Source organism: Spirillospora sp. NPDC048824, assembly GCF_043198455.1.
Taxonomy (GTDB): domain Bacteria; phylum Actinomycetota; class Actinomycetes; order Streptosporangiales; family Streptosporangiaceae; genus Spirillospora.
Genome location: NZ_JBICUS010000008.1, coordinates 112,240 through 227,582, shown reverse-complemented (window position 1 = coordinate 227,582; position 115,343 = coordinate 112,240). Strand labels below are relative to the sequence as shown.

The 115,343-nt window shown below is 72.3% G+C and carries 95 protein-coding genes, 2 tRNA genes, 1 other RNA gene and 2 pseudogenes (2 of these 100 only partly in view); 58 read left to right on the top strand and 42 right to left on the bottom strand.

Features of this window, described 5'->3' with window-relative positions; translation table 11 throughout:
- The 5 genes from ACGFIS_RS18330 to ACGFIS_RS18310 all read left to right on the top strand — a co-directional run.
- Positions 1-3,497, top strand: partial view of an SDR family NAD(P)-dependent oxidoreductase gene (locus ACGFIS_RS18330; protein WP_392971852.1) — the 3' portion only. Its footprint begins 1,075 nt before the window's first position; 3,497 of the gene's 4,572 nt are visible here — the last part of the coding sequence; its start codon lies beyond the left edge, outside the window; the stop codon is at positions 3,495-3,497.
- The gene (locus ACGFIS_RS18325; protein ID WP_392971849.1) at positions 3,494-7,741 is read left to right on the top strand and encodes a beta-ketoacyl synthase N-terminal-like domain-containing protein; all 4,248 of its coding nucleotides are present in this window, start codon (positions 3,494-3,496) and stop codon (positions 7,739-7,741) included. The genes ACGFIS_RS18330 and ACGFIS_RS18325 overlap by 4 nt, the downstream gene beginning before the upstream one ends.
- Positions 7,738-8,022: a hypothetical protein gene (locus tag ACGFIS_RS18320; RefSeq protein ID WP_392899138.1), complete on the top strand. Its 285-nt coding sequence runs from the start codon at positions 7,738-7,740 to the stop codon at positions 8,020-8,022. Before ACGFIS_RS18325 ends, ACGFIS_RS18320 begins: the two co-directional genes overlap by 4 nt.
- Positions 8,022-9,329, top strand: coding sequence for a nucleotide disphospho-sugar-binding domain-containing protein (locus ACGFIS_RS18315; protein WP_392971846.1), 1,308 nt, complete (start codon positions 8,022-8,024; stop codon positions 9,327-9,329). Before ACGFIS_RS18320 ends, ACGFIS_RS18315 begins: the two co-directional genes overlap by 1 nt.
- A 101-nt stretch (positions 9,330-9,430) precedes the next feature.
- The gene (locus ACGFIS_RS18310) at positions 9,431-9,787 is read left to right on the top strand and encodes a hypothetical protein (RefSeq protein ID WP_392971843.1); all 357 of its coding nucleotides are present in this window, start codon (positions 9,431-9,433) and stop codon (positions 9,785-9,787) included.
- 84 nt (positions 9,788-9,871) lie between these two features.
- Here the strand turns inward: ACGFIS_RS18310 and ACGFIS_RS18305 are convergent, their stop codons facing one another.
- Genes ACGFIS_RS18305 through ACGFIS_RS18295 form a run of 3 tightly spaced genes read right to left on the bottom strand, consistent with a single transcriptional unit; the run spans position 9,872 to position 13,872 of the window.
- Entirely contained in the window at positions 9,872-10,525 is a 654-nt protein-coding gene (locus ACGFIS_RS18305; protein ID WP_392899131.1) for a DUF1361 domain-containing protein, read from the bottom strand.
- 15 nt (positions 10,526-10,540) lie between these two features.
- The gene (locus ACGFIS_RS18300) at positions 10,541-13,285 is read right to left on the bottom strand and encodes an ATP-binding protein (protein WP_392971840.1); all 2,745 of its coding nucleotides are present in this window, start codon (positions 13,283-13,285) and stop codon (positions 10,541-10,543) included.
- Between the two features lie 11 nt (positions 13,286-13,296).
- The gene (locus tag ACGFIS_RS18295) at positions 13,297-13,872 is read right to left on the bottom strand and encodes an exonuclease (RefSeq protein WP_392899127.1); all 576 of its coding nucleotides are present in this window, start codon (positions 13,870-13,872) and stop codon (positions 13,297-13,299) included.
- A 263-nt stretch (positions 13,873-14,135) separates the two neighbouring features.
- Between ACGFIS_RS18295 and ACGFIS_RS18290 the strand changes: the two genes are divergently transcribed.
- Positions 14,136-16,280 carry a hypothetical protein gene (locus ACGFIS_RS18290; RefSeq protein WP_392899125.1) on the top strand — a complete coding sequence of 715 codons (2,145 nt, stop codon included), beginning with the start codon at positions 14,136-14,138 and terminating at the stop codon, positions 16,278-16,280.
- A gap of 5 nt (positions 16,281-16,285) precedes the next feature.
- Here ACGFIS_RS18290 and ACGFIS_RS18285 read toward each other — a convergent pair whose 3' ends face one another.
- The 5 genes and pseudogenes from ACGFIS_RS18285 to ACGFIS_RS18265 form a co-directional block, all read right to left on the bottom strand.
- Positions 16,286-17,182: a M48 family metalloprotease gene (locus ACGFIS_RS18285; RefSeq protein ID WP_392899596.1), complete on the bottom strand. Its 897-nt coding sequence runs from the start codon at positions 17,180-17,182 to the stop codon at positions 16,286-16,288.
- A 477-nt stretch (positions 17,183-17,659) separates the two neighbouring features.
- A pseudogene (locus tag ACGFIS_RS18280) lies at positions 17,660-17,749 on the bottom strand (DUF2510 domain-containing protein); the annotation flags it as partial.
- Positions 17,750-17,814: 65 nt separating this feature from the next.
- The gene (locus tag ACGFIS_RS18275; RefSeq protein WP_392899122.1) at positions 17,815-18,213 is read right to left on the bottom strand and encodes a hypothetical protein; all 399 of its coding nucleotides are present in this window, start codon (positions 18,211-18,213) and stop codon (positions 17,815-17,817) included.
- A 52-nt stretch (positions 18,214-18,265) separates the two neighbouring features.
- Positions 18,266-18,610 (bottom strand): DUF6191 domain-containing protein, encoded by a 345-nt coding sequence (locus ACGFIS_RS18270; RefSeq protein ID WP_392899119.1) that lies wholly within the window; start codon positions 18,608-18,610, stop codon positions 18,266-18,268.
- A 45-nt stretch (positions 18,611-18,655) separates the two neighbouring features.
- Positions 18,656-19,207: a pyridoxamine 5'-phosphate oxidase family protein gene (locus ACGFIS_RS18265; RefSeq protein WP_392899116.1), complete on the bottom strand. Its 552-nt coding sequence runs from the start codon at positions 19,205-19,207 to the stop codon at positions 18,656-18,658.
- 125 nt (positions 19,208-19,332) lie between these two features.
- On the opposite strand from ACGFIS_RS18265, the gene ACGFIS_RS18260 reads away from it, so the two are divergent.
- The 5 genes from ACGFIS_RS18260 (at position 19,333) to ACGFIS_RS18240 (ending at position 22,911) form a co-directional block, all read left to right on the top strand.
- Entirely contained in the window at positions 19,333-20,154 is an 822-nt protein-coding gene (locus ACGFIS_RS18260) for a Nif3-like dinuclear metal center hexameric protein (protein ID WP_392899113.1), read from the top strand.
- Positions 20,151-20,894: a zinc ribbon domain-containing protein gene (locus ACGFIS_RS18255; RefSeq protein WP_392899110.1), complete on the top strand. Its 744-nt coding sequence runs from the start codon at positions 20,151-20,153 to the stop codon at positions 20,892-20,894. The genes ACGFIS_RS18260 and ACGFIS_RS18255 overlap by 4 nt, the downstream gene beginning before the upstream one ends.
- Positions 20,891-22,045, top strand: coding sequence for a bifunctional RNase H/acid phosphatase (locus tag ACGFIS_RS18250; RefSeq protein ID WP_392971836.1), 1,155 nt, complete (start codon positions 20,891-20,893; stop codon positions 22,043-22,045). Before ACGFIS_RS18255 ends, ACGFIS_RS18250 begins: the two co-directional genes overlap by 4 nt.
- Positions 22,046-22,117: 72 nt before the next feature.
- Positions 22,118-22,514, top strand: an RNA gene (gene rnpB / locus ACGFIS_RS18245) — RNase P RNA component class A.
- A gap of 196 nt (positions 22,515-22,710) precedes the next feature.
- Positions 22,711-22,911, top strand: coding sequence for a hypothetical protein (locus ACGFIS_RS18240; protein WP_392899105.1), 201 nt, complete (start codon positions 22,711-22,713; stop codon positions 22,909-22,911).
- A 47-nt stretch (positions 22,912-22,958) separates the two neighbouring features.
- On the opposite strand, the gene ACGFIS_RS18235 is transcribed toward ACGFIS_RS18240, so the two are convergent.
- From ACGFIS_RS18235 to ACGFIS_RS18225, 3 genes are all read right to left on the bottom strand, one after another.
- Positions 22,959-25,193: a SulP family inorganic anion transporter gene (locus tag ACGFIS_RS18235; RefSeq protein WP_392971833.1), complete on the bottom strand. Its 2,235-nt coding sequence runs from the start codon at positions 25,191-25,193 to the stop codon at positions 22,959-22,961.
- Positions 25,194-25,348: 155 nt separating this feature from the next.
- Entirely contained in the window at positions 25,349-27,157 is a 1,809-nt protein-coding gene (locus ACGFIS_RS18230) for a hypothetical protein (RefSeq protein WP_392971830.1), read from the bottom strand.
- A gap of 263 nt (positions 27,158-27,420) precedes the next feature.
- Complete coding sequence (locus tag ACGFIS_RS18225) at positions 27,421-27,999, bottom strand: YbhB/YbcL family Raf kinase inhibitor-like protein (protein ID WP_392899097.1); 579 nt, start codon at positions 27,997-27,999, stop codon at positions 27,421-27,423.
- A gap of 374 nt (positions 28,000-28,373) precedes the next feature.
- Between ACGFIS_RS18225 and ACGFIS_RS18220 the strand changes: the two genes are divergently transcribed.
- The gene (locus ACGFIS_RS18220; protein WP_392899095.1) at positions 28,374-29,759 is read left to right on the top strand and encodes an NAD(P)/FAD-dependent oxidoreductase; all 1,386 of its coding nucleotides are present in this window, start codon (positions 28,374-28,376) and stop codon (positions 29,757-29,759) included.
- A gap of 84 nt (positions 29,760-29,843) precedes the next feature.
- Here ACGFIS_RS18220 and ACGFIS_RS18215 read toward each other — a convergent pair whose 3' ends face one another.
- Both ACGFIS_RS18215 and ACGFIS_RS18210 read right to left on the bottom strand, forming a co-directional pair.
- On the bottom strand, positions 29,844-30,653 hold the full coding sequence (locus ACGFIS_RS18215) for an ABC transporter permease (RefSeq protein WP_392899092.1): 810 nt from the start codon (positions 30,651-30,653) through the stop codon (positions 29,844-29,846).
- On the bottom strand, positions 30,650-31,657 hold the full coding sequence (locus tag ACGFIS_RS18210) for an ATP-binding cassette domain-containing protein (RefSeq protein ID WP_392899090.1): 1,008 nt from the start codon (positions 31,655-31,657) through the stop codon (positions 30,650-30,652). Before ACGFIS_RS18210 ends, ACGFIS_RS18215 begins: the two co-directional genes overlap by 4 nt.
- 256 nt (positions 31,658-31,913) lie before the next feature.
- Between ACGFIS_RS18210 and ACGFIS_RS18205 the strand changes: the two genes are divergently transcribed.
- Both ACGFIS_RS18205 and ACGFIS_RS18200 read left to right on the top strand, forming a co-directional pair.
- On the top strand, positions 31,914-32,474 hold the full coding sequence (locus ACGFIS_RS18205) for a PH domain-containing protein (protein WP_392899087.1): 561 nt from the start codon (positions 31,914-31,916) through the stop codon (positions 32,472-32,474).
- Positions 32,471-34,072: a PH domain-containing protein gene (locus ACGFIS_RS18200; protein WP_392971827.1), complete on the top strand. Its 1,602-nt coding sequence runs from the start codon at positions 32,471-32,473 to the stop codon at positions 34,070-34,072. The genes ACGFIS_RS18205 and ACGFIS_RS18200 overlap by 4 nt, the downstream gene beginning before the upstream one ends.
- A gap of 4 nt (positions 34,073-34,076) precedes the next feature.
- Here ACGFIS_RS18200 and sepH read toward each other — a convergent pair whose 3' ends face one another.
- Positions 34,077-36,020, bottom strand: coding sequence for a septation protein SepH (gene sepH / locus ACGFIS_RS18195; RefSeq protein WP_392971824.1), 1,944 nt, complete (start codon positions 36,018-36,020; stop codon positions 34,077-34,079).
- Between the two features lie 420 nt (positions 36,021-36,440).
- Between sepH and ACGFIS_RS18190 the strand changes: the two genes are divergently transcribed.
- On the top strand, positions 36,441-37,382 hold the full coding sequence (locus ACGFIS_RS18190) for a hypothetical protein (RefSeq protein ID WP_392899080.1): 942 nt from the start codon (positions 36,441-36,443) through the stop codon (positions 37,380-37,382).
- Position 37,383: 1 nt separating this feature from the next.
- Here ACGFIS_RS18190 and ACGFIS_RS18185 read toward each other — a convergent pair whose 3' ends face one another.
- Entirely contained in the window at positions 37,384-38,694 is a 1,311-nt protein-coding gene (locus ACGFIS_RS18185; protein WP_392899078.1) for a D-arabinono-1,4-lactone oxidase, read from the bottom strand.
- A gap of 271 nt (positions 38,695-38,965) precedes the next feature.
- Between ACGFIS_RS18185 and ACGFIS_RS18180 the strand changes: the two genes are divergently transcribed.
- The 3 genes from ACGFIS_RS18180 to ACGFIS_RS18170 are packed head-to-tail and all read left to right on the top strand — an operon-like array spanning position 38,966 to position 42,063.
- The gene (locus ACGFIS_RS18180) at positions 38,966-40,330 is read left to right on the top strand and encodes a lytic transglycosylase domain-containing protein (protein ID WP_392899076.1); all 1,365 of its coding nucleotides are present in this window, start codon (positions 38,966-38,968) and stop codon (positions 40,328-40,330) included.
- Positions 40,331-40,342: 12 nt separating this feature from the next.
- Entirely contained in the window at positions 40,343-41,257 is a 915-nt protein-coding gene (locus ACGFIS_RS18175) for a ferrochelatase (protein WP_392899073.1), read from the top strand.
- Positions 41,254-42,063 (top strand): inositol monophosphatase family protein, encoded by an 810-nt coding sequence (locus ACGFIS_RS18170; protein WP_392899071.1) that lies wholly within the window; start codon positions 41,254-41,256, stop codon positions 42,061-42,063. Before ACGFIS_RS18175 ends, ACGFIS_RS18170 begins: the two co-directional genes overlap by 4 nt.
- A gap of 91 nt (positions 42,064-42,154) precedes the next feature.
- On the opposite strand, the gene ACGFIS_RS18165 is transcribed toward ACGFIS_RS18170, so the two are convergent.
- Positions 42,155-42,331 (bottom strand): hypothetical protein, encoded by a 177-nt coding sequence (locus ACGFIS_RS18165; RefSeq protein WP_392899068.1) that lies wholly within the window; start codon positions 42,329-42,331, stop codon positions 42,155-42,157.
- A 207-nt stretch (positions 42,332-42,538) separates the two neighbouring features.
- Here ACGFIS_RS18165 and ACGFIS_RS18160 point away from each other — a divergent pair, with 207 nt between their 5' ends.
- Both ACGFIS_RS18160 and ACGFIS_RS18155 read left to right on the top strand, forming a co-directional pair.
- Entirely contained in the window at positions 42,539-43,192 is a 654-nt protein-coding gene (locus ACGFIS_RS18160) for a response regulator transcription factor (RefSeq protein WP_392899065.1), read from the top strand.
- The gene (locus ACGFIS_RS18155; RefSeq protein WP_392899062.1) at positions 43,189-44,595 is read left to right on the top strand and encodes a sensor histidine kinase; all 1,407 of its coding nucleotides are present in this window, start codon (positions 43,189-43,191) and stop codon (positions 44,593-44,595) included. Before ACGFIS_RS18160 ends, ACGFIS_RS18155 begins: the two co-directional genes overlap by 4 nt.
- A gap of 21 nt (positions 44,596-44,616) precedes the next feature.
- On the opposite strand, the gene ACGFIS_RS18150 is transcribed toward ACGFIS_RS18155, so the two are convergent.
- Both ACGFIS_RS18150 and ACGFIS_RS18145 read right to left on the bottom strand, forming a co-directional pair.
- Positions 44,617-47,445 (bottom strand): ABC transporter substrate-binding protein, encoded by a 2,829-nt coding sequence (locus ACGFIS_RS18150; RefSeq protein WP_392899059.1) that lies wholly within the window; start codon positions 47,443-47,445, stop codon positions 44,617-44,619.
- On the bottom strand, positions 47,442-49,103 hold the full coding sequence (locus ACGFIS_RS18145) for a serine/threonine-protein kinase (protein WP_392899056.1): 1,662 nt from the start codon (positions 49,101-49,103) through the stop codon (positions 47,442-47,444). The genes ACGFIS_RS18150 and ACGFIS_RS18145 overlap by 4 nt, the downstream gene beginning before the upstream one ends.
- A gap of 507 nt (positions 49,104-49,610) precedes the next feature.
- Between ACGFIS_RS18145 and ACGFIS_RS18140 the strand changes: the two genes are divergently transcribed.
- A complete protein-coding gene (locus ACGFIS_RS18140; protein WP_358458374.1) occupies positions 49,611-49,907 on the top strand; it encodes a DUF4193 domain-containing protein in 297 nt (98 codons plus the stop codon).
- 16 nt (positions 49,908-49,923) lie between these two features.
- Positions 49,924-50,748 carry a hypothetical protein gene (locus tag ACGFIS_RS18135; RefSeq protein WP_392899052.1) on the top strand — a complete coding sequence of 275 codons (825 nt, stop codon included), beginning with the start codon at positions 49,924-49,926 and terminating at the stop codon, positions 50,746-50,748.
- A gap of 55 nt (positions 50,749-50,803) precedes the next feature.
- Here ACGFIS_RS18135 and ACGFIS_RS18130 read toward each other — a convergent pair whose 3' ends face one another.
- Complete coding sequence (locus ACGFIS_RS18130) at positions 50,804-51,091, bottom strand: DUF4235 domain-containing protein (protein WP_392899049.1); 288 nt, start codon at positions 51,089-51,091, stop codon at positions 50,804-50,806.
- A gap of 168 nt (positions 51,092-51,259) precedes the next feature.
- Here ACGFIS_RS18130 and valS point away from each other — a divergent pair, with 168 nt between their 5' ends.
- Positions 51,260-53,809 (top strand): valine--tRNA ligase, encoded by a 2,550-nt coding sequence (gene valS / locus ACGFIS_RS18125; RefSeq protein WP_392899047.1) that lies wholly within the window; start codon positions 51,260-51,262, stop codon positions 53,807-53,809.
- A gap of 86 nt (positions 53,810-53,895) precedes the next feature.
- Here valS and ACGFIS_RS18120 read toward each other — a convergent pair whose 3' ends face one another.
- Positions 53,896-55,182 carry a cytochrome P450 gene (locus tag ACGFIS_RS18120; RefSeq protein WP_392899044.1) on the bottom strand — a complete coding sequence of 429 codons (1,287 nt, stop codon included), beginning with the start codon at positions 55,180-55,182 and terminating at the stop codon, positions 53,896-53,898.
- Between the two features lie 299 nt (positions 55,183-55,481).
- Here ACGFIS_RS18120 and dut point away from each other — a divergent pair, with 299 nt between their 5' ends.
- On the top strand, positions 55,482-55,973 hold the full coding sequence (dut, locus tag ACGFIS_RS18115) for a dUTP diphosphatase (RefSeq protein WP_392899041.1): 492 nt from the start codon (positions 55,482-55,484) through the stop codon (positions 55,971-55,973).
- Positions 55,974-55,976: 3 nt separating this feature from the next.
- Positions 55,977-56,810 (top strand): DUF3710 domain-containing protein, encoded by an 834-nt coding sequence (locus tag ACGFIS_RS18110; protein WP_392899038.1) that lies wholly within the window; start codon positions 55,977-55,979, stop codon positions 56,808-56,810.
- Between the two features lie 209 nt (positions 56,811-57,019).
- Here ACGFIS_RS18110 and ACGFIS_RS18105 read toward each other — a convergent pair whose 3' ends face one another.
- Positions 57,020-57,721 (bottom strand): PIG-L deacetylase family protein, encoded by a 702-nt coding sequence (locus tag ACGFIS_RS18105; RefSeq protein ID WP_392899036.1) that lies wholly within the window; start codon positions 57,719-57,721, stop codon positions 57,020-57,022.
- Positions 57,722-57,769: 48 nt separating this feature from the next.
- On the opposite strand from ACGFIS_RS18105, the gene ACGFIS_RS18100 reads away from it, so the two are divergent.
- The 4 genes from ACGFIS_RS18100 to murJ all read left to right on the top strand — a co-directional run bounded on the left by ACGFIS_RS18100 (position 57,770) and on the right by murJ (position 65,986).
- The gene (locus tag ACGFIS_RS18100; RefSeq protein ID WP_392971820.1) at positions 57,770-61,750 is read left to right on the top strand and encodes a HEAT repeat domain-containing protein; all 3,981 of its coding nucleotides are present in this window, start codon (positions 57,770-57,772) and stop codon (positions 61,748-61,750) included.
- 136 nt (positions 61,751-61,886) lie between these two features.
- Positions 61,887-62,684: an ABC transporter ATP-binding protein gene (locus ACGFIS_RS18095; protein WP_392971817.1), complete on the top strand. Its 798-nt coding sequence runs from the start codon at positions 61,887-61,889 to the stop codon at positions 62,682-62,684.
- Positions 62,681-64,048, top strand: coding sequence for an FtsX-like permease family protein (locus ACGFIS_RS18090; RefSeq protein WP_392899027.1), 1,368 nt, complete (start codon positions 62,681-62,683; stop codon positions 64,046-64,048). Before ACGFIS_RS18095 ends, ACGFIS_RS18090 begins: the two co-directional genes overlap by 4 nt.
- Before the next feature lie 108 nt (positions 64,049-64,156).
- On the top strand, positions 64,157-65,986 hold the full coding sequence (murJ, locus tag ACGFIS_RS18085; protein WP_392971813.1) for a murein biosynthesis integral membrane protein MurJ: 1,830 nt from the start codon (positions 64,157-64,159) through the stop codon (positions 65,984-65,986).
- Positions 65,987-66,037: 51 nt separating this feature from the next.
- Here murJ and ACGFIS_RS18080 read toward each other — a convergent pair whose 3' ends face one another.
- Complete coding sequence (locus ACGFIS_RS18080; protein ID WP_392971810.1) at positions 66,038-67,612, bottom strand: MFS transporter; 1,575 nt, start codon at positions 67,610-67,612, stop codon at positions 66,038-66,040.
- A gap of 201 nt (positions 67,613-67,813) precedes the next feature.
- Here ACGFIS_RS18080 and ACGFIS_RS18075 point away from each other — a divergent pair, with 201 nt between their 5' ends.
- Positions 67,814-68,167, top strand: coding sequence for an OB-fold nucleic acid binding domain-containing protein (locus ACGFIS_RS18075; RefSeq protein WP_392899593.1), 354 nt, complete (start codon positions 67,814-67,816; stop codon positions 68,165-68,167).
- A 28-nt stretch (positions 68,168-68,195) separates the two neighbouring features.
- Positions 68,196-68,975 (top strand): DUF3159 domain-containing protein, encoded by a 780-nt coding sequence (locus tag ACGFIS_RS18070; RefSeq protein ID WP_392971807.1) that lies wholly within the window; start codon positions 68,196-68,198, stop codon positions 68,973-68,975.
- A gap of 37 nt (positions 68,976-69,012) precedes the next feature.
- On the opposite strand, the gene ACGFIS_RS18065 is transcribed toward ACGFIS_RS18070, so the two are convergent.
- Together ACGFIS_RS18065 and ACGFIS_RS18060 are read right to left on the bottom strand one after the other, a co-directional pair.
- Positions 69,013-69,672 (bottom strand): potassium channel family protein, encoded by a 660-nt coding sequence (locus ACGFIS_RS18065; protein WP_392899017.1) that lies wholly within the window; start codon positions 69,670-69,672, stop codon positions 69,013-69,015.
- Positions 69,672-70,337 carry a potassium channel family protein gene (locus tag ACGFIS_RS18060; protein ID WP_392899014.1) on the bottom strand — a complete coding sequence of 222 codons (666 nt, stop codon included), beginning with the start codon at positions 70,335-70,337 and terminating at the stop codon, positions 69,672-69,674. The genes ACGFIS_RS18065 and ACGFIS_RS18060 overlap by 1 nt, the downstream gene beginning before the upstream one ends.
- Before the next feature lie 231 nt (positions 70,338-70,568).
- On the opposite strand from ACGFIS_RS18060, the gene ACGFIS_RS18055 reads away from it, so the two are divergent.
- The 4 genes from ACGFIS_RS18055 (at position 70,569) to ACGFIS_RS18040 (ending at position 75,739) form a co-directional block, all read left to right on the top strand.
- On the top strand, positions 70,569-72,602 hold the full coding sequence (locus ACGFIS_RS18055) for an APC family permease (RefSeq protein ID WP_392899012.1): 2,034 nt from the start codon (positions 70,569-70,571) through the stop codon (positions 72,600-72,602).
- Complete coding sequence (locus ACGFIS_RS18050) at positions 72,595-73,935, top strand: class I SAM-dependent RNA methyltransferase (RefSeq protein WP_392899009.1); 1,341 nt, start codon at positions 72,595-72,597, stop codon at positions 73,933-73,935. The genes ACGFIS_RS18055 and ACGFIS_RS18050 overlap by 8 nt, the downstream gene beginning before the upstream one ends.
- Positions 73,936-74,014: 79 nt before the next feature.
- The gene (locus ACGFIS_RS18045) at positions 74,015-75,190 is read left to right on the top strand and encodes a GNAT family N-acetyltransferase (RefSeq protein WP_392971804.1); all 1,176 of its coding nucleotides are present in this window, start codon (positions 74,015-74,017) and stop codon (positions 75,188-75,190) included.
- A gap of 48 nt (positions 75,191-75,238) precedes the next feature.
- Complete coding sequence (locus tag ACGFIS_RS18040; protein WP_392971801.1) at positions 75,239-75,739, top strand: DUF6221 family protein; 501 nt, start codon at positions 75,239-75,241, stop codon at positions 75,737-75,739.
- A 7-nt stretch (positions 75,740-75,746) separates the two neighbouring features.
- On the opposite strand, the gene ACGFIS_RS18035 is transcribed toward ACGFIS_RS18040, so the two are convergent.
- Positions 75,747-76,775, bottom strand: coding sequence for a glycoside hydrolase domain-containing protein (locus ACGFIS_RS18035; RefSeq protein WP_392899001.1), 1,029 nt, complete (start codon positions 76,773-76,775; stop codon positions 75,747-75,749).
- Between the two features lie 211 nt (positions 76,776-76,986).
- On the opposite strand from ACGFIS_RS18035, the gene ACGFIS_RS18030 reads away from it, so the two are divergent.
- Entirely contained in the window at positions 76,987-77,802 is an 816-nt protein-coding gene (locus ACGFIS_RS18030) for a hypothetical protein (RefSeq protein WP_392898998.1), read from the top strand.
- A 42-nt stretch (positions 77,803-77,844) separates the two neighbouring features.
- A complete protein-coding gene (locus tag ACGFIS_RS18025) occupies positions 77,845-78,771 on the top strand; it encodes an LLM class F420-dependent oxidoreductase (protein WP_392898995.1) in 927 nt (308 codons plus the stop codon).
- Positions 78,772-78,890: 119 nt separating this feature from the next.
- Here ACGFIS_RS18025 and ACGFIS_RS18020 read toward each other — a convergent pair whose 3' ends face one another.
- Positions 78,891-80,597 carry an MFS transporter gene (locus tag ACGFIS_RS18020; RefSeq protein WP_392971798.1) on the bottom strand — a complete coding sequence of 569 codons (1,707 nt, stop codon included), beginning with the start codon at positions 80,595-80,597 and terminating at the stop codon, positions 78,891-78,893.
- A gap of 131 nt (positions 80,598-80,728) precedes the next feature.
- Between ACGFIS_RS18020 and ACGFIS_RS18015 the strand changes: the two genes are divergently transcribed.
- Positions 80,729-81,466 carry a TetR/AcrR family transcriptional regulator gene (locus tag ACGFIS_RS18015; RefSeq protein WP_392898990.1) on the top strand — a complete coding sequence of 246 codons (738 nt, stop codon included), beginning with the start codon at positions 80,729-80,731 and terminating at the stop codon, positions 81,464-81,466.
- 13 nt (positions 81,467-81,479) lie between these two features.
- On the opposite strand, the gene ACGFIS_RS18010 is transcribed toward ACGFIS_RS18015, so the two are convergent.
- Positions 81,480-82,310 (bottom strand): TIGR02452 family protein, encoded by an 831-nt coding sequence (locus ACGFIS_RS18010; RefSeq protein ID WP_392971795.1) that lies wholly within the window; start codon positions 82,308-82,310, stop codon positions 81,480-81,482.
- 109 nt (positions 82,311-82,419) lie between these two features.
- On the opposite strand from ACGFIS_RS18010, the gene ACGFIS_RS18005 reads away from it, so the two are divergent.
- Entirely contained in the window at positions 82,420-83,853 is a 1,434-nt protein-coding gene (locus tag ACGFIS_RS18005; protein ID WP_392971792.1) for a 3' terminal RNA ribose 2'-O-methyltransferase Hen1, read from the top strand.
- Positions 83,850-86,405 (top strand): polynucleotide kinase-phosphatase, encoded by a 2,556-nt coding sequence (locus ACGFIS_RS18000; RefSeq protein ID WP_392971789.1) that lies wholly within the window; start codon positions 83,850-83,852, stop codon positions 86,403-86,405. The genes ACGFIS_RS18005 and ACGFIS_RS18000 overlap by 4 nt, the downstream gene beginning before the upstream one ends.
- Positions 86,406-86,553: 148 nt before the next feature.
- Here the strand turns inward: ACGFIS_RS18000 and ACGFIS_RS17995 are convergent, their stop codons facing one another.
- From ACGFIS_RS17995 to ACGFIS_RS17985, 3 genes are all read right to left on the bottom strand, one after another.
- Positions 86,554-86,817: a zf-TFIIB domain-containing protein gene (locus ACGFIS_RS17995; protein WP_392898981.1), complete on the bottom strand. Its 264-nt coding sequence runs from the start codon at positions 86,815-86,817 to the stop codon at positions 86,554-86,556.
- A 67-nt stretch (positions 86,818-86,884) separates the two neighbouring features.
- Positions 86,885-87,802 carry a phosphotransferase family protein gene (locus ACGFIS_RS17990; protein ID WP_392898979.1) on the bottom strand — a complete coding sequence of 306 codons (918 nt, stop codon included), beginning with the start codon at positions 87,800-87,802 and terminating at the stop codon, positions 86,885-86,887.
- Positions 87,803-87,830: 28 nt separating this feature from the next.
- Complete coding sequence (locus ACGFIS_RS17985; RefSeq protein ID WP_392898976.1) at positions 87,831-89,537, bottom strand: AMP-binding protein; 1,707 nt, start codon at positions 89,535-89,537, stop codon at positions 87,831-87,833.
- A gap of 156 nt (positions 89,538-89,693) precedes the next feature.
- Between ACGFIS_RS17985 and ACGFIS_RS17980 the strand changes: the two are divergent.
- The 7 genes and pseudogenes from ACGFIS_RS17980 to ACGFIS_RS17950 form a co-directional block, all read left to right on the top strand.
- A pseudogene (locus ACGFIS_RS17980) lies at positions 89,694-90,203 on the top strand (RNA-guided endonuclease InsQ/TnpB family protein); the annotation flags it as partial.
- Between the two features lie 420 nt (positions 90,204-90,623).
- Positions 90,624-91,754: a mannose-6-phosphate isomerase, class I gene (manA, locus tag ACGFIS_RS17975; protein ID WP_392898974.1), complete on the top strand. Its 1,131-nt coding sequence runs from the start codon at positions 90,624-90,626 to the stop codon at positions 91,752-91,754.
- Positions 91,755-91,953: 199 nt separating this feature from the next.
- A complete protein-coding gene (locus ACGFIS_RS17970) occupies positions 91,954-92,205 on the top strand; it encodes a sigma factor-like helix-turn-helix DNA-binding protein (protein WP_392898971.1) in 252 nt (83 codons plus the stop codon).
- Positions 92,206-92,477: 272 nt separating this feature from the next.
- Positions 92,478-92,562: transfer RNA gene (locus ACGFIS_RS17965), tRNA-Ser, on the top strand.
- A gap of 49 nt (positions 92,563-92,611) precedes the next feature.
- Positions 92,612-92,683 (top strand) — tRNA-His (locus ACGFIS_RS17960).
- Between the two features lie 94 nt (positions 92,684-92,777).
- Positions 92,778-94,622, top strand: a complete 1,845-nt coding sequence (locus tag ACGFIS_RS17955) for a glycoside hydrolase family 3 protein (RefSeq protein WP_392971786.1) — start codon at positions 92,778-92,780, stop codon at positions 94,620-94,622.
- Positions 94,623-94,757: 135 nt separating this feature from the next.
- Positions 94,758-96,014: an ROK family protein gene (locus ACGFIS_RS17950; RefSeq protein ID WP_392971783.1), complete on the top strand. Its 1,257-nt coding sequence runs from the start codon at positions 94,758-94,760 to the stop codon at positions 96,012-96,014.
- Between the two features lie 12 nt (positions 96,015-96,026).
- Here the strand turns inward: ACGFIS_RS17950 and ACGFIS_RS17945 are convergent, their stop codons facing one another.
- The 5 genes from ACGFIS_RS17945 to ACGFIS_RS17925 all read right to left on the bottom strand — a co-directional run bounded on the left by ACGFIS_RS17945 (position 96,027) and on the right by ACGFIS_RS17925 (position 99,084).
- Positions 96,027-97,136 (bottom strand): AAA family ATPase, encoded by a 1,110-nt coding sequence (locus ACGFIS_RS17945; protein WP_392971780.1) that lies wholly within the window; start codon positions 97,134-97,136, stop codon positions 96,027-96,029.
- A complete protein-coding gene (gene pnuC / locus ACGFIS_RS17940) occupies positions 97,133-97,786 on the bottom strand; it encodes a nicotinamide riboside transporter PnuC (protein ID WP_392898961.1) in 654 nt (217 codons plus the stop codon). Before pnuC ends, ACGFIS_RS17945 begins: the two co-directional genes overlap by 4 nt.
- Before the next feature lie 181 nt (positions 97,787-97,967).
- Positions 97,968-98,183: a hypothetical protein gene (locus ACGFIS_RS17935; RefSeq protein WP_392971777.1), complete on the bottom strand. Its 216-nt coding sequence runs from the start codon at positions 98,181-98,183 to the stop codon at positions 97,968-97,970.
- 161 nt (positions 98,184-98,344) lie between these two features.
- Entirely contained in the window at positions 98,345-98,767 is a 423-nt protein-coding gene (locus ACGFIS_RS17930; protein WP_392898956.1) for an ATP-binding protein, read from the bottom strand.
- Positions 98,764-99,084, bottom strand: coding sequence for a hypothetical protein (locus tag ACGFIS_RS17925; RefSeq protein WP_392898953.1), 321 nt, complete (start codon positions 99,082-99,084; stop codon positions 98,764-98,766). Before ACGFIS_RS17925 ends, ACGFIS_RS17930 begins: the two co-directional genes overlap by 4 nt.
- Positions 99,085-99,483: 399 nt before the next feature.
- Here ACGFIS_RS17925 and ACGFIS_RS17920 point away from each other — a divergent pair, with 399 nt between their 5' ends.
- Complete coding sequence (locus ACGFIS_RS17920) at positions 99,484-100,350, top strand: helix-turn-helix domain-containing protein (protein ID WP_392898950.1); 867 nt, start codon at positions 99,484-99,486, stop codon at positions 100,348-100,350.
- A 24-nt stretch (positions 100,351-100,374) separates the two neighbouring features.
- Positions 100,375-100,596, top strand: coding sequence for a DUF397 domain-containing protein (locus tag ACGFIS_RS17915; protein WP_392898947.1), 222 nt, complete (start codon positions 100,375-100,377; stop codon positions 100,594-100,596).
- Positions 100,597-100,626: 30 nt separating this feature from the next.
- Here the strand turns inward: ACGFIS_RS17915 and ACGFIS_RS17910 are convergent, their stop codons facing one another.
- Positions 100,627-100,773 (bottom strand): Scr1 family TA system antitoxin-like transcriptional regulator, encoded by a 147-nt coding sequence (locus ACGFIS_RS17910; RefSeq protein WP_392971774.1) that lies wholly within the window; start codon positions 100,771-100,773, stop codon positions 100,627-100,629.
- Here ACGFIS_RS17910 and ACGFIS_RS17905 point away from each other — a divergent pair.
- Positions 100,736-101,053, top strand: coding sequence for a DUF397 domain-containing protein (locus ACGFIS_RS17905; RefSeq protein ID WP_392898942.1), 318 nt, complete (start codon positions 100,736-100,738; stop codon positions 101,051-101,053). The two genes, ACGFIS_RS17910 and ACGFIS_RS17905, sit on opposite strands and share 38 nt — an antisense overlap.
- Positions 101,054-101,301: 248 nt before the next feature.
- Here the strand turns inward: ACGFIS_RS17905 and ACGFIS_RS17900 are convergent, their stop codons facing one another.
- Positions 101,302-101,544: a hypothetical protein gene (locus tag ACGFIS_RS17900; protein ID WP_392971771.1), complete on the bottom strand. Its 243-nt coding sequence runs from the start codon at positions 101,542-101,544 to the stop codon at positions 101,302-101,304.
- A 20-nt stretch (positions 101,545-101,564) separates the two neighbouring features.
- Positions 101,565-103,259, bottom strand: a complete 1,695-nt coding sequence (locus ACGFIS_RS17895) for a hypothetical protein (RefSeq protein WP_392898937.1) — start codon at positions 103,257-103,259, stop codon at positions 101,565-101,567.
- A gap of 784 nt (positions 103,260-104,043) precedes the next feature.
- On the opposite strand from ACGFIS_RS17895, the gene ACGFIS_RS17890 reads away from it, so the two are divergent.
- Positions 104,044-104,172, top strand: coding sequence for a hypothetical protein (locus ACGFIS_RS17890; protein WP_392971768.1), 129 nt, complete (start codon positions 104,044-104,046; stop codon positions 104,170-104,172).
- Between the two features lie 287 nt (positions 104,173-104,459).
- The gene (locus ACGFIS_RS17885; RefSeq protein WP_392898935.1) at positions 104,460-106,070 is read left to right on the top strand and encodes an acyl-CoA synthetase; all 1,611 of its coding nucleotides are present in this window, start codon (positions 104,460-104,462) and stop codon (positions 106,068-106,070) included.
- Positions 106,071-106,103: 33 nt separating this feature from the next.
- Here ACGFIS_RS17885 and ACGFIS_RS17880 read toward each other — a convergent pair whose 3' ends face one another.
- The 3 genes from ACGFIS_RS17880 to pdhA are packed head-to-tail and all read right to left on the bottom strand — an operon-like array spanning position 106,104 to position 109,614.
- Positions 106,104-107,387 (bottom strand): dihydrolipoamide acetyltransferase family protein, encoded by a 1,284-nt coding sequence (locus tag ACGFIS_RS17880; RefSeq protein ID WP_392898933.1) that lies wholly within the window; start codon positions 107,385-107,387, stop codon positions 106,104-106,106.
- On the bottom strand, positions 107,384-108,394 hold the full coding sequence (locus ACGFIS_RS17875; RefSeq protein ID WP_392898931.1) for an alpha-ketoacid dehydrogenase subunit beta: 1,011 nt from the start codon (positions 108,392-108,394) through the stop codon (positions 107,384-107,386). Before ACGFIS_RS17875 ends, ACGFIS_RS17880 begins: the two co-directional genes overlap by 4 nt.
- Positions 108,395-108,405: 11 nt before the next feature.
- Positions 108,406-109,614 carry a pyruvate dehydrogenase (acetyl-transferring) E1 component subunit alpha gene (gene pdhA, locus ACGFIS_RS17870; RefSeq protein WP_392898927.1) on the bottom strand — a complete coding sequence of 403 codons (1,209 nt, stop codon included), beginning with the start codon at positions 109,612-109,614 and terminating at the stop codon, positions 108,406-108,408.
- Between the two features lie 129 nt (positions 109,615-109,743).
- Between pdhA and ACGFIS_RS17865 the strand changes: the two genes are divergently transcribed.
- Positions 109,744-110,379, top strand: coding sequence for a GntR family transcriptional regulator (locus ACGFIS_RS17865; RefSeq protein WP_392898924.1), 636 nt, complete (start codon positions 109,744-109,746; stop codon positions 110,377-110,379).
- A 45-nt stretch (positions 110,380-110,424) separates the two neighbouring features.
- Here ACGFIS_RS17865 and ACGFIS_RS17860 read toward each other — a convergent pair whose 3' ends face one another.
- Positions 110,425-111,126, bottom strand: a complete 702-nt coding sequence (locus ACGFIS_RS17860; protein ID WP_392898921.1) for a GntR family transcriptional regulator — start codon at positions 111,124-111,126, stop codon at positions 110,425-110,427.
- Between the two features lie 157 nt (positions 111,127-111,283).
- On the opposite strand from ACGFIS_RS17860, the gene ACGFIS_RS17855 reads away from it, so the two are divergent.
- The 5 genes in view from ACGFIS_RS17855 to ACGFIS_RS17835 are tightly spaced (at most 19 nt apart) and all read left to right on the top strand, a layout consistent with a single transcriptional unit that may run on beyond the window.
- Positions 111,284-112,513 (top strand): NRAMP family divalent metal transporter, encoded by a 1,230-nt coding sequence (locus tag ACGFIS_RS17855; protein WP_392898919.1) that lies wholly within the window; start codon positions 111,284-111,286, stop codon positions 112,511-112,513.
- A 7-nt stretch (positions 112,514-112,520) separates the two neighbouring features.
- Positions 112,521-113,129 carry an allophanate hydrolase subunit 1 gene (locus ACGFIS_RS17850; RefSeq protein ID WP_392898916.1) on the top strand — a complete coding sequence of 203 codons (609 nt, stop codon included), beginning with the start codon at positions 112,521-112,523 and terminating at the stop codon, positions 113,127-113,129.
- Positions 113,126-114,019, top strand: coding sequence for a biotin-dependent carboxyltransferase family protein (locus ACGFIS_RS17845; protein WP_392898913.1), 894 nt, complete (start codon positions 113,126-113,128; stop codon positions 114,017-114,019). Before ACGFIS_RS17850 ends, ACGFIS_RS17845 begins: the two co-directional genes overlap by 4 nt.
- Positions 114,016-114,807, top strand: a complete 792-nt coding sequence (locus tag ACGFIS_RS17840) for a putative hydro-lyase (protein ID WP_392898911.1) — start codon at positions 114,016-114,018, stop codon at positions 114,805-114,807. The genes ACGFIS_RS17845 and ACGFIS_RS17840 overlap by 4 nt, the downstream gene beginning before the upstream one ends.
- A gap of 19 nt (positions 114,808-114,826) precedes the next feature.
- Positions 114,827-115,343 carry the 5' end (the start) of a cellulose binding domain-containing protein gene (locus tag ACGFIS_RS17835; RefSeq protein ID WP_392971764.1) on the top strand. Its footprint extends 824 nt past the window's final position, so the window shows 517 of its 1,341 coding nt (coding positions 1-517); the start codon lies at positions 114,827-114,829; the stop codon falls past the right edge of the window.

Here is a 115,343-nt window from a genome sequence, read left to right as displayed (position 1 = left end):
ACCGGGCGGAGCTCACCGCCCTGGCCTCGGCGTTCACCGGCGCCGCCGCGGGGGCCGTCACGCTCGGATCGGTCAAGACGCAGATCGGGCACACCGGCTGCGCCGCGGGCCTCGCCGGGCTCATCAAGACCGCGTACGCCCTGCACACCGGCGTGCTCCCGGGGACGCTGCACCTGTCGCGCCCCGGCCCCGAGTGGAGACCCGGCGGCCCGTTCGTGTTCGGCGGCGCCGCGCGCCCGTGGGCGGCACGTCCCGGCGACCGGTACGCGGGGGTGAGCGGCTCCGGTGCGGGCGGCGTGAACTTCCACGCCGTCCTGTCCGGATACGGCGGTGCGCCCGAGCCCGTGTCCGGGCTCGCCGAATGGCCCGCCGAGCTGTTCGTGATCCGCGCGGCCGACCGTCCCGCCGCCCGCGCGGAGATCGACCGCCTCGTGGAACTGGCCGCCGGCGAGCCGCGGCTCCGCGACCTCGCGCGGACGGCCGCATCCCTGGAGGGGCCCGTGCAGGCGGCGTTCGTGGCGACCGGCCTGGACGACCTCCGCCGCGGACTCGCGCTCGCCGGAGAGTTCCGCCCCGCACCGGGCGTCTTCCTCCCGTCCGGCGGGCCCGGCCAGGTCGCGTTCGTCTTCCCCGGCCAGGGCAGCCAGCGGCCCGCCATGCTCGCCGACCTCTTCGTCGCCTTCCCGCGCCTCCAGCGCCTCCTCCGCCTCGCCGGGGGGCGGTACGCCCCCGCGATGTTCCCGCCCGCCGCGTTCACGGCCGACGAGACCGGCCGCCACCAGGCCGAGATCACCCGGGTCGCCCAGCCCGCCCTCGGCATCGCCGGACTCGCCGTCCACCGCCTGCTCACCGCCGTCGGCGTCCATCCCGACCTCGCCGCCGGACACGGCCACGGCGAACTCGTCGCGCTCTGCGCCGCCGGCGTCGTCGACGACACCGACATGATCGAACTCAGCGCCGCCCGCGCCGAGGCGATCCTGGCCGCCGCGGGCGGCGACCCGGGCGCGATGGCCACCGTCGCCGCGTCCCTGCGCGAGGTCCGCGAGACGCTCTCCGGCGTCTGCGAGGTCGTCATCGCCAACCACAACGCGCCCCGCCAGGTCACGATCTCCGGAACCCGCGCGGGCCTGGACCGCGCTCTCGCCGCCCTGTCCGCCGCGGGCCTCGCCGCCGAACGCATCCCCGTGCCGTGCGCGTTCCACAGCCCCCTCGTCGCCGCGGCGTCCGCCGACCTCCGCACCGACCTCCTCGGCCGCGACCTCCGCTCACCCGCCTTCCCCGTCTGGGCCAACGCGACCGCCGCCCCCTACGACACCGACCCCGCCGGACTCGCCGCCACCCTCGCCGGGCAGATCGCCGCGCCGGTCCGCTTCGTCGAGCAGATCGACGCCATGTACGCGGCGGGTGCCCGCATCTTCATCGAGGCGGGCCCCGGAGACGTCCTGACCGGGTTCATCGGCAAGATCCTCGGCGACCGCCCGCACACCGCCGTGAGCTGCGACGCCCCCGGCGAGAACGGCCTCACGCACTTCCTGCGCACCCTGGCCGGGCTCGCCGCCGCCGGTGTCCCCGTCGACCCGCTGCCCCTCTTCGCCGGACGCGGCGCCCGCCCGCTCACCGCCGCCCCCGCGCCGGCGCCCGGCTGGCTCGTCAACGGGCACCTCGTCCGCACCGCCGACGGCGGCTACCCGGACAACGCGCTCCGCCCGGCCGAACGCGTCCCGGAAGGCGGCGACCGTGACGCCGAGGCCGCCGTCCTGGAATACCTGCGAGCCGGACGCGAACTGATCGCCGCTCAGCGCGAGGTCGTCCTCCGCCACCTGGGTGCGGCACCACCGGCGCCGGTCCCGGCGCCCCGTCCCGTCGTCTCGGGCGAAACCGTGACCGTCCCGCAGCCGGCGCGGCCGAGCTCACACGTGAAGACCATGGCCCTCTCCGGCCCCGGAGCCCCCGCGCCCTCCACGGAGAGCGACTCCTCGGTGGGGCCCCGTGCGGACGGCCCGGCCGCGTCGCCGGCGGAGGTGTCCGCCCGGCCGGGGCCGGTCCGGCACGTTCTCCGGGTCGTGGAGCTGGACGCGCCGCCGGTGCCGCCCGAATCGGGGTCGGCGTTCACGGGGCGGCGGTTCACCGTCGTCGACGACGGGTGCGGGATCGCGCTGGAACTCGCCGCCATGCTCGCACGGCACGGCGCGCAGGTGCGGACGCCGCGCGAGGTCGACGGTGCCTGCGACGGGCTGATCCATCTGGCGGCGCTGCGGCCGGGCGCGACCGGCGTGCTGCCTCAGGCGTACGGCGGCATCCGGCGGGCGCTGGCCGGCGGGATGCGGTGGCTGGTCGTCGCGAGCGGGGCCGGCGGGCGGTTCGGGCGGCGGTTCGGCGGCGGCATCGGCGATCCGGCGCCGGGCGCCGGGCTGCGGGGGCTGGCGCGGACGGTCGCGCAGGAGTATCCCGAGGTGCTCGTACGGGCGCTGGACGTCGACACCGAGGACACGCCGCGGGCGATCGCGCAGCGGATCACGGCGGAGCTGCTGGACGCGGACGCGCCGGTCGTGGTCGGGCACGCGGGCGGCCTGCGGCACGGCCTGAGCGTGGTCCCGGCGGAACCGCCGAGCGATCCCCCGGTGACCGGCACGCCGCCGGGGCCGGACGGGGTCGTGCTCCTCACCGGCGGCGCGCGCGGCGCCACCGCGCGGGTGGCGCTGGAACTGGCCCGGACGAGCGGCTGCCACATCGAGGTCATGGGACGCACGCCGGAGCCGGTGGGCGAGCCCGCGTTCCCGGACGTCCCGGACGAGGCCGGGCTCCGGCGGGCACTGGTCGCGAGAGGCGGAGGGGACACCGGAGAGATCGAGGCGGCGGTCCGGCGGATCCTGGCGGACCGGGAGGCACGCCGGAACCTGGACGCGCTGCGGGAGCATGCGGCGTCCGTCCGGTACCACGCGGGGGACGTGAGGGACGCCCAGGCCGTGCGGGACGTCGTCGGCGACGTCCATGCCCGGCACGGCCGGCTCGACGGGGTCGTCCACGGCGCCGGGCTCGTCGAGAGCCGGCTGGTCCGGGACATGACACCCGAATCGTTCGAGCGCGTCTACCGGACGAAGGTGGACGGGGCGTGCGCGCTCGCCCAGGCGGTCGAGCCGGACCTCGGGTTCTTCGTCGTCCTCGGCGGCATCGCCGGTGTGCGCGGCGGCCGCGGGCAGGTCGCGGAAGCGGCCGCGGGCGACGCGTGCGGCGCGCTCGCGCATGTCTGGCGGACGCGGCTGCGCGGGCGGGTGCTCGTCGCCGCCTGGGACACGTGGGCGCGAAGCGAACCGGCCCGCGAATCGGCACGAGGACGTGGTGAGGGGCCGGTCGAGGCGGAGGCGGCGGCGGAGGCGTGTGCGGCGGCACTGCTGCGCGAGATCGCGCACGGAGATGAGACGCACGTCGTGTTCACCGGGCCCGTCCCCACCGAACCCATGTCCACCGGGCCTGTGTCCGCCAGGGGAGTCCGGTGAGCGACGCTCGGGAGCCGATCGCGATCGTCGGCGCGGGGGCGGTCTTCCCCGGCGCGGGGTCGGCGGCCGAGCTGTGGCGCAACATCCTGGCCGGGTTCGACGCGATCACCGAGGTGCCCGCGGGGCGGTGGGATCCCGCGCTCTACTACGACCCCGGCGCATACGGGCGGGCCCCGGAGAGCGACCGGTTCTACTGCCGGCGCGGCGGGTTCGTCGACGAGCTGGCCACGTTCGACCCGGCGCGGTTCGGGATCATGCCGGCGGCGGTGCCGGGCATGGAACCCGACCAGCTTCTCGCGCTGCGCACCGCCGGGGAGGCGATCGCGGACGCGGGCGGCGACGAGCGGCTGCCCGACCGGGCCCGGATCGGCGTCGTCATCGGACGCGGCGGATACATCACGCCGGGCGTGGCACGGTTCGATCAGCGGGTGAGGACGTCCCACCAGGTCACCGGGATCCTCGCCGAGCTGGTGCCGGAACTGGGGAAACAGCGGCTGGACGAGATCCGGCGGGCGTTCTGCGAGCGGCTGGGGCCGGACGGCCCGGACGCGTCGATCGGGCTCGTTCCGAGTTTCGCCGCGTCCCGCATCGCCCACGGCTTCGACCTGCACGGTCCCGCGTACACGCTGGACGCGGCATGCGCGTCGTCGCTGCTGGCGGTCGAGCACGCCGTGCGGGCGCTGCGCGGCGGGCAGGCCGACGCGATGCTGGCCGGCGCCGTCCACCATGCCCACCACGCGACCGTCTGGAGCGTCTTCTGCCAGCTCCGCGCGCTGAGCCCGAGCGAGACGATCCGGCCGTTCGACCGGGCGGCGGACGGGACGCTCCTGGCGGAGGGCACCGGGGTCGTCCTGCTCAAGCGGCTGTCGGACGCCGAGCGGGCCGGTGACCGGGTCCACGCGGTCATCCTGGGCGCCGGGTCGTCCAGCGACGGCCGCGCGTCGAGCATCATGAGCCCGCTCGTGGAAGGGCAGGTCCTCGCGGTCGAGCGCGCCTGGCGGGACGCGGGCCTCGACCCGGCGGCGCCCGGCGCGCTGGGGCTGGTCGAGGCGCACGGCACCGGGACCCCGGCGGGCGACGAGGCGGAGCTGGCGACACTGCGCCGGGTGTTCGGGACGGGCGGCCCGCCGATCGGCCTCGGCACGGTCAAGTCGATGATCGGGCACGCGATGCCGGCCGCCGGGATCGCCGGGCTGATCAAGGCGGCGTTCGCGCTGCGCGACGGTGTCCTGCCGCCGACGCTGCACGTGGACGACCCGCACCCGGCGCTGGAGAACGGCAGGCTGCGCCTCGTGCGGGAGGCCGCCGAGTGGGGGCGGGGGGACGGGCCGCGGCGGGCCGTGGTCAACGCGTTCGGGTTCGGCGGCGCGAACGCCCATCTGGTCCTTCAGGAGCCGCCGTCGAGCGGCGTCCGGCGGGCCAGACGGCCCCGGCGGCTCGACACGCCGCCGTCGGACGAGGTCGTCCTGCGGCTGGCGGCCCGCACGACCGACGAACTCGCCGACGCCCTGGCCGCCCCCGACGAGAGGCTTCTGGCGCAGGCGCCGCGGGACGTCCCCGACCTTCCGTGCCGGCTCGCGGTGGTCGCGCCGACGCCGCGCAGGCTCGACCTGGCGCGAGCCGTCGTCCAGCGCGGAACCGCTTGGCGGGGCCGCAGCGACGTGTGGTTCTCACCCCGCCCGCTCCTCGCGGAGGACGGGCGGCTGGCGTTCCTGTTCCCCGGCTTCGAACCCGCCTTCGACCCCCGCGTGGACGATGTCGCCGAGCACTTCGGGCTGCCCCGGCCCGAGCCGACCGGGCGCACCGACCTGGCGGGCCACGCCGCCGACATCATCGGCGTCGGCCGCCTGCTGGCCTCGGCCCTCGCCGAACTCGGCGTCGAACCGGACGTCGTGGCAGGTCACAGCCTCGGCGAGTGGACGGCCACGATCACCGCCGGGATGTTCGACGCCGGTGCCGCCGAGGCGCTGGTCCGCGCCCTCGACGGCGACGCCCTGGATGTCCAGGACGTCGTGTACGCGGCGCTCGGCTGCGGTGCGGCCCAGGCGCAGGAGGCGGCCGGCGGACGTTCCGATGTTCTCGTCAGTCACGACAACTGCCCGCACCAGTCGGTGATCTGCGGCCCGGCCGGGGAGGTCCGCGAAATCCTCGGGCGGCTCGCGTCCGAGGGCGTCCTCGGGCAGGAGTTGCCGTTCCGGACGGGCCTCCACACACCGCTGGCCGAGGCGTACGAGAAACAGGTGCGACACGCGTTCGAGGCTCTGCACGTGCACGAGCCCAGCGTGCCGCCGTGGTCGGCGACGACCGTCGCGCCGTACCCGCGTTCGGCCGCCGGCGTGCGCGACCTCGCCGTCCGGCACCTGCTCGAACCCGTCCGGTTCAGCGAGCTGATCGAGGAGCTGTACGGCGCGGCCCACGTGCGGGCGTTCGTGCAGGTCGGACCGGGGAGTCTCACGGGGTTCGTCGCCGACCGGCTCGGCGGCCGCGAGCACCTCGCGATGGCCGTCAACGTCCCGAACCGGGACGGGATGGCTCAGCTCCGCCGCGTCGTCGCCGCGCTGTGGGCCGAAGGGTACGGCGCGTCGCCGCCGCCCGCGCCCGCCACGGGCATGGCCCTCGATCTCGGGACGCCGCTGGTCCGGCTGGACGGTGCCGTGGCGCCCGTCCGCCTCACGTCCGGTGTCCCGCCGCTGCCGGCCGACGATCCGGTCGTGGCCGAGCTGGAGGCGCTGCTCAACGACGCGGCGACCGGGGCGCAGTCGGTCCTGGAGGCGCTCGGCGGCGGGCCGGCGTCCGCGCCGTCCGGCGAGGTGCCGCCGGTGGCGGAGGAACTGTCCGTCTCGCGTGTCTTCTCGCTCGATTCGATGCCGTACCTGCGCGATCACTGCGTGTTCCCGCAGGCCACCGGCTGGCCCGACATGTCGGACAGGTTTCCGATCGTTCCGCTGACGACGCTGCTGGAGGTCATGGCCGACACGGCCCGGGAACTGCTGCCCGACATGGCCGTCGTCGGCTTCGAGGACGTCCGCGCCGTCCGCTGGGTCGTGGCCGCCCCGCCGACCACCGCCGATGTCAGCGCCTACGTCATCGGCGGCGACCGGCCGCGCAAGGTGAAGGTCATCGTCCAAGGGCACGCGGACGGGACGGTGCTGCTCGCTGAGCACTACCCGGTGCCGCCCGCGCCGGACCGCACGCCGCTGACCATCGAAGGTCCGCCCATCGTCAGCGCGCAACGGCTGTACGAGGAACGCTGGATGTTCCACGGCCCCCTCTTCCGCGGCATCACCGAGATCACGGCTCTCGCAGAGGACGGTATACGCGCCGTCCTGACGTCACTGCCCACACCAGGCGCGCTCCTGGACAGCGCAGGGCAGCTCTGCGGCCACTGGATCCAGGTGTACGGCGACACCAACCAGACCGTGTTCCCGGTCGGAATCGAACGGCTCGCCCTGTACGGGCCACTGCCGTCCACAGGCGAACACCTGGAGACGACCGTCTGGAACCAGTCCCTGACCGACACGACCATGCGCTGCTCCGCCGAACTGGTCCGTGAGGACGGGACGCTGTGGGCACGCGTCGACGGATGGACCACTCACCGCTACTACACGGACGAAGCCCTCTGGCGGATGAAGTTCACGGCCGAAGTATCCGGAACAGGCGAACCGCAGCCGGGCGGCTGGTGCCTGGCCCGCAGACGCTGGGACGGCACCGCGTCCCGCGACCTCCTCATGCGCCAGTACCTCTGCGCTGGCGAACGCGCCGAATACGAGGCTCTCCCGCCGTTCGCCCAAGGCCCATGGCTCCTCGGGCGGATCGCGGCCAAGGACGCCGTCCGGGACCACCTGTGGCGCAACGGCCACGGGCCCCTGTTCCCGGCGGAACTCACCGTCCACGACGGGCCTATGGTGACAGGACCGTTCGATGAACCCCTCGCCATCTCCATCGCCTCAGACGCCGAACTGGGTGTCGCCCTGGTACGGCCCGGCGACGAACCGGCCGGCATCGGCCTGGCCCAAGACGAGAAGGACGCACGCGTACGCGCAGCAGAACAAGCAGTACTGCAATCGATGGACATCACCCGATCCGACCGTCCCGAACTCGTCGTGACCGTCGCCGATGCCGAACGGCTCCTCATCGCCGCCAACGGCACGGTCACGACGGTGGAGACACGCGAACTCGAAGGACACGTCGTGGCCTGGACGGTCGAGGCGGGCGGAACAGACATGGAGGAGGCCCGAGCATGAACGACGCCCTGTCCGAGGTCGTCCGGATGCTGACAGACGTGGTGGGGGAGGAGTTCCTCCTCGACGTGGAGATCGGCCCGGAGACCACGTTCAGCGACGCCCTCGCCCTGGAGAGCATCGAGTTCGCGGCCCTCGCCGACCGGCTCCGCGTCCGCCACGGCGACGCCGGCGACCTCTCCGCCTTCCTCGCCGGTCTGGACCTCGACCAGATCGTGAACCTGACCGTCGGGGACGTGGCGGACCACATCGCCGGCACGCGGACGCCCGCCGGAGCCGCCTGATGAGCGCCCGCCGCATGCAGGTCCCGTCCCTGCTCGGAGACCCCGGCATCCGGCGCGTGAGAACACCCGAACGCCGCTTCCTGTTCGCCGTCCCGCCGCTGAGCGGCCCTGTGCCCCCGAACACCGCGGGACCCGCCGGAACCGGGGCCGCCGCCGGCGCCGGGGCCGGCACCGGGGTCACCTCGACCGCCGCGGTCGCGCCGGCCGCCGCCGTCGCCGCCGAACTCGCGCGCCGCGGCCACAAGGTCGCCTGGACGGGCCACCGGGCGTCCCTCGAACCCCGGCTCCGCCCCGGCTCCCGCGTCATCGACGCCGTCGGGGAGGACTTCGGGAAACGCCTGCCCGGCCTCCGGGACGAGTGGCTGGAACTGCGCGGCCTCGCCGCACTCCGCTTCCTCTGGAGGGACATCCTCGTCCCGCTCGGGCACGCGATGATGCCGGGCACCGGGAAGGCGATCGACCGTTTCCGCCCGGACGTCGTGGTCTGTGACCAGTTCGCCCTCGCCGCCCCCGTCGCGGCCCGGCACCGCGGGATCCCGTGGGCGACCTCCGCCGCGACGTCCGCCGAGTTCACCCGCCCGCTCGCCGCCCTGCCGAAGGTCGAGGAGTGGATCCGCGACCAGATCGCCGGCTTCCAGCTCGACCACGGCGTCGACGACCTGCTCGACCTGCGCTTCTCCGACCATCTCGTCCTGGTCTTCTCCACGGGAGGGCTGATCGGCGATATCTCGGTCTTCCCCGACCATTTCGCCTTCGTCGGCCCGGCGCTCGGCCGCCCCGCGCCGCGCGCGTTCCCCTGGGACCGGCTGGACGGCCGCCCCTCCGTCCTGGTCACCATGGGTGCGGCGAACGGCCCGTCCGGCGACCGGTTCTTCCGGATCGCCGCCGAAGCCGTCCGCGGCATGGACGTCCAGGCGATCCTCGTGGCGCCCCCGGACGTGGTGGCGGACCCGCCGCCGAACGTCCTCGTCCGTGCCGACGTCCCGCAGCACAAGCTGCTCGAACACGTCTCCGCCGTCGTCTGCCAGGGCGACCACGACACCGTCTGCACGTCCCTCTCGCAGGGCCTCCCGCTGGTGGCGGCCCCCGACCGGGACGACCAGCCGGTGATCGCCAGCCAGGTCGAGGCGGCGGGGGCGGGCATCGCCGTCCGCTACTCCCGCGTCCGCCCGGACGAACTCCGGACCGCCCTCGCCGCCGTCCTCACGGACGGCCCGCACCGCCCCGCAGCCGAACGCGTCGCGGCCTCCATCGCCTCCGCCGGAGGCGCCGCCGAAGCAGCCGACCGCCTGGAGAAGATCGCGTGACGGGCATGTGCGGGCCGCGGCTTCGCCGGCCCGGTTCCCGCGGCCGGGGCGAGCTTGGTGAGCGCGACCGTGACAAGCGGGATCTCTGTATCGTGCAGGCCATGTCAGGGAAGAAGATCAGCCCGCCCTTCGTCATTCTTTGCTTCGTCGGCTTCTTGATCATCGCTTTCTCGCTCTTCGGCACGATCGTCGTCGGCGCGAAGGTGGACGAGGCCGGTGAGGACAAGAGCGAGATATCGCTGCAGCTCTCGACGATGCTCAACTTCATCGTCGCCGGGTTGGCGTTCGTGCTGGCCGGGGTGGGGTTCCAGCTCGCGGCCGGTCCGAAACCGGCCCAGTCGCCCGTCCCGGGGCAGCCGCCGGCGCAACCGTACGGCCAGGCCGCGCAGCCGCAGTACCAGCAGCAGGCGCCGCCGTCCGGCCAGCAGTGGGGTCAGCAGCCCCCGGCACAACCCTGACGGTGCCGGTTCGCGACATGCCGGTTCACAACATGCCGGTTCGGGGCGTACAGGATCAGGACGTGCGGGATCAGGGCGTGCCGGTCAGGACGTGAGGGTCGTGCGGAGGAAGCGCGCGCCCTTCAGGGTGGTCTCGAACGAGGCTTCGGCGATCGCCCTGGTGATGAAGTGGCAGATCCACGTGACCAGGAACGTGGCCAGGATCAGTACCGGCGCCCATGTCCAGGTGAGGTGAAGGAGGATCCGTTCGAGGGTGCCGTGCGGGTCGGCGACCGGTTCCCAGCTGTTGAGGCGGGCCCACCGCCCGAGGAAGACGCCGATGGCGCACAGTCCGTGCGCCGCGATCGTGGCCGGGAACCGCCACGCTCCCAGGCCGATGCGGGCGAGGTGGCCGAGTGCTGCGCGGAGCGCCAGATAGTAGGCCAGGAAACCGGATCCGATGAACAGCGCGTAAAGGGGCAGGATCACGCTGACCACCGGGCCGCCGTCGTTGGCCTGGAGGATGTCGCCGCGCAGATGAACGATGTCGGTGACGACGTACGGTGCATTCGGTAGGAAGAGGACGAATAGCGTCAATCCGGCCCACCAGAAGGGTGAGCGCGACACGCGGTCGCCACGGAAGAGCGCCCAGGCCAGGCCCACGGGAATCCACGCCAGGATGGTATTCCAGGCCATCCACAAAGCGTCGCGGCGGAGGACGTCGACCAGATTCGGTGCCACCTGCTCCAAGATCCCCATGGAGTCCATACTGCATCAGTCGCCCGTGATGTAGGAGTCCAGCAGGCCGTCCGAGATGTGGAGATTCTGTGCGGCTTCGCGGAGGCGGTCGGGCCAGTCGGAGTCGGCGCGGAGGGCGCCCACGGCGGTTTCGATCGCCGCGGTCGTGCCCCAGACGGCGATCGTGCGGGCGTCCAGGTCGCGTTGGTCCCGGGCCCACCAGGCGTTGATGTGACAGAGTTGCTCGACGAGAGTATCGCCCGGAATCACGCGTCCATAGAGGGACGTCCATTCATCGCTTCGGCTGTGCCGGCCCGCGTCAGGGACCGCCTGGTGCGCTTCCTGGAGTTCCTCTAGGACGAGGCACCAGCGGTACGGCGTGGCGAAGTATTCGGACTCGTTCGCCATACAAGGCGCACCGTGAAAAGCGCCCGTGAGGTGCCCGGCCAGTTCGGTGGGAGCGCTGCGGGCCGCGACGGCGGCGTCGACGGCGTGGGAGAGGGCGCAGTCGCGGAGTCGCGAGGGCAGCCCCTCAAGCACGGAAAGGGGCGGATTGGGAGTACCCCACCCGGTCAGATGGGCGGCCGCGGCCAGTTCCGCCCACAGGACGAGTTCGGGACGCTCGTCCAACGCGCGCTGTGCCGTGCGCATGTCGCGGAGGGTGCAGGGGGAGTCGCGGCAGTCCGTCCCGCAGGTGCCGCTCCGGGGGTTCACCAGGACGCGGGGGGACGCGACCGGCGCGGCCTTCTCCAGGTGGGAGCCGTCCGGCATGCGGACGAGATGCGGGTAGTCCATGCCGTCGGTGAACACGGCGCCCTCGCCCGGCGTCAGGGTGACCAGGTACTGCGACTGGTCCTCGGTGATGTTCATCGTGGCGCCGACCGCGTCCCGGTCGTCCTTCGCCGGCAGCCGGTGGACGATCTTGACGGCGGTGTTCTTGATGACGTCCGGGACGAGCTTGGACGGGATCTGCTCCGCCACGATCAGCCCCTCGCCGTACGCGCGGATCTCGGCGAGGAGGCTCGCGAACGTCTCCACGGCGTGGGACGCGGGTCCCGCCTCCTCGCTGCGGCGCAGCAGCCGGTGCGCCTCCTCGAACACGCTCAGATGCCGCAGCCCCGCCGAACCCCCCTGACGCTGCTGCATCCGCAGGTGCTCGACCAGCCGCACCAGCACGGTGCCCATCAGGAACGCCTTGTCGCGGTCGTCGCCGACGTCCTCGATCTCCAGGACGACGTTGCGGGAGAGCAGCGCGCCGAAGTCGATCGGGTGGCCGCCCTCGAAGAACCGCCCGGTGGTACCGAGCCGGAGGCTGGACAGCCGGACGCGGATGAACCCGCGGACGTTGTCGGTGATCTCCTGGCCGTAGCCGATGTCGCTGACGACCTGCTCGGCGGTGGCCTGCAGGTCGGCGAGGGTCGGGTAGCGGGGGGACGTCCCCGGAAGGGACGGCTCTCCGAGCGCCAGGTCCCAGCCGAGCCGCTCATAGCACCGGGTCAGCGCGGCGGACAGCACCTGCGGGAACGGTTCGTCGGCGTCGAACGCGGCGAGGAACAGGGCACGGAGCAGGTCGGCGTGGGTCTGCAGCGGGAACGGCCGCCCGTCGGGGCCGGTGGCCGGTTCGAGGGGATTGATCCCGGCGGCGATCGCGTCCGCGTCACCGGGCCGGATCGCGACGACCTCCGCGTCCGGGAGCCGCGCCGCCATCAGCCGGTACTCCGCCTTGGCGGGCTCGACCACCAGCCACGGCAGCCCGGCGCGCGAGGCGGCCGTGAGCAGCGAACGGACGGTCTGCGACTTGCCGGCGCCGGTCGCGCCGCACACGAACGTGTGCCGGTTCAGGCTGGACAGCGGCAGCGACAGCGGCCCGACCTCGCGGCGGTTGCGGTCGAGGACCCGTCCCAGCGGCACGCCCGCGTCCGCCGAGCCGGGCGTGACGTCGAACTCGGGCGTCACGTCGAACTCGGGACGCATCGCGAACCGGACACCGGCGACCTCCCGGACGGGCGGCCGGGCCAGCGCCGCCACCAGCTGCGTGCTCGCCTCGAACGGCCCGTCCGCCCCCGGGACCAGCGCGTACGGCAGCCGGCTCAGGTCGGCCGACGCGCACACCAGCGCCGCCACCCGCGCGGCGGCCCGCGGCGTCGCCGCACCCGCCATCAGATGAACCCGCCAAAGGCCGGATGTGGCCGCCTGGCGAAGCTCGCGGTGCCGCCGCTCCATCCGGACGGCGGCGACCGAGTCCTCGGGCGACAGCTCCGCCATCGACTGGGCGCGCTGCTGCCGGTCGGCCAGGTCGTCGGCCAGCCGTTCGGTCTCCGGACCCGTCACGGGCTCGGCGACCAGCATCCAGGCGAACGGCTGCATCCACACCGACAGCAGACCGTCCTCCAGGGACGGCCTCGCGGGCTCGTCCGGCGCCCCGTCGTTCGGGAGCGGGCCGTCCACCAGGAGGCCGTCGGCGATGGCGCCGATGCCGACCCAGTGCGCCATCGAGTCCTCGGCGATCCCGTGCGGGAGCATGACACCGCGTCCGCCCGCCGGGAGGCTCAGCGTCGCCGACGCGCCGTCACGGTCGGCGAGGAGCCCCTCGCCGCCGACGAACACCTCCGTCGGACCGGACGCCAGCGCGCGCCGCCAGCCGACCAGCACCGGCTCCCCGCCCGCGTGGTACGCCGACACGAGCGCGGCGAGCCGCTGGTCGCGCCACTCGTCCCGCCCGTCCGCCGCGTCCCGCCGCGGCACCTCCAGCAGCCGGCACACCGGCAGGCCGCGCACCACGTCCCACATGATCAGCCGCCCCAGCGGAACAGGTTCTGGAACAGTTCGGCCTGCTCCAGGGCATCGTCCAGCGCGTTATGGGTGTGCGGGCGGGCCGACAGCAGCGCGGCGGGCATCTGCCGTTTCGTCGATTGGGCGACCATCGCCCCCGCCTTGGCCGCGTAGAGGGTCTTGATATCGAGATGACGGGAATGCCCGAACGGCGAGCGCGACGTGAACCGCATCCAGTACCAGTACAGCCACATCCAGTCATAGGCGAGCGGGTACGCCACCAGCACCGGCAGCGCACCGCCGGAGACCGTCTTGACCCACGCGGCCGCCTCGCTCATCGCCTCCGCCGGATCGCGGCCCTCCCGGACGAGCCGCCCGCGGTCCAGCCCGCTCACCTCCAGCGCCTTCGGGTCGAAATCATCGCTGATCGGCTTCAGCTCCGCGTAGAAGGTCTTCTCGGACGGGTCGGGCGCCGTGAACCGCGTCCCGTCGAACGTCCCGCACACCGCCATCCCGAAACTGAGCATCGAGTACGGCCCCGGAACCGGCCCGTCCGCCTCGATGTCGACCGAGACATAAGACTCGGTTCGCGCCATCACCGCCGTCCTCCCCGGCCCGGCGCCCGCACCGGCGGACGGACACGCCGCTCCAGTGCCCCGCCCCGCCCTGCGGCTCCGTCCCGCTCCACCATCACGGGCAGTCAGGCTATTGAGCAAGCCCGCCCTTGGGAAGGCCGATTCGGGGCAGAGGACCTGACAAGTCCCCTGTCAATCTGCTTGGGTGGTTCGCGCATCGCCGCGCATTCCCCGCAGGGCGTGACGATCGAGTCGGCACCCGAGCAGAACGGGGGTTCAGCGTCGTGAGGGGTGGACCGGTCGATCATGAGAACCTGCTGTCGCGCCGTGACCGGCTCTTCAGCCCCGAACCCCGCCTCGGCTGGATCTTCCGGGACCGCTGGTGGTTCCTGCGGCCGTTCCCGGAGCCGCCCCCGCGGCAGCAGGCGCTGCCGGACTACCTGGCCCGCCGGGTCACCGAGACCGAGCAGGCCGCCCAGCGCCGCCTGAGCCGGACGTTCCCGGTGAGCGGGGGCATCGGCGCCCTCCTGCTGCTGTTCGCCGCCTGCTCCGCCGGCGGCTCCGCCGGGGACGCCACCGTCCCGATCGGGTCGCTGCTGCTCGCGGTCATCGCCGCGGGACCGGGCACGGCGCTGACATGGTGGGCCGTCCGGCAGCGGCAGCACGCCCGGCAGGCGTACGAGCTGGCCCAGCAGCAGATAACGAACGGCTACCAGGACCAGGCGCGGCACTGGCAGTCGCGCAAGCACGCCCACGACGCCGCTGAGCGCGCGCGGCTCGACGGCCTGCCCGAATGGGGCGCGGCCCCGCGGCCCGGTCGCCGCCTCGACGTGTTCGGCGGGACCCTGTGGGCGTGGGAGGCGCTGCTGACCACGTACGGGACGTCCACCCTCGCCGTGCAGCCGCTCCTGGTGCTCGACCTGTCCCGCGAGGTCGTCAGCCGTGAACTGGTCGAACTGTCCCAGGCCGCCTGGATGGGGGTGGACGCGCAACTGCTGCCCAGCCGCCAGGCCTCGTCCACCCTCCTGACGGACATGTCGCCGCAAGACCTCGTGGACGCGATCGTCGAATCCATGCACGGAGGCACCCCCGACGCCGCCCGCGCGGACCGCAGCATGGACGGCCGCATCCTGACCAAAGTGTGCGAAGCCCTCGGCGGCACCATCACCCTCGGCCGGATCGGGGCGGCCCTCCGCGCCCTGATGGGCGAACCCGACGACGGGGACCTGCTGACCCGCGAAGAGCGGCGGCACATCGCGAGCGACCTGTTCACCGTCGAGTACCGGCGCCAAGCCCACGCGAACCTGTCGCGGATCGAGTCCTACGTGCACCCGCTGGAGAACCTCGGGACGGAGCCGTCCGAGGACGGCGTCGGCTACCTGACGTGCATCGCGCTGGACAGCCAGGCCCGCAACGTCCGCTCCGAACTGCTCACCGACCTGATCGTCCAGTGGGTCACGCACCGCATCACCGCGTCCTACGACTCGACGCCCGCCCTGGTCGTCGCCGGCGCCGACGAACTGGCCCGCCGCCACCTGGAACGGCTGTCGGACGCGTGCGAGCGGCGCGGCGTCCCGCTGACCCTGCTGTTCCGGCGGCTCCGGGAGACGTCCGCGGAGATGATCGGCGGCGGCGCCGTCGCGTTCATGCGGCTCGGCAACCACGAGGACGCCACCCGGGCCGCCGACTTCATCGGACGCGACCACCGCTTCGTCCTGTCGCAGATCACCAAGAACGTCGGCGGGAACGAGTCCCACACCTCCACCGACACCCGGGGCGAGGGCGACTCCGACACCCGCAGCACGAGCCGCACGACGGGCACGTCCCGCAACTGGGGGACGAGCCGCTCGTCGGGCACCAGCTATTCGGGCGGCGAGATGTTCGGGCTGTTCCCCGACCGCTCCACCTCCTACCAGCGCGGCCGCAACCGGGGCGGCGGCACCAGCACCAGCGACACCGAGGGGATCGCCACGTCGACGTCCCGGAACTGGTCGGCCGCCTACTCCTTCGCCGAGGGCACCAACTGGAGCGACGCCGACACCACGCAGCGCGTGTACGAGTACGCCGTCGAACCCGTCTCCCTCCAGCACCTCCCGGACCACGCCCTGCTGGTGGTCGTGTCCGCTCCCGGCGGCGGCCGCACCGTCACGCCCGTCGAATGCGACCCCGCGATCATCACTCTGGACCGCGTGACCACCGGCCCCCTCCCGGACCCGCCCCCGCCCCCGCAGGCCGTCCCCGGCCCCGCCCCGGCCTCGCACGGACCCCTGACACAGCAGCCGCCGCGGTGGGCGGCCCCGCCCGCCCCGCCTCCGCCGCGGGCGCCCCTGCCGTCCGACCCGGGCCCGCCGCCCGGCGGGCAGACCGGGCCGCGCCCGCCCGGGGATCCCCGCTCCGGACCGCCGCCGCTGTTCGGCGGCAAGGGCTGATCCGCTCAGCCGAGCCGCCGCCGCAACCCCTGAGCCCGCCGGACGAGCGGCAGCGGCAACCCGTGCGGAGCATGCTCGATGCGGTGCTCCACGGCCGCGACCAGCTCGGCACCGAACCCCAGCCGCACCGCCGCCGCGTCCGCCCGCGCCTCCCCGCGCCCGCCGGGCAGGCGCGCGGCCCACGCCACGGCGAAGGCGACCGCCGCCGGCAACGCCACCACGACCGTGACCGCCGCGGCCAGGACGGTCAGGAGGAACACCGCCACGAAACCGATCGGCCGGTGCCACGCGACGGCCCGCTTCCACATCGGGCCGATCGGGGACCACGACCAGCGCAGCATGCGCCGCAGCGCGCGGCTCGGCAACGTGACCTGCGCGTGGACGAACGCCGGCACCGCCCGCCACCCCAGCAGATGCCCCAGCTCGTGGGCGAGCACGGCCTCCAGCCGTCCGGGCGGCAGCGAACGCGCCGAATGGGACGTGACCGCGACCGTCCGCCCGAACGGCTGACAGGCGTTCAGTTCCTCCGACTCGACGACGACCAGCCGATACGCGCCGGCCCCCGCGCGCCGCTGGACGTTCCGCCACGACTGCTCCAGCCGGCCGCGCTCGGCGTCCACCGGATCGCGATACCCGTAGGCACGCGGAGCGGCCAGAGGCGCCGCCAGCAGGACCGCCCACACGGCGACGACCGCGACCGCACCCCAAACGGGCCAGACCAGGGACGACCCGAACGCGGCGGCCGCCACGAGAACGGCCTCGCACGCCACGATCAGCCCGACCCGGACCCCGGCCCCATGGGACGGTGCCTCCTGCGGCCGCCCCGGAGGCAGGAACCGCCCCACCTCGCCCGGCCCACCGTGACCGTCCTGCTTCTGGACCTCCTGACCGGCCTGTACCACGGGCCCCGGAACCCGCGACGGCGGAAGGTCGAGCGCCCCCGCCCCCGCCCCGGCGGCCGGCGACGCCTGCGCTGATGTGCCCGCCGACCCTGGCCGCATCCACCCGCCGAGAGCGGAGGCCGCCTGCCCCTCAGCGGCCCTGGGCGGCACCTGCGGAGCCGGAGCCGGCGGCCGCGGCGGTGCGCTGGACGGCGGCGGCTGGGCGAACGCGTGCTGCTGTGGCACAGCCTGCGGCGCCGGTTGCTGCGGCGTGGGTGCTTCGGGCGGTGCTGCCCGCGGTGGCTCGCTGAGGGCCGGGGGCGGGGGAGGTTCAGGCGGTGCCTGCGGGGGCGGGGGCGGAGTGGGCGCGGGCTGGAGAGGCGGTGCCTGTGGGGCGGGCTCTCGTGGCGCCGGGGAAGGGGCGGGTCTGGACGCGGGCGGCGCGGTCTGGGGCGGGCCGCCGGGGCGGCGGTGGGTTCGGGAGCGGGTCGCGTACGGGCGTGACTGATCCGTCCAGATTTCTCCGTCCCAATAGCGTTCGCGGCCCATCCACTCCGGATCTGGGTACCACCCAGGTGGTGCGCTCACCGGAACCCTCCCGTCAGGATCAGCTCAAGGCTTGCGCACGCCGCGATTCAGCGTCAACGGAATGGTCAAAGCTTGGGGGTGAAGGGGCGGCGGTGGGCGGGGTCGTCGGGCTCGGCGAGGCCGCGCAGGGCCGTCTCGACGAGTTCGACGGCCTCCAGGATGGCGACCAGGCGGGCGCCTTCGCGGCGGTAGGTCTCCAGGACGGCCTCCACGCCGTGCGGCGGGACGGCGTCCCCGAGATCGACGCGGGCGGTGCGGAAACCCTCGCGGGCCGCCTCGACGGACGCGGCGACGTGCTGGCGGGCCATGCGGGCCAGCACGATGGGGTAGCGGCGGAGGACGCCGTAGCGCCGGTACTCGGGCGGCACGAGCTCGAGCAGCCAGGCCATGGCGGTGTCCTCGAACCGCTCGGTGCCCGGTGGGTGCACCTGCGAGGGCCAGCCGGGTGGAACGTAGGTGCTCACGCGGTCAGGATAACCCGCCTTCGAACCTATGTTCGATAAAAATCGGACACGATTATTCCGCGGGCGGGTTGCGGCGGATGCGGATCTTGCCGGAGTCCAGGTCGTCGCGGGAGGAGCCGGAGCCGGTCTGCTCATGGTCGTCCTGGCGCAGGATCTGCTGCCGCTCCTGCTCCTCGACCTTGACTTTCTTCGAACCCTCGAACGCGGAGGCGAGGTCCTCGAACATGCCTCCGCCGAACCCGGCGCCGGTCTCACCGTCGCCGCGGATCGCGCCCATCAGGGACGACCTGCCGGTCCCCTCACGGGGCCATTCGACGATCTCCGGTTCGGCCGGCTCGGGGCGGTTGCCCATGGCGCGGCCCTTGACGCGCTTGCGGCGGCGAAAGGGTGACTTCACGCACTCTCCAACGCGATGAGTGTCCAGTTTGATCCCGGCGGACGCTCAGGGCGTGAACGACCACCGGGTGGGAGAACCGGTGAAGTCTCCCTGGCGGAGCCCGAACGCCGTCTGTGGCCGCACCGCGACGGTGGCGTTCACCTCGGGGTCCAGGAAGTCCACACGATATCGGGTGGCGTACTTGGAATTGACCAGGTCGATGAACCGCTGGAGGTCCTTCTGCTCGGTGAGGACCTCCGCGAGCCCCTCGACGACCACCGGGTTCTCCGCCTCCTCGGTGGTCACCACCACCCGCGGGTTCGCCCGCAGGTTCACCATCTTGCGCGACGGGACGGCGCTGCTGAACAACAGCGCCTCACCGGACCAGGCTCCCCATACCGGCATGGCGTGGGGGCGTCCGTCCGGCCGGACCGTGCACAGCCAGAAGTTGCGCGCGGCCCTCAGCCGTTCCTCGGCCCAGGACCACGGAAGCAGGCCGCTTCCCTCGTCCGGTCCCGCGATGCCGTAGCCGGGCATGTACGGACGTCCGGCGGTGGGCTCGGTGGCTGCGGTGGGCACGATGGGCTCCGGTTCCGCGGCGGCGCCGGAAGCCGACATGGCATTCTCCCCTCGGTCGGGTCGTCCCTCGTCTGCTGTCCCCGGCCCATCGTTTCAGACGCGGGCGCCTTGCGGTGAAGCTCGGTGGCTCGTTGGGAGCGGCTCGGCGCGGTAGCCTGCGGGACGTGCGCCTATCCCATGTCATCACGGCTCTTGAGGAGCTCTATCCGCCGGCGTGGGCGGAGTCCTGGGACGCCGTCGGCCTCGTCTGCGGCGACCCGGATCAGGAGGTCCGCCGGGTGCTGTTCGCGGTCGACCCGGTGGCCGCCGTGATCGACGAGGCGCTGGAGTGGCACGCCGACCTGGTGGTCACGCACCACCCGCTGCTGCTGCGCGGAGTGCACTCGGTCGCCGCGACCACGCCGAAGGGGCGGCTCATCCACCGGATGATCACCCGTGGGGTGGCGCTGCACACCGCGCACACCAATGCGGACCGGGCCGATCCCGGCGTGTCCGACGCGCTCGCGCGGGCGGTCGGCGTCACCGGTGAGCTGCGTCCGATGGTCCCCGCCGACGACGACCCCCGCCGCGGCCTCGGCCGGATCGGGGAGCTGGACGGGCCGGTCACGCTGCGGGAGTTCACCGGACGGGCGGCCGCCGGGCTGCCGTCCACCGCCTGGGGGGTGCGGGCGGCGGGCGACCCGGACCGCACCGTCCGCACCGTCGCCGTGTGCGGGGGCGCCGGCGACTCCCTGCTCGACACCGCGCGCGCCGCCGGTGTCGACGTCTACCTCACCGCCGACCTGCGGCATCACCCGGCGTCGGAGTTCGTCGAGCAGGGCGGGCCCGCCCTGGTGGACGCCGCGCACTGGGCGACCGAATGGCCGTGGCTCGCCGACGCCGAGCGGCGTCTGGCGGCGGCCTCACCGGAAGCGGGCAAGTTGGAGACCCGGGTGTCCACGCTCGTCACCGACGCGTGGCGCCTCCACGACGAAGGAGCACTTTGAAAGCCGCACCGCAAGCCCAGCTTCGCCTGCTCGACCTGCAGGAGCTCGACGCCTCGCTGGACCGGCTGGCCCACCGGCGCCGCACGCTTCCCGAACTGGCGGAGATCGAGCGGCTGGAGGGACGCCTGACCGAGTTGCGCGACGCGATCGTGTCGGCCGAGACGGAGGTCGGCGACCTGCAGCGGGAGCAGAAGAAGGCCGAGCAGGACGTCGACCAGGTCCGCACCCGCGCCGACCGAGACCAGAAGCGGCTCGACTCCGGTCAGGTGACCTCCGCCAAGGACCTCGGCAGCCTGCAGGCGGAGATCGAGTCGCTGCAGCGCCGCCAGTCCGACCTGGAGGAGGTGGTGCTGGAGATCATGGAGCGGTCGGAGGAGGCGGACGGCAGGGTCGCCGCGCTGCGCGCCGACCAGTCCGCCGCACAGGACGAGCTGACCGCGCTCGCCGAGCGCCGTGACGCCGCCCGCCGCGAGATCGACGAGGAGGCGGGGACGGCCGGCGCCGCACGCACCGCCGTCGCCAAGGACGTCCCGGACGATCTGCTCGCCCTCTACGAGAAGCTGCGCGGCCAGTTCGGCGGCGTCGGCGCGGCCAAGCTGTTCCGCGGCGCCTGCCAGGGCTGCCACCTGGCGCTCAACACCGTCGACCTGAACACCCTCCGGACCGCCGCCGAGGACGAGGTCATCCGCTGCGAGGAATGCCGCCGCATCCTGATCCGCACGCCCGAGTCGGGACTGTGAACGCGGTTGCCGGGGGGCGTGGGGGGTCGCCCCCCCACGGTGGCGCGGGCAGGAAGCTGATCGTCGAGGCGGACGGGGGGTCGCGCGGCAACCCCGGCCCGGCCGGGTACGGGGCCCTCGTCCGCGACGCGCTGACCGGGGAGGTGCTCGCGGAGGTCGCCGAGTCGATCGGTCACGCCACCAACAACGTGGCGGAGTACCGGGGCCTGATCGCCGGGCTGGCCGCCGCGTCCGGGATCGACCCGTCCGCCCGCGTCGAGGTCCGGATGGACTCCAAGCTCGTCGTGGAGCAGATGTCGGGACGCTGGAAGATCAAGCACCCGGACATGATCCCGCTGGCGCTGCGGGCCCGGGAGCTGGCGGAGGATCTGGGCCCGGTCTCCTACGGCTGGATTCCGCGCAACCGCAACGCGCACGCCGACCGGCTCGCCAACGAGGCCATGGACGCCGCCGCCCGCGGCGAGCACTGGGTCCGCAAGGTCGAGGAGACGCCGGGGGAGCCGGAGCCGCCGCCGTCCGGCTGGGTGCCTCCGTCGTCCACCCCGATGACCACCGTCCTGCTGCGGCACGGCGAGACGCCGCTGTCGGCCGAGAAGCGCTTCGCCGGAACGGGCGACGTCCCGCTCACCGCGAACGGCCTCGCCCAGGCCCGCGCCGCGGCCCTCGCCCTCAAGGACCACGGGCTCGACGCGATCGTCACCTCGCCGCTCACGCGCTGCCGCGACACGGCCGCCGAGGTCGCCGCCGTGACCGGGCTGGATGTCCGCGTCGAGGACGGGTTCCGCGAGACCGACTTCGGTGAATGGGAGGGCCTCACGTTCGCCGAGGCGGGCAGGGGCTGGCCCGCGGAACTCAAGGCATGGCTGGCCGATCCCGAGGTCGCGCCGCCCGGCGGGGAGAGCTTCGCCCGCGTCTCCCGCCGCGTCCGCACGTCCCTGGACAAGCTGAAGGTCCGCCACCGCGAGCAGACGGTGCTGGTCGTCTCGCACGTCACGCCCATCAAGCTTCTGGTCAAGGACGCGTTGGGCGCACCGATGTCGTCCCTCTACCGGATGCACCTGAACGTGTCGGCCCTCTCGTCCATCGACTGGTACGCCGACGGCCCCGCGACCCTGCGCACCTTCAACGACACCCACCACCTTCCGGCCTGAGACCCTGCCGGACGAGCCAGGCTCCCCGAACCGGGAACACCACGGGACCCGCTATCGTCTAGGTACGGCGGACGAGCCGGCCGGACGGCCGCGTCGGGGAGCGATCCCCGTCGAGGAAAGTCCGGGCTCCACAGGGCAGGGTGGTCGGTAACGCCGACCCGGGGTGACCCGCGGGAAAGTGCCACAGAAAGCAGACCGCCACCGGTCCGCCGGTGGTAAGGGTGAAACGGTGAGGTAAGAGCTCACCAGCGCCCACGGTGACGTGGGCGGCTCGGTAAACCCCACCCGGAGCAAGGTCAAGAAGGGGCCCCGCGAGAGGCCCCGCGCAGGTGCCCGAGGGCGGCCCGCCCGAGCCTGCGGGTAGACCGCTGGAGGCCGCCGGCAACGGCGGCCCGAGATGGATGGCCGTCACCCGCCGCCCCTCACCGGGCAGCGGGCACAAAACCCGGCTTACAGGCCGACTCGTCCGCCCCCCTCACTCGCTCAGAGACCGCGTCCTTCCGGCCGCCTGGTGGCCGGGGCGGTGGGGCGTGCAACTCACATGCTTCGGGTCACACGACACAGAGCGGACGAAACAAGGCGCCTACTGTCCTGGTAAGAGCCGATCGCCTCGATCAGGGGTCGGCGGCGGGGCCGGGTGCTGGGCCCCGTGGAGAGGAGCGCTGATGATCACCATCATGTTCGTGACCCTCGTCCTCGCCGGGGCGCTGGGTTCCCTGGCCTATCTGTGGGACTTCTCGCGCGCCAGCCGACGCGACGCGCTGTTCCTTCCGGCGTCCGACCGGCGTGCACGGCGGGCGCGCCGGGTGACCGGGATGTACGTGCGTGACTACGCGCGGCGCGAGGACGAACTCGTGGGCCGCTGACCACCGGCGCGTGGGCCGTCCCGGCGGGGGGACGGCCCACACTTGGCTCAGCCGACGGTCCGGGGCCGCGGGGCCTCGTCCGGTACGGGCATGAAGACGCCCTTGGCCCGGTCGAGGATCTCGACGTTGGCGGACTGCAGGTCCAGGTAAAGGCCCACCAGTTCGATCTCGCCGGACTCGACCCGCTCCCGGAGCCACGGGTAGGTGAGCAGGTTGTCGAGCTGCTGCATCACGTTGATCTTGCAGAGGCGGGTGAGGGGCGGCTCGTCCTCGCCGGACGGGTCGGTGGCGAGGAACCGGGCGAGGCTGTGGTTGCCGTGCTTGAGCCACCGGGATAGCCCGGCCAAATGCTCGACCTCGGTGCCGCCCGCGAGGAGCGCGGCCATCGCGCCGCAGTTGGAGTGGCCGCACACCGTGATCGTCCGGATGTCGAGGACGTTGGTGGCGTACTCGACGGTGGCGGCGACCGAGTCGTCGCGGGTGCGGGTGCCGTGCCGCGGGATGAGGGCGCCGACGTTGCGGTTGATGAACAGGTCACCGGGCCCGCTGGCGGTGATGATGTTGGGCACGATGCGCGAGTCCACGCACGTGATGAAGAGGTGCTGGGGTTTCTGCTCCATCGCCAGCTCGGCCATGATCGGGCGGACGAGGCGGGCGGTGCGGCCGTGGTACTCGCGGACGCCGTTCAGCAGCACGGCGGCGGGGGACACCTCGGGCGCGTCGAGCTCCTCCTCGGAGCGTCGCCGACGATTCGCCCAAGGCGCCCACCAGCGAGCAGTAGGGGGCGTTTTACGCGGCGAGGACATATCACCTGTCACCGCTCTTTCATACCAAGCCTCGTGAACCTCGTCGATGTCGACCCTCCCCCCTTGGCGCTCGTGGGCCAGCCGCCACTGGTGGATGGCGTCGAACGCGGCGTGGTCCATGAAGTCGACGTTGAGGTCGAGGTCGACGCTGGAACCGGCCGGGACGTCCTGCAGGAGCCGCGTCACCTTCGGGACGCCGAGGAAGGTCAGCGTGCCCTCCACGACCACGTGGGTGCGGGTCGGGAACGGGCCGTCGTCCGGCTCGGGGACGAGTTGCTCGGCGCGCACCGACAGCCGGGTCAGCCGCCGCAGCGCCAGCACCCCCATGATCCCGATGCCGAGCAGCACGCCCTCGCCGAGCCCGAGGACGACCACGCCGACGAGCGTGCCGAAGTACGCGGGCGCTTCGCGGTGGTGACGAAGGTCACGGATGCGGGCGATGTCGATGAGCCGGACGCCCAGCACGACGAGCAGCGCCGCGAGGGCCGCCAGCGGAACCTGCTCGATCGCCGGGCCGCACGACAGCGCCAGCACGAGCACCCACACGCCGTGCAGGACGGTGGAGACCCGGGACCGGGCACCGGCCTCCACGTTGGCCGTGCTGCGGACGATCACGCCCGCGATCGGCAGCCCGCCGAGGAACCCCGACACCGCGTTGCCCGCCCCCTGGCCGAGCAGGTCCCGGTCGAGGTCGGTGCGCGGGACGCCGGCGGGCCGCCGCCGGTCGATGGCCACGCTGCACAGCAGCGACTCGACGGCCGCCACGAGCGCGACGGAGACGACCGCGCCGGCGATGCCGGCCGGCGAGCCGTGCGGCAGGACGGGGGCGTCCCAGCCTCCGAGGAGGCTCTCCGGAAGCTCGACGCGCCGCGCGTCCCAGCCGAGCGACCAGGCGGTCAGGGTGGCGAGGACGATGGCGGGCAGCGGGCCGGGGATCAGGCGCAGCGGGCCGTTCCTCGGCAGCCGGGACCAGCCCAGCAGCACCGCGAGCGTCAGCGCGCCGAGCAGCGCCGGATGGGTGTGCGGGTTCACGAGCTGGCCGGGCAGCTCGCGCAGGTTGTCGATCGCCGACCGCTGGGTGCTGCCGCCGAGCACCACGTGCACCTGCGCCAGGACGAGGACGACGCCGACGCCCGCGAGCATCCCGTGCACCACGGCGGGGGAGACGGCGAGCGCGGTCCGCGCGACCCGGCTGGCGCCGAGAACGATCTGCAGCAGCCCGCCGAGCAGTGTGATCGTGCAGGTGGCGCGCCAGCCGTAGGTCTGTACGAGCTCGGCGACGATCACGGTCAGCCCGGCGGCGGGGCCGCTGACCTGGAGCGGTGATCCGCCGATCAGGCCCGCGACGATCCCGCCGACGACGGCGGCGATCAGCCCGGCGGCGACCGGCGCCCCGGAGGCGACCGCGATGCCCAGCGACAGGGGGATCGCGACGAGGAACACGACGAACGACGAAAGGACATCCCGCCGCACCATGGATACATTCGGTGGCTTTGAAGTCACTCTGTGTATATAACCAGGGTTCCCCCGGCTTCACCCACCACGCAGCGGGGCGTGTTCACGTGGGCCGCCGGAGCGGTTCCGGTGGCCCACGTCGGTGGTTCGGCGCCTGGTGCGGCTCTCCCGGGCCGTCAGCGCCGGTAGTTCTCCCAGTCGTCGGCCGTCTGGCGGGGACCGTACTGGCCGTTGTCGTTCGTCTGGCCGCCCTGCGGGTAGCCGTCCTGCTGCTGGCCGCCGTAGTAGCCGCCGCCGTACGCCTGGGTGGCGTTCGGGTCCTGGTAGCCGCCCTGCGCGCCCGGGTCGTGGGGCGCGGCGAGCGGGTCGGCGCCGCCGTTGTAGCTGCTGCCGCTGAAGTCGCCGTAGACGCCTCCGGCGCCGGCGGGACCGCCCTCCGCGCCGCCGAAGCCGCCGTAGGGTTCACGGCCGCCGTTGAGCGGGTCGTCGTAGCGCGGCGATTCGCCGTAGGCGGGAGCCGTCGGGTAGCCGTCGTTCTGCTGGCCCTGCCCGTAACCGGCCGGGGCGCCCATCCCCGGGTCGTACCCGGGCGGGGGACCCGACGGGGCGCCGGAGCCGAGCCCCGGGTCGTATCCGCCGGGGTGGCCGCCGGACGGCCAGGGGCCGGTGTTCCCGGTGTTCCCGGTACCGCCCGTGGTGCCGAACGAGCCGGTGCTGAGCGGGTCGCCCAGCGGGTCGTTCAGGGAGCCGCCGCCGTAGGAGCCGCCGGCGTCGGACGAGGGCCCCGTGCCCGCCGACCGCTGCCGGTCCGACTGGATGCGCTGGAGCAGTTCGTCCACCGTCGGGAGCTTGTGGCCGTCGGTGTCGGATCCTCCGCCGGGGCCGCCATGCGCGGCGGGTGCGGCAGGCATGGCGGGCACGGCGGGCGCCGGGGGAGCGGGTGGGGCGGAGTGCTCGTCGGGGCGGCCGAGGGGCAGCCCGAGCGGGTCGGACACGCGCGGGTCGCCGCCGCGGGGCCCGCCGGGCCCGAGCGGCATGTCGTAGCCGTCCTGGCGGCCGCCGGGAGGCGGTCCGGCGGCCGGGCGGCCGCCCAGCGGGTCGGAGCCGTAGTCGCCGTACGACGGCTCGGGGGAGCCGTACTGGGGCTGGTCGCCGTATCCGTGGTCCTGGCCGCCGTAGGACGCTTCACCGGGACCGTAGTCCGCCGCCCCGTACGCGGGCTGCGGCTCCTGCCCGCCGTAGACCTGCTGGTCGGGTGCACCGTAACCCTGCTGCGGGACGCCGCCCTGCATGCCGGGGCCGGCGAGGTCGGCGGGAAGGGGGTCGAGTGACGTCGACGCGGGGTCGTGGCCGGTGAACGGGGAGCCGCCCTGGAACCCGCCGGGCGCGGGCATCTGCTGGGGGCCGGTGCCGCCGCCCTGGACGCCCATTCCATTGAAGGCCGGGGCGTCGGCGCCCATGGAGACCGGCTGGGTCAGGCTCGGCTGGATCGGGCCGGGCTGCTCGGCCTGCGGCTGCTCGATGGGCGGCTGCGCGTGCAGCGGGTCGGCGGCGAGGTCGACGTCCGAGCGCTCGCCGTCGTGGTCGTGCTGCCACGGGAACTTGGGCTTGTCGAAGGTGATCGTCGCCCAGTAGTCGTCGTCCTCCATCTCGTCCGACGCCTGGCCGCTCGGGGCGGGGGGCGGCGGGGACGGGGCGGCGGTGGGAGCGGCGAGCGGGCCGCCGGCGACCCGGCGGTCGAGGGCGGGGTCGGGCGCGCCGTGCCGGTCGTAACCGCCGTCGTACCCGTCGTTGTAGCCGTAGTCGTCCTGGCCGCCCATCTCCTCGTGCGGCGGGACTCCCCTGCGGCCACGCGGCTGCGGCTCGTCGTCAATCCAGTCGTCGTCGTCGCGTCCGGTCCTGCTGGCCCGCAGGCCCAAGGCCACGAGGACGACCACGAGGACCACGACCACAATGAGGCCGAAGACCACGATGTAAGAAGTCATGCCACCACCCAATGCCTTGGCCCGGTGAGAGTCGCCGGCGCGGACCGCGAGTCCGTCCCGATTGTCGCAGGCGGTCGCTGCCGTCCGGGCCTAGCCCGATTCTGACCGACCGCTATGACCGTTGTCACACCCTTCGCGCACATTTACCCTCGCACGGCGTGTGCCGATCGGCCAATCGCGCCCATCGGTACACCCCTGTCGGCTCCAGCCCCCCGGTGGGGTCCGCCCTGACCGTGCGCTCGGCGGCTTCACGGTCAACGCGCCTACTTGCCGCCGAAGTTCCCGATGATCCTTCCCCGTCCCACCGTGTGCTCGGCGATGGCGGGCAGCGAGTCCTTCAGAGCGGCGCCGTCCTTGAACGGTGCCGGATGGTCCAGTGCGTAGATGGTGAACCGGTACCGGTGCCGTTCTCCCTTGGGCGGGCACGGCGGTGCGTAACCCGCCTTCTTGCCTGTGGTCAACCCTTCGACGGTCCTGTCCAGGCGGGCTCCCTCGACGAGTTCGTTGACCGTCCCGTCGATGCCCGCGATCACCCAGTGGACGTAGGCGCCGCCGGACGCGTCCGGGTCGTCCATGACGATCGCGAACGACCTGGTCCCGTTCGGCGTGCCCGACCACCGGAGCGGTGGGGTCTTTCCCTGTCCGCCAGGGTACGTCGTGCAGCCGTACCTCGGGGGCAAGTCCTGCCCATCGCGGAAGACCGGGCTGGTCACCGTGAACCACTCCGACAGTTCGGCGCTCTTGGTCTCGGGCTGGCCGATCACCCCGCAGCCGCTCAGGGACCCGGCGAGCGCGAGCGCGCCCACCGCGGCCAGGATCGGACGCCGGTCTCTGCTCATCATCGATTCGCTCCCGGGCGAGATCGTACGCCGCGCACCGCCGGACCGCCGTCATCCGGCCGCGCGCATCCCGCCCGCCGGCGCCCCCTTCCTCGTCGACCCCAACGATAGGGCTTCGCCGGTAGTGGAACGGGCCTTTCGTCCCGCCGGTGGCGGCCCTCCCCGGCCGCGTGCTGTGACCTTGGTCATGCGTGCTTTGCCCCGTTCCATCCCCAAAATTGGAAAGGAGTGGCGTGTTTCACAGCCCTGATCACACTCTGCTTTACCAGGACGGGAAGTTTCGATGTTCTTTCGCGGTTATTGGTTGGTGCGAGGCACGTTCCATCGGTTAGTTTGTGAATGTCTTCACAAGCCGACCGTGACATTGGAGGGCCGCAATGGCCAGGACCGCCGAGGGGACCCCTGGCGCTCCCCACATCCTCATCGTGGGTGGCGGCTATGTGGGCATGTACACCGCCCTGCGCCTGCAGAAGAAGCTCAGACGCGAGCTCAGGCGGGGCGAGGTCAAGGTCACCGTCGTCGACCCCAACTCGTACATGACATACCAGCCGTTCCTTCCCGAGGCCGCCGCCGGGAACATCTCCCCGCGGCACGTCGTCGTCCCGCTCCGCCGCGTCCTGCCCAGGTGCACCGTGCGCAAGGCCCGGGTGACCGAGCTGAACCACGACGAGGGCTGGGCCATCGTCCAGCCGCTGGCCGGGCCGCCGGAACGGATCTCCTACGACTACCTCGTGATGGCCGCCGGCGCCGTGCCCCGGCTGCTGCCGATTCCCGGGCTCGCCGACAACGGCATCAGCCTCAAGACCGTCGGCGAGGCCATCCACCTGCGCAACCACGTCCTGGAGCAGCTGGAGATCGCCGAATCCACCGACGACGTCGAACTGCGCCGCAAGGCCCTCACGTTCGTGTTCGTCGGCGGCGGGTTCGCCGGCGTCGAGGCGGTCGCCGAACTCGAGGACATGACCCGCCACGCCACCAAGTACATGCGCAAGGTCACCCCGCAGGACCTGCGGTTCATGCTGGTCGAGGCCGCCGGCCGCATCCTGCCCGAGGTCGGGCCCGACATGGGCAAGTGGACCGCCGAGCAGCTCCGCGGCCGCGGCATCGACGTCAAGATGAACACGCTGCTGCGGTCCGCCGTCGACGGGCAGATCGAGCTGTCGGACGGGAGCAGCTTCCAGGCCGGGACACTGGTGTGGAACGCGGGCGTCAAGGCCGCCCCCGTCGTCCGGAACGGCGACCTGCCGGTGGACGAGAAGGGCCGCGTCAAGGGCACCGAGTACCTCACCATCGAAGGCCTGGTGCGGGCGTTCACCGCCGGCGACAACGCCGCCATCCCGGACCTGACCCAGGAGGGCATGTACTGCCCGCCGAACGCGCAGCACGCCGTCCGCCAGGCCAAGCTGCTCGGCGACAACATCGTCCGCTCGCTGCGCGGCAAGACCCTCAAGGCCTACGCCCACGGCAACATCGGCGCGGTAGCCGGGCTCGGCCTGCACAAGGGCGTCGCCCAGACCTACGGGTTCAAGGTGAAGGGCTGGCCGGCCTGGTTCATGCACCGCAGCTACCACGGCGCGAAGGTCCCGACCTTCAACCGCAAGCTGCGCGTCGTGGCGGACTGGACGCTCGCGCTGTTCCTCAAGCGCGAGACCGTCTCCCTCGCCACCGTCGAGCAGCCGCGCGCCGACTTCGAACTGGCCGCCCTCGACGACGCCCGCGCGAAGGCCAAGGAGCAGGAGAAGGAGACCGAGAACGCCGCCTGAGCCGGCGACCCTGCCCGCTCAGCGGAACGCCCCGGAGGTCTCGCGACCGCCGGGGCGTTCCGCACTCGGGCGCGGGGAAGGGATCTACGCGCGCTTCTTGAAGGCCCGCAGGGAGAGCGGGGCGAAGACCAGCGAGATGCCGAAGCCCCACGCCAGCGCGACCAAGGCGTGGTCGAGGACGGGGCCGCCGACCAGCAGGCCGCGCATCGCCTCCACCAGGTGAGTCACCGGGCTGTTGTCCATCACCGCGGCCACCGGCCCGGGGATGCCCTGGGTCGTGGGGATGAACGCGGTGCTCAGGAAGCTCAGCGGGAAGATCACCACGAAGCCGAAGATCTGCACCTTCTCCGGCTCGTTCACCTTCATCGCGATGTAGACCGACGTCCAGGAGAAAAGGACGGCGAAGGCGAGCAGGAGGGCGAACGCGGTGAACAGCGCGAGGACGTTCGTCTCGATCCGGAAGCCGATGGCGAACCCGACGAGGAGCAGGATCATCATCGACCACCCCTGCTTGGCGGTGTCGGCGATGATCCGCCCGGCGAGCGGGGCGCTGCGCGCGATCGGCAGGCTCCGGAACCGGTCGAAGACGCCCTTGGTGATGTCGGTGTTGAGGCCGAAACCGGTGCTCATCCCGGCGAACAGCGCGTTCTGCGCGATGATGCCGGGGATGACGACCGGCAGATAGTTCTCGACGCTGCCGGACATCGCGGGGCCGAACACGTACGCGAACAGCAGCACGAACATGATGGGCTGGATGGACAGGTCCAGCAGCTCCATCGGGTTGTGCTTGATCTGGACGAGGTTGCGCCACGCCAGCGTGGCCGTGTTGCGCAGGGCGGTGCCCGGTGCGATCCGCTTGGACAGGTCCTGCGGCGCGAACGTCGCGGTGGTCATGCGGACGCCCCTTCCTTGTCTGCCGCCTGCTTCCTGGTGGACTCGGCCAGTTCGCCGGCCTCGGCGTCGATGTCGTCGGTGTGGTGGCCGGTGAGGGCGAAGAACACCTCGTCCAGGCTCGACTTGCGCAGCGACAGCTCGCCGATCGCGATGCCGGCCTCGTCGAGGCGGCGGACCACGCCGGGCATCAGCTGCGGGTCGGTCATCGGTGCGCTGACCAGGCCGTCGCGGGTCTCCGGGGCGGCCTCGGCCAGTTCGCCGACGAGCTTCGCCACGGTGCCGGCGTCCGCCGGGTCCACCGGGCGGACCTCCAGCACCTGCCCGCCGACCTGCGCCTTGAGGACGTCGGACGTGCCGTGCGCGATGATCTGGCCGCGGTCGATGACGACGATGTCGTCGGCGAGCTGGTCGGCCTCCTCCAGGTACTGCGTGGTGAGCAGCACGGTGACGCCGTCGTCGGTCAGGCCGCGCACGATGTCCCACAGGCCGTTGCGGCTGCGCGGGTCGAGGCCGGTGGTCGGCTCGTCCAGGAACAGGATCTGCGGCCGTCCGACCAGGCTCGCCGCGAGGTCGAGGCGGCGGCGCATCCCGCCGGAGTACGTCTTGGCCGCGCGCTCGGCGGCGTCGGCGAGCTGGAAGCGCTCCAGCAGTTCGGCGGCGCGCGCTCTGGACGCCCGCCGCGACAGGCCGAGGAGCCGGCCGATCAGGATGAGGTTCTCGGTGCCGGTGAGCATCTCGTCGACCCCGGCGTACTGGCCGGTCAGGCCGATCATCTGCCGCACCTTGTGCGCGTCCCTGACCACGTCGAACCCGCCGACCCGGGCGCTGCCGCCGGTCGGCTCGATCAGCGTGGCGAGGATCCGGGTCATGGTGGTCTTGCCGGCGCCGTTCGGGCCCAGCACCCCCAGGACCGTTCCCGGTTCGGCGGTGACGGAGACGCCGGCCAGCGCCTGGGTTTCACCGAACCGCTTCTCCAGACCATCGGCCTGGATGGCGTACGTCATGTGATCTCCTAGGACTCTCGTTCGCCGGACGTCTCCGCCTGTTGGAGGCGGATCTGCCAAAATATGCGGTGTCCGGAGTGGTTTGCATCCAGTTTTTCCGCCACCCCGGCGAGACCCGTGAGCAACGAAGACGCGCCCTCACCGTCGCATGTGCCACTGACAAAACGCTGACGCCCGCGAGATCGTGCCCCCGGTTCCGGCGGTTCACCCCGGACGGAACACCGGGAGGGGGCCTCCGGCGTTCTAAACTCACCGTGTGACGTCGGTGCGGCGCAGTCACCAGAGGGACGGCGGGGGGCCGCACCCGCCGCGGCTGCGGCCGCCCGAACACCGGGTGTCGGCCCGGGCGATCGCGCACTGGGCGATCGAGTACCTGCTGCTGTGGGGCCTGGCGTTCGGGCTCGCCCTGGGCGTCGCCGCCTGGGCCGGCGACTCCGGCTGGGACGGCATGCCCGGATGGCTGTCGGGCCGGACCGGCTGGCTGCCCTACGCCGTCGGCGCCATCGGGCTGCTGATGGTGACCGTCGCGCCGGTCTGGCGTTACCGCGTCCATCGCTGGGAGGTCAGCGCCGACGTCGTCTACACCCGGACGGGCTGGTTCAGCCGCGAATGGCTGCTGGTGCCGGTCGGCCGCATCCAGACCGTCGACACCGAGCAGGGCTGGATCGAACGGATGCTCGGCCTGGCCACCATCGAGATCAACACGGCGTCCCATGCGGGATCCTCCGAGGTCTCCGGCCTCCCCGTGGACGTCGCGACCCGGCTGGCCGAGGACCTCGCCCACCGTGCCCACGATCTGCGCGACGACGCGACGTGAACATCCGAGACGGTGACCGCGGTCCCGAACACGCCACGTGGACGTCCCCAGGACCCTCGTCCGGCAATGGCCCGGACGGCGGCGGCCCGGACGGCGGCGGCCCGGACGGCGGCGGCCCGGACGGTGGCGGCCTGGACGGCGGTGGGGAGCGCGCGCCCGCCGACGGGACGCGCCCGGGGGAGGAGAGCGTCCGGGGCGAACGGCTTCATCCGCTCACGTTCGTCGTCGGCGCCGTCCGGGAGCTCATCGCGCTGATCGCCGCCGGCGCGACGGGACTCCTGGTCGGCGGACTGTCCACGGCGTTCTACTTCACGCTCGTCGGGCTGGCGCTCGGGCTGCTCTTCCACGTCGCCGGCTGGCTGACGTTCACGTACCGGCTGTACGACGACCGCATCGAGCTCCGCCGCGCGCTCATAGGGCGGTCGGTCAAGAGCATCCCGCGCGACCGGATCCGGGGTGTGGACATCAACGCGTCCCTCCCGCACAGACTCCTCGGCCTGGCGGTCGTCCACATCGACGCCGGCGCGGACGGAGGCGAGGGCGCGCTGAACGCGGTCTCCCGCCACGAAGCCGAACGGCTCCGCCGCGTCCTCCTCGCACGGGACGCCCCGGCGCCACCGCGACGCGTCCTCGCCCGCATGCGGCGCCGCTGGTACGTGTACGCTCCGCTCAGCGGCGCCTACCTCCTCACGCCCTTCGCGCTGGCCGGCAGCCTTCTCGGCACCCTCTACAACCTCGGCGACGACCTCGGCTTCATCACGCGCGAGCGCGTGGAGAACCTCGGCCACGACGTGGTGGGCCTGCCCACCGCCCTCGTCGTCGCGCTGGCCGTCCTTCTCCTGATCACCATGCCCGTCATGTCGGTGATCGTGTTCACGATGTTCAACTGGGACTTCACCGTCCACCAGCGGGACGGCTCCCTCGTCATCGAACGCGGCCTGATCAGCCGCCGCAGCGTCTCCCTCGAACGCCGGCGGCTGCGCGGCGTCGAACTCGCCGACAACCCCTTCGAACGCGTCACGGGGGTGACCCGCCTCGGCGCGCTCATCACCGGCCTCGGGGACGCCGCCCACCGCGGCCGCCTGCTGCCGGCGGCCCCCCGGACGGTCGCCGAGTCGCTCGCCGCCCGCGTCGTCGGCAACGTCCCCGGACCGCTGACCGCCCACCCTCCGGCCGCCCGGAGCCGGCGCGTCACCCGCGCGGTGGCGCCCCCGGCGGGCTTCGCCGCCCTGGGCGTCCTCGCCGGGCAGCCCCGGGTCGCCTACCTGTTCGCCGCCCTCGCCGTCCTGGCCGTTCCGCTCGGCCTGGACCGCTACCGCCAGCTCGGCCACATCACCGACGGCGAACGCCTGAGCGTCCGCTCAGGGTCGCTGCGCCGCCGCCAGGTGGTCGTCGAGCACACCGCCATCGTCGGCTGGCGCGTCCGCCGGACGCTGTTCCAGCGCAGGCTGGGCCTGGCCACCCTCATCGTCGCGGTCGGCGCGGGCGACGGCGGCTACTCGGCGATGGACATGGCGGAAGACGACGCCGTGGCCCTGGCCGCCGGCATAACGCCCGCCTGGCTGACCCCGTTCCTGGAGCCCCCGCCGGACGCCTGACGCCCTATTCGGGGCGGCGGGCACCGAACATGATCTCGTCCCAGGACGGCACGGAGGCGCGCTTGCCCTTGGCCTTGCGGCGCCGCGCGGGCCGCTGCGCCGCCGGTTCACCGCTCGCGGCGGCCGCCGGTGCCCCGGTGGCCGGCTTGTCCTGCGCGGCGGCGGCGGGCATCGTCGGACGGCTCGCCGGCTTCTTCTTCGGCGGCGTCCGCGAGGTCTGCCGCTGCGCCGGCGTCTTCTTCTCCGGCGCGGACTTCCCGTTTTCGGCGGGCTCGGCCTCGGGAGCCTCGGGTTCGCGTTGCCGCGCGGCCACTTCGGGCTCCTGCGGCTCGACGTCCCCGCCCGTACCGGCCGGCGGCTCCTCCCGGCTCTCCTGTTCCACGGTCTCGGCGTGCCGGGCCGTTCGGGGGGCGGTCGGCTCTTCCTCCCGCACCTGGACGGCCTCGCGGGTGCGAACCGCGTCTCGCCCGGCATCCGACTCCCGCGACTCAACGCCGGCCTCAACGGACTCGCCGGTCTCGGCGGCTGCGCGGCGCCGGTCGACCTCCCGCTCCTGGGCGGCCTCGCGTGGCCGGCTCGTCTCGCGCTGCTGGGCTGCTTCGCGCGGCCGGGCGGGCTCGTGCTCCCTGGACGTGTCGCCGGGCCTAGGCGTCTCGCGCTCTTGGGACGACACGTCCCCGGGACGGTCCGTCTCGGCTGTGTCCCCCGCCTGAAAGGCTTCGCCGTCGGTTTCGCGCGGCTCCTCTGATTGGAGTGTCGCGTCGTGCCGGCTCGTTTCGGGTGTGCCGGTGGCTTCGCGTGATTCGCCGGTTTCGTGTGACGGGGCCGCCGCGCCGTCTCGCGGCATGTCAGCGGAGTCGTCGGCCTCATGCGCGTGAGCGGTTTCCTGCATGCGCGCTTCGCCGCGGCCGGTGGTGCGCGGCTCGACCGCCTCCGACACCTGGGCGGTCTCAACCGGCCGGGGTGCCTCGCGCGTGCGGGTCGGCTCGCGTCCGCCCGCGGGTTCGTGGGCGGCGACGGCCTCGGCGGGCCGGCGTTCCTCGCGCGGGTCGCGGGACGGGGCCGCGGTGCGGCCGCCCTGGGCCTCGCGGCCGAGGGCGGCCTCGCGGGGCTCTTCGGGACGGGCGGCCTCGCGCAGGGGAGTGGTCTCGCCCGCTTCACGGAAGGCGGGACGGGGTTCGGCCCGGCGGCCGTGCTCGGCGAAGTACTCGCGGGGCTCGGCGGCGCGGAACGGCGCGGGGCCGCCGGGCTGCTCGGGCTCGGCGGGCAGGCCGCGGGCGGCCGGGTCGCGGTCGCTGGAGACGACCTTCATGGCGGGACGGCGCGGGACGAGCGGGGTGACGGTGTCGGACAGCGCGTCGTCATCGTCGTCCCATTCGACGGCGGTGAGGCGGGCGGCGATCTCGTCCAGCGGGGAGACGTTCCGGCGGCGCGGATCGAAGGTCCACTCGGCGGCGTGGGGGCGGCCGCTGTCGAAGAAGGACAGGCGGACCCGCCAGGTGTTGTCCTCGCATTTCCAGGAGTCCCACTCGACCTCGTCGAGGTCGACGCCGCCGCGGCCGAGGCGTTCCTCGACGGTCTCGCCGAGCGGCGGGCCGGGAGTGGACTCGCCCGGACGCCGGACGGTGACGCGCTGCGCCTGCTGGGCCATGTACTCGCGTTCCTGCAGGACCGGACCCTCGAACCAGCGGACGCGTTCGACGGGGATTCCCGCCGACTCGGCGATCTCTTCGGCGGTCTCGCCCGAACGGATGCGGGCCTGGATCTCCTTGGGGCGCAAGGGACTCTCCACTTCGATCTCGAACTGGCCGAGGCGGGAGAAGTGTCCACGGACCGCCGCGCGGAGCCGGTCGTCGACGGGCAGGGTGAACCGGGTGCCTCGGCCCGCGGTGGCCAGGACGAGGTACGTACCGTCCTCGCTGACCGCGACGAGGCGCAGCTCCTGCATGCGTGTCCTTCCTGCCCTGTCCTGATGGCACGGAGGACGCCGGACCGCGCGACCGTGCTCTCACCGGTCGGCCGTCCGATGCCCACCGAGGGCGCATGCGTGCCCTTCCCCCGGGTTCCCGAGTCTCTCTTTCGGACACACCTGCTGCCAGCACCGTACCCGGCATGTCCGAACATCGCCGCTCTCGAAGCCCCCTTCACGAGGTCGAAGAGGGCACCTGACCAAGCTTGCCGGTGACTCGCCCGGCCGGGGGTCGCCCTGCCCGATCCTTGTGCATCTTTTTCCACACCGTGCCTGGCGGTCCCTCGCGGCTCCACCGTCCGGGCGTTGTGAGCGTCACGTTCAGGGAAGGAACACCGGATTGTCCTGATTAGTTTGATTTTCGGGATCTATGGGCGACGAACAGGGGTGAGGCGGGTCATGCCGCGCAAGCTGCCGAATGTCAGCACGACGCAGCTCGTCGCCAGCGCGGTGGCGACGGCGGCCGCGGCGTTCGGGGCGTCGACCCTCGGGGTGTACGGGACGATCATCGGTGCGGCGCTGATGAGCGTGATCTCGACGGCGGGGTCGGCGGTCGGCCAGCACTATCTCGACCAGGGCCGCAGCCAGTTCAAAGAACTGACGCACATGCAGGCGGCGGCGCGCCGGCGGGAGATGGCGGCGGGCGCCGCGGAGGAGGCGACGAGCGCCGACCCGACCCGGACGGTGGTGTGGTCCGGTGATCCGAACGCCACCATGTTCGAGCCTCCGGGCGGCGGAGACCCGAACGCGACGCGGTTCGACGGGCCGTTCGGGGGAGACCCCAACGCGACGCGCATGGATCCCGTGGAGACGGTCGCCGGCTCGCTCGCCGAGGATGCGGGCGAGGACGCGGTGCGGCAGGTCGTCCGGCGGTCGGCGTGGAAGAGCACGGTCGAGTGGGCCAGGGCGCACTGGGCGAAGCTGGCGCTCTCGTCGGCGGCGGTCTTCGCGATCGTGATCGGGGGGATCACGATCTACGAGGCGGCCACCGGGACGCCCATCGGAAGCGGCAACGGGGGCCTGACCGTCACGAACGTGCTGGGCGGCGGTGGCGGGCAGCCCGAGGAGGCTCCGTCGCAGAACCCGTCCGGCCGTCCCACGGAACCCGGCGCCACTCCCGGCGAGACCCCGACGGGCGACGCGCCGACCACGGAACCGAGCACGCCGCAGGAGGCGCCGACGGGGCAACCGACCGGGCAGCCCACGCAGGAGCCCACGGACGGGCCCACCACTTCGGTGCCGACGGCTCCGGAGACGCCCGCACCGACCGAGGCGCCGCAGGACGGCGGGCAGGAGCAGGGAGCCACCGACCCGCAGGGGCGGACCGCGCCCGCCGAGTGAGTCAGTCGCCGAAGACCTGCTTCGTGTACGGATTGGCGAAGCGGCGGTCCGGGTCGAGTTCGTCCCGCAGGGCACGGAAGTCTCCGAACCTCGGGTAGACCTTCTCCAGGTACGCGGCGTCGCGGGTGTGGAGCTTGCCCCAGTGGGGACGGCCGCCGAGCGTGGTCAGGAGTTCCTCGACGCCCCGGAAGTACTCTTCGTGCGGGTCGCGGTGGTAGACGTGGACGGCGATGAAGGCGCTCCGCCGTCCGTGGGCCATCGACAGCCAGGCGTCCTCCTGGGGGAGGAGGCGTACCTCGATGGGGAAGCTGATCCGCCAGTCCCTCCTGGCGAACAGGGAACGGAGTTCACGCAACGCGGGGACGAGCTCCTCCCGCGGGATCGCGTACTCCTGCTCCTTGAAGCGGACCGTGCGCGGGCTGGTGAAGACCCTGTACGAGGTGTCGCTGTAGGTGCGGGCGCCGAGTGCCCTGGCGGAGATGGCGTTCACGAACGGTGTCACCGCGGGCGCCCGGTGCGTGATCCTGTTGATGGCCCCGAAGACCGTGTTGGACAGGAACTGGTCGTCCAGCCAGTGCTTGAACTTGGACAGCGGCTCGGCCGGGCCTTCGGCGCGGTTGTTGCGCTTGGTCAGGCAGCCTTCGGTGTGCGGGAACCAGTAGAACTCGAAGTGCTCGTTGGCGGAGTCGAACTCGTCCACGCGCGCGAGGACCTCGTCCCATTTCATCGGCTCTTCCTGTGCCCGCAGGAGGAACGACGGGACGGTCCGCCAGGTGATGGCGGTGACGATGCCGAGCGCGCCCAGACCCGCCCGGGCCGCGTCGAACAGGTCGGGACGTTCTTCGCGCGAGCAGGTGACGATGGTGCCGTCGGCGAGGACGAGTTCCAACGCGGCGACCTGGGAGACGAGTCCGGCGGCGTCGCGGCCGGTGCCGTGGGTGGCCGTCTGGAGGGCGCCGGCGACGGTCTGCTGCTGGATGTCGCCCATGTTGGCCAGCGCGAGGCCGTGGTCGTCCAGGACGCGGTTGAGTTCGTGTAGCGGGAGCCCCGCCTCAACGGTGACGAGCCCCGTCGCGGTGTCGACCGAGCGGACCGCGGTGAGCGCCGTGGGGCGGAGCATGACGCCTTCGGCGACCGCCGCGCCCGTGAAGGAATGGCCTGTGCCGGTCATGCGGACCGTGAGGCCGTCGCCGGCGGCCGACCGTACGGCCGCGGCCACCTCGCCGGGGGTGCGCGGCGTCGCGACGCGATGTGGTGTGGCCTGCTGGTTTCCCGCCCAGTTCTGCCACTTCTGGTTGCTTACGGGGGACATGCGGCGACTCTACTCGGCATTCGATTATGAGGAAAGTTCATGTTTAGGGGCGGCCGCGACCCGCCGGAACGATGCCCCCTCGACGGGGTACCCGGCTGAGGGAGGCCCAGGTCACGATCACGGATCGGGCGATAACGTACGATCCGGTAACCGCGGGCATGGGCCGGGACGAGGTGGTTCCGGCCGGCCATGGTCAGCCCCATGATCGCGTTACATGGGGGAAAGAAGTGAAATTGGGTAACCGTCCGTAGCGACACTCGTTGGGAATGTTGTGGCTCCTCCATCAGCACCGCGCACCGGCTCCATAGCGAACGCGGCCGCCAAGAAGGCGCCCTCGAAGGCATCCGGCTCCGGGGAACGGCCCCCCGGCGATGCCGGCACGGACGGCGGGGCGGCGAACGGCGGCGGCGGTGCGGTGAACGGCGGCGCGGCGCCCGCGGGCCGCCCGCGCAGGCCGAAGCCGGAGAAGAAGCAGCGGACCCCCCAGCAGAAGTACGTGCGTACGCACAGCCGCGGCAGAGCGCTGCCGCTGGTCATCACCGGCATCGCCGTCCTGGCGGTCGCCACCGCCTCCGGCGGCGTGTACACGGCGCTGACCACGCAGGACGCGGAGCCCGCCGCGTCGGACTCGACGCAGGCCGTCCCGCCGAGCGTGCCACCGGGCGATCCGATCAACGTGGCCCAGGGCGGTCAGGTCGCGCCGCTGCAGCGCGTCGTACCGCCGGACGTGCTCGCGGTCGGCGGCACCTCGATCCCCGCCGCCAAGATCAAGAAGATCGCGAAGCTGGGCAAGGTCAGGGACGTGACGGCGGTCGCGGGCGGCGCCGTCCAGCTCCAGGGCCGCCAGGTGAACGCGTTCGCCGTGGACCCGTCGACGTTCCGCTCCTGGACGCCGCCCGGGACGGCCACGAAGACCGAGCTGTGGGCGGCGCTGGCCGGCGACCGGTTCGTGGTGTCCCCGGCCGCCGCCGAGCAGCTCCAGCTCGCCAGGGGGACGCAGTACCCGGTCGTGGGCCGGACGATGCCCACCCTGACGATGGGCGGCTCCGGACCGCTCGGCCTGCCCGGCATCGACATGCTCGTCAGCAAGAAGTCCGGGACCGACATGGGCCTCGTCCCGAACGTGGCGGTCCTGGTCAACGCGCCGGGCGTGGACCCGGCCAAGGTCGTCAAGGCCGTGGCCAAGGTGCTGGGCCCCGGCACGGACGTGCTCAACCTGCACGAGGCCGAGTACCAGAGCTCGGCGGACGGCGGCCGCCCGACCAGCTACATGGACCTGTACAAGCAGGCCGCCGCCACCTGCCCGGGACTCTCCTGGACGGTCCTCGCCGCGATCGGGCAGGTCGAGAGCAGCCATGGACGCAACGTCGGCCCGTCCAGCGCGGGAGCGCTCGGGCCGATGCAGTTCATGCCCGCGACGTGGAAGGCGTACGGCGTGGACGGCGACCGGGACGGCAAGGCCGACATCATGAACCCCTACGACGCCATCCCGGGCGCGGCCAAGTACCTGTGCGCCAACGGTGCGGGCAAGGGCGGAAAGCAGCTGTACCGGGCGGTCTGGCACTACAACCACGCAGACTGGTACGTCCAGAAAGTGCTCAACCTGGCCAAGGCCTACGCGGCGCGCTACAGCTGATTGGATGGAGGCATGACGTCGTACGACGCGTTGCTTCTGCTGTCCTTCGGCGGGCCGGAAGGGCCCGAGGACGTGATCCCGTTCCTGGAGAACGTCACCCGTGGCCGCGGCATCCCGCGGGAGCGCCTGGAAGAGGTGGGGGAGCACTACCACCTGTTCGGCGGGGTCAGCCCGATCAATCGGCTGTGCCGGGAGCTCAAGGCGGCGATCGAGGCCGACTTCGCCGCCCATGGAGTGGACCTGCCGGTCTACTGGGGCAACCGGAACTGGACCCCCTACCTCGCCGACACGGTCCGGCAGATGAAGGCCGACGGGATCCGGCGTGCGGCCGCGTTCGTCACGTCCGCCTACAGCGGCTACTCCACCAACGACCAGTACCTCGACGACATCGCGCGCGCGCGTGAAGAGGTCGAGGACGCCCCCGAGATCGACAAGCTGGCCGTCTACTGCGACAGGCCCGAGTTCATCGATCCGTTCGCGGACGCGGCGAAGGACGCGCTGAGCCGTCTCCCAGAAGGCGCGCGCCTGGTCTTCACCGCGCACAGCGTGCCGCTGTCCCAGCCCAACCGCGAGCTGTACGTCGCGGAGCTGGAGCAGGCCACGCGGGCGGTCGCGCAGAAGGCGGCCCCTGAGACGCCGTGGGATCTCGTCTACCAGAGCCGGAGCGGCCCTCCCGCCCAGCCATGGCTGGAGCCTCAGATCACCGACCATCTGAGCACGCTGCACGGCGAAGGGGTCCGCGCCGTCGCGGTCGTCCCGATCGGGTTCGTCTCCGACCACATGGAGGTCAAGTTCGACCTCGACGTGGAGGCCGCCGACCTCGCCGCCGAACTCGGGATCGCGTTCGCGCGGGCCGCCACGCCCGGGACCGACCCGCGGTTCGCCACGCTGCCCCGCAGGCTTCTGCGGGACGGGGAGCACGGATGAGCCTGGCCGCGGAACTGCTGGAACTGGCCGTCGCGACCGCGCGGGAGGCCGGCCGGATGCTGGTCGACAAGCGCCCGGCGGACGGCCCCGACGTCGTCCAGACCAAGTCGTCCCCGACCGACGTCGTCACCCAGATGGACCGCGCCGCCGAGCAGCTGATCATCGAGCGGATCCGGGCGGCCCGCCCCGGCGACGGGTTCCTCGGCGAGGAGGGCGGCACGCACGCCGGCGACAGCGGGGTCCGCTGGGTGATCGACCCGATCGACGGCACAGTGAACTACCTCTACGACCTGCCCGACTGGGCGGTCAGCATCGCCGCCGAGGTGGACGGCACGGCGGTCGCCGGCGTCGTGGAGATGCCGCGCCGCGGCGAGTCCTGCACGGCGGTGCGCGGCGAGGGCGCCCTCCTGCACACCGCGTCCGGCACCCGTGAACTCCGCGTGAACTCCCAGGTGCCGATCAACCGGGCGCTCGTGGCCACGGGATTCGGGTACGCGGCGGGGCGGCGGGCCCAGCAGGCGCGGGTCCTCACCGGTGTGCTGCCCGCCATCCGCGACATCCGGCGCGGAGGCTCGTGCTGTGTGGACCTGTGCGCGCTGGCCGCGGGACGCGTCGACGCCTACTACGAACGCGGCGTCCAGGCGTGGGACATCGCGGCGGGCGGGCTGATCGTCCGGGAGGCGGGCGGACGCGTCGAGGGCCTGCACGGGGCGCCCGCGGGCCCGGAGCTGGCCGTGGCGGCGGGACCGGGCACGTTCGAGGCCCTGCACGACCTCCTGGCGCCGCTGGACCCGCTGACCGACTGACCGCGGGCCGTCGAACGAACAACGGAACGGGAACGGGAACGGGGAGCCCGGGACGGGAGTGGCCCGGGCTCCCCGCAACGGTCGTGCGTCTTCAGTCGCAGCGGGGTGGCTCGACGCCGATGTCGTTGTTCGCTGCGATCCGGCGCAGGTCGTTGATCTCCTCCTGGCGAATGTCCGCCAGGTAGGTGTCTCCATCTGCGTGGGCGCTCCGCAGCGACGCGTACGCGTCGTCGAGCCGCTGCTGGATCATACGTGACAACTCGCCCATGGGCCTCCTCCCGGATCGTGCCCTTCTGTACCCAGGCCTAGGCTGAAGGTAAACCTGTCCGCGGATGCAATTTTCGCGGATTGTTGCGTCCGCTGGGGCGTGGGTCGGCGGACACCGGGAGAACAGGTGCTTACGGGCGTCTTACGACCCCCGTGGCATATCTGGAGCGCGGGCGCGGGCGTGCGCCCCGACCAGGAGGGGGACCCTGTGCGTGTTCTAGTCGTCGAGGACGAGCGGGTGCTCGCCGACGCGATCGCCACCGGCCTGCGCAGGGAGACGCTGGCCGTGGACGTGGCCTACGACGGCGCGGGCGCGCTGGAGCGGGCCGGCGTCAACGACTACGACATCATCGTCCTGGACCGCGACCTGCCCAAGGTCCACGGCGACGAGGTCTGCAAGCAGCTGGTCGCGCAGCGCTACCCGGCGCGGATCATCATGCTGACCGCGGCGGGCGAGCTGGACGACCGGGTCGAGGGCCTGTCCATCGGCGCGGACGACTACCTGGCCAAGCCGTTCGCGTTCGCCGAGCTGATCGCCCGGGTGCGCGCCCTCGGCCGCCGCGCCGCCGCGCCCTTGCCACCGGTGCTGGAACGCGCCGGGATCACGCTCGATCCGGCCCGCCGCGAGGTCGCCCGGGACGGCCGCCCCGTCGAGCTGACCCGCAAGGAGTTCGCGGTCCTGGAGGTGCTGCTCAGCGCGGACGGCGCCGTCGTCAGCTCCGAGCAGCTCCTGGAGAAGGCGTGGGACGAGCACATCGACCCGTTCACCAACGTCGTCCGGGTGACGATGATGACGCTGCGCAAGAAGCTCGGCGACCCCCCGGTGATCGAGACCGTGCCCGGCGTGGGGTACCGGCTGTGAACGCCGGGCCCGCACCCCGGAACGGCCCGGACGGCCCGGACGAGCCGTCCGCCCGCTCGAACGCGGACGCGAACGTGGACTCCGGAGAGTCCGGGCCCGGCGACACCCGGCCGTCCGCCGCGCACCCGCCGCCGCACGAGGAGGGGGCGGAGGCGACGCAGCCGACGGCGGTCCCCGGCGGCCGGCGCGGCGGCCCGTGGCGGCGTCCGGGGCCGCAGCAGGTGCCGCAGCCGCCCCCTGCCGCCAGGGGCATGGGCATGTGGCGCGCCGACGGCGCCGGCTCGTTCGCCGACCTGAAGGCGCTGCCCGGCCGCATGAGCGTCCGCCTGCGCCTCACCCTGCTGTACGGGCTCCTGTTCTTCATGGCCGGTGCGCTGCTGCTGTTCGTGATGTCGGTGCTGATGGCCAACATCCTCGGCAACGTCCAGGTGATCGGATTCGGCATCTCCGAGAGCGAGGCCGCCGAACTGAAGCGCCAGTTCGTCGAGCAGACGATGAAGCAGCTGGTGGGCCGGTCCCTGCTCGCGCTCGGCGGGGTGGGGGTCATCACCCTGGTGCTCGGCTGGTTCGTCGCCGACCGGGCGCTCAGCCCGCTGCAGCGGGTCACCACCACGGCCCGCCGGCTGTCGGAGAGCACGCTGCACGAGCGGATCGCGCTCGAAGGCCCCGACGACGAGATCAAGGAGCTGGCCGACACCTTCGACGCGATGCTGGAGCGGCTCGGGCACGCGTTCGACTCGCAGCGGCGGTTCGTCGCGAACGCCTCGCACGAACTGCGCACCCCCCTCGCGATCAACCGGACGCTGCTGGAGGTGGCGCTCGGCGACCCGGAGGTCTCCGACGACCTGCGCACCGTCGGGCGGACGCTGCTGGCCACCAACGCCCGGCACGAGCGGCTTATCGAGGGCCTGCTTCTGCTGGCCCGCAGCGAACGCGAGCTGACCACCCGCACCCCGGTCGACCTGGCGGAGGTGGCGGCGACGGTGCTGGAGCATTCGGCGCGCCGCGACCGCGACAACGACGTGTCCGTCCACCCCGAGCTGACGTCCGGGAAGGCGCTGGGCGACCCGGTGCTGCTGGAGCATCTGGTGTCGAACCTCGTCGAGAACGCGGTCAAGCACAACGAGGAGGACGGCGGCGAGCTGTGGATCCGCACCGGCATCCTCGAGGGGTACCCCACCGTGCAGGTCGAGAACACCGGCCCGGCCGTCCCCGCCTACGAGGTGGAGCGGCTGTTCGAGCCGTTCCGGCGGCTGAACGCCGACCGGGTCGAGTCGTCCAAGGGCGCCGGACTCGGGCTGTCGATCGTCCGGTCGGTGGTGCTGGCGCACCGCGGCGCGGTCTACGCGGCGCCCCGCCCCGGCGGCGGCCTGATCGTCACCGTCCGCCTCCCGCCGGGCTGACCGGCCCGCCCCGGCCGATTCCTACTTGAACGCGGCGGTGGCCACGGTCGGGTCGCCGTCGTAGTCCATCTTCAGGCCGGCGTACTTGTCGCTCTTCACGATGGCCGCGTGGCCGTCGTTGACGAGGGGGATGAGGGCCAGGTCGTCCAGCGCCAGCTTCTCGGCCTGCTTGAACAGGGTGGCCCGGCCGTCGGAGGCCGGGTTCCGGAGGGCGTTGGAGATCAGGCCGTCGAACTGCCCGTTCTTCCAGCCCGAGAGGTTGTAGTTCGAGTTCTCGCTGGTGGCGACGAGATCGCCGCCGAGGAGCGGCCAGAGCATCGAGTAGGCGCCCGGATAGTCGGGGCCGTAGGCGAAGACCGCCAGCCCGGAGGCGTCGTCCGAGGCGAGGGTGTCACGGTACTGGGTGAACTCGGTGAGCGGGGTCGGCTTCATCTCGACCTTCCAGCCGAGCGTCGCCTGCAGCTCGTTCCGCACCGCCTCGGCGAGGGTCCGGTAGATCGGCGACACCCGGTAGTACAGGTTGATCTCCGTGCCCGGCCCGAGCTTCGCCTGCTCCGCGAGCGTCTTGGCTTTCGCCGGGTCCGGCCTGTCGCAGGACGGGCAGGCCCCGGGCCCGCCGAAGCCGGGGACCGCCGCCGGGACGATGCCGTGGGCGGGCTTGAGGACGCCGCCGAGCATGTCGCTGAGCTTCACGCGGTTGATGGCGTAGGAGACGGCCTCCCGGGCCTGCTTGGACTGCATCGGCCCCCGGGCGGTGATCGGGACGAGCATCCGCGTGAACGGGCCGGGACGGGTGACCATGTCGTTCCTGGGGGCCGAGGACAGGTCGCCGGGCTCGACGGGATACCAGTCGACCTCGCCGGCGGCGTAGGCCGCGCGTCCCTTGGCCGCGTCGTCGCCCAGGACGAGCTCGACGCCGTCGAACCTGGTCTTGCCGAACGCCCAGGTGTCGTTGCGCACGAGCGAGGCGCTCGCGTCCTCCCTGTAGTCCTCGAGAATGAAGGGCCCGTTCCCGATGGGACGCGTGTTGTAGGCCTCGTTCTCGGCGTTCCCGGCCGACTCGGGGACGGGCATGAAGGCCGGCTCGGACAGCCGGGCGCCGAAGTCGCAGTTGGGGGAGGTGAGCGTGACGTTGAGGAGGGTGCCGGACACCGCCTTGACCCCGGACAGTGCGTCGGCCTTGCCGCCCGCGACGTCGAGGAAGCCCTCGATGTCGTTCATCAGGTAGGCGGCGCTGCCGGACTTCGTCGCGGCGCTGCGCGTCCATCCGCGGGCGAACGCCTGCGCGTCGACGGGTGTGCCGTCGCTGAAGGTCGTCCCGTCCCTGATGGCGATCTTCCATTGCCGGCACGTCGCGTCCGGTGTGATGCCGGTGGCGAGGCGGTTGCGCACGGTGCCGTCCGCGTTGAGTTCGGTCAGGCCGGTGAACAGCTGCTTGACCAGCAACCGCCCGGTACCGCCGTAGACGTGCGACGGGTCGATCTCCCCGCCCGCGGTGCCGGGCGACGTGGCCGCCATCCGGAACGTGCCGCCGGTGCGGCCCGTCGTGCCCGGCGGCTCGGGCTCGTCCTCACGGCCGAGCTGGACCGCGATCACGGTGCCGACCAGTACCAGGGCGACCAGCGCGGCGCCGCCCACGCTCGCCAGGACGCCGATGCCGGGCCTGCCGCCGTTCCCCGGCGGCTTGGCGGGGGCGGCGCCCGGAGCCGGGAAGGACGGCCCGGACGGCCAGGTCGGGCCGCCGTGCACGCCGCCCTGCGGTGCCGGTGCCGGTGGTGACCACGGTGTCCCAGGCGGCGGGGGACCGGGCATCGGCATGCCGGGAGGGGCCTGAGGAGCCTGCGCCTGTGGCGTGTGCTGCTGAGGGGTGTGGGGCGGTGGCGTGTGGGGCTGCGGCGTTCGCGGGTGGGTTTGCGGTGGCGCCGGCTGGACGCGCAGTCGCGCCGACCCGGTGGCCGCCGTGGCCGCGCCTTGCGTGAGCATCACGGCGTTCTCGCCGTTCTCCGCGTCCTGGCGGACGCCCGGCTGGGGCAGGCTCCCCGCGAGGTCCAGCAGGCGCGCCAGGACGTGCTGGGACGCGGGACGGAGCGCCGGGTCCTTGCTGAGGCAGTTCGCCACGATCTCGCGCAGCGGCTCGTGCAGGTCTCCGAGTTCGGGGGGCAGGTTGAGGATGCGGTGCATGACCGCGGGGATGGAGTCCTGCCCGAACGCCGGGCGCCCGTTGGCCGCGTAGACCATCGTGGCGCCCCAGGCGAACACGTCGGCCGCCGGTCCGACCTGCGCCCCGGAGATCTGCTCGGGCGCCATGTAGGCGGGAGTGCCGACGGCCGTGCTCGACATCGTGCCCGTCGCGTCCAGCGCCCGTGCGATCCCGAAGTCGATCACCCGCGGGCCGTCCGGCGCGAGAAGCACGTTGCCGGGCTTGAAGTCGCGGTGCACGACGCCCGCCTGGTGGATGGCGGCCAGCGCCGTCATCGTCCCGATCGCCAGCCGGTCCAGGTCGGTGCCGCGCCGCGCGCCGTCGGCCGACAGCACCGTCGACAGCGGCGGACCCTCGATGTACTCGCTGACGATGTACGGGCGGTCGCCTTCGACGTCGGAGTCCAGGACGCGGGCCGTGCAGAACGCCGACACCCGCTTGGCCACCGCGACCTCCGCCGCGAACCGGGACCTGGCCCTCGGGTCGCCGCTGAACCGCGCGTGCAGCAGCTTCACGGCGACCCGGTGGCCCGGCTCGTCCTCCCCGAGGTAGACGGCGCCCTGACCGCCCTCCCCGAGGAGGCCGGTCAGGCGGTAGGCGCCGAGCTGGGGCGGATCACCCTCGCGAAGCGGAGTGACCGCCGCCGTCACTTGCTCACGGTCCCGTAGGCGTCGGGCGACGGTGAGGACCGGGTCTGCCGCCACTCCCAGCGCATGGAGTCACTGGATCCGGACGGGACGAACGTGACGTAACCGGGCGCGCACTTGCTCGGATCCATCCCCGCCATCGGGGTCTCCCGGTACTCGACCTTGCCGCCCTCCCCGTCGTCGGACAGCAGCGACAGCCTGGTGTAGCAGTTGTCCTGTGCCCCGGACGGGTACTCGTACCGCGCGGTGCCGCTGGTGCGCAGGAGCGCGAACCGGACCTCGAACTTCGTGTGCCCCGCCCCGGCGCCCGGCTGGTTCCCGTCGCCCGCGAACACGCCGAGGAGCCCGCCGTCGGCGGTGGACGTCGACGTCGGCCGCTCGCTCGGCGTGTACGTGCTGGGCGCCACGTACGGGTCCGGGTCCTCGTCGCCGTCGGCGGCGATGACGACGAACGCGATGACCGCGATGAACGAGATCAGCGCCAGCACACCGCAGCCGATCGCGATGATCGGCCCCGCGGAGCTGGACTGCTTCGGCGGCCGGTACCCCGGACCCGGCGGGACGGGCTGCTGCATCGGCATCCGCGGCTGGGTCTGCGGCGGAGGCGGCGGCATCGCCCCGCCCTGGTACATCGGCATCGGCGGCGGCGTGATGGGCTGCGGCGGCGGTGTCGACGGGCCGGGCGGGCCCTGGTGCATCGGCATCGGCGGCGGCGTGATCTGCGGCTGCGGCCGCGCCTGCGGCGCCGGCGGCACCGGAGGCGGCGGCGGAAGCTGTGAGGCGATCCGGGTGCCCTGGTTGAGCAGGTCCTGGCCGCCTCCCTGGCCCGCCGGCGCGGCGCCGACGTGCCCGAGCAGGTTCAGCAGCAGTTGAGCCGCCGGCGGGCGCAGGCCCGCGTCCTTGGACAGGCACTGCCCGATCAGGTCGCGCAGCGGGCCCGCGGGCAGCGCCGACAGGTCCGGTTCCTCGTTGAGGATCCGGTTGATGATGACCGGCAGCGTGTCGGCCTCGAACGGCGACTGCCCGGTGGCGGAGAACACCATCGTGGCGGCCCAGGCGAAGATGTCCACGGCCGGGGTGAGCGGCGCGCCGGTGAGCTGCTCGGGCGCCAGGTAGCCGGGGGTGCCGACCACCATCCCGGTGGCGGTCACCGCGCTCTCCTGCGAGTTGACCGTCCGCGCGATGCCGAAGTCGACGACGCGCGGGCCGTCCGCGGCCAGCATGACGTTGTTCGGCTTGAAGTCGCGGTGCACGATGCCGGCCTCGTGGATGGCCGCGAGCGCGGTCACCGTGCCGATCGCGAGGCGCTCCAGCTCGGCGGCGCTCCGCGGCCCGTCGTGGGCGACCACGTCGTGCAGAGACGGCCCGTCGATGAACTCGCTGACGACGTACGGCTGGTCGCCGTGGACGTCGGCCTCGTAGACGCGGGCCGTGCAGAAGGGCTCGACCTTCTGCGCCGCACTCACCTCACGGGTGAACCGGGCACGCGCCGCCGGATCGTTCGCCATCTGCGCGTGCAGCAGCTTGACCGCGACGTACTCACCTCCCGGCGCCTTGCCGAGGAAGACGGCGCCCTGACCCCCGGCACCCAGTCTTCCGACGACCTCGTACTGTCCCAGTGCCCTAGGATCGCCCGGCTCCAGCGGAGCGGCATCCGGCATCTGACCCTCCAGTGACCCGCAGTGATGTCCCGCGATATTGTGCGCCGGACCCCGCCGCGAGGGCATTTGCCGGCGATCGCCGGGCTGACCCCGCAGGGGGCCCGCCCCCAACCTCAGGCGGGCACGATATCGCGTTAGTTCAGACGTTTCACCGAAGCGTCTGGTTCGGCGGTCGGCCGACCGGATCGGGCGACCGCGCCGCGCCGGGCCGGTAGGCGCGCACAACGTCCCCCGGACCGATATGATCCCGGCCGCCGCGGGATCCACGGTGGATGTCCCGGTTCCGGATTTCCACGCCGAGACGACCGCCGGGTATGTGACGGAAGACACATTACGAGGAAGAGGTCCGGGTGACGGGTGTCACTCGTAGGAACGGTCGCGCCTTGTGTGTCGCAGGTCACCAAACGTGACAGAATTTCCCGCCCGGATCGGGCACAAGAACGGTCCCCCGAGCGTTAGATCCGCGCGACGGGGCGCATAAAGCACTGAGGGGGATGGAGATAGAAGATGGCGACCGACTACGACAGCCCACGCAAGACAGACGACGATCTCAGCGAGGACAGCCTCCAGGAGCTCCAGGCCCGGCGCGCCGACAAGGCGGCCAGCATCATCGATGAGGACCTGGACGCCGGCGAGGTCGCCGAGCTGCCCGGTGCGGACCTGTCCAACGAGGAGCTCACCTTCCGGGTGGTTCCCAGGCAGGCCGACGAGTTCACCTGCACGCGCTGCTTCCTGGTGCACCACCGCAGTCAGCTGGCCGCCGAGAAGAACGGCCAGCCGATCTGCCGCGAGTGCGCCGCCTGACCGGGAGTGGCCTCGGGTGACGGGAGAGATCGAGCGACGTCATGACGACGTGGAGCCGGCGCGCGGCGACGGCTCCACCGAACTCGGTGAGCTCATCGGACGGCTCACCGGCGACGAGGACATGGACCGCGAGACCCGCGGCCGCCTGCTCGGGCGACTGGCCCGCCTGCTCGGCCAGAACGCCCGAAAGGCGGGCGCCGCGGGCGTCGCACGGGGCCGATGGCTCGGCGACCTGCTCATCGAGGCCGGTCCGCACATCCCGATCCGCGACCTTGGGACGTTGCAGGCCCACCATCCCGGCCTGATGGGCGAGCAGCTCGCCGACAAGCTCGTCAAGGTGGCCGGAAACGGCACCACCGCCGTCGGCGCCGCCGGCGGCGCCCTGGCAACCGTGCAGTTCACCGCCCCGCCGCTGCTGCTGACGGCACCCGCCCAGCTCGCCGCCGAGACCCTGGTGATCGCGGCCATCGAGGTCAAGATGATCGCCGAACTGCACGAGGTCTACGGCGTCCGCGTCCAGGGCACCGGTACCGCCCGCGGCGCCGCGTTCATCACGTCCTGGGCTCGGCAGCGCGGCATCAACCCCCTGGAGACCGGCACCCTCACCAGTGCTCTGGGGACGGCCGCGAAGTCGGCCCTGCGCAAACGCATGCTGCGCACCTTCGGCCGCACCCTGGGCACCATGGGGCCGTTCCTCACGGGCGCGGCCGCCGGCGCGGCCCTCAACCGCTCCGCCACGAAGATTCTGGCGACCAAGGTCCGCAACGACCTGCGCGAGGCCGCCGGCACCCCGCCCCCACTTCCGCAGGACCACCGTCGCCGTCTGAGATCCACGGATTAGGGGCCGGTGCGGGCGACGCCCCCGGTCGCCCGCACCGAAGCCGGGAGACTCCGCCCTAACCGCCGCTTTTGAGGTGGGCGGGCAGGTCGCCGGTGCCCTTGGTCCACTGGTGCGCGACGGCCCGGGTGGCCAGCAGGCGCGAGATCTCCATGCCGACGCCCATCACCACGGCCCAGCCGAGTGCCTCCAGAAGGTCCACGTCAGGGGACTCGGGGTTGGTCGGCGGCTCCTTGCCGGTGGTCTTCTTCCAGGCCAGCGTGATGGCCTTCTTCGCGACGAAGCCGCCCGCGAAGGCCGCGGCGCCGGCCATCACCCGCCAGCCGATGTCGCCCTTGTCCGCCATGATCGTCCTCCACTCGTCAGTGTTGTCCGCGCCTGCGAGCCCTCGGCGTCCGCCCGTGCGTTCCGGCTCCGACGCTACCGGAACGGCCCGCCCCCGGCGGTGGAGGTGATCTCCGCGTCGGTGCCGGCAAATGCCATGCGGGTGGGCCGATGTCAATACCATTGGGCCATGACAGAGCAGCCGCGTACTCCGAACGTCCCCTCCAAGCCCTCCCTGGACGGCCTGGAGGACAAGTGGGTACGCGTCTGGGAGGACGACGGCGTCTACCGCTTCGACCGCACCCGGCCACGCGGCGAGGTCTACTCGATCGACACCCCGCCGCCCACCGTGAGCGGTTCCCTCCATGTCGGCCACGTCTTCTCCTACACCCACACCGACGCCGTCGCGCGGTTCCACCGCATGCGCGGTCGGGCGGTCTTCTACCCCATGGGCTGGGACGATAACGGCCTGCCGACCGAGCGCCGCGTCCAGAACCACTTCGGTGTCCGGTGCGACCCGTCCCTCCCGTACGACCCGGACTTCGAGCCGCCGGCCAAGCCCGACCCGAAACGGCAGCTCCCGGTGTCGCGGCGCAACTTCATCGAGCTGTGCGAGCGGCTCACGGAGGTGGACGAGAAGGCGTTCGAGGAGATGTGGCGCCGCGTCGGCCTGTCGGTCGACTGGAGCCGGCTCTACACGACGATCGGGGGCGTGTCCCGCACGGCGTCCCAGCGCGCGTTCCTGCGCAACCTGGCGCGTGGCGAGGCGTACGTCTCCGAGGCGCCGACACTGTGGGACGTCACGTTCCGCACGGCCGTCGCGCAGGCCGAACTGGAGGACCGCGAGCAGCCCGGCGCGTTCTACCGGATCCGTTTCCACGGTGACGAGCAGCCGGTCCACATCGAGACGACGCGTCCCGAGCTGCTGCCCGCGTGTGTCGCGCTGGTCGCGCATCCCGACGACGAGCGGTATGCGGAGCTGTTCGGGACGACCGTCCGCACGCCGCTGTTCGGCGTCGAGGTCCCCGTCGTCGCGCACCGGCTGGCCGAGCCCGACAAGGGGTCCGGCATCGCGATGATCTGCACGTTCGGCGATGTCACGGACGTCACCTGGTGGCGTGAGCTCGACCTCCCCACCCGCGCGGTCGTCGACTGGGACGGGCGTCTCGCCGCGGACCCGCCGCAGGGCGTCCCGGCACACCCCTACGGCGAGCTGGCCGGCAAGACGGTGTTCTCCGCGAAGGAACGCGTCGTCGAGCTGCTGCGCGAGTCCGGGGACCTGGACGGCGAGCCGCGCAAGATCAGCCGGCCGGTGAAGTTCTACGAGAAGGGCAGCAAGCCCCTGGAGATCGTCACGACCCGGCAGTGGTACATCCGCAACGGCGGACGCGACAAGGGCCTGCGCGCCGAGCTGCTCGAGCGCGGCGGCGAGCTCGCGTGGCACCCCGGCTACATGCGGGCCCGCTACGAGAACTGGGTCGAGGGACTGAACGGCGACTGGCTGATCTCGCGGCAGCGGTTCTTCGGCGTGCCCATCCCGGTCTGGTACCGGCTGGACGACTCCGGCGAGCCGATCTACGACGAGCCGATCGTGCCGCCGGAGGACGCGCTGCCCGTCGACCCGTCCTCCGACGTCCCGCCGGGCTTCACCGAGGACCGGCGCGGCGAGCCGGGCGGCTTCGCCGGCGACCCCGACGTGATGGACACGTGGGCGACGTCGTCGCTGACGCCGCAGATCGCGGGCGGCTGGGAGCGCGACGCCGACCTGTTCGGCCGGGTGTTCCCCTACGACCTGCGTCCCCAGGCGCACGACATCATCCGGACGTGGCTGTTCTCCACGGTCGTCCGCGCGCATCTGGAGCACGGCTCGCTGCCGTGGAAGGACGCGGCGCTGTCGGGGTGGATCCTCGACCCGGACCGCAAGAAGATGTCGAAGTCGAAGGGGAACGTCGTCACGCCGATCGACCTGCTGCGCGAGTACGGCTCCGACGCCGTCCGCTACTGGTCGGCCAGCGGGCGCCCGGGGACCGACACGGCGTTCGACACCGGCCAGATCAAGGTCGGGCGGCGGCTCGCCATCAAGATCCTCAACGCGTCCAAGTTCGTGCTGGGTCTGGGCGAGACCGATGCGGACGCGTCGGTGACGGAGCCGCTGGACAAGGCGATGCTGGCGGCGCTGTCCGATGTCGTCAAAGACGCGACGGAGGCGTTCGAGGGCTACGACTACGCGCGGTCCCTGGAGCGCACCGAGCGGTTCTTCTGGGAGTTCTGCGACGACTACCTGGAGCTGGTCAAGGCCCGCGCCTACGGGGACGGCGAGGAGGGTTCGGGCGGCGTGACGGATGGGGCGCGGTCGGCGCGGGCGGCGCTGCGCACGGCGCTGTCGGTCCTGCTGCGCCTGTTCGCGCCGATCCTGCCGTTCGTGACCGAAGAGGTCTGGTCGTGGTGGCGGCACGGGTCGGTGCACACGGCGTCCTGGCCGTCGGTGGCCGAGCTTCCCCCGGGCGGTGACCCGGCGGTCCTGGCCGCGACGGCCGAGGCGCTCCGGCAGGTCCGCAAGGCCAAGTCGGAGGCGAAGGCGTCGATGCGCGCCGACGTGTCCCGCGCGACCGTGCGCGGCGCCGAGGTGACGCGGATCGCGCGGCCGGATCTGGCCGCGGCGGGCCGCATCGCCGACCTGACGCTGGAGGACGCCCCCGCCGGCCTGACCGTCGACGTCGTCCTCGCCCCCGCCGGCTAGATCACCGCGACCGGGACGGGCGGACCGGGCCAGCCCGTCCCGGTCACACCCTGCCCGCCGGCGACGGCCCTCGGCGACCAGCCCGCTCAGACCTCGCAGGGCAGGTGCTTGATGCCGTTGATGAAGCTGGAGAACAGCCGGTCGGGTTCCCCGGTGGCGCGGATCTCCGGGACGCGCGTGAACAGCTCGCGGAACATCACCGTGATCTCCCGCCGGGCCAGGTTGGCGCCGAGGCAGAAGTGCGGGCCGGGGCCGCCGAACCCCACGTGCGGGTTGGGTGAGCGTGTGATGTCGAAGACGTCGGGGTTCTCGAACACCGACTCGTCACGGTTGGCCGAGTTGTAGAACAGCAGGACCTTGTCGCCGGTCTTGTAGTGGTGTCCGTTCATCTCGTAGTCCCGGGTCACCGTCCTGCGGAACTGGATGACCGGCGTGGCCATCCGGACGATCTCCTCCACGGCGCCCGGCGCGTGCTTGTCGAAGTCCTCCAGCAGCAGGGCGCGCTGCTCCGGGTTGTCGGTGAGCAGCTTCAGTCCGTGCGACATGGCGTTCCGCGTCGTCTCGTTCCCGGCCACCACGAGCAGGATGAAGAACGAGCCGATCTCCTGGTCGGTGAGCCGCTCGCCGTCCACCTCGGCCGAGATCAGCGCGGAGACCAGGTCGTCTCCGGGGTACCGGCGCCGCTTCCGGGCCAGTTTCATCGCCAGGTGGTTCAGCTCGTATCCGGCGACCATCACCTTGAGGAGCCCGTACAGCGCGCCGAGGTGGGTGATTCCGTCGCGGGTGTAGTCCCTGCCGCCGCTGTACTCGGGGTCGCCGAGGCCCAGGATGGTGTTCGTCCGGTCGTACACCATCGGGCGCACGCGCTCGGGGATGCCCATCATGTCGCAGATGACCTGGAGGGGCAGCCGCGCGGCGACGTCGGTGACGAAGTCCGCCGACCCCTTCTCGATCAGGTCGTCCACGATCCGGGTCGCGGTCGCCTGCAGGTCGGTCTCCATCTTCTCCAGGATGCGCGGGGTGAAGGCGCGCGACACGATCCGCCGGATCTTGGCGTGCCGCGGGTCGTCCATGTTGATCATCGAGCCGAAGTAGCGGGCCAGGTAGCCCGGCATGTCGGCGATGCTGTTGGAGCACGGCTCGCTGCTGAAGATCTGCGGCGTGCGGCTGGCCTCGACGACGTCGGCGTGCCTGGCCAGCGCGTAGAAGCCGGGCCCTGCCTTGACGAAGGGCAGCTTCAGCTCTTTGAAGAACGCCGGGTGCTCGCGCCGCCGCAGCTGCGTGAACGCCGCCATCCGCCGCTCCGGCGGCAGTGCCCAGAACTCCAGGTTCGACAGGTTGCCGTCGACGTTCTCCCGCGCCGTGGTCGTCATGCCGCGCACCACCCTCGAAGCCGTGTCCAGAATCTGGTTCGGTTTATATCGAATCGAGGTCCAATGACAACGTCAAGACGAATCGGCCGATCTCACCCTCATCGGAGCCGCGACGCGTGACGAATCCGCCGCGACCGGCGCGCCCGGCACCGCGCGGTCCCGGGGGAGGTGGGCATCGCGCACGAGCGGGTAAGGTCAACTGCCGGACTCGCGTGGCGGCGGCGTTTCGGCCTCGGCCGGCCATGGCGCCCTGGGTAGGGTCGTGGGGTTTTCCGGCAGGTAGCGCGTGAGGTGAGTCCGTGAACAAGGTCGATGTGCTGATCCGGCGGCTGGATCCCGGGCTGCCCCTGCCGCAGTACGCCCACGCGGGCGACGCGGGCGCTGATCTGGTCGCCGCCGTGGACGTCGAACTCCCGCCGGGAGAGCGCGCCGTCGTCCCGACCGGGATGTCGATCGCGCTGCCGGACGGCTACGCCGCTTTCGTTCACCCCAGGTCCGGTTTGGGCGCTAGGTTGGGGGTGACGATAGTCAACGCACCCGGTACGGTCGACGCCGGCTATCGGGGTGAGATCAAGGTGACCCTGCTGAACACCGACCCCCGCGCCACGGTGACGCTGCGGCGCGGAGACCGCATTGCGCAGATGGTCGTGCAGCGGGTGGAACAGGCGGTGTTCCACGAGGTCGCCGAGCTTCCCGGATCGGCGCGCGGGACCGACGGCTTCGGTTCCACCGGCGGATTCGGTGCCGCGCCCGAGTCCGGAGACAATGAGCACAGTCGAGAAGGAGCGTGAGTCGTGGCTTTTGGACGTCGCCGGCAGGCCGAGGAGCCCGCGAAGGGGCCTGAGAAGGGGCCCGAGGTGACCGAGGAGCCGACGGAGGCAGCCGAGGAGGAGTCCTCCCCCAAGGGGGAGTCCGCCGAGGGCGGCCCGTGGGACTCCGAGGACTCCTTCCCCGAGCTGCAGCGCCTCGATTTCGGGGCCATGCAGGTGCCGATCGCGCCCGGGCTGGGTTTCCAGGTGAACTTCGAGGCCACCCAGGTGGACGAGCAGGGCAACCCGCTCGACGGGCGTCCCGTCGCGGTGCTGGTGCAGTACGAGGAGAGCGCCATGCAGTTGCAGGTGTTCGCGGCGCCGAAGCGCAGCGGCATCTGGGACGACGTGCGCCGTGAGACCGCCAAGGACATCCAGGAGGAGGCGCAGGGCCAGACCCAGGAGGGCGACGGCCCGTTCGGCGCCGAGCTGCTGGCGATGGTCCCGGCGGCGCTGACCGAGGAGGTCCTCGCGGAGATGCCGAAGGAGGTCCGCGAGCAGATCCCGGCCGAGTTCGTCGAGCAGGGCTGGGCGCCGCAGATCATCCGTTTCCTCGGTGTGGACGGCCCCCGCTGGTTCCTGCAGGCCGTGGTGCAGGGCGCCGCGATCGAGGACGAGGAGCAGTGGCAGGTCCTGGAGGACGTGCTGCGCGGCGTGGTCGTCCACCGCGGCGACGCGCCGATGCCGCCCCGCGAGCTGCTGGAGCTGAAGATCCCCAAGGAGTTCAGCGAGGCCGGCCAGGAGGGCGAGGAGGAGCAGGAGGGCGAGGAGACCTTCAGCCCCTTCGAGCGCGGCCCCGAGATCACCGAGGTCCGCTGACCCGGCCGCCGGCCCCGATGCCATCGGCCCGCCGGGCCGCACGCCTTTTCGGTCGTGCGGCCGGGCGGGTTTTTTCCGTGCGCCGGACGGCCGTCCCTTGCCTTGGACGCCTGCCGGGTGGTCAATCGGGACATGTCGAAGAAGACGCGCAAACGCCGGGCCCGCAAGCGCAGCAAGAGCAACAAGGGAAAGCGGCCCAACGCCCGCCGCTAGGTCTCGATCATCTCGAACGTCATCGCGTGCTCGACGCCGGCGGCGCGTCCCTCCTGCTCGGCGATGCCGGTGAGGAACGCCGCCGCGTCGAACCCGGTGCCGAGATTCGACAGGTACACGCGGTGCGCGAGCAGCGAGTCGATGCCGGCCCGCAGGTGCCCGGTGACGTCGACGTAGTGCGTGGCCTGCGGTGATCCGCCGAACAGCGCGAAACGGACGCCCTGCCAGGGTTCGAGGTCGAGGTCGCGGAACACCCACCGGTTGGCCGCGTCCCTGACCGCGTCCGCGACGGCCAGCCCGAGCACCCGGTGGTCGGCCATGTTGAACCCGCCGCCGGTGAAGGACTCCCGGAAGTTGATCGACAGCACCACCTCGGGCCGGTGCGACCGGATCGCGCCGGCGAGGGCGCGCCGCAGCGGCAGCCCGTACTCGAGCATGCCGTCGGGCAGGTCGAGGAACTCGACGTCGTCGACGCCGACCCGGCGGGCCGCCTCGATCTGCTCCGCGCTGCGGATCCGGCGGGCGTCATCGGGGTCCATCGAGTCGATGCCGGCCTCACCGCGGGTGGCCAGCACCTCCGTCACCGTCTTGCCCTGGCCGGTCCACTTGGCGATCGCCGCCGACGTCCCGTACTCCAGGTCGTCGGGGTGCGCGACGATCGTCAGCGCCCGCTTCCAGTCCTCGGGTACCACTTCCATGCCGTCATCCTCTCCGGTGCCGCGTGCTCGAAGCCTAAGATCGGCGCCATGCCCGCCGCAGAATTCCCGAGGCCGTCCATTCCCGTACAGATCGGGCGGCTGCGGGACGGGATCATCAGCCGTCCCGAACGCGTCCGGGACGAGCCCGCCGGCGAGCTGCTCTATCAGGCGGTGCGCGGGATCGGCGCGCTGGACCTGGACGACCCGGAACCGCTCGTCGCCGAACTGGCGGGACGGCCCGACGCCGTGCTCCGGGCCGAAGCCTTCCGGATCACGCGTGAGGCCCTCAACTCGGCCCTTCTCGCACCGGCCCGCGCGCGGGCGGTCGCCGAGGGGCTCGCGGGTGACGTCCCGGACGCGCTGAGGGAGCTCGCCGAGCCGTGGGCGGCGCTCGACCCGCTCCCGCACGAGCGGATCCGCCGCCTCCTCGAAACCGGGCCCGCCGACGCCGCGATCGAGGTCGCCGCCCGGCACGGCCATCGGGACGTCCTCACCGGCATCGCCGCCGATCCCGGGCGGCCGCCCGAGCTGCGGCGGCGGTCCCTGGAACTGCTCGGCGGCCTGGCGACCCGCGAGGACGCCGGCGCCGTCGCGGCCATCGCGGGCCGGGACCCGCTGCTGCTCGCGGGCCCCGCCGTCGCGTGCCTGGGCGGTATGCACCGGCGCGGCCATTTCCCGGCCGGACGGGACGTCCCGGTGATCGTGAACCTGGCCCTCGCCGATCATCGCGTCCCCGCCGGGGACGTCGCCACCATCCTGTACTCCCGCAGGCACGAGACCCTGCGGGAGCTGACCGAGGCGGACGGGGAGTGGCCCCGGCGCCTGGAGCTGCTGGTCGCGCTCGACGAGCAGGGAGTGCCGGGCCTGGAGATCGGCGCCGCCGTCGCCGGGGCGGCGCGCCGCTCCGCCGGGGCCGGCGCCGACCCCGCGCCGTTCCTGCGGGCGATCCGCCGGCTCCGGTACACGGCGGCAGAGGAGACCGTTCTCGATCTGCTGCCGCGCTCGCCGCGGGAAGCCCTCGGCGCCCTCGAAGCCGTCGGCGGCGCCCGGACGGTCGCCTTCCTGCGCGCCGGGCTCGGGCTGGACGGCGGCGGCATCGCCCCGCATCTCCGGCCGTTCAGGCATCAGGCCCTCGAACTGCTCTGGCACCTCACCGTCGACGCGGAAGAGCGACGGGCCGTCCTGGAAAGGCTCGACCCGCGCGATGTGCCCCGCCGCATCGCCGACGACCTCGGCGGGCCGGACCCGCGGGAACTGGCCCTCCTCCGCGCGAACCTGGACCCGGAGGAACCGGCCGAGGCCCTCCGCAGGCTCGCCCGCAACGGCGACGCGACCACGCTGCCCGCCATCGCCGACCTGCTGCTCCGGGTCGTGACGGAAGAGGAGGCGCCCGATCTGGACGAGGCCCTCACCGCCGTCCGCGACCTGGGCCGCCGCCTCTTCCGGCGGAGCGCGCTCCGGCCGCGCTGCCTGCTGGACGCCGCCGGCGCGGCGGAGGCCGGTGACGCCGTGCTCGCGGACATCGTCCTCGGCCTGCTGGACCGTCCGGGACTCGGCCCGGCGGAGCTGACGGCCCTGCTGGACGTGCTGCACCGCGCGCCCTACCGCCGGACGAGGGCCCGCGTGCATCCGCTGCTGCGGCACCGCGACCGGCACGTCCGCGGGCGGGTGATCGCGGTCCTCGCCGGGGACGGCGGCGACGCGCGGGCACTGTCGGCGAGCCTGGTCCCGCTGACCGCGGCCGGCGACGCGCAGACGGTCAGGCAGGCGCTCCTCGCGCTGGCGGAGGCCCGCGCGGACTGGGCCGCGGCCGCGATCGCGGCCTGCCTCGACCACCCCAACATGAACGTCAAGAAGACGGCGGCGTCGGCCCTCATCCGGGCGGGCGCGCCGGAGGCCGTCCCGAAGCTGCTGTCCTGGCTCGGCCGGCACGACAACCCGGGTCTGCGGGAGGCGCTCACGGGGGCGCTGCGGGCCATCCTCGGCGACGCCTTCGCCGCGACCGTCCTCGCGGCGGCGGAACGCGCACCCGACCGGCCGCTGCTGCTGCGGAGCCTCGACGGCCTGCTCGGTGCGCGGCAGGTCGCCGCGCTCGCCCGGCGCGGCATCACGGTTCGGGCGAAGGAGCCCTCACCCGTCCCCGATGTGGACGCCCTTCTCGATCACGGCTGGGACACCGGGATCGCGCGCCGGATCGTGGACGCCCACGAGCGCGAGCCCCGGACGGCGCCGTACGTGCGTCTGCGTCCGATGCTCACGCGCTGGCTGGACATGGCGGGCCTCGATCTCCGCGTCCTCCGGCTGATCACCGCGATCTGCCCGCCGCCGTGGCCGGACGCGGAACTGGAGGTGTTCGCCCGGTCCGCCGGGCCCCTGGTCGACGGCCTGACGCTCCCCGGTGATCACGACCGGCTGCTGCGGCTGCTGACGGAGGTGATCCCGCGCGTCGGGCCCGCCGGACGGCGGGAGATCGCCGAGCGGGTGCGCCGGCTGGAGCTCGGCCTGCCGGGGCCGGTCCTGCTGCGCCTCTGCGGTGCCGCACCGACGCGGGACGACCTCGACCGGGCACTGGCTACCGCCGGGCGCGCGGAACACCCGGCGCGGGACGTGGAGTCCGTCCTGCGGGAGGCGTTCGGGCAGGAGCCGGCCGAAGGTTCCGCCCTGCTCCGGGAGGAAGTCGGCCGCGAGGTCCGCGACATCACGTCCCTGCGGCGGGCGCCCGCCCTGGCGGACGCGCCGTCGCGGGACGTGCTCGACGCGCTGATCAGCTTTTTCCCGCAGGCCCCGCCTGACGCGCGTGACGCTCTCCTCGACTGGATGACGGAGTTGCAGCCGCTCGGCGCCCCGCCCTGGACTCTCGCCGAGGAGTCCCGCCGCCCCGTCCCGGATGTCAGGACACCGCGTGCCGGCGACCTGGACCAGCCCCGCTCCGAGGCCCAGCGGCGGCGCCTCCTGGAGATGCTGTGCGACCCGCAGGCGGAGCGGCGGGAGGCGGCGGCCCGCACCCTGCTCGGCTGGCCCGAGCCAGAGCCCGGGCTCGCGGTCCTCAGGGCCTTCCTGCGCGGCCACGCGGATCTCACCGCCACGACGGCCCTGGCGCGGACACTGCACGATGCCACCCCGGCCGACCTGGACGGAGACGACAGGACCGCCGAGCGGTTCGCGCGTCTGGCCGTCCACCTGGAACCGGCCGGCCTGGACCGATTCGTCCCCACCCTGCTGGCCGCCTGGGAGCACGGGGGCGCCGCGGCGCGGGACGCGGCCGGCCGGGCGCTCCGCCGCGCGTCGCCCGACGTCGTCGCCGGGGCCGTCTCCGGGCGGCTCGCGGCCGGCGCCTGGGGGCTGCTCGACCTCGTCGCCGGACGGCCGTTGCTGCGCACCCCCGAACTGGACCGGGTCCTGCGGCGCCTGCGCGACGAGGGCCGCGACGACCTCGCGGAAATGCTCGTCCTGGAGCCCGGCCCCCTGCGGGAACCGGGAGCGGCCGTCCAGGACGAGGACATGCTGAAGAGGCTGCGCGAACGCAGTGCCGATACCGTCCGCGAACCGGCACGCGCGGAGTTGTTCCAGCAGGCCAGGGACGGCGGCCCCAAGCAGGTCCGCCGCGCGCTCACCCTCCTCGCCGAACGCCACGAGGAGGCTCACGCCGGCGCGGACCCCGAGCTCGCGGAACTGCTCACGGCGCTGATCGCCCACCGTGAGACGAAGGTGCGGCTGCACGCGCACCGCATCTCCCGCCGCGTCTTGGACCGGCCCGGCTACCTGGAGCAGACGACCCGCCTCCTGGACGATCCCGAGCCCGACGTCGTCCGCGCCGCGATCAGGACCCTCGGCCACGCCGCCTGGGAGCCCGCGATCCCCGGACTCGTCGCCCTGCTCGCCCATCCTCGCGAGCCCGTGCGCACGGCCGCCGCGGCGGGCCTCGTCATGATCGGTGCGCCCGCCGTTCCGGCGCTGCGCCATGCCGAGGGCCGTGCCCGCCCGGACCGGCGGCACCGCTACACCGCCGTGCTGGACGGGATCGGCTGACCCGCGGCGGCGCGGCTGAACAGTGGGGTTTCGCCTACCCCGATCGGCGTGCTGGACCCATCCTCCGCGGCCTTCACCGTCCGTAACTTCGTTTCCCAGAGGCGCCCATGAGGGGCGCCGGGCTGGAGGCAGGACGATGTTCGGACGCAAGGGCCCGGATCCGGCGGGACAGGGATCGGGTGAGGCGCTCCGCCTGGACGGCGTGCGCAAGGTGTACGGCGCCGAGGGCAACCGGGTGGTCGCGCTGGACGGCGTGTCGCTGTCGCTGCCGGCGGGGTCGTTCACCGCGGTGATGGGCCCGTCCGGATCGGGAAAGAGCACGCTGCTGCAGTGCGCGGCGGGCCTCGACCGTCCCACCGGGGGCCGGGTCTTCGTGGACGGCACCGAGTTGTCCGGGGGCGGCGAGGCCGCGCTGACGAAGTTCCGGCGCAAGCGGATCGGTTTCGTCTTCCAGCAGTTCAACCTGCTGCCGACGCTGGACGTCATGCAGAACGTGGTGCTGCCGCTGAAGCTCGCGGGCCGCAAGGTGGACCGGGCTCGGGCGCGGGCCGTCCTGGAGCGCGTCGGCATGGGCGACCGTCTCGGCCACCTGCCGGCGGAACTGTCGGGCGGGCAGCAGCAGCGGGCGGCGATCGCGCGGGCGCTGGTCACCGAGCCGCGGGTGCTGTTCGCGGACGAGCCGACGGGTGCGCTCGACACCCGCAGCGCCCGCGACGTGCTGGGGCTGCTCCAGGAGTCGGTGCGGAAGTTCGGGCAGACGGTGGTGATGGTCACCCACGACCCGGTCGCCGCGTCCTATGCGGGTTCGGTGCTGTACCTCACGGACGGGCGGATCGTCGGGCACCAGACCGCGCCGACCGCCGAGGCCGTCGCGGAGCGGATGACGCACCTGGCCGACGAGGTCGAGCGCCAGCGGACGACGGCGGGGGCGTGAGCGGCGTGTTCGGATTGGCGATCAGTTCTCTGCGCAGGCGGGCCGGCGCGTTCACGGCGAGTTTCCTCGCGATGCTCCTCGGCTCGGCGATCATCATGGCGTTCGCCTCGATGCTGGACACCGCGGAGGCGGGCGGCGCGACCGGGACGGCCCGGGAGACCCTCGTGACCATGGCGTACGTGGTCGGCGGCTGGGGGCTGCTGCTGGTGGTCTTCGCGGTCGCCTCGGCCATGACCCTGTCGGTCCGGCAGCGGGCTGGGGAGATGGCGCTGCTCAAGAGCGTCGGCGCGACCCCCGGCCAGCTCGCCCGGATGATCGTCGGCGAGGCCGCGGGCCTGGCCGTGGCGGCGGCGCTGCTCGGGATCGTCCCCGCGATGCTGATCGGACGGGGCCTGCTCGGGCTGCTGCGCGACACCGGCCAGGTTCCGGCCGGGATCGGGTACGGCTTCGGGCCGATCGCGCTGACGATGGGCCTGGGGATCATGTTCGTGTCCGCGACCGGCGCCGCGCTGATCACCGCGCGCCGGGCCGCCCGCGTCCGGGTGACCGAGTCGATGACGGCCGCGGCGACCGACACCGGGAGGCTGACCAAGAAGCGGATCGTGTTCGCGGTGCTGTTCCTCCTGCTCGCCGTGAACGAGGCGGTCATCACGGTGACGGTGATGGACGGCAAGGGCAGCGACGCCATGGCGACGTCCGGGCAGGCCGACATCTTCGCCGCGATCGGGCTGGCGCTGCTCGCGCCGGCGATCATGCGCCGGGTGACGGCGCTGGCGGCCGGGCCGATGCGGGCGCTGGGCGGCGCGACCGGCGACCTCGCGGCGAGCGTCATGCGCCGCCGGACGGGCGCGATGGCCGCCGCGGTCACGCCGATCATCCTGTTCGTCGGGACCGCCGTCGGCACGCTGTTCCTGCAGGCCACCGAGAACGCGGCGATGGAGGCGGCCGGGCTGGCCAAGACGGCCGAGCAGAAGAACATCGAGACGCTGAACTTCGTCGTCATCGGCATGGTGGTGCTGTTCACCGCGATCATGCTGGTCAACACGCTGATCGCGGCGACCGCGCACCGGCGGCGCGAGTTCGGGCAGACGCGGCTCGCGGGGGCGACGCCCCGGCAGGTGCTCGCCACCGTGGCGCTGGAGTCGGCGGTGCTGACCGCCACCGGCGTGGTCTTCGGGACGGTCGCCGCGGTCTTCACGATCGTGCCGTTCGGCCTGGCCCGGCGCGACTCCCTCACCCCCGGCGGGGACGTGTGGACCTACCTCGCGGTCGTCGCGCTCGCCGCGGTCCTCACGGGGGTGACGGCCCTCGGCGCGGCCCGCCGCACCATCCGCGTCCCCGCGGTCGAGGCGGCGCTCGACTGACCGCCCGGCGGGCGGCCGATCCGTGAGTGCCCATCCATCCGGGTGGGCGCTCACGCATTTCCGGGTCCGGGCTCCCACGGCATACTGGCGCGTCCGGGGGTGGTGCCGATGGGCGGGCCGCACAAGCGCAGGACGGGCGGCACGGGACGGATCCTCATGCCGGGGATCCTCGACGAGGCCGAGCGCGCCGAGCCGCCCGGCGAACCCGAGACCGGGCTGGTCCCGGTCCGCGACCCCGGCGACGTCGGCGACCCCGGCACCGCCGACCGGCCGGGCTCGGAGCGCGACGAGATCGGCGGCGCCGCGCAGGCCGCACCGCCCGGCGTCGCGCACTCCAGCGCCGTCATGGCGATCGGGACGGTCTTCTCCCGGCTCACCGGCTTCCTGCGCACGGTCGTTATCGGTGCGGCGCTCGGGACCGCGCTGCTCGGCGACGCCTACCAGGCCGCCGAGGTGATCCCGTACACGGTGTACGAACTTCTGCTGGGCGGGCTGCTGGCGAGCGTGTTCGTCCCGTTCCTGGTCAAGCGCCGGATCCGGGACGCCGACGGGGGAGCGGCGACCGAGCAGCGGCTGCTCAGCGTCGTCCTGCTCGCGCTCGCCGTGCTGACCGCCGTCGCGGTGCTCGCCGCCGACCAGCTGATCTCCCTGTACGCGGGCGGGTACACCGGGCGGCAGCGTGAGGTCGCCGTCCTGCTCACCCGGCTGCTGCTCGTGCAGATCTTCTTCATCGGCGTCAGCGGCCTGGCGAGCACGCTGCTGAACGTCCGGCGGCGGTTCGGGGCGCCGATGTGGGCGCCCGTCGTCAACAACCTGATCACGATGGGCGCCGGGCTGCTGTTCCTGTGGGCGGCGGGACGCGGGCAGACCACCGAGACCGTGACCGACGCCCAGCTCACCCTGCTCGGCGCCGGCTCCGCGTTCGGGACCGTCGCGCAGAGCGGCGTCCTCGGCTGGATGCTGTGGTCCGCGGGGTTCCGCTTCCGCCCGCGCCTCGACCTGCGCGGTTCCGGTTTCGGTGAGGCGGCGCGGACCGCGTCGTGGATGCTGCTCTACATCGTCGTCGCGCAGCTCGGCGTCCTGGTGACCGCGAACGTGGCGACCCGCGCCGCCGACCGGGCGACCGCCGAGGCCGGGCACGCGGTGGCGGGCAGCGGCCTGGCCACCTACAAGTTCGCCCTCGTCGTCTTCCAGCTGCCGTACGCGATCATCGCGGTCTCGGTGATCACGGCGCTGCTGCCGAGGATGAGCGCGCACGTCACCGAGGGACGCCGCGACCTGCTCCGCGCCGACTTCTCCCGCGGCCTGCGCCTCGCCTGCGCGCTGCTCGTCCCGCTGTGGCTGGGGATGCTGGTGTTCGCGGTCCCCGGCTCGGTCGTGTTCTTCGCCTACGGCAGCCTCAGCCCGGACGGGGCGCGGCGCATCGGCGTCGTCCTGATGGTGTTCGCCGTGATGGTGCTGCCGTTCACCCTGCACCAGCTCCTCATGCGCGTCTTCTACGCCCTCGGCGACACCCGCACGCCCGGCCTGATCGCCGTCCCGGCGGGGATCGCGCAGGCGGTGACGGCGTTCGCGCTGCTGTGGTTCGTCCCGGCGCGGCAGGTCGTGGTCGGGCTTCCGGTCGCGTACGGGCTGTTCTACGTGGCGGGCGCGACCGGCGCGGCGCTCGTCCTGCGCAGGCGGCTCGGCGGGATGGACGGCCGCCGCATCCTGCGGACGCTGACCCGGTTGCACCTGGCCGCCCTGCCCGCCCTCGCGTTCGCGGCGGCGGTCGTCTGGGCCTTCGGCCACATGCCGGGCGACCGGCTCCCCGACCTGCTCGCCATCCTCGCCGGAGGTCTCGGCGGCGGCGCGCTCTACGTCCTGGCGGCCCGCCTGATGAACGTCCCGGAGATCGGCTACTTCACGGCGATGGCCGCGACCCGCCTGCGCCGGTGACGGCGAGGCCCTCCGCAGGACGTACCTGCGGAGGGCTCGGCGCGGACCGGGTCAGCCGCGGGCGCGGCGGGGGAGGAGGAAGGCCACCGGGACGGCGGCCACGGTGAGGGCGAGGGTGAGCGCCGCGACCTGCTTCGCGGCGCCGAGCGCGGCGGACGGGTCCATGGCGTGCCCGGCCACCGGGTCGCCGGCCGCCCCGAAGAAGACCGTGCCGAGGATCGCGATGCCGAGCGTCGCGCCGAGCTGCTGGACCGACTCCAGTGCCGCCGAGCCCGATCCGACCTCGTGGTCGGCGATGCCCGCGACGATGATGTCGAACAGCGGGACGAAGATCATGCCCATGCCGGCGCCGAACAGCAGCAGCGGCGCGGCCAGGTGCCAGCCGCCGAGGCCCGTCCCCGCCGTCTCGAACACCGTGTACAGCGCGACCATGCCGGCGGCCATCATCGACAGGCCGATGTGCAGGATGTGCCGGCCGAGGGTGTTCATCGTCATGCCGCTGAACGCCGACCCGGCGAACGCGCCGACCGCCCAGGACGCCATGGCCAGGCTCGCGGCGAGCGGGGTGTAGCCGAGGCCGAGCTGCAGGAACAGGCCGACGGCGAGGGAGAAGCCGGTGATCGTCCCGAAGAAGACGATGACGAACAGCACCCCGGAGCTGTAGGAGCGGTTGGTGAACACGGTCAGCCGGACCAGCGGCGTCCGACCGGCGCGGGCGCGGCGCAGCTGGTGCAGGACGAACGCGGCGAGGACGGGCAGCGAGCCGGCGAGCAGCGCCAGGGTCCAGGTGGGCCAGCCGAGTTCGCGGCCCTGGACGAGCGGGTAGACGAGCATGCTCATGCCGAGGCCGCCCAGGAGCATGCCGGTGACGTCCAGGCCGCCGCGGCGGTCGGTGGTGGCCGGGGCGGGCAGCACCCGGGCGCCCACGATCAGCGCGTACGCGCCGATCGGCACGTTGAGCAGGAAGATCGCGCGCCAGCCGGTGCCGAACAGGTCGGCGTCGATCAGCAGTCCGGCGACGACCGGGCCGAGGATGGTGGCCAGCCCGATCACCGGGCCGAACAGGGCGAACGCCTTGCCCATGTCGGCTGCGCCGAACAGGTCCCGGATCAGCCCGAAGCTCTGCGGGATCATCACCGCGGCGCACAGCCCCTGCGCGACCCGGGCGGCGATGAGGGTCTCCGGCGACCATGCGAACGCGCAGGCGGCCGAGGTGACCAGGAACCCGGCGGCGCCGGCGAGCAGGACGGGCCGGCGGCCGAACATGTCGCCGAGCCGCCCGCCGGTGAGCAGCGCGACGGCGAGGGCGAGGGTGTATCCGGCGGCCATCCACTGCAGCGCGGCGTAGGAGCCGCCGAGGTCGGCGCGGATCGCGGGGGCGGCCACGTTCACGACGGTCGAGTCGAGGAGGTTCAGCAGGGTGGCGGCCAGGATCGCGGACAGTCCGAGCCAGCGGCGGGGGACCGGCGTGGTTCCGGGGGGTCGTCCCCCCACCGAGACCGGCGTGGTTCCGGGGGGTGTGGGGGGTCGTCCCCCCACCGAGACCGGCGCGGTGGTTCCGTTCTCCGGGTGGGTCTGCGGGTGGGGCCCGGGGGTGGAGCCCGGGGTGTCGAGCGTGGCGGTCACGGCTCTTCCTTCTTTTCGGAGCGGAATGCTTCGTTCCGATAGTAGCAGAACGGAACACTTCATTCCAGTCGGAGCCGCGGTCCGGGAAGGTGAGAGGCCCGATTCATCCGTGGATGTCATACGCTTCGAGTCATGGACGAGGGTTCGCCCGGCGCATCGCCGGGTGCTGGGCCGCAACGGGGCAAGGGCGGCAAGGGCGGCATGCGGCGCCTCCTGCGGCGCATGACGTCGAGCAACGCCGAGCTTGAGGCCGAGGATCTGCAGAAGAGCGCCGGCGGCGAGGGCGCGACCCCGATCACCGACTGCGCCGAACGCGAGCGGCACCGGGTGGCGGGTACGCTACGTACGGTGACGCTCCGGCCGCGGGGCGGCGCTCCCGCCCTGGAGGCCGAACTCTACGACGGCACCGACGTGGTGAGCCTCGTCTGGCTCGGCCGCCGCCGGATCGCCGGCATCGACCCCGGCCGCAGGCTGCGCGCCGAGGGGCTGGTGAGCGTGCAGGACGGACGCAAGGTCATCTTCAATCCGCGATACGAGCTGCGCGGCGGTTCGTGAGGCCGCCGCGAGCGGCCGGGAGTGCGACGTGAGCGAACTGGGAACGAGCGGAGGACGCGGCGTGGAAGCGGAGACCACGCCGTCCGGCGGCCGCGGGGACGACGAGCCCGCGGAGACCGCCGGCGAGGCCGAGGCGCCCCCGGCCTCCGGCACGGAACGGAACGCGAACGCGCACGACACCGTCGAGGCGGCCGTGCGCGCGCAGCTGAGCAAGGCGCTCGGCGGCGTCCGCGGCATGGTCGAGGCCGCCGTCCCCGTGATCGCCTTCACCGGGACCTATGTCCTGATCGATGACGTCAAGCTCGCCGTCATCGCCGCCCTCGGCGCCGCGGTGGTGCTGCTCGGCGTCCGCCTGGTGCAGCGCTCCAGCCCGCAGTTCGTCCTGAACAGCCTCGTCGGCATCGCGATCGCCGCGTTCTTCGCGCTGCGCTCCGGCAAGGCCGAGGACGCGTTCCTGCCCGGCATCATGCTGAACGCCGGGTACGCCGCCGTGATGGTCCTGTCGATCGTGACCCGCTGGCCCGTCGTCGGCTTCATCATCGGCTCGGTCACCGGCGACCCGACGGCGTGGCGCCGCGACCCCGGGATCGTGAAGCTGTGCTCCCGGCTCACCTGGCTGCTCCTGCTGCCCTGCGTCGCGCGGGTCGTGGTGCAGTACCCGATCTACATCGCCGACGGCGACCAGAGCGGCCTGCTCGGCGCCGCCAAGATCGCGATGGGCTGGCCGCTGCAGGTGGCGGCGCTGTCGGCCATGGTGTGGCTCCTCGCCCGCGGCCGGACCCCCATCGAACGCGGAAAACCCGCCTGACCGTCCGGCCGGGCGGGTTCCCGTGATCGAGCGGGCGTCACCGGCCGCCGAGGAGTTCGGCGAGTTCGTCCTCCACGTCCTGGCTGGCGACGAACATCAGCTCGTCGCCCGGCTCCAGCGTGTCGTCGGGCGTCGGGACCAGCACCCGCCCCTCGCGCAGGATCGCCACCAGCGCCGTGTCGCGCGGCCAGTCCACCGACCCGACCCGCTGCCCGCCGAGCGGCGCGTCGTCCGGCAGCGTCAGCTCGACCAGGTTGGCCTCGCCCTGCCGGAACGTCATCAGCCGGACCAGGTCGCCGACGCTGACCGCCTCCTCCACCAGCGCGGACAGCAGCCTCGGGGTGGACACCGCCACGTCCACGCCCCACGACTCGTTGAACAGCCACTCGTTGTTCGGATGGTTGATCCGGGCCACCACGCGCGGCACCCCGTACTCGGTCTTGGCCAGCAGCGACACCACCAGGTTGACCTTGTCGTCCCCGGACGAGGCGACCACGACCTGGCAGCGCTCCAGCGCCGCGTCGTCCAGCGCGGAGATCTCGCACGCGTCGGCCAGCAGCCACTCCGCCCGCGGCACCATCTCGACCTTGATGGCCTTGGGGCTCTTGTCGATCAAGAGCACCTCGTGGCCGTTCTCCAGCAGCTCCTGGGCGATGGAGCGGCCCACCGCGCCCGCCCCGGCGATCGCGACCCGCATCAGGCGTCCTCCCCGTCCCGTGCCGCGACGGCGGCGTTGACGCGCTCCAGGTCATCGGCGCCCGCCATGATGTGCACGATGTCGCCGTCCTGGATCATCGAGTCCCGCTCGGGGACGAGGGCCTCACCCATGCGCGACAGGAACGCCACGCGGGTGTTCGCGTGCTCCTCAAGCGTGCCGACCTTCTCACCCACCCACAGGTGCCCGGAGTCCAGTTCGGCGAGGACGACCGCGCCGGTCGGGTCGCGCCACAGCGGCTCGGCGCCCTCGGGCACCAGCCGGCGCAGGATCTGGTCGGCGGTCCACCGGACGGTCGCGACCGTCGGTATGCCGAGGCGCTGGTAGACCTCCGCGCGGCGGGGGTCGTAGATGCGCGCCACCACGTTGTCGACGCCGAACGTCTCGCGCGCCACCCGGGCGGAGATGATGTTGGAGTTGTCGCCGCTGCTGACGGCCACGAACGCCGACGCGCGCTCGATGCCCGCCTCGGCTATCACGTCGCGGTCGAATCCGAATCCGGTGATGCGGCGGCCCCGGAACCCGCTGCGCAGCCGGCGGAACGCCTCCGGGTTCTGGTCGATGATGGACACCGAATGGCCCTTGTCCTCAAGGATGTGGGCGAGGGTCGACCCGACCCGCCCGCACCCCATGATCACGATATGCACGGCCGTTCCTTCTTCCGTCCAGGGGGACCTTCCCCCTGTACCCCCTGCGCCGTGCACGGCCTCGTCGCTGCGCCGCCGACGCCGTGCCGCACCCGAGGATCGTTTCCAGTGAATGATCCTGCCGGGCTGCAAACCTACACATCCGCCCAGGCGAGTACTACCCACCAGCCTTCCCTCCGGGGGGCGCGGGCGGAACCGCGCCGTCGTGGCCAAGAGCTAGAGTCTCCTCCCGTGCCAAAGGTTTCGGACCTTGCGAAGCGGCTCCTCGTCGGCCGTGCGCTCAGCAGCTCCCAGCAGCACGAGCAACTTCTGAAGAAGCGCATCGCGCTGCCGGTCTTCGCCAGCGACGCCCTGTCGTCGGTGGCCTACGCCCCGCAGGAGATCCTCCTCGCCCTCGCCGCGGGCGGCCTGGTGATGTACGGCTACACGCCGTGGGTCGCCGCGGCGGTCGTGGTGATCCTGCTGACGGTCGTCGCCTCGTACCGGCAGAACGTCCGGGCCTACCAGAGCGGCGGCGGCGACTTCGAGGTCGCCACCACCAACCTCGGCGGCAACTGGGGCATCGTCGTCGCGAGCGCGCTGCTGGTCGACTACGTCCTCACGGTCGCGGTGTCGGTGTCGTCCGGCGTGGAGAACCTCGGCGCCCTGCTGACGTTCATGCGGCCGCACGAGGTCGCCGTCGCGATCGGCATCGTCGTGCTGCTCACGGTCGGCAACCTGCGGGGCCTCAAGGAGGCCGGGGTCGCCTTCGCGATCCCCACCTACCTGTTCATGTTCGCGATCTTCAGCATGCTGGCGTGGGGCCTGGTCCGCCTGGTCGCGGGCGACGACCTGGAGGCCGAGACCGCGGGCTACGAGATCCGCGGCGACGAGACCGACCTCGCCGGGTTCGCGCTGGTGTTCCTGCTGCTGCGGGCGTTCTCGTCCGGCTGCGCCGCGCTCACCGGGGTCGAGGCGATCAGCAACGGCGTGCCCGCGTTCCGCAAGCCCAAGGGGGAGAACGCCGCGACGACGCTGCTGATGCTCGGGCTCGTCGCGGTGACGATGTTCGGCGGCGTGACCGCGTTCGCCTACGTCACGGACGTCAAGGTCGCCGAATCCGACCAGGGCGCCCACCTGGTCGACCCCGAGACCGGACGCGCGGTCGAACACGCCGACCCGGTGATCGCACAGGTCGCCCACACCGTGTTCAGCAACTTCGAGGTCGGCTTCGCGCTCGTCACCGCGATGACCGCGCTGATCCTGTTCCTGGCCGCCAACACCGCCTTCAACGGGTTCCCGGTGCTGGGCTCGGTGCTCGCGCAGAACCGCTTCCTGCCGCGGCAGCTGCACACCCGCGGAGACCGGCTCGCCTACAGCAACGGCATCGTCATCCTCGCCACCATGGCCGGAGTGCTGATCTACGCCTACGACGCGTCCGTCAGCCGGCTGATCCCGCTCTACACCGTCGGCGTGTTCGTCTCCTTCACCGTCAGCCAGGTCGGCATGGTCCGGCACTGGAACCGGCTGCTGGCCGCCGAGCGGGACCTGGTGCAGCGCCGCCGGATGAAGACCTCCCGCGCCATCAACGCGTTCGGCGCCACCCTCACCGGCATCGTGCTGGTCGTCGTGCTGACCACCAAGTTCGCGCTCGGCGCGTACATCGTCTGCATCGCGATGCCCCTCCTGTTCCTGCTGATGAAGGGGATCAGGCGGCACTACGACCGGGTCGCCGAGGAGCTGGTGCCCTCCGGCGAGGACGTCGCGCTGCCCGCCCGCAACCACGGCATCGTGCTCGTCTCCAAGATCCACAAGCCGACGCTGCGGGCGCTCGCCTACGCCCGCGCCACCCGCCCCTCCACGCTGGAGGCGGTGACGGTGGCGGTCGACGCCGCGGAGTCGCAGCGCCTCCAGCGGGAGTGGGACGCGCTCGACATCCCCGTCCCGCTGAAGATCCTCGACTCGCCGTACCGGGAGATCACCCGCCCGGTCCTCGCCTACGTCAAGAGCGTCCGGCGCAAGAGCCCCCGCGACGTCGTGACCGTGTTCATCCCCGAGTACGTCGTCGGCCACTGGTGGGAGCAGCTCCTGCACAACCAGAGCGCCCTGCGGCTGAAGGGCCGGCTGCTGTTCCAGCCGGGCGTCATGGTGACGAGCGTCGCGTGGCAGCTGCAGTCGTCCGACCGGCTCAAGGGACGGGTCGAGCCGCCCGGCCCCGGCGCGTCCCGGCGCCCGCCGCGGACCGGAGGACGTCCCGGTGCCGGTAGTGTTTCGGACCGTGACTGATCTGGAGCCCGACGTCCTCGAACTCGAGGTCGGCAACGTCGCCAACGGCGGTTTCTGCGTCGCCCGGCACGAGGGCCGCGTGGTCTTCGTCCGGCACGCCCTGCCCGGCGAACGCGTGCGGGCCCGCATCACCGACCGCACCAAGAACTTCCTCCGCGCCGACGCCGTGGAGATCATCGAGGCGTCCCCGGACCGTGTCGAGCCGCCGTGCCCGTTCGCCGGTCCCGGACGCTGCGGCGGCTGCGACTGGCAGCACGCCTCGCTGCCCGCGCAGCGCGCCCTCAAGGCCGCCGTCGTCGAGGAGCAGCTCCAGCGCCTCGCCGGGATCACCCGCACGGTGACCGTCGAGGAGGTCCCGTACCCGGTCGACGGCGAGGTGCCGCCGCCCGCCGGGCTCGGCTGGCGCACCCGCGTGCAGTTCTCCGTCTCGTCCGGCGCCGTCGGCCTGCGCCGGCACCGCTCCCACGACATCGAACCCATCGACGAATGCCTGATCGCCCACCCCGGCGTGGAGCTGATGGGCATCGAACGCAAACGCTGGCCGGGCGCGTCCGGCGTCGAGGGCATCGTCTCCGCGACCACGGGCGACCGCCTGGTCGTGCTGCGCGGCCGTGACCGCCGCAAGATCCGCGTGCCGCGGCTGGACGTGCCGGTCCGGCTCGTCCGCGGCAAGCCCGAGCCGGGCGCCGGGCTGCCCTACGTCCGCGAAGAGGTCTCGGGGCGGCTGTACCAGATCAGCGGCAGCGGCTTCTGGCAGGTCCACCCCGGCGCCGCGCAGCTCCTCGCCGACGCCGTCGCCGACGCCCTCGAACCCAAGCCGGGCGACATCGCCCTCGACCTGTACTGCGGCGTCGGCCTGTTCGCCGGCGTCCTCGCCGACCGCATCGGGCGGGACGGGCTCGTCGTCGGCGTCGAGTCCGACGGGCAGGCCGTCCGCGACGCCCGCTTCAACCTGCGCGACCTGCCGAACGTCTCCATCGAGCGCGGTCCCGTCGAGGAGGTCGTCGCCGACCTGGAGTTCGGACGCGCGTCCGGCGGGTCCGGCGCGCAGAACAAGCGCGGACGCGGCGGCCACCAGGGCGGGGAGCGGGTCCGGCGCGCCGACGTCGTCGTCCTCGACCCGCCCCGGACCGGCGCCGGCCGCGACGTCGTCGAGCAGATCACCAGGCTCGCCGGCCGCAAGATCGCCTACGTGTCCTGCGACCCCGCCACCCTGGCCCGCGACCTGTCCTACTTCGGTGAGCGCGGCTGGACGCTGGAGACCCTCCGCGCCTTCGACGCCTTCCCGATGACCCAGCACGTCGAATGCCTGGCGGTGCTGGTCAGGGGGTAGCCGCCCGGCCCGGCCCGCACGCATGGGTCCTCAGTGCCCGTCCGGAAAATCCGGTTGCGCCGCGGCATACCGTGGAGGCGTGATCGAGATCCGGGAGATCCCCGAGGCCGACATCGACCGGATGGTCGACCTCGCGGGCATGGTGTTCCACGTCGACACCGACGACGAGCGGGACGGCTGGCGGCCGCGCCGCGCCGAGCGCATCGGCGCCTACGACGGCGACGTCCTGGCCGGGCAGCTCGCGTCCATGCCGCTGCGGCTCGCGGTCCCCGGCGCGTTCCTCGACTGCTCCGCGGTCACGTTCGCCGGCGTCCTGCCCACGCACCGGCGGCGCGGCATCCTCACGTCCATGATCGAGCGGATGCACGCCGGCGCCGTCGCCGCCGGCCGTCCGGTCGCCGCGCTCTGGGCGTCCCAGGGCGCCATCTACGGCCGGTACGGCTTCGGCCTCGCGACCCGCGCGATCAGCCTGGAGGTCGACACGTCCCGGCCGCTCGGCCTGCGCACCGCGCCCGACCCGGCACCGCTCCGGCTCGTCGACGCCGCGTCCGCCGCCGACGTACTCGACCCGCTGTACACCCGCGCGCTCGCCCGGCGTCCGGGCGGACTGGTCCGCGACCCCGAATGGTGGACGCGGTCCGTCCTGCGGCCCCTGGACCCCGATGCGCCCGGCTACTCCGGCCCGCGCGTCGTCGTCCATCCCGGCGGCTACGCCGTGTACCGCGCCCACGAGGACGGGACGATCAGGGTCGCCGACCTCGTCGCCGACACTCCGGAGGCGGAGGCGGCGCTCTGGCGGTATCTCGCGTCGATCGACCTGACGTCCCGCGTCCAGGCGCCGAGCCGTCCCGTGGACGACCTGCTCCCGTCCATGGCCGCGGACCCCGACCAGGTCGTCATCAGGAACGACCACGGTGCCCTCTGGCTCCGGCTGGTCGACGTCCCGGCCGCCCTGCGCTCCCGGTCCTGGGCCACCGAGGACACGTTCGTCCTGGAGGTCGTCGACGACCGGATCCCGGCGAACGACGGCCGCCGGCGCCTGACCACCGGCGCCGCCCCCGCCTGCGACCGGACGTCCGAGCCGCCGGACCTGACCATGACGGCCGCCGACCTGGCTGCCGTCTACCTGGGCGGCAACCGCCTGACCACGCTGGTCCGCGTCGGCGCGGTGACCGAGCACACGCCGGGCGCCGCCGCACGGCTGGACGCCGCGCTGACCGTACCGCTGGCCCCGTACATCAACGACGATTTCTGAGGCAGGATCGGTGCCGGTGTGTGTGAGCACGGCGGTACTGGGGTGGCTGTGAGTGATCTGGTGGAGTTCCTGCGGGCCCGGCTCTTCGAGGACGAGGACACCGCGCGGTGGGCGGCCGACTACCGTTCCCGTCCGAACGGCGGCGCGGACCTGTCGGGGGACGAACGATGGCAGTGGGTCGATCCGCGCACCGGGGAGCGGCTGCGGCTGGGGCGGCGGCCGATGGACCATCTGCAGCGGCCGGTCTCGCTGCGGAGCGTCAACGAGTATCCGTGGCAGAGCCGCCCGGGTTTCGGGCCGCATCTCGTGCTGGACGTGTCGTTCGTGAAGGAGGGCGTCGCGCTGCACATGGCCCGCCACTCGCCGGGGCGGGTGGTGGCGGAGGTGGAGGTCAAGCGGCGGCTGCTCGGCATGCATTCGCGGATGAACGGGACGGGCGTCTGCCAGGCGTGCGGCGAGCGCGTCCGGGAAGGCGGGTGCACGACGTTGCGGCTTCTGGCGATGCCGTACGCCGACCACCCGGCGTACCGGGCGGCGTGGCGGGTCTGAGGCGGCGTCACCGTCTCCAGAAGAGGATCTTGGCGGTGCCGCCCGTGAGCGCGGCGTCGGCGGTGCCGTGCTGGATCAGCTGGAACCGCACCCGGTGGCCCGCCGTGACGCTGTCGGCGGCGAGCCCGTACACCAGGTTGGTGCTGTCGCCGGCGGACACGAAGTCCTGGACGGGACCGCCCTGGTACTTGCCGGCGTCCTCGGTCTCGACCTCGATCACGCGGGCCTGGATGAGGGTGCCGGCGGGGACGCCGGTGACCGTCGCCCCCACGGAGATGCTGTAGCGGGCGGAGCCGTTCAGGACGTCGGGGCCGCCCTGGTCGCGATGCTGCTTCTCCTTGTCGGAGTACTCGTCCTCCCAGGTGACGTTCGTCCATGTTCCGGGGGCGAGCCGCTGCTCGGTGCCGGTTCCGACGGACACGTAGTCGGGCATGTCGTCTCCTTCGGGCGAGACGCCGACGCGCCACTGCCCGTAGTCGCTTGCGACGGCACGGTCGTAGTCGACGGCGGCGCCGCCGATCGTGTGCTCGTTGGAGTACTGCTGGAGCTGGGCGCGGGCGTCCCATCGGCCGCCCGACCAGGCGTAGGTCTGCCAGCCATAGGTGATCTTCCCGGCGTCGAACGCGCGTTTCATCGGCCCGTGGCCGGCGTAGAGGCCGACCCGCCCGCGGCCGATGACGCTCGCCGCGCCGTCGAGGTAGGCGTTGATCTCGTCCTGCTGGCCGGGGGAGGCGTCCCAGTCGGCGGCGAAGTAGATCGGGCGGTCGCCGGGCATCCCGCAGGTTTCGGCCTGGCGGGCCGCGTCCCTGGCGTCGGCCACTCCGGCGGACCGTCCGGCCAGCGGCCTGGACTTGGTCGTCTGCCAGACGACCACCAGCCAGATTCCGGCGCCGGAGAGGTCGCCGGCCTCCGCGCGGGTCAGGTTCTTGCCGGTCGTGTCGTGCGACAGGTAGCGGCACACGAACTTCACCCCGGCGCGTTTCAGCGCTGCCACGCCGGGGCGGCCCCATGAGTAGTCGACACCGAAAACGGCCACCGGTGAGCTCCATGTCGGGGGGTCGGTCATCGCCGATTCAACACGTGTCCCCGGGACGGCGCAGGAGATTCGGCGGAAGACGCTCCAAGACGATCGCCCAGGCCAGGAGTCACTGTCTGTGACGACACACCGACGTGGCGCTAGGCCGGCGGACCTGGGCTCGCTAGAACGGACGTGTCCGAACGAAACCGCGGGCCACGGGGGGCTCATTGTGATCTGGACAGGGAAGGAGCGCGGTCTCGCCTTGCTGACGGCCGCGCCGCTGCTGGGAGCCGTCCCGCTGGGGGCCGGTGCGCACGCCGACGAGGGCGTGGTGCTCCGCACGGCCGCCCCGAAGAAGGACGTGATGCCGGGACGCACCTACGAGTGGACGTTCAAGGTGACGGCCAAGGGCCCGGCGAAGTCCGGCAAGGCGGTGTTCCGGACGACGCTGCCGGAGTCGCTGGAGTTCGTGTCCGGTGAGAAGAACTGCACGTCCAAGGAACGCGAGGTCGTCTGCCGCCTCGGCACCGTCAGGAAGGGGCGGAGCGTCAAGGGCGTGGTCAGGGCCAAGGTGTCCGGGCGGGCCGAGGGCGGGCAGGAGATCACCGTCCGCGGGAAGGCGACGTGGGGCAAGGCGGACGCCGCCCGCAGGTTCCCGGCGGTGCGCGTCGCCAAGGCCGCCGACCTCGCCCTCACCGAGGCGGCCCCGGCGACGGCCCGGGCCGGCGCGAAGATCCCGTACGTGGTCAGGGTCGCCAACCTCGGCCCGTCCGGAGCCGACAACGTGATCGTCGAGTTCCGGGGGCCGCTCAAGGTCGTCGGGCAGGACGCGGCGTGCGTCCCGCGCGGCCGCGTCCACGCGTGCGCGGTGGGTTCGCTGGGGCCCGCGCAGTCGCGGACGCTGCACATCCAGGCCGTGCCGAGCGAGAAGGTCCGGGCGGGCACGGTGCTGGAGTCGTCCTGGAAGGCGACCTCGCCTACCACCGACGTCGACGAGTCGAACAACGACGCCGTCGCCCGCACCAGGATCCTCGAGAGCCGCTGACCCGTGGCCCGAGGAGGCCCGCGCGGGTAGCAGGATGGGATCATGCGACTTCGGATCTTCACTGAGCCCCAGCAGGGGGCGAGCTACGAGACACAGCTGGCGGTCGCCAAGGCGACGGAGGACCTCGGGTTCGACGCGTTCTTCCGCTCGGACCACTTCGTCAAGATGGGCGACGTGCCGGGGGACCCGGGCCCGACCGACTCCTGGATCACCCTGGGCGCGCTGGCCCGCGAGACCAGCCGGATCAGGCTCGGCACGCTGGTGACGGCCGCGACGTTCCGCCACCCGGGGCCGCTGGCGATCTCGGTCGCGCAGGTCGACCGGATGAGCGGCGGGCGGGTCGACTTCGGCATCGGGACGGGCTGGTTCGAGCAGGAGCACACCGCGTACGGCATCCCGTTCCCGAGCCTGGGGGAGCGGTTCGCGCGGCTGGAGGAGCAGGTCCAGATCATCACGGGGCTGTGGGGGACGCCCGCCGGGGAGACGTTCTCGTTCAGCGGCGAGCACTACACCCTCGCCGAGTCGCCCGCGCTGCCCAAGCCCGCCCAGGCGGGCGGCCCGCCGATCATCGTCGGCGGGTCCGGGCCGAAGCGGACTCCGCGGCTGGCCGCCCGGTACGCCGACGAGTACAACGTCCCGTTCAAGCCGGTGCAGGACACGGGCGAGGCGTTCGAGCGGGTCCGCGCGGCGTGCGCGGACGCTGGCCGGGCGACGCCGCCGGTCTGCTCGGCCGCGCAGGTCGTCTGCTGCGGCCGTGACGAGGCGGAGCTGAAGCGCCGCGCCGACGCCATCGGACGCGACGTGCAGGAGCTGCGCCAGAACGGCCTGGCCGGAACGCCCGGGGAGCTGGTCGACAGGATCGGCCGGTTCGGCGGGCTGGGCGCCGAGTGCGTCTACCTGCAGGTCCTCGATATGCACGACCTGGATCACCTGGAGCTGCTGGCCTCCGAGGTCCTCGCCAAGGTCTGACACGGCGGCGCCGGAACGACGGGAGGGCCCGCGGCCGGGATCGCCCCGCCGCGGGCCTCTCGTATGCCGGACGCGCCCGCCCCGTGGGACGGCCCGTCCCGCCGGAGGGGCTCGTCCGGTCAGGCGGGCTCCTCCTCCGGCCGGGCGTGCCTCGGCAGCAGGAAGGTCGCCAGGAACGTGAGGCCGAGCAGCCCGACCTCGACCCACAGCGTGATCTTCATGGCGGCGGTGAAGCCGGCCCTGGCGGAGTGCTCGCCGGCGTCCGCGACCGCCTTCTGGACGGCGGCGCCCGACTGCGGGGCGGAGGCCATGGCCGCCTGGACGTCGCTCTGGAGCCGGTGGCATGACGCGGGGACGACGGCGGCGTCCTTGGCGGTGGCGCGGTCGTGGGCGCAGTCGCGCAGGCCGTCTGCGATGCGGTCGCGCCGCGCGGCGGGGACGGACGCGGCGGCGAGGTCCTGGCGGAGCCCGGCCGCTCCGTCGTCCGCCGCGGCCGTGATGTGGCCGCCCGCCAGGCCGAAGAAGATCGTCCCGAGGACGGCCGCGCCGAGCGCCGCGCCGAGTTGCTGGACCGCGGTGAGCGTCCCGCCCGCCGAGCCGGTCTCCTCGGGGTCGACGCCCGCGAGGACGGTGTCGAAGAACGGCGCCATCAGCATGCCCATGCCGAGTCCGGTCACGGTCAGGGCGGGGACGAGCTGCCCGGGCGTGACGTCGATGCCGGCGTACTGCAGCGTGGCGAAGAGCCCGGCGATGCCGGCGGCCATGGTGAGGGTGCCCGCGTGGATCACCTTGCGGCCGAAGCGCTGCACGCCCTGCGCGACACCGAACCCGATCACGATGCCGACCGACCAGGGGATCTGTGCGAGACCGGCCTTGAGCGGGGAGAAACCGAGGCCCAACTGGAAGAACAGGGCCAGGACCAGCGCGATCCCCGCCATGCCGGAGAAGAACACCAGGCCGACGACCAGGCCGCCGGTGAAGCCGCGCTTGCGGAACAGGCTGGGCACGACCAGCGGGTCGCCGCCGGCGCGCTGCTTGCGGGTCTCGTACCAGGTGAACACGGCCCAGACGGCGAGCGAGGCGGCCATCATCAGGAACGTCCAGGCCGGCCAGTCGTGCTCGCGGCCCTGGACGAGCGGGTAGATCAGCAGCCCGGCGCCGAGGGACGCGAGCGCCGCGCCGGTGAGGTCGAGGCGGGTCGCCTGCTCGGAACGCCCGGCGGGCAGGAACTTCAGGCCGGCCACCACGGCGGCGGCGCCGAACGGCAGATTGATCAGGAAGATCATCCGCCAGCCGGTGCCGAAGAGGTCGGCGCCGATCAGCCAGCCGGCCAGCACCGGGCCGCCGACCGACGCCAGGCCCATCACCGGCCCGAACAGCCCGAACGCGGCGCCCATCTCCTTCGGCCCGAACATCTGCTTGATCATCCCGATGCCCTGCGGCAGCATCAGCGCCCCGAACAGGCCCTGGGTGACGCGGGCGCCGACCAGCATCCCGGGGGAGACGGCGATGCCGCACAGCAGCGAGGCGAGCGTGAACCCGGCCGCGCCGACGAGGAACATCCGCCTGCGCCCGTACAGGTCGCCGAGCCGCCCGCCGGTGACCAGGCCGACCGCCATGGCCAGGGTGTAGCCGGCGGCGAGCCATTGGACGGTGGCGGCCGACCCGCCGAGTTCGGCGCGGATCGTGGGGGCCGCGATGTTGGTGATCAGCGCGTCCAGCATGTCCATGATCTCGGCGGCCAGGATCACGAACAGCGCCACCCAGCGCCAGCGGTAACCGGCGTCGGTGGTGCCTTTCACGGTTGACGTGAATGTCTCGGTCATGGGGGGAACCTCTCAGAGGGAACGAACAGCGTTCGTTGATTACGAACACTGTTCTAAAGGGGGAACAGTGTTCGTGTCAAGTACGCTGTTCGTGCGACCGATCATGTATCGCGAGATGGGGAGGTCCCGACGTGGCCACCGAACGGCCGGACATGCCGACGCCGCCCGGACGCAAGCCCCGCAAGGCCGCGCCGCCGAGGCGGTCTCTCACGCAGGACCTCATCGTCGACACCGCGATCGGAATCCTGGACGCCGAGGGGCTGGAGGCGGTGACCATGCGCCGGATCGCCCAGGAGCTCGGCACCGGCCCGGCGTCCCTGTACGCCCACGTCTCGGGCAAGGAGGAGCTGCGCGAGCTGATGCTCGATCGGGTCGCCGCCGAGATCAGGCTCCCCGAACCCGACCCGGCGCGGTGGCAGGAGCAGCTGAAGGACCTGTCCCGCGAGATCCGCCGCGTCTACACCTCGCACCGCGACATCGCGATGGTGTCCATGGGCCTCGTTCCCACCGCCCCCCACCTGCTGGACATCGCCGAGGCGCAGCTCGCCCTGATGCGGGCGGGCGGCGTGCCGAAGAAGGTCGCCGGGATGGCCGTCGACACCCTCGGCATGTTCCTCGACGCCGATGCCGTCGAGGGCACGATGTACATGGCGAAGACGCCCCCGGGCGCGGATGCCCAGGAGCACCTCGACGAGTACTTCGGGCAGATCGGCGAGTACTTCGCGGCCCTGCCGCCTGAGCGCTACCCCGTGATCTCCGGGATGGTGGACGAGCTGACGGCCGAGGACGACGACGGACGCTTCGAGTTCGGCCTCGACCTCCTCGTCCGCGGCATCGCCTCCTACGTCGACCCGCCGCCGTCGCCCTGACGGACGTCAGGCCTCAGGCGAAGGCGTCCTGGAAGGCGGCGTGCCGGGGGGTGCCCTTCGCGGTGTCCCAGACGGCGAAGACCACGTGCTCGAACCGGTCGGCGAACTGACCGCCGGGGTGGAGCTGCTCGGCGAACACCCCGGCCACCTCTGCCGGGTCGTTGCGGAAGACACCGCAGCCCCACGCGCCCAGGACCAGCCGCCGATGCCCGTTGGCCAGCGCCACGGCGAGAAGCTTGTGGGCGCGCAGGCGGAGCACCCCCGGAATGTGCTCCGCCGTCCCGGCGTCGCGGATCGCACCGCGGTTGGGGGCCGGGGACGTCAGGAACGCGATCTCGTACGGCTCCTCCAGCAGCCGCCCGTCGTCGTCCCGGAACACCGGCACGTCCGGCGAGTAGATCATGTGATCGCTGTAGAGGAGGTCGCGCTGGGCGCGGTGGAAGTCGTAGTACTCCCTGGCCGAACGCAGCGACTCGTACAGGCCGGACGAGCGTGCCAGCCCCTCCTCCTGTGCGTGCGCCCCGCTCAGGAACCCGCCGCCCGGGTTCTTCGCGGAGGCGAAGTTGAGCGTGAACGGGACCGTCCCGGGAGCGCACAGCCGGCGCGCGGCGGCGAGGGTCGTCTCGCCGGTGACCTCGATGCGCGTCGTCGTGCCGGGCTCGGCGGCGGGGAGGCGCCCCAGAAGCCCGTCCAGCTCGTCCGGGCGGTACAGGACGGTGCCCTGGACGGCCCGGGCCAGGCTCTCGGCGATCGAGACGGTGCGGCCGGAGGGCGCCGGGTAGTCGCCGCGTTCGAGGATGGCCACGGTCTCCTGCGCGGTCATCCGGCGGGGATGTCTGCTCATGTCGCCTGGGATTCTGGCGGTGCGGGGAGCCGGCCCGCAAACACTTTTCGTGATCGTCCGATCCTGAAAATGAATGGGGGCGTTCGACGCGGTCCGCCACACTTGGGGCGTGCTTCTGACGATCACCACCACCATGGGCCAGGCGACCGACCTGGGATTCCTCCTGCACAAGCATCCCGACCGGGTGCAGCGGTTCGAGCAGTCCTTCGGCACGGCGCACGTCTTCTACCCCGACGCCGGCGAGCGCCACTGCACGGCGGCGCTGCTGATGGACGTCGATCCGGTCAAGCTCGTGCGCACGCGCGGCAGAGGTACGCCGGACTTCTCACTCGGCCAGTACGTGAACGACCGCCCGTACGCGGCGTCCTCGCTGCTGGCGTCCGCGATGGCGAACGTGTTCCGCACCGCCATGCGCGGACGGTGCGATCTGCGTCCCGGCCTGGCGGAGACGCCGATCCCGCTGGAGATCGTCCTGCCGGCCCTTCCATGCCGCGGCGGGGCCCGGCAGGCCGAGCGGTTCTTCGAGCCGCTCGGCTGGGACGTGTCGGCCGTGCCCGTTCCGCTCGACCCGGAGTTCGGCGAGTGGGGCGACTCCCGGTACGTGACGCTCACCCTCACCGGGACGGTGCGGCTCGCCGACGCGCTCAACCAGCTGTACGTGCTGCTGCCCGTCCTCGACGACGCCAAGCACTACTGGATGGCGCCTGACGAGGTGGACAAGCTCATCCGTGCGGGGGAGGGCTGGCTGGCCGCGCACCCGGACCGCGGGGCCATCACCCGCCGCTATCTCGCCAACCGGCGCGCTCTCGTCCGCACGGCGCTGGGCCGCCTCGCCGATGCCGAGGACGCGCCCGAAGAGGCGCTCGACCCCGCAGAGGTCGAGGAGGAACCGGCGGCGTCCGGGGAGGCCGGGGAGGCCGGGGAGACCGGGGAGAAGGCCGTCTCGCTGGCCGAGCGCCGTCTCCAGTCGGTCGTGCAGGCGCTGCGCGACGAGAACGCCCGGCGCGTCATCGACCTTGGCTGCGGCTCCGGCAAACTGCTCACGCGGCTCGCCAAGGACGACTTCTTCAGCGAGGTCTCCGGGTCGGACGTCTCGCATCGCGCGCTCGGCCACGCCTGGCGGCGGCTCCGCTGGGACAAGGAGCCGCGCCGGGAGAACGACCGCGTCCAGGACGTCTTCCAGGGCGCGCTGACCTACGCCGACGAACGGTTCCGCGGTTATGAGGCGGCCGTGCTGATGGAGGTCGTCGAGCACATCGACCCGCCGCGCCTCGGCGCCGTGGAACGGGTGGTGTTCGGGCACGCCTCGCCCCGCGTGGTGGTCGTGACGACCCCGAACGCCGAGCACAACGTCCGCTACGAGGGGCTGGCGCCGGGCGCCATGCGCCACCCCGACCACCGGTTCGAATGGACGCGGGCCGAGTTCCGCGCGTGGGCGGACCGGGTCGCCGCCGCGCACGGCTACCGCGTCCGGCACGTGCCCGTCGGCGACGACGATCCCGAGGTCGGCGCACCGACGCAGATGGGGGTGTTCACCCGATGACCGAGATCCGGGTACCGGACATGGGACTTGTCGTGCTGGTCGGCGTGACCGGCTCGGGCAAGTCGCATTTCGCGCGCAAGCACTTCAAGCCGACGCAGGTGGTGTCGTCCGACTACTGCCGCGGGGTCGTGTCGGACGACGAGAACGACCAGTCCGCCACCGGCGACGCCTTCGACCTGCTGCACTACATCGTGGCCAAGCGGCTGCGGCGCGGCCTGCTCACCGTGGTGGACGCGACGAACGTGCAGAGCAAGGCACGGCAGTCGCTGCTGCGGATCGCCAAGGAGCACGACGTGCGGTCGGTCGCGATCGTGCTGGACGTCCCCGAGAGCGTCGCCGCCGAACGCAACGCCGCCCGCCCGGACCGGGACCTGCCCGCGCACGTGATCCCGCGCCAGCGCCGCGAGCTGCGGCGCGGCCTGCGGACGCTGGCGCGCGAGTTCCGCCGCGTCCACGTGCTGAACGGCGTCGAGGAGGCCGACGCCGCCACGATCACCTACGAGAGGGCGTGGAACGACAGGCGCGAGCTGACCGGGCCGTTCGACATCATCGGCGACGTGCACGGCTGCCGCGCCGAACTGGAGGACCTCCTCGCCGGCCTCGGCTACGAGATCGACCGGGACGCGCAGGGACATGCCGTGGGCGCGAACCATCCCGGCGGGCGCACCGCCGTGTTCGTCGGGGACCTCGTCGACCGCGGCCCCGACTCGCCGGGCGTGCTGCGCCTGGTGATGGGCATGGTGGCCGCCGGCGACGCGCTGTGCGTGTCGGGCAACCACGAGGCGAAGCTCGTGCGTGCCCTCCGCGGCCGCAAGGTGCGCCTCGCGCACGGGCTCGCCGAGTCGATGGAGCAGCTCTCCGCCGAAACGGAGGAGTTCCGCGACGACGCGCTGCGCTTCATGGACGGCCTCATCAGCCACTACGTCCTCGACGGCGGCCGCCTGGTCGTGGCTCACGCCGGCCTCAAGGAGGACTACCACGGCCGTGCGTCCGGACGGGTCCGGTCGTTCGCGCTCTACGGCGACACCACCGGGGAGACCGACGAGTACGGGCTGCCCGTCCGGTACCCGTGGGCGCGCGACTACCGGGGCGAGGCCATGGTCGTGTACGGGCACACGCCCGTCCCCGACGCGGAATGGATCAACAACACGATCTGCCTCGACACCGGCGCCGTGTTCGGCGGGAAGCTGACCGCGCTGCGCTACCCGGAACGGGAACTGGAGTCCGTCCCCGCCCGGCAGGTCTGGTACGAGCCGACGCGCCCGCTGGAGGCGCCGGCCGGTTCGTCCAGCGCGGGCGGGCACCGGGAGAACGAGGTCCTCAAAATCGAGGACGTGCTCGGCAACCAGGGCGTCGAGACCCGCCTGATGGGCCGCGTCGCCGTCCGCGAGGAGAACGCGCTGGCCGCGCTGGAGGTGATGAGCCGGTTCGCCGTGGACCCGCGCTGGCTCGTCTACCTGCCGCCCACCATGGCGCCCGCGGAGACGTCGCCGCTGCCCGGATACCTGGAGCACCCGGCCGAGGCCCTCGCCGCGTACCGGGACAAGGGCGTCGTCCGCGCCGTGTGCGAGGAGAAGCACATGGGTTCGCGGGCCGTGGTGGTGGTGTGCCGCGACGCGTCCGCCGCCGACCGCTTCGGCGTGGCCGACGGGACGACCGGCGCCGTCTACACCCGCACGGGACGTTCGTTCTTCCGGGACGCCTCGCGCACGGCGGAGGTCCTGGACCGGCTCCGCGCCGCGATCGGCGCCGCCGGGCTCTGGGACGAGCTCGACACCGGATGGCTCGTCATCGACACCGAACTGATGCCGTGGTCGGCCAAGGCCATGGACCTCATCCGCACGCAGTACGCGGCGACCGGCGCGGCCGCCCGTGCCGCACTGCCGATGGCGTCCGGCGTTCTCGCGCGCGCGGAGGAACGCGGCCTCGACCTCGGCGGCCTCCGCGAACGCGTCGACCGGCGTGCCGCGAACGCGTCCCGCTTCCGGGACGCCTACGCGCGGTACTGCTGGACGGTGGACGGACTGAGCGGGCTCCGGCTCGCGCCGTTCCAGATCCTCGCGGGAGAGGGCCGCAACTGGGCCGTGGCACGCGACCACGAGTGGCACATGGCCGTGGCCGGGCGGCTGGCGGACGGCGATCCGACCGGGCTCGTCCAGCGGACGGGTTCGGTGACCGCCGACCTGAACTCGGCGGAGTCGGGGGCCGCCGTCACCGAGTGGTGGGAGAAGCTCACCGCCGCCGGAGGCGAGGGCATGGTCGTCAAGCCGCTGGGGCCGTTCCCGGAGGACAGGCGGATCCAGCCCGGCGTCAAGTGCCGCGGCCCCGAGTATCTGCGCATCATCTACGGCCCGGACTACGCCGAGCCGGACAACCTCGCCCGGCTGCGCGGTAGGTCGCTCGGCCGCAAGCGCTCGCTGGCGATGCGGGAGCACGCACTCGGCGTCGAGGCGCTCGACCGGCTCACCGGCGGCGAGCCGCTGTGGCGGGTCCACCAGGCCGTCTTCGCCGTCCTGGCGCTCGAATCCGAACCCGTCGACCCGCGTCTGTGACCGGGCGCCCGTGTCTGTGACCGGGCGCCCTGCGTCCTGTTGACCGTGCGGCCTGCGCCCTGTGACCGTGCGGCCCGCCTCCGGGGGGCACCCTGCGAGGCGGGCCGCACCAAAGGCCGCGCAGCCTGGCCGGCTCTGGAGGAGCGGCTCAGGTGGAGAAGAGCATGTTGAACACGCTGCCGTGGTGGGGCCGGCGGTGCCCGCCGTGGTGGTGGTGGACCACCGCCCCCGGGGTTCCCCAACCCGGCGCCGCGGCGGGCGGCGGCGCCGCCCGGTACTGGGCCTCCATCTGGGCCAGGGCCTCAAGCTCCCCATAGTCGAGGAAGATGCCCCGGCAGCTGTCACATTGCTCGATGTGGACGCCGCTGCGGGTGTAGGTCCGCATTACGCCACGACATTTAGGGCAGTGCATCGCCTTGTCGTCCTTCCGGTCTGGATCCCCAGGTAGAGGCTAAATGTAGGGCAGGTTTCGCGCCACGTCATGGCGTGCCCCCTGCCGCGGATATTCTCGCGCAGGCGTCGACCATCGCCTGCTCTGGTTCGTCAAGCGGCCGATCTCCCTTTCTGGCTGATATGACGCACGTGGCGGCGATCTGGATCGCAAGACTTCGCGCGGGCACGTCCAGGGCCGTCCACGGGTCGCCGCCGGCGGGTACGGCCGGACCGCCCGCCGCCATGTACGCCCCCAGGAAGCGGTCCCACTCGTCGGGGTGCAGGACTCCCGCGGAGTAGAGCGCGGCGGGACGGGCGAGGTCCCACGCGGGGTCTCCTCTGCCGAGGTCCTCGATGTCGATGAGCCGCCACCGTCCGTCCCGCGCGCGGACCATCTGGCCGAGATGCCAGTCTCCGTGGATGAGGCGTTCCGCCGTCCCCGGCGGTTCCCGGCCCTCGCCGCGTATCCAGGAGGGGAGGGTGGCGAAGGCCCGCCGCACTTCGTCCTCGGCGGAACCGTCCGCCAGGCGGGCGACCAGCCGTGCCACACGGGTCGGGCGCCCCCAGGGAGGCGCGTAGGCCGGAACCGTCGTGGAATGCAGCTCCGCCAGGAGCCGCGCGCCGTCCTCCCAGGGAAGCTCCTCCCGAGGATCCACCGGCTCACCGAACACGGAGACCGTGACCGTCCGCCCGTTGACGTCGTGCGGCTGCCCCAGTGTCCCGATCACGACGCCCGGCAGAGTTCCCGCCAGGCGTATCCGTTCGAGGAACGGGGCCCCGTGCTCACGGTCGGCCTGATGCGCCTTCACCACCACGTCGCCGACCCGCACGACCAGGACGCCGTGCCGGTCGTACAGCGTCTCCGGCTCCGCGGGTGGGGAGGACGGCGGTGCGGCGCGGGCCGAGTCGCGTCCGATCTCAACGAGCCGGGCGAGCAGCTCCGGCTGGACGGTCTCGATGTGCACCCGCCCAGTAAACACCGGGGCACGGCGCCTACGCCGGTGAGTTGACGGCCTCATCGCGCAGCCGCTGCCGGACGACCTTGCCGATGAGGTTGCGGGGAAGCTCGGTGCGCGGCCGGAACTCGTCCGGCACCTTGTAGTGCGACAGGTAGCGCTTGCAGTGCCGGTGCAGCTCGTCCGCCGAGAACGGGTACGCGGGGTGTTCCACCACGTGCGCGATGATGCGCTCCCCGCGCCGGCTGTCCGGGACGCCGACGACGGCGCAGTCGTAGACGGCGGGATGGCGGCGCAGCACCTTCTCCACCTCGGTGGGGGAGACGGCGAACCCGCTGATCTTGATCATGTCCCGCAGCCGGTCCAGGATGGTGATGAAACCCTCCTCGTCCATCACCGCGATGTCACCCGTGCGGAGCCACCCTTTCGAGAGGGCCTGGGCGGTGGCGAGCGGTGCGTTCCAGTAGCCGACGAACACCTGGGGGCCGCGCACGACCAGTTCGCCGGGCTCGCCCGGGCCGAGGACCTTCGTCGGCTCGTCCTGGTCGACGATGACGACGTCGGTCTTGGGCAGCGGAAGGCCGACGGTCAGGTTCCGGGCCCTGCCGTCCAGCGGGTTACCGGTGACGGCGGGGGAGGCCTCCGAGAGCCCGTAGCAGTTGATCAGGCCCCGGGCGCCGAGCCGTCCGAGGCGGTCGATGGTGCCCTGCCCCAGCCCCATCGCGCCGGAGATGTAGATGCGCAGCGATTTCAGGTCGGACGGCTGGAACCGGGGACTGTCGAGCACCTTCTCGTACAGCGTCGGCACGCCGGGGAAGATGGTCGGCCGGTACTTGCGGATCGCGCTGAGCACCCGGTCGCCGTCGTAGCGCGGGAGCAGCACCACGGCCCCGGCCGTCATCGCCGGCGCCACGAGGCAGCTCATGAGCCCGAACGAGTGGAACAGCGGTAGGACGGCCAGCGTCACGTCCTGCCCCGGGCGCCCGTCGCGATCCCACGCGTGCTGCTGGCAGGCGTTCGCGATGAGGTTCCGGTGCGTCAGCATCGCGCCCTTGGGACGTCCCTCCGTCCCGCCGGTGTACTGGATGGCCGCCAGGTGCCGCGACGGCTCGATCGGCAGCTGGCCCACGCGCCGCCGCGGCACCCTCTGCAGCTCCCTGAACGGGACCACGTGCGGGTCGGCCGGCACGTCCGCGGTGATGGCGGCGCGCCGCCGCTGCATCTGCACCAGCGGCAGCCGCAGCGCGATCCGCCTGGGCAGCGGCAGGAAGTCGACGAGCGACGTCACCACGATGTGTTCGAGCTGAAGCTTGGAACGGACGGCCTCCACCGTCGCGAAGGAACGATCCAGCACCACGGCGACACGGGCGCCGCAGTCCGCGAGCTGATGGAGCATCTCCTCCTCGGTGTACAGCGGGTTGTGCTGCACCGCGATCGCCCCTCTGCGCAGCACCCCGTAGAACGCGATGACCAGCTGCGGGCAGTTCGGGAGGATCAGCGCCACCCGGTCGCCGGGCTGGACCCCGAGCCGGTGGAGGCCGTCGGCGAACCGGTCCACGGCCTCGCGCAGATCCCGGTAGCAGATCTCGCGGCCGAAGAAGTACAGCGCGGGCCTGCGCGGGTACCGCTCCGCCGCGTCGTCGAGCAGCCGTGTGACAGGGATGTCCGGGATATTGAGATCGCCGGGAACGCCGGGCTGATACGACCGCTGCCACGGAGAAGACCGTTGTGACGAGTGCCACATAGGAGACGATTCAATCATCTATCGGGCGTTCGCGTCGCCGGTTCAAGATCTCTACCTCCGGCCGTGTGCGTGCCGCGATCCGCGCCGCGCGCGGGGAGCGGGCACATGCTCACCCGGGCCCTGTGAGCGGAAAGGAATCCGCTCCGCCGCGCCCGGGTCAAGGCCGCCATCGCCCGCCTGAAAGCCTGTGAGGCCGACCGCCGCAAGGATTGGGTGGAGAAGACCAGCACGGATCTGGCGCGCCGTTTCGACCTCATCACCGTCGAGGACCTCAACGTGCGGGGGATGACCCGCTCGGCGCGCGGCACTCTCGACGCGCCGGGCGTGAACGTCGGCGCCAAGGCCGGGCTCAACCGGGCGATCCTGGCCGCCGGGTGGGGCCGGCTGGTGACCCGGCTGGGACACAAAGCACCCGGACGCGTCATCAAGGTCGACCCGCGTTACACGTCGCAGACCTGCAACCCCTGTGGGCACCGCGCACCGGAAAGCCGTGAGAGCCAAGCGGTGTTCCGGTGCGTGGCCTGCGGGCGCCAGGGCAACGCCGACGTCAACGCGGCCCGCAACATCAAAGACACCGCCGTGGGGCGCACGGTGGCTGCGCGGGGAGGCGGGGCGTCGGCCCGGCCGGTGAACCGCGAACGTCAACTCGTTCTCCCGCCTGCGTAGGGGAACGGGTTGGAATCCCCCGCCTTCAGGCGGAGGAGGACGTCAACTCGCCGTGTTCGCCGAGAGTTGTTCGAGGAGCCCCTCGGATGCGGCATCGACACGGTGTCAGATGCGGCCCGTGCCGCGGCAGACGTTGCACGTCTCGCCGGTGGCGGTGCTGGTGCCGGTTCCGTTGCAGCCGGGGCAGGAGCGTGTCGCCGGCTTGTTGTGTTTGCCCACGGTCCACCACCTCCCCGGCCCTCATCCTAGAGGCTGCGACGGGCCGGTCGCCGGGCGGCGGGCGGCCGTCCGCGGGCTTCACGGCCAGTCGGTGATCCGGTCGCGGCGTCCGCGAGTACGGAGTCGCCGCGGCCGTACCCGTACCCTGAACACACTGATCGAGAAGGGACGGGCCACAACGTTGCACCAGGCGCTCCGCTCGTGACCGCGCCGATGCCGCTCACGACCCCGATCCGCCCCTACGACTGGGGGTCGCGCACCGCGCTGCCGGAACTGCTCGGCACCGAGCCGACCGGGCGTCCGCAGGCCGAACTGTGGGCGGGCGCGCACCCGGCGGCGCCCTCGTCGGTGGACGGGACGCCGCTGGACGTCCTCATCGGCGGCGACCCGATCGGGATGCTGGGGCGGCCCTCGGTGGAGCGTTTCGGCCCCGTGCTGCCCTACCTCCTCAAGATCCTGGCCGTCGAGAGGCCGCTGTCCCTCCAGGTCCACCCCACGGCGGCGCAGGCCGAAGCGGGGTTCGCCGGCGAGGAGGAACGCGGCATCCCGCCCGGCCATTTCACCCGCACCTACAAGGACCCTTTCCACAAGCCGGAGATGGTCTGCGCCCTCACCGACTTCCACGGTCTCTGCGGTTTCCGCGACCCCGCCGGAACCGCCGACCTCCTCGAAAGCCTCGCCGTTCCCGAACTGCGTCCCTGGATCGCGACACTGCGCACCGAGCCGCCGGACCGGGCTCTGCGCACCGTCCTCGCACAAATGCTGGACGAGGACTCCCGGCTCGTCCAGGCCGCGGTCGAACCGTCGCTCCCCTCCGTGTACGCCGACATCGCCCGGGCGCATCCGGGTGACCCGGGTGTCCTCGCGGCCCTGCTCCTCAACCACGTCGAACTGAAGCCCGGCGAGGCGCTCTTCCTGGACGCCGGAGTTCCGCACTCCTATCTGGGCGGCCTCGCCATCGAGGTCATGGCCAACTCCGACAACGTCCTGCGCTGCGGGCTCACCGGGAAGCACATCGACGTCCCGGAACTGATGCGCGTGGTCGAGTTCGCCCCGTCCCGCCCTGTCCGGGTCGAATCGTCGCCGGAGTCCGGGTACCGGCCGGGGGCCGACGAATTCGTCCTCGTCCGCCATGACCTGACCGGCGACCCCGACGACCTGCCCGGCGGCCTTCCCCAGACACTCCTGTGCCTGGAGGGCGAGGCCCATCTCGCGACGGACCGCACCCTGACCCTCTCCCGTGGCGAAGCCGCCTTCATCCCCGCGAACGCCCCCGCCACCCGCCTTACTGGCAAGGGCGTCCTCTACCGCGTGCTGCCCGCGATCCGGTGACCGCCCACGCCCTGTTCGGGTCCGGCCGACCGCTCCGGCGGACCCCGTGACCACCCCCCGGATCTGAGACTCAACGCTTCCTTAACGCCGTCATAAGGACGGCGCCGCGGGGCTCATCGGGTGCGAGGTTCGTTGCGTGGCAACTGAGCCGCCACCCCCGGACCGGGGACGGCGGCCCGCTGGACGGAAAGGATTGCGAATGGGCAAGAACACCGGTTCGTTCGCCCCCGGCCTTCCGGGGGAGCGGGTGCGCCCCGCGGTGGTCGCCCGGGCCTTCCAGACCCTGCCGTCCGTCCACCGCGAGATCCTCACCGAGACGGTCTTCAGAGACCGTTCGGTCAACGAGGCCGCCGCCTCACTGGGGGTGCCGGTGGACGTGGTGAAAGCCCGCGTCTACCACGCGCTCCGGGCGCTGAACACGGCCCTGGACGCCCCGCGGCCGACCGTGTGACGGGCAGGGCCGGGTCCGCCGGGCCGCGCGGCCCCGGTCCGCGGCGCCGCGGCCGGCCCGCGCCCGATAAATGGGTTGCCGGGGCGGGAACGGCCCCGGCACCATGGGCGTCGTAGGGAAAGTCGCAGGGAAACGAGAGCGGAAGGAGAGGGTCATGCGCAGTCATCGAATGCACAGCAGCAGCCTCTCCGGTTCCGGGAGCCGCCGAAGGACGTGACCCGCACGTTCCGACGCCGGCCGCCCGCAGACCGTGGGCGGTCTTTTGTTGTTCCGGAGGGTTGGCCGAGTGGAAAGGCAGCGGCCCGCTAAGCCGTGGTCAGGGTCATCCCTGCGCGAGTTCGAATCTCGCACCCTCCGCGCCGAGTGAGGATGCCGGCGTATCCGGCGGCTTCCTGCCGGAGATATGGCCTTCGTGGTGTAGTGGTCTGCATGCCAGGTTGTGATCCTGGAGGTACCGGTTCGATCCCGGTCGAGGGCCCTTGTGAAGTAAGGGCGGTGATGGGCGCCAGATATTGCCCAGGGGCTGGTTCCGGCTGACGTTGCATTTGATCAACGATGGAAAAGCCTTCTGTATGCACAGCTCCTCCGCGAAGGCGATGTGGTCCGGCCTCCTGGCGCTCGGCGTGCTGGCCGCGCTCGTGCTCGCCGCCCTCGGCGTCCCCGTCCGGGCGGAGCCGGGGCCCGCCCCCTATCTCGATCCGCAGCTGTCCGTCGAGGACCGGGTCGGCGACCTGCTCCACCGGATGAGCCTGGACGAGAAGCTCGGCCAGATGACGCAGCCCGAACGCAGGTACATCACCCCGGAGGAGATCACCCGCTACCGGATCGGGTCCGTGCTGTCGAGCGGCGGGTCGGCGCCCGCCCCGAACACGCCGGAGCGTTGGGCGGACATGTACGACGGGTTCCAGCGTGCCGCGCTCGCCCAGCCGCTGCGCATCCCGCTGATGTACGGGGTGGACGCCGTCCACGGCCACAACACCGTCGTCGGTGCGACGATCTTCCCGCACAACATCGGGCTCGGCGCGTCCCGCGACCCGGCCCTGGTCCGCGAGATCGGCGCCGCGACCGCGCGGGAGATGGCGGGGACGGGTGTCGACTGGAACTTCGCGCCCTGCGTGTGCGTGGCCCGCGACGACCGGTGGGGCCGGACGTACGAGTCCTTCGGCGAGGTGCCCGAGCTGCCCGCGATGATGACGACGATCATCGAGGGGCTGCAGGGCGACGAGCTGGGCGGCCCCGCGTCCGTCCTGGCGACGGCGAAGCACTACGTGGGCGATGGCGGCACGGCGGGCGGCGACGACCGGGGCGACACGAGGATCTCCGAGAAGGAACTGCGCGCGATCCACCTGCCGCCGTTCCGCGCGGCCGTGGAACGCGGCGTCGGCTCGGTGATGATCTCCTACAGCTCGTGGAACGGGCTGAAGATGCACCAGAACCGCTACCTGATCACGGATGTGCTCAAGCGTGAGCTGGGCTTCACCGGATTCGTCGTGTCGGACTACAACGGCATCGACGAGATCGACGGGGAGCCCGGGTTCACCAGGGACGAGGTCGCCGCCGCGATCAACGCCGGGATCGACATGGTGATGGTGCCGACCGAGTGGCGCAGGTTCATCGAGTACCTGCGGGACGGCGTGAAGGACGGCGACGTCCCGATGTCCCGCATCAATGACGCGAACCGCCGGATCCTGGCCAAGAAGTTCGAGCTGGGCCTGTTCGAGCACCCCATGGCGGACCGGTCGTATCTGCGCACGGTCGGCGGCGCCGCGCACCGCGAGCTGGCCAGGCGCGCGGTCGCCGGGTCGCAGGTGCTGCTGAAGAACGACGACGTCCTCCCGCTGGACGACGACGACAAGATCTTCGTGGCGGGCGGCGGCGCGGACGACATCGGCGTGCAGTCCGGCGGCTGGACGATCACCTGGCAGGGGGAGCAGGGCCCGATCACGCCGGGCACGACGATCCTGGAGGGCATCCGCGCGGCGGCGGAATCGCCCGCCACCGTCGCCTACGGCAGGGACGGCACCGGCGTCGACGGGTCCTACGACGCCGCGATCGCCGTCGTGGGGGAGAAGCCGTACGCCGAATACCACGGCGACAGGACGGGTGGCCTCGGCCTCGACGCCGACGACCTCAAGACCATCGAGCGGCTGCGCGCGGCGGGCGTCCCGGTGATCGTGGTGCTGGTGTCGGGGCGTCCGATGGACATCGCCGCGGAGCTGCCCGAGTGGGACGCGCTGGTCGCGTCGTGGCTGCCGGGAACGGAGGGCGCCGGCGTGGCCGACGTCCTGTTCGGCGCCACCGATCCCACCGGCCGGCTCCCGGTCACGTGGATGCGCGACTTCGACCAGCAGCCCGTCAACAGGGGCGACGGCAAGAAGCCGCTCTTCCCCTTCGGCTACGGCCTCACCTACGACTGAGCGGTCGGGGCGGTCGACACCCCTTCTGACCTCGCTATCGTTTGCGCGGACGAACCCGCGGCCAATGTGCAGGCTACTTTCATAAGTGGCTGCGGCATCGACCCGTCCGTCCGCCGACCGCTGTCAAGAGGTGCCGTGACACACCACTCCCTGCACGGGGGCGACCCCTCGGTGCTCCGCCGGCTCAACGCCGCCGCGACCCTGCGGGCGCTGCGCGACGGCGGCGAGGGCACCCTGTCCGAGCTGGCCGGGCGGGTCGGGCTCTCCCGCCCCACCACCGAGGGCGTGCTGGGCGAGCTGATCGACCGTGGCCTGGTCGCCGAGGACGCGCCGCGTCCCGGGGCCGGGCTGGGCCGCCCCGCCCGCCGCTACCGGTTCCGCGCGGAGGCCGGCCACGCGCTCGGCATCGACATCGACGCGCACCGGGTGCGGCTCGTCGTCGCCGACCTCGCCGGCGGGGTCGCCGGCGGCCACCGCGCCGGCCTCGACGTGCAGGCACCGCCCGGCGAGCGGATCGCGGCGGTGCGCGCCGCGGTCAAGGAGTGCCTCGCGGCCACGGGCGTCGAACGGCGGTCGCTGTGGGCCGTCGCCGCCGGGACACCGGGAGTCGTCGCGCCGGACGGGACGGTCGCGTCCTGCACGGTCGTCCCCGGCTGGCAGGGCGTTCACCTGGCCCGCGAACTCGGCCGCTCGTTCTCCTGCCCCGTCCTCGTGGGGAACGACGCCAACCTCGCCGCGATGGCGGAGCGCTGGCGCGGCGCCGCCCGCGACGTCGACGACGTGGTGTGCGTCCACGCGGGCCTGCACACCGGCACCGGCGTGCTCATCGGCGGACGGTTGCACCGGGGACGCCGGGGCGCCGCCGGCGAGATCGGCATGCTGCCCGAGATGGGGCTGCGCGACACCACCGCCGCCCTCATCACGGGCACGGACGCCGGCCCCGAGGCCGCGAGCGCCGCACTGGCGGAACTGACCTCGGCGGCCGGGAACTGGCCGGGCGACGGCGCGTCAGCGGGCGGGGGTCCGGCGGGCCCGGGGCTCGACCATGCCGAACGCGTCCTGGAGGCCGCGGGCTGGGGCGCGGCCGAGTCGAAGGCGGTCGTGGAGCGGCTCGCGGCCCGGATGGCGCGCGGGGTCGCGGCGATGGCCCTCGCCCTCGACCCCGAGATGATCGTGGTCGGCGGGCCGCTGGTCAGGGCCGGTGACCTGCTGGTCTCCGAGCTGCGGCGGCGGGTGGAGCCGCTGTGCCTGAGCCCCGTCCGCATCGTGGCATCCGAACTGGGGGACGAGTCGGTGGGCCTCGGCGCGGTCCGCCTGGCCCTGGACCGGATCGACGAGGACCTCTTCCGCGTCGACCGCCCGTCCGATCCGTCGGATCCATCGGAGGGGTGAACGGCAAGGGGCCTAGGGCGTCAGCGGGGTGCTGAACGACCAGCCCTCGGCCAGTAAGGCGTCGGTCGCCGCTACGGCGGCGGCCAGGCGGTGTTCGTGGGGGCCGGTGACGGTGATGTGCGGCAGGCCCCGTTCTTCGAGTTCTTCCTCGAAGCGCCCCGACATCCAGGACCTGATCGACTCCCCGTCACGCCAGCCGTCCTGCTCGAACGGGACGCCCTCCGGGTCGGTGAGAATCCACAGATGGTGGGGGGTTCGCTCATGCACGGCCTCGACCTCCGGCGCCGGCGCCCCGAGATAGCGCTCATGCCAGACGGCCGTGGCGAACGCGTCCGTGTCGCACACCAGCAGCGGTGAACCCGACCGCGCGGCGGCGTCCTCCAGAGCGGCGTGGTGCTCGGCGATCCGCGTGAAGTCCGCGGACTCCCACACCAGGCCGTCCAGCCACAGCGACGGATCGCCGGAGGCGCGGCGGGCGGCGGCCAGCTTCTCCTCGGTGAACGTGCGCCCGTACTCCGGTACCCACCGGGTCGTCGCCCAGACGCCGCCCCGCTCGGCATAGTGCGCGGCGAGGGCGCGGGCCAGCGTCGTCGTCCCGGTCGACTCGGCGCCGGTCACCACGACCCGCCGCGCCAGATACGCCCGGACGGGCGGCGCCAGGAACTCCCAGTTCGCCACGGGGTCGTCCCGGATGGCCGCGCCGCTGACCGGGAAGCGGTCCCGCGGCGGGTCGACCGGGATGTGGACGGCGGAGAACCGCTCCGCCAGCTCGGGCCCGTACGCCTCGGAGCTGAACACCGCGTCGACCGGCGGGACGGGCACGCCGAGGCCCGACCGCATCGCCAGCCCGGCGCGGAACGCGGCGACGTGCGCCGACCAGATCTCGTCCGACTCGTAGTCGATCTCCACGTCGTCCACGACCGGGATGATCTCCACGTGCGGCTGCTCGTGCGTTTCGCGGAGCCACGCCGTCCGCAGCGGCAGCGGGATGCTCTCGACGCTGGACGCGGCGACGACGACGCTGACCCGGGCGCACGCCGCGGCGGCGACGTCGATCAGATGGCGGTGGCCGGCGTGCGGCGGGTAGAACTTGCCGATCACGAGCCCGTGCGCGTACGTCATGCGGGCACGGGCGCGGGATCGCCGGCGGTCCGGGAGCGCAGGTCGCGGCGCCAGGCCAGCAGGCCGAACACGCACAACGTCAGGAAGATGACGTACAGGACGCTCGTCAGCTTCAGGTCCTTGTGGAAGTACAGGGGGATGTAGACGAGGTCGGCGGTGATCCACAGCCACCACGACTCCAGCAGCTTGCGCGACTGCCCGTAGACGGCCATGAGGGAGATCGCGGTGGTGAGGGCGTCCCAGAACGCCACGGTGGAGTCGGTCCAGACGGACAGCGCCCAGGTCAGAAGCGCGGTGGTCGCCGCGCCCGCCACGAGGAGGGCCGCCCACTCGTTGCGCAGTGTGCGTCTCACCGGGAGGTTGTCGCGGCCGTCCCCGCCGTACAGCCACACCCACCACCCGTACGCCTGGAGTGCGATGTAGAAGACCTGCAGCCCGGAGTCGGCGTAGAGGCCGCCGTCCAGGAACACGAGCCCGAGCAGGATCACGTTCGCGATGCCGATCGGCCAGTTCAGGATGTTCTGCCGGACGACGAGCCACACGTTGACCGCGCCGGTCGCGAAGCCGAGCAGCTCGGCCCACGTGGTGGGCACCGTGCCGAGATGGAAGGCGGGGTCGAGCAGCGGGCCCAGCGGAACGTTCACCGACATGCCCGCAATGATCACATATCGTCAAAGAGACGACAAGGGTCTCCCGCGTGCGGATGTGTCAGCGCCCCCAGGCAGCGGCGCACCCGCTCATGCTCCAGCCGCGCCTCGACCCGCTCGTTCACCGGGGCGTGGGTGGTGCCCGCCCCCTGCCGTGTGGCCCGTGGAGCGTGCGCGTGCCAGATCACCTGCCTTCGCCGGCCTGCCGTTCGTCCTCGTCCCACAGTTCGAGGGACTCGATCAGCACCTCTTCCACCTGCTCGGCCGCCGCCCGGTACGCCTGCGCCCGCCCGGCGCACACCCCCGCGTCCCACACCCGCCCCTGCCCGGACCACACCCGAGCCCGCGCGGCCTCCATCTCCGCCAGCACACGCCACGCCCGAGCCTCGTCCGGCAACATTTCGAACGCCTTCCGCGCCTCCGGCCCCAGCCCCGCGAACAGAAAAACCGTCTCCGGATAAGGCTCAGGCCCGCCGTCTTGGGCAGCCACCCGCCTCCCGACCGGCCACCGCGCCGTCGCCCACACACCCCGCAGGACGCGCAGTGCCGTTCGCGTCCGGCTCATCGGACGACCTCGAACCACACCGTGAACCGGCCATCGCGACCCGGCAGCGAGCCCCAGCAGTCAGCGAGCCCGGCCACGACCATCAGGCCCCGCCCAGACTCGCCCCAACCCGAGCCCTGCGCCGGAATCAGCGGACGTCCCGTCGAGCCGCCGTCGTCCTGGATCTCCACTCGCAGCCGCTCGGACGACAAGAGCACCGTCACCCACACCCCGCCACCGCGCAGGCCACTGGCGCTGTGCCGGACGGCGTTGGTGGTGACCTCGCAGATCATCAGGTCGACGTCGTCCAGGTCGAACCCTGCGACGTTGCCACCCAGCGCGCCGACCAGCGTCCGCCGCACCCGCGCCCTGACCTCCCGCACGTCGAGCATCCCGCCCGGGCACACCCGCTCGGTGTGCACCTCGTCCCAGACGATCACCGTCCGACCTCGGCGATCTGCTCGGCTGCCACCCGCACCGCCCCGACCGGCGTCCGGCGAGCGGCGTCCCACAGGTAGGACCACCCGCCCCCACGCTCCTGGACGACGAGCACCGCCAGCGACCTACGCCGCGCCGGGACCGGCACCGACAACACCGGCTCGGCTTTCCCGTCCATGTACAGCACCGAGCCCTGCTCCAACTCCCGCAAGGCCCACATCAGCCGAACCAGCAAGTTCAGCCGCTCAGCCGTCGCCGCCGGGATCGCCTTCCGGCGACCTTGCTCCACGGGGGACGGGCCGTTGGGTAGGTTCGTCATGGGTCCGACTCCTTTTCAGTCGGGCTTAGGCCCCGGGCCGGTGGTGCTAGCACCGACCCGGGGCCGCTCCTGTGTCGGGGGTACGGCTGACCAAGCCCCCTTCGCCCCTCGCCGGCCGCACGCTCGGTCAGACCAACGGTTGCGAAACCGTTGGGCCGCCGAATGTCGACTGTGCTGGGCATACAGGAAGATCAGCCGCCTTCTGGTTTGACCTGGTACGCGTTGCGTTGTGTTTCGAACGACCACCTCAGCATGATGCGTAAGCGTATGATGCGTCTAGGTACGGTGCCCAGAATGGACCCGGACCGTGATCCACGCAAGATGCGTCCGCGTATCATTCCAAGATCTTTTAAGAAATGACCGAATTGGGCGAGAACGCCCACTAAGAAAGGTGAGGCAATGGCCGGTACTCCGAACCCCACCGTCAAGCGCAAGCGTCTCGGCATCGAGCTGCGCCGCCTGCGAGAGGAGGCGGGCTTGACCTGTGAACAGGTCGGCGACCGCCTGGACTACTCCGGTACGCGCATCAGCCGCATCGAGACCGGCAAGATCTCCGCAAAGCCCGGCGACGTCCATGAGCTCTTGGAGGTCTACGGCGTCACCGGGCCGGTTGCGGACGCTCTCGTGCAACTGGCCCGCGATGCCCGGAAGAAGGGGTGGTGGCATACCTACGGCATGAACCTGCCCGAGTGGTTCTCCGCCTACGTCGGCTTTGAGGCCGAAGCCGTCACCTTCCGTGACTTCCAGCCGCTCTACATTCCCGGCCTGCTCCAGACCGTGGACTACGCTCGCGCCGTCCTCCAGGCGGCTCCGGTGCCGGGTACGCCGGAGGAGATAGACCGGCAAGTCGCCGTACGCATGGAACGGCAAGCCATTCTGGCCGCCAGCACCCCGCCAGAGCTGTGGTTCGTGATCTCCGAGACCGCCCTACGGGTCCAGCTCGGGACGCCCCAGACCATGAAGGCGCAGCTTGAGCGCCTGGTGGCGATGGCTGAGCGGCCCAACATCACCGTGCAGATTCTCCCCTTCACCACGGCCGCCCACGTCAACCCCATCACCGGCTTCCGCATCCTCGGCTTCCCCGACCCCAAGGACCCGACCGTGGTGTACATCGAACACCTCACCGGCGCCCTGTTCCTGGAGCGCGAAGACGAAATCCGCCGTTATACAGTGGTCTTTGACCATCTTCGGGCGGAAGCACTCGGCAAGAGCGCTTCCGTGGAGCTCATCCGCCGCATCGCTGACGAGATGGGCGCAAACCTGTAGCACATGGAGAGAAGGAGGTGCGGGATGACATACCAGAGGCACCTCGTGGACCTGTCCCGCGCCCGGTGGTACAAGAGCTCACGCAGCAACGGCGGGGAAGGCGGCTGTGTTGAGGTAGCCGACAACCTGCCGGGTTTGGTGGCGGTACGGGACTCCAAGGACCCGGACGGACCGGTGCTGACGTTCGCGGCGGTCGCGTGGCGAGGCTTCGTTGAAGGTGTGAAGGACGAGCGGTTCGGACTGTAGCCCGGTTCTGCATGCTTCGCACCGAAATGCCTAAATTTGATCTCTATCTTCCAGGTAGATGCTTCCCAGCCGGTATTGGACGTACACGACATCAGGATCGGCGGGCTCGGGGAAGCGTAGGACGTTGCAAGCACCTTCCATGCCGGGGTGCGCGCCTGCAGACGTCCAGTGGCGCAAGAGCAGTCGCAGTGGCGAACAGGGCAACTGCGTTGAGGTTGGATTCTGGCGCAAGCCTCGTCACAGTGCGGATGAGAGCGACTATGTCGAAATCCGAGGCACCTGGAGGACAAGCAGCCGCAGCGCCAACACAGGCTCCTGCATACAGGCTGCGGCAGACGAGGCGGTAGTGGTGGCGCGGGATTCCAAGAACCCGAACGGGCCGGTGCTCGACTTCGGCGCCGAGGCTTGGACCACCTTCCTCACCACCGTGAAGACCGGCCGACTCGACCTGCGTTGAGCGATACTCCGATCACGTGGAGTTGCGGCGTGTCGGGTTTATCACCCTGGCGGGTGTGCCCAACACGCCGCAAGTGAACGAAGCGGGGACAGCCGTCTTGGTGCGGCACCGCCGCGCAGCACTTTTTAGAGGGCAGCAAGGAAGCGCCAGCGAACGCGTCCAGCGGCCAAGGACGCCCACCGCAGGAACGGTCTCACGGACCGCCTCTGGCGCCCCGGGCCGACCCTGGGCGTTTGCTACTCGTGGGTTCAGTACGGGCCTCCCGCCCGGAGGGCATCAACGATCTGCATTGCCCTCTCTTCACTGACCTCTTCCAGTTCGTCGTCGAAACTCGCATGTTCCCACTCGACGATTATGCCAGTGCCGTGCCATTGTAGATCTCGATGCAATGCCTCGTCTACGATGCCGATCTCGGCCGAGGTACGCCGTCGAACAATTCCATGCGGATCATCGACCGTCTTATCTCCCCCAGTGATCGCATAGTAGGTCACCCGCTCTTTGGACATGGGCACTAATACCCCTCTTTCCGATAATTCGCTATATCACCGACTCCACGGGGAACGGGAATACCAGCAGAAACCTCTTGCTGGAAGGCTTTTAGTTTCACCCTCTCCTGGCCGCTGGTCAACGGATTTCTCTGTCGCTCATAAGCGCGGTGAGTTAGCTGCTTCGCCTCAAAACTCTGAGGAGTATGAAATTGAACCTCGAGAAGCTGGCCGTCCGCCGTCCGCCACCTAGTGTTTACGCCTTTATACTCTGCCCCATCCCACGAATTTCTACAGAACACCATCTCAAAGCCGTCCTTCTTTAGGCCATTGGCGATCTGTTGATATCCTTGGACATATGAGTCGGCAGGGATTTGATAGGTATAGCGTAGGCCATCTGACACCGACTCTGCTGCCTCGGTAGGACTCTTGCGCAGTTCAGCAGCAAGCTTCTCGGCCACCTTCTCTTTGAACCTGTCTTCGCCCTTGAGGCGGTACTCAAGGCCCACCAGCTTGGCGTCAGCCATCTCCGCCTCCCGCGTCTTCAGGCTATCGGTGACATCGCCCTCTTGATCACATAAGCGACCGAAGGCGCGATCAACCGCATAGTTCTCTTCAAGATTCAGGTACTGATCGCCGTCTCCGCGCCATGAGCCGGGTTCGTCTCCGGTTCCTTCGCTCGTGCCTTCTCCCTGAAGGCCGTCGCCTTGGTCGTTCTTTTCCGGCGGTTCGTCAGGCGTCTGCTCCGATTCGAGGTCGGCCCACTTGGCTCTCATGGCGTCGGCATGTTCGCGCCATGCGTCGTTTTGACCTGCTGTCTCGGGCTCAGCGGCCTCGGTGTCGCTGTCGGCGACACCGGTTCCCGGATCGTCCTTTTCGTCCGCCTTGGTGCCGGCGTCGGCGGTCTCACCCGACCCAATGTTCTCACCATCGGGTTGGCCCGTCCCCGCTTCTGTCGCGTTCTTCGGTTCCTCGGCCGAAGCCTGCTCTGGGGCCGACGACTCATCCTGCCTTTCCGCCGACTCGGCTTCGCGGGCCTGACGCGCTTCCCGGGACGCCCGGCGAGCCGCGAACTCTTCGCCCCAGGTGCGGAACCCGAACTGACGGCCGTCCAATTCATACGTCGCCGGCTTACTCGCGAACTCCTCCCACACGTCCCGCCCCGAAGGCTTCTCCGGCTTGCCTTCGGGTTCCGGCTGAGTGTCCGTGGCGGGGGCCTCGCCGGCCTCGTCTTCGGTGTCCGCCTCCGAGACCGACTCAGGCCGCTCCGAGTCTGGTCGGTCCTCTGCAGTGGGGGCGTCGGCCTCGCCCTCGCCTTCATCCGTCCGCGTGGTCGGCCGGTCTTGCTCCGTCTGCCGTCCCATGTCCTCACCCGGCGCTGCGGCCGGGGACCGGTCATCGCGTAACCGGTCGTCAGACTCGGTTTCCGAGCTGCGGGTGCCACGGTCTGTGGTCTCCGTATCCGCCTGGCCGGGCTTCTCCTGAGTCGCGGCACCGGGCGTCTCCCGGGCAGGCGGGGGCTGCTTGTCATCGCGCTCGTCCCGCTGCTCGGTCGCGGCCTCATAGGTGGCTGCGGCTGCCTTGTAACTTTCGAGGCGGGACGGTTGCCCAGGTGAGCCTGGCCGGTCGGGCGGAGGCCGCCACGGCGCCTCCTTGGCCGACGGCTTCTCGACATTCTCGGCACCGTCATCAGTGCCGTTGTCGGTGTGGTCGACACCCACGCGTGGTCAGCCCTTTCGACTGCCGGACAAGAGCAGAGCCGGTGCCGAACGGTGTCCAGATGCCTGCGGGGTGCTGGCGCCGACTTACCTCCGAGAGACTGGACTGATCCGACATAACTCGTCAAGTTCACTATACGAATATGTCGGACGTACCTAACGACACCTCGCCCGCGCGTCAGCTCGAAGCGTCCCGGGACGATCGTCCCGGGACATAGGATTCCGAGGTCACACAGATCGTGAGTGACTTGCAGACGACGACGGGGCGAGGGATTCGGCATGGAGCAGACGAGTCTGGCGATCGCGGAGCCGGGCGGAGGCTCGGCCGGTCCGGACGACGCACTGAACTCGCTCGCCGACGACGACGAGACGATCGACTACATCACCGGGAAGCCGGTCAAGCTGAAGGGCAGCGAACCCGTCCGGCAGCGGATCGGCGTGCGCTCTTCCACGAGTACGGCATCAGCGTCGACGACATGGAGCCGGGCTTCCCGATCCCGGTGCAGGCCGACGGTAACCGCCGCAAGACGAAGAAGGCCGACATCGCCATCTTCGCGCCGGGGTCGGAGCACAGCCTTGAGAACCTGAGGTGAGGGGCTGCCCGACCCGCGGCGGCTCGGCGACCATCTCGCGCTCCAGGTCCGGCAGGTGCCCGGCGGGACGATCCGGAGCTACCGGCTGTTCGAGTCGGCCTCGTTCGAGCTGACGCCGCAGCCGGTCACGCCGTCCCCTTACCTGGAGCAGCAGCCCTCCATGGACGAAGCAGCGGACGACGTTCGCGGAGTCGATGCTCGCCGGTGTGCTGGAGGACAGCCGGGGCGACGAGGAGCTCCCGCCGGAGATCTCCCAGCTCCAGGAACTGGACGACGACCCGTTCACCGTCACTGTGCTGTTCGTCCTGTCTCGCCCTGCTTGATATCAGAAGGACTCACTCGGCCTTTTGTGTCACAGCAGTCTGACAGAGAGGGCGGTGATAGCAGAAGAACTCCATGCCCGCAGTCTTCTATGACCCGGCTCCCGCCGCCGACCCGGGCGGCGATCTCGGCCGGACGGCATCGGACGCGCGAGGCCGACGTGTCGGCGGCAGCAGGCTCCCGGATCCTGCTGAGCGGGACGCGCACGTTCACCAGTGGGGGCTCTGGCCACAATGCGACGAACACACACTTGCCCCCGATGCCGGTGCCCGTAACCAGGAGCGGATCTTTGACGCTGAACCTCGCCACCCTGTACGAAGCCGTCGCCCGTGTGGTGCCCGACCGGTCCGCGGTCACCTGCGGCACCGTGACCCGCACCTACGCCGAGCTGGACCGGCGCGCGAACCGCCTCGCCGCCCATCTGGTGAAGGCGGGCATCGAGCCGGGTCAGCATGTCGGCGTGTACCTGCTCAACAGCGTCGAGTACGTCGAGGTGATGCTGGCCTGTTTCAAGGCCCGCGCGGTACCGATCAACATCAACTACCGCTACGTCGAAGCGGAGCTGCTCTACCTGTTCGAGGACGCCCAGCTGCACGCGCTCGTGGTCGAGTCGGCGTACGCGCCCGGCGTCGCGGCCCTGGCCGACCGCACCACCCATCTGCGCCATGTGCTCGTCGTCGATGACGGCGGCGGCGCCGGGCCCGTCTCGTGGCCGGAGAAGCTGGCGGTGGCGGAGTACGAAGAGGCGTTGGCGGCGTGTCCGGGGGAGAGCGCGCCGCGCGCGGACCTGACCGGCGACGACCGGTTCGTGCTGTACACGGGCGGCACCACCGGGATGCCCAAGGGCGTGGTGTGGCGCCACGAGGACTTCTTCTACGCCGCCCTCCTCGGCGGGAACCCGTACGGCGAGCCGTACACGTCCGTCGAGGAGGTCGTCGCGGCCGCGGAGGGCGGAAACGCCCTGACCTACCTGATCTCGATGCCGCTCATGCACGGCGCGGCCAGCTACACGCTGTTCATGGGGCTGTTCGGCGGCGCCCACATGGTCCTCCTGCGCAGCTTCGACGCCGTGGAGATACTGCGCTGCATCGAGAGGCACGGCGTCCAGGTCGTCGCCCTGGTCGGCGACGCGCAGGCCCGTCCGCTGGCGGAGGCGCTGCGCGACCGCGGGGACGGGTTCGACCTCTCCTCGCTCTTCGTGATCGGCTCCGGCGGCGCGATCCTGTCGCAGTCCACCCAGGACGCGCTCAAGGAGCGGCTGCCGAACCTCATGGTCCGCAACAGCTTCGGCGCTTCGGAGTCCGGCGCCGACGGGGTCATCGTCACGGGCGAGGACGGCCTCATGCGGCTGCAGCCCTCGCCGGCGGTGCGGGTGATCGACGACCGGCACGGCGACGTGGCTCCCGGCAGCGGGGAGCTGGGCCGCCTGGCCCGCAGCGGGCATGTGCCGCTCGCCTACTTCAACGACCCGGAGAAGTCGAGTGCGACGTTCCCGGTCATCGACGGCGTGCGGTGGGTGGTGCTCGGCGACCTGGCCGAGGTCGAGGCCGACGGCACCATCGTGGTGCACGGCCGCGGCTCCGGATGCATCAACTCCGGTGGGGAGAAGATCTTCCCCGAGGAGGTCGAGCAGGCGCTCAAGGCGCATCCCGCCGTGATGGACGTCCTCGTCGCCGGCGTGCCCGACGAGCGGTTCGGCCACCGGGTCGGCGCCGTGGTCGAGCTGCGCCGGGGACACGAAGGCCTCGACCCGGAGGAACTGCGCACGCACTGCCGCGCGACGCTCGCCGGATACAAGGTTCCGGCGGTGATCGAGATCGTGGAGCAGGTGCAGCGCTCGCCCAGCGGCAAGGCCGACTACCGGTGGGCGAAGCGCACCCTGGCCCCCGGGACGGCCTGACGCGAGGCGCCGCCCCGGGCGTTTCCCGGCCGGTCAGGCCACGATCAGGAGCGGGTTCTGGAGGAGGGCGGCCAGGCGGTCCAGGAACTTGGCGGCGGTCGCGCCGTCGGTGGCGCGGTGGTCGACCGACAGGGTGACCGCCATGCGCTTGCCGGGGACGACCTGGCCGTCGCGGACGACCGGCTCGTCCCGGACCGCGCCCACGGCGAGGATCGCCGCCTCCGGCGGGTTGATCACCGCGGAGAACGAGTCGACGCCGAACATGCCGAGGTTGCTGACGCTGAACGTGCCGCCGCTCATCTCCATGGGCGACAGCCTGCCTTCGCGCGCCTTGGCGGCCAGGTCGCGGGTCTCCTGGCCGATCTGCGAGACGCTCCTGCGGTCCGCGTCCCTGATGACCGGGACGACCAGGCCGGCCTCGACCGCCACCGCGACCCCCACATGGATGCGCTTGTGGAAGAGCAGGCTGTCCTCGGTGTAGGAGACGTTGACGGCCGGGTGCTCGCGGAGGGCGGTCGCCGCGGCCTTCACGATCAGGTCGTTCACGCTGACCTTGGACGGCGCGAGCGCCTCGTTCAGCGTGGCGCGGAAGGCCAGCAGCGCCTCGGCGTCCACCTCGCGGTTGAGGTAGAAGTGCGGCGCCTCGCGCTTGCTCTGCGTGAGCCGCTTGGCCGCGACCTTGCGGAAGCGGTTCAGGGGGACGGCCTCGACGTCCGGGTCGTCGGCCCGCGCCTTGACGGGCGGCGCTGCGGGGGCCGGAGCCGGGACGGGTGCGGGAGCCGGGGCCAGGGCCTCGGCGCGGACTGCGGCCTCGATGTCGGCTCGGACGATGCGTCCGCCCGGACCCGAGCCGTTCAGCGCCGCCAGGTCGATGCCGTGGTCGCGGGCCAGCCTGCGCGCGAGCGGCGACGACGGCGGACGGGACGCCCCGGCGGCGCGCTGGGGAGCCGGAGCGGGGGTCGCGGAAGCGGCGGCCGGTTCGGGCTCGGCGGCGGGTTCGGGCTCCGCGGCGGCGGCCGGTTCCGGCGGGGCTGCCGGTTCCGGTTCGGCGGCCGGCTCCCGGGCGGCGGGTGCCGCGCCGCCCGCGGGGGCGATCACGGCGATGGGGGCGCCGATCGCGGCGGTCTCGCCCTCGGCCACGAGGATCTTGTCGAGCACGCCGGCCTCGTACGCCTCGTACTCCATGACGGCCTTGTCGGTCTCGATGTCGACGATGACGTCGCCGACCGCGATCTCGTCCCCCGGCTGCTTCTGCCAGGAGCTGATGACGCCCTCTTCCATGGTGTCGGAGAGGCGGGGCATGAGGATGTCGGTCATGATGCGGGCTCCAGGGCGCGGCCGGTCGCGCGGAGCGTGTCGCGGACGGCGGTGAGCAGGGATCCGGCGGACGGCAGCGCCGCCGTCTCCAGGGACTTGGCGTAGGGGAGCGGCACCTCGGCCATCGCGACGCGGCGGACGGGGGCGTCCAGCCAGTCGAACGCGCCCTCCTGGATGGTCGCGGCGATCTCGGCGCCGATGCCGTAGGTGAGCCAGTCGTCCTCGGCGACGACGGCGGAGCCGGTCTTGCGGACGGAGTCGACGACGGTCCGCCGGTCCAGGGGGCGGAGGCTGCGCAGGTCCACGACCTCCGCGGAGATGCCCTCGGCGGCGAGGGTCTCGGCGACCTCGGCGGCGACGCGGGCCATCCGGGAGTAGCCGATGATCGTGATGTCGGTGCCGGGGCGGGTGACGGCGGCGCGGCCGATCCCGGCGGGCTCAACGTCCTCGATCGCGGGGACCTCGCCCTTGGTGTTGTAGAGGGCGAGGTTCTCCAGGAACAGCACCGGGTCGTCGTCGCGGACGGCGGCCTTCAGCATCGCGGACGCCTCGGCGGGCGTGGACGGCGCGACGACCTTCAGACCGGGGATGAACGAGTAGAACAGCTCGACGTTCTGCGAGTGGGTGGCGCCGAGCTGCTGGCCGCCGCCGCCCGGGGTGCGGATCACCATCGGCACGCTCGCCTGCCCGCCGAACATGCCGTAGATCTTCGCGGCGTGGTTGACGATCTGGTCGAGTGCCAGCAGCGAGAAGTTGATCGTCATGATCTCCACGACGGGGCGCAGGCCGAGCATCGCGGCGCCGATCGCGGCGCCGACGAAGCCCTCCTCGGCGATCGGGGTGTCGCGGACGCGGCGCGGCCCGAACTCCTTCAGCAGCCCCTCGGTGATCTTGTAGGAGCCCTCGAAGAGCCCGATCTCCTCCCCGAGCAGGAAAACGTCGTCGTCCCGGAGCATCTCGGCGCGGAGCGTGTCCCGGAGGGCCTGCCGGTAGGTCATGGTCGCCATGAGCGTGCTCCTCAGGAACCGAATACGGGGTCGGCGGGCAGCCGTCGCTGCTCGCCGGCGACGGGGGTGGCGTAGGTGTAGTCGAACAGCGTCGACACGTCGGGTTCGGGGCTGTCGTCGGCGAACGCGGCGGCCGCGGTGACCTCGGCGGTGACCTCGGCGTCGAGGCGGTCGCGCTGGTCCGCGGTGAGGACCCCGGCCTCCTCCAGTTCCAGCGCCATGCGGGCCAGGGGGTCGGCGGCCTTGAGGGCCTCCTTCTCCTCCTTGGACCGGTAGCGGGCCGGGTCGACGACGGAGTGGCCCTTCAGCCGGGGGCTGACGGTCTCCAGCAGGTACGGCCTGCTCTCGGCGCGTGCGCGTTCGACGGCGGTGCGGGCGGCGTCCCGGACGGCGATCACGTCGGTGCCGTCCACGCGGGCGCTCTCGATCCGGTAGGCGGCGCCGCGCCGGTACAACTCGGGCTCGGCGGCGGAGTTCTCCACGGTCGTGCCCATGCCCAGCCCGTTGTTGACCACGACGAAGACGACGGGGAGGTCCCACAGGCCGGCGATGTTCAGCGACTCGTGGAACGCGCCGATCGCGGTGGTGCCGTCGCCCATGTGGCACATGACGACGTCGTCGCCGCCCCTGTAGGAGACGGCGAGCGCCGCGCCGGTGGCGAGGGGGACCTGCCCGCCGACGATGCCGTACCCGCCGAGCAGCCGCGCCTCGGCGTCGAACAGGTGCATCGACCCGCCCCAGCCCTTGGAGACGCCGGTGGAGCGGCCGTACAGCTCGGCCATGACGCGGTCCGCGCCGATGCCCTTGCTGAGGGCGTAGCCGTGCTCGCGGTAGTTGGTGAACAGGTAGTCGGTGGGCCGCAGCGCGGCCGTCAGGCCGACGACCGTGGCCTCCTCGCCGAGGTTCAGGTGGCAGTAGCCGCCGATCTTGGCCTCGGTGTAGGCGCGGCCGGCCCGCTCCTCGAACCGCCTGATCAGCAGCATCTGCCGGTAGTAGCCGACGAGCGTCTCGGCGTCCGGCGGCGGGACGGGGGCCTCCGGCGACGTGGCGGTGGCCGCAGGCGATGATCCGGTGGGCTTCGACGGCGCGGTCTTCGACGGTGCGGGTTTCGACGACGAGGCGCGGGCCTTGGGCGGCCGGGTACCGGTCGTCCTCCGGCCGCGGGCCGGGGCGCCTGCACCGGTCGAGGCCGTGCTGGTCGACGGGACGGTCTCGGTCATCGGCGACCTTCCTTCTTCGGGGGCGGCGCCATAGGATCGCCACGACGCTCACCGATCATCATTGATCTATGATCGATCATATTCTATCCGTCAAGACCCACTTACCGAATCTGCGTCTAACATGGTTTCGTGAACGCGCCCATCCCCGCCCCGCTGCTGCGCACCGGACTCGCCGACCAGATCCGGGAGTTCATCGTGGAAGGCATCAGCTCCGGGCGATGGGAGCCGGGCGAACGCCTGGTCGAGCGCCGTATCGCGGCCGAGCTGGGCGTCAGCCAGGGGCCCGTCCGGGAGGCGCTGCGCCAGCTGGAGGCACAGCGGCTGATCGAGTCGCTGCCGAACCGGGGCGCCCGCGTCCGCGAGTTCACCGAGCGGGACCTGGCCGAGATCTTCCCCGTCCGGGCCGGGCTGGAGCGGACGGCCGCGGAACTCGCGCTGCCCCGCCTCTCCGACGGCTGCCTGGACGCGCTGGAGGAGCACAACCGGCTGCTCGGCGAGGCCGCGCGGGACGGTGACCTGCACGAGCAGATGCGCCTCAGCATCGCCTTCCACCGCGAGATCGTCGAGACGGCGGGCAACCGGCTGCTCGTCTCGGTCTGGGAGGGCCTCGGCATCGAGCTGTGGACGACGCTGTCCCTGCGCCTCCACCAGACCGGGATCTACTCCAAGTCGGCCGAGCACGCCGAGCTGATCGAGGCGTTCCGCCGCGGCGACCCGCAGGCGCCGCAGCTGCTGCACGAGCACGTCATGAACTACGCGCCCTGACCACCGCTTCTCGCGATCGCCGCTCTCGCGCCGCTGCTCGCGCGGTCACTCCTTCTCGCGGTACGCCTTGGTGAGCTGCGCCTCGGCGTCGTCCAGATAGGACCGCAGTTCCCGCTCGGCGGCCGCGAGGTCGCCCTGCGCGATCAGGTCGTAGAGGCGGCGGTTGCGGGCGAGGTACGGCTCGTGGAACTCGCGCGGCGCCCCCATCTCGTGGAAGACCAGGCGCATCTCGGCGAGCAGGAGCCGGGTCATCTCGTCCACGCGCGGGCTGCCCACCAGCGCGGCGATCGCCTGGTGGAACCGGATGTCGGCGGTGCCCACGTCCGCCCACTCGCCGTCCGCGGCGGCGCGCTCGCCGTCGAGGACGGCGGCCTCCACCCGGCCGAGCGCCTCGTGGGGGGCGCCGGACGCCGACCGCACGCCCTCGCACTCCAGGATCCGCCTGACCCGGTAGAGGTCGGCCAGGCCGTCGGCGGTGACGCGGCGCACGAACACGCCGCGGTTGAACTCGTGGACGACCAGGCGTTCCTGGGCGAGCAGGCGGAACGCCTCCCGCACCGTGTTGCGCGACACCTTCAGCGCGTCGCCCAGTTCCTCCTCGCGGACCCGTTCGCCGGGGGCCAGCCGGCCGTCGGTGATCTTCTCGCGGAGCAGTTCGGCGATCCTCGCGGCGGTGCTGGTCCGGTCGAGATCGTGCCGGGCGGCCGCTATGTCGGTCAGCCATGAGCCCTGCGCCGGCACGGCCATCGACCACCTTCCGGGATCGGCGCGGGGCTGCCGCGCGGAATTGATGCGACCCCAGCCTATCCGCAGCGATCGAAGAATGCATCAACAGGTCTCTTGATGGATTGTTGAACAATCTCTACGCTGACGGAAAGCCGAACCGCCCAGAAGGGTCACCCCCATGACGGACCGGACCACCCTGGCAGAGACCCCGGCCCCACCCGCACGCTCACGTCGCGGCGCCCTCCTCGGCGCCATGTTCCTGATGGCCACCAGCGCCATCGGCCCCGGCTTCATCACCCAGACCACCGTGTTCACCGCCAAGCTCGGCGCCGCGTTCGCGTTCGCGATCGTCGTGTCGGTGCTGGTGGACATCGCGATCCAGCTCAACGTGTGGCGCATCGTCGGCGTCTCCGGCATGCGCGCCCAGGAACTCGGCAACCGCGTCCTGCCCGGCGCCGGCTACGGCCTCGCCGCGCTGGACGTCTTCGGCGGCCTGGTCTTCAACATCGGCAACATCGCCGGCACCGCCCTCGGGCTGAACGCGCTGCTCGGCCTGGACGTCAAGATCGGCGGCGGGATCTCCGCCCTCGTCGCCATAGGGATCTTCCTGATCCGGCGCGCCGGGGTCGCGATGGACCGGATCGTGATCCTGCTCGGCGGCGTCATGATCCTGCTGACGCTGTACGTGGCGATCGTGTCCGACCCGCCCCTCGGCGACGCGCTCAGGCAGAGCATCGCACCCGAGACCGTCGACTTCCTCGTCATCACCACCCTGATCGGCGGGACGGTCGGCGGCTACATCACCTACGCGGGCGCGCACCGCATGATCGAGTCCGGCGTGACCGGGAGCGAGAACGTCAAGGAGATCAACCGCAGCGCCGTCACCGGCATCCTCGTCACCGGCGTGATGCGGGTGCTGCTGTTCCTCGCCGTCCTCGGCGTCGTCGCCGGCGGCGTGACCCTGGCCAAGGAGAACGCCCCCGCCTCCGCCTTCGAGCACGCGGCCGGCGAGGCCGGGCTGCGCCTCTTCGGACTGATCATGTGGTCGGCCGCGATCACGTCGGTGATCGGCGCGTCCTACACCTCGGTGTCGTTCCTGGTGTCGTTCTCCTCCTTCGTCGAACGGCACCGCAACCGCCTGGTCGTGGCGTTCATCCTGGTCTCCGGCTCGATCTTCCTCATGATCGGGACGGCCCCGGCCAAGCTGCTCATCCTCGCGGGCGCGCTGAACGGGCTCATCCTGCCGTTCGGCCTCGCCGTGCTGCTGTGGGCGGCGGGCCGCCGCCGCGACCTGCTCGGCGGCTACCGGTACCCGGTCTGGCTGCTCGTCCTCGGCGCCGCCGCCTGGCTGCTCTCCCTCTACCTGGGCTGGAACTCCCTGTCCGGCCTGAACGACCTCTGGGGGTGAGGACCGGGTGCGGATCCTGCCGAGCGGTGACGCGGCCGTCCTGGTCGAACTGCCGGACCTGACCGGCATGCTCGCCCTGTACGCGGCGCTGGCCGCGTCCCCGCCGCCCGGCGTCGCCGACATCGTCCCGGCGGCCCATACCCTCACCCTCCTGCTCGGCCCGTCCGCCGACCCGGCCGCGGTCGCCGCCGCCGTCCGCGCCACCCGGCCCGGCACGGCCGGCGGCGCCGCCGGCACCGCCGAGGTCCCCGTCGTCTACGACGGCGAGGACCTCGGCGAGGTCGCCCGCCTCACCGGCCTCACCCCCGCCGGGGTCGTCGCCGCCCACACCGGTACCGCCTGGCGGGTCGCGTTCACGGGGTTCGCGCCCGGCTTCGGCTACCTGGAGGGCGGCGATCCCCGGCTGGACGTCCCGCGCCGCGCGACGCCGCGCGTCCGCGTCCCCGCGGGCGCGGTCGGCCTCGCCGGACGCTTCAGCGGCGTCTACCCCGTCGAATCACCCGGCGGCTGGCAGCTCATAGGACGCACGGAGGCCGTCCTATGGGACCTGGACCGCGACCCGCCCGCCCTGCTCCGCCCCGGAGTCCGGGTTCGGTTCGTGCGGCGGGAACCATGAAGCGGGGCCTGGACGTTCTCGACACAGGTCCCCTGGCCACCGTCCAGGATCTGGGCCGTCCGGGTCATGCGGCGCTCGGCGTGGGGGTGTCGGGCGCCGCGGACCCGGACTCGCTCAGGCTCGCCAACCGCGCGCTCGGCAACCCCGAGGACGCGGCGGCGATCGAGGTCACGCTGGGCGGGCTCCGCGTCCGCTGCCGCGGCGGGCTGTTCGCCGCGGTCACCGGAGCACCCGCCCCGCTCACGGTCGGCGGCCGCGCCGAGGCGCCCTACTCGGTGATCCACATTCCGGACGGCGCCGAACTCCGGATGGCGGTGCCGCCGGCGGGGCTGCGCAGCTACCTGGCCGTGCGCGGCGGGCTCGCCGTCGCGCCCGTCCTCGGCTCCCGCTCCACCGACACCCTCGCGGGGCTCGGCCCCGGCCCGCTCAAGCCCGGCGACCTGCTGTACGCCGGCCAGCCGCCCCGCGGGGCCGGTCCGCTCCTGGACGTGCTGCCCGTCCGCCCGCCGCCGCCCGGCGACATCGGCCTGCACGCGATGCCCGGCCCCCGCGACGACTGGTTCTCTCCCACCGCGCTGACCACGCTGTTCACCTCCGCCTACACGGTGACCAGCGAGATCGACCGGGTCGGCATGCGGCTGGACGGACCGCGTTTGCCCCATGCGGAACGCGGCGAACTACCCAGCGAGGGAACCGTCACCGGGGCACTGCAGGTGCCGCCGTCCGGGCAGCCCGTGCTGTTCCTCGCCGATCACCCGCTGACCGGCGGATATCCCGTCATCGCGGTGGTCGCCTCCGCACACGTGGGGCGCGCCGCACAGGCCCGTCCCGGGCAGCGGCTCCGTTTTCGGCCGCATCCCGCGCCGGACCTTCGAGAGGAGAGAGTATGACCGCACCGATCGACCCGGGCGCGTTGTCGCCGGACCAGGCCAGGGCGCTGTTCCGGGCCGGCCTCCGCGTCCCCACCTCCGGCTGGTGCGCCGGCTGGACGCAGGCGAACCTCATCGCCGTGCCCCGCGAGCAGGCCTACGACCTGCTCCTTTTCGCGCAGCGCAACCCCAAGCCGTGCCCCGTCCTGGACGTCGCCGAACCCGGCGAGGTGTCCACGCCCCTGTTCGCCGGAGACCTGCGCACCGACCTGCCCGGCTACATCGTCTACGAGCGCGGCGAACCGGTCGCCGAGGTGACCGACGTGACCGGCTTCTGGCGCGACGACCTGGTCTCGTTCCTCATCGGGTGCAGCTTCACCTTCGAGGACGCGCTCCGCGACGCCGGCGTCCCCGTCCGGCACATCGAGCAGAACGGCAACGTCCCGATGTACCGGACGAACCGGATGTGCCGCCGCGCCGGGGAGTTCGGCGGCCCCCTCGTCGTCTCGATGCGGCCCGTCCCCGCCGCGCAGGTGGCCGATGCCGTCCGGGTGACGTCCCGGTACCCGTCCGTCCACGGCGCCCCCGTCCACATCGGCGACCCGGTCGACCTCGGAATCGACGACCTCGGCGCCCCCGACTTCGGCGACCCCGTCGAGGTCCGGGTGGACGAGATCCCCGTGTTCTGGGCGTGCGGCGTGACGCCGCAGGCGGCCGTGATGGCGTCCCGTCCGAAGCTGGCCATCGGGCATGCCCCCGGCCACATGGCGATCACCGACGCCCGCGACACCAGGTATCTGGTTCCCTGACACGGCATAGGCTGCTCGCATGGCCGAGATCGTCGCCCCGGGCGACCTTCTGGGGGAGCGCTACCGCCTGGAGCGCCCCCTCGGCGCGGGCGGCATGGCGACCGTGTGGCGTGCGGTCGACCTCGTCCTCGACCGGGCCGTCGCGGTCAAGGTCCCCAACGGCGGCTGGCCCGAGGAGTTCACGCTGCGGCTGCGCCAGGAGGCGAAGGCCGCCGCGGGTCTCACGCACCCCAGCATCACCGGCGTGTACGACTACGGCGAACACCGACCCGGGCAGTCCGGCGGGCCGTCCCCCCAGGGGCGGTACGAACACGTCCCGTATGTGGTCATGGAGTTGCTTGACGGTGAGACCCTGTCGGCACGCCTGTCCCGGGGGCCGCTGCCCTGGCGTGAGGCGGCCGGGATCTGTGCCCGTGTCGCCGACGCCCTGGCCGCCGCGCATGCCGCCGGGATCGTCCACCGCGACATCAAGCCGGCGAACGTCTTCCTGACCCGGGTCGGTGTGAAGGTCCTCGACTTCGGCATCGCCTTCACCG

Bases quoted from the DNA above. Each gene is read 5' to 3' on its own strand.
- ACGFIS_RS17875 (WP_392898931.1), bottom strand. From the start codon at position 108,394: ATGGCGACCATGACCTACCGGCAGGCCCTCCGGGACACGCTCCGCGCC.
- ACGFIS_RS18305 (WP_392899131.1), bottom strand. From the start codon at position 10,525: ATGGGGATCTTGGAGCAGGTGGCACCGAATCTGGTCGACGTCCTCCGC.
- ACGFIS_RS17995 (WP_392898981.1), bottom strand. From the start codon at position 86,817: ATGCACTGCCCTAAATGTCGTGGCGTAATGCGGACCTACACCCGCAGC.
- ACGFIS_RS17915 (WP_392898947.1), top strand. From the start codon at position 100,375: ATGACATACCAGAGGCACCTCGTGGACCTGTCCCGCGCCCGGTGGTAC.
- ACGFIS_RS18075 (WP_392899593.1), top strand. From the start codon at position 67,814: ATGCGGCGCCTCCTGCGGCGCATGACGTCGAGCAACGCCGAGCTTGAG.
- ACGFIS_RS18295 (WP_392899127.1), bottom strand. From the start codon at position 13,872: ATGGCGCGAACCGAGTCTTATGTCTCGGTCGACATCGAGGCGGACGGG.
- ACGFIS_RS18230 (WP_392971830.1), bottom strand. From the start codon at position 27,157: ATGACTTCTTACATCGTGGTCTTCGGCCTCATTGTGGTCGTGGTCCTC.
- ACGFIS_RS18170 (WP_392899071.1), top strand. From the start codon at position 41,254: ATGAGCCTGGCCGCGGAACTGCTGGAACTGGCCGTCGCGACCGCGCGG.
- ACGFIS_RS18165 (WP_392899068.1), bottom strand. From the start codon at position 42,331: ATGGGCGAGTTGTCACGTATGATCCAGCAGCGGCTCGACGACGCGTAC.
- ACGFIS_RS17905 (WP_392898942.1), top strand. From the start codon at position 100,736: ATGCCGGGGTGCGCGCCTGCAGACGTCCAGTGGCGCAAGAGCAGTCGC.
- pdhA (WP_392898927.1), bottom strand. From the start codon at position 109,614: ATGACCGAGACCGTCCCGTCGACCAGCACGGCCTCGACCGGTGCAGGC.
- ACGFIS_RS18240 (WP_392899105.1), top strand. From the start codon at position 22,711: ATGATCACCATCATGTTCGTGACCCTCGTCCTCGCCGGGGCGCTGGGT.
- ACGFIS_RS18020 (WP_392971798.1), bottom strand. From the start codon at position 80,597: ATGACCGAGACATTCACGTCAACCGTGAAAGGCACCACCGACGCCGGT.
- ACGFIS_RS17985 (WP_392898976.1), bottom strand. From the start codon at position 89,537: ATGTGGCACTCGTCACAACGGTCTTCTCCGTGGCAGCGGTCGTATCAG.
- ACGFIS_RS18105 (WP_392899036.1), bottom strand. From the start codon at position 57,721: ATGGAAGTGGTACCCGAGGACTGGAAGCGGGCGCTGACGATCGTCGCG.
- ACGFIS_RS18215 (WP_392899092.1), bottom strand. From the start codon at position 30,653: ATGACCACCGCGACGTTCGCGCCGCAGGACCTGTCCAAGCGGATCGCA.
- ACGFIS_RS17935 (WP_392971777.1), bottom strand. From the start codon at position 98,183: ATGTTGCCGGACGAGGCTCGGGCGTGGCGTGTGCTGGCGGAGATGGAG.
- ACGFIS_RS18130 (WP_392899049.1), bottom strand. From the start codon at position 51,091: ATGGCGGACAAGGGCGACATCGGCTGGCGGGTGATGGCCGGCGCCGCG.
- ACGFIS_RS18220 (WP_392899095.1), top strand. From the start codon at position 28,374: ATGGCCAGGACCGCCGAGGGGACCCCTGGCGCTCCCCACATCCTCATC.
- ACGFIS_RS18310 (WP_392971843.1), top strand. From the start codon at position 9,431: ATGTCAGGGAAGAAGATCAGCCCGCCCTTCGTCATTCTTTGCTTCGTC.
- ACGFIS_RS18025 (WP_392898995.1), top strand. From the start codon at position 77,845: ATGCGACTTCGGATCTTCACTGAGCCCCAGCAGGGGGCGAGCTACGAG.
- ACGFIS_RS18140 (WP_358458374.1), top strand. From the start codon at position 49,611: ATGGCGACCGACTACGACAGCCCACGCAAGACAGACGACGATCTCAGC.
- sepH (WP_392971824.1), bottom strand. From the start codon at position 36,020: ATGCAGGAGCTGCGCCTCGTCGCGGTCAGCGAGGACGGTACGTACCTC.
- ACGFIS_RS17920 (WP_392898950.1), top strand. From the start codon at position 99,484: ATGGCCGGTACTCCGAACCCCACCGTCAAGCGCAAGCGTCTCGGCATC.
- ACGFIS_RS18190 (WP_392899080.1), top strand. From the start codon at position 36,441: ATGCCGCGCAAGCTGCCGAATGTCAGCACGACGCAGCTCGTCGCCAGC.
- ACGFIS_RS18065 (WP_392899017.1), bottom strand. From the start codon at position 69,672: ATGCGGGTCGCGATCGCCGGGGCGGGCGCGGTGGGCCGCTCCATCGCC.
- ACGFIS_RS17860 (WP_392898921.1), bottom strand. From the start codon at position 111,126: ATGGCCGTGCCGGCGCAGGGCTCATGGCTGACCGACATAGCGGCCGCC.
- ACGFIS_RS18000 (WP_392971789.1), top strand. From the start codon at position 83,850: ATGACCGAGATCCGGGTACCGGACATGGGACTTGTCGTGCTGGTCGGC.
- pnuC (WP_392898961.1), bottom strand. From the start codon at position 97,786: ATGTCGGTGAACGTTCCGCTGGGCCCGCTGCTCGACCCCGCCTTCCAT.
- ACGFIS_RS17945 (WP_392971780.1), bottom strand. From the start codon at position 97,136: ATGACGTACGCGCACGGGCTCGTGATCGGCAAGTTCTACCCGCCGCAC.
- ACGFIS_RS17845 (WP_392898913.1), top strand. From the start codon at position 113,126: ATGAAGCGGGGCCTGGACGTTCTCGACACAGGTCCCCTGGCCACCGTC.
- ACGFIS_RS17840 (WP_392898911.1), top strand. From the start codon at position 114,016: ATGACCGCACCGATCGACCCGGGCGCGTTGTCGCCGGACCAGGCCAGG.
- ACGFIS_RS18145 (WP_392899056.1), bottom strand. From the start codon at position 49,103: ATGCCGGATGCCGCTCCGCTGGAGCCGGGCGATCCTAGGGCACTGGGA.
- ACGFIS_RS17925 (WP_392898953.1), bottom strand. From the start codon at position 99,084: ATGACGAACCTACCCAACGGCCCGTCCCCCGTGGAGCAAGGTCGCCGG.
- valS (WP_392899047.1), top strand. From the start codon at position 51,260: ATGACAGAGCAGCCGCGTACTCCGAACGTCCCCTCCAAGCCCTCCCTG.
- ACGFIS_RS18100 (WP_392971820.1), top strand. From the start codon at position 57,770: ATGCCCGCCGCAGAATTCCCGAGGCCGTCCATTCCCGTACAGATCGGG.
- ACGFIS_RS17970 (WP_392898971.1), top strand. From the start codon at position 91,954: ATGGGCAAGAACACCGGTTCGTTCGCCCCCGGCCTTCCGGGGGAGCGG.
- murJ (WP_392971813.1), top strand. From the start codon at position 64,157: ATGGGCGGGCCGCACAAGCGCAGGACGGGCGGCACGGGACGGATCCTC.
- ACGFIS_RS18235 (WP_392971833.1), bottom strand. From the start codon at position 25,193: ATGGTGCGGCGGGATGTCCTTTCGTCGTTCGTCGTGTTCCTCGTCGCG.
- ACGFIS_RS17880 (WP_392898933.1), bottom strand. From the start codon at position 107,387: ATGACCGACATCCTCATGCCCCGCCTCTCCGACACCATGGAAGAGGGC.
- ACGFIS_RS18095 (WP_392971817.1), top strand. From the start codon at position 61,887: ATGTTCGGACGCAAGGGCCCGGATCCGGCGGGACAGGGATCGGGTGAG.
- ACGFIS_RS18225 (WP_392899097.1), bottom strand. From the start codon at position 27,999: ATGATGAGCAGAGACCGGCGTCCGATCCTGGCCGCGGTGGGCGCGCTC.
- ACGFIS_RS18120 (WP_392899044.1), bottom strand. From the start codon at position 55,182: ATGACGACCACGGCGCGGGAGAACGTCGACGGCAACCTGTCGAACCTG.
- ACGFIS_RS18320 (WP_392899138.1), top strand. From the start codon at position 7,738: ATGAACGACGCCCTGTCCGAGGTCGTCCGGATGCTGACAGACGTGGTG.
- ACGFIS_RS17890 (WP_392971768.1), top strand. From the start codon at position 104,044: ATGCTCGCCGGTGTGCTGGAGGACAGCCGGGGCGACGAGGAGCTCCCG.
- ACGFIS_RS18185 (WP_392899078.1), bottom strand. From the start codon at position 38,694: ATGTCCCCCGTAAGCAACCAGAAGTGGCAGAACTGGGCGGGAAACCAG.
- ACGFIS_RS18175 (WP_392899073.1), top strand. From the start codon at position 40,343: ATGACGTCGTACGACGCGTTGCTTCTGCTGTCCTTCGGCGGGCCGGAA.
- ACGFIS_RS17955 (WP_392971786.1), top strand. From the start codon at position 92,778: ATGCACAGCTCCTCCGCGAAGGCGATGTGGTCCGGCCTCCTGGCGCTC.
- ACGFIS_RS18210 (WP_392899090.1), bottom strand. From the start codon at position 31,657: ATGACGTACGCCATCCAGGCCGATGGTCTGGAGAAGCGGTTCGGTGAA.
- ACGFIS_RS18010 (WP_392971795.1), bottom strand. From the start codon at position 82,310: ATGAGCAGACATCCCCGCCGGATGACCGCGCAGGAGACCGTGGCCATC.
- ACGFIS_RS18265 (WP_392899116.1), bottom strand. From the start codon at position 19,207: ATGTCGGCTTCCGGCGCCGCCGCGGAACCGGAGCCCATCGTGCCCACC.
- ACGFIS_RS17855 (WP_392898919.1), top strand. From the start codon at position 111,284: ATGACGGACCGGACCACCCTGGCAGAGACCCCGGCCCCACCCGCACGC.
- ACGFIS_RS18315 (WP_392971846.1), top strand. From the start codon at position 8,022: ATGAGCGCCCGCCGCATGCAGGTCCCGTCCCTGCTCGGAGACCCCGGC.